Below are 115,343 nucleotides of genomic sequence, written 5' to 3'. Positions count from 1 at the left end.
AAGCCGGCTGCGCCAGCGCCGGAGCCAAGCTTCTTCGACATGTTGATGGAAAACATCGTCCTCGTGATCGCTGCCATCGTTGCCTTGCTGGCCGGCCTGTTCGGGCTGTCGAAATGGCGCGAACGCAAGCAGGTCGAGCGCAATCCGTCGGAGCCGTCGATCCTTGGCGCGCCGACCGACCAGGCGCACTCCCTGTTCGCCGAAACCGGCGGCCAGAGCGTGGACACCAACAACAGCGTGTTCAACTCCAGCTTCGCCCCATCGGCCAGCCAGCTCGACACCAATGAAGTCGATCCGGTCGCCGAAGCCGACGTCTACATCGCCTACGGCCGCGATGCCCAGGCTGAAGAGATTCTCAAGGAAGCGCTGCGCACCCATCCCGACCGCTATCCGGTCCGCCTGAAACTGCTGGAAATCTACGCCGCCCGCAAGGATCAGCGCGCGTTCGAGAGCCAGGCCAGCGAACTGTATGGCATGACCAAGGGCCAGGGCGACGAGTGGGCACAAGCGGCCGCACTGGGCCTGTCGATCGATGCGATGAACCCGCTGTACGCCAGCGCCGGCAGCAGCGCAGCCGCCGCGACCAGCCAGCCAGTCGATCCGGCCGACCAGTTCGATGCTTCGGCAATCGACAACGGTCCGCACAGCGCACTGATGGACCTCGACCTCGACCTGAGCAAGGACACCACCGCCGCGCCAGCTGCACCGGCACCGGCACCGGTCGCGCCAGTCGCCAAGGCAGCCGAAGAGCACACCCTCGATTTCGACCTGGGCGGCCTGAGCTTCGAGCCAGTCACCCCAAGCGCGCCAGTGGTGACGCCGGCCGCCGAAGTCATGGACGAGCATCACCTGTCGTTCGACACGCCAGCGGCAGCGCCGGTGCATGTCGAGCCGGTCAAGGCGGAGACGCCGAACATGGACTTCGACATGGACTTCAATGCACCAGCGCCGGCAGCGGCCGCGGTGACACTGTCGAAGGCGCCTGCGGACGACGATTTCAACCTCGATGGCATGAACTTCGACCTGCCGCAATCGACCACGCCGGGCGCCGTGCCTAGCCTGGCCAACGACGATCCGTTCGGCGCCGATACCAAGAGCGCCAAGGCTGACGCCGTGCCGGAATTCGACATGCACTCGCTCGACCTCGACCTGCCCGCAGGCAGCGCCGACACCACCGCACTGCCGGACTTTAACGACATCGGCAGCGCCGGCGACGTGCAGGTTGGCGAACTGACGGCGGTCCAGATGGAGATGGAGACCAAGCTTGACCTGGCCATCGCCTATCAGGAAATCGGCGACAAGGAAGGTGCACGCGAACTGCTCGACGAAGTCATCAAGGGCGGCAGCGCTTCCCAGGTGGCCAAGGCGAACGACATGCGCATCAAGCTTGCTTGATGAGCGACGGCTGTTACTGGATCTAGATTGAAGCGAATAGCACTGGGAGTCCAGTACGACGGTACCGCCTTCAACGGTTACCAGAAGCAGCCAGACCGCAACACGGTGCAGGACCGGCTCGAAATCGCGCTCGAAAAATTCGCGCGCGTCGAGCTGGGTACCACCTGCGCCGGCCGTACCGATACCGGGGTTCACGCGCTCGAACAGGTGGTCCACTTCGACACCGACCTCTCGCGCGGCATGCAATCCTGGGTGCGCGGCGTGAATGCCTTTTTGCCCGACGCGATTGCCGTGCGCTGGGCCACCGAAGTGCCCGAGCATCCGGGGCAGGAATTCCATGCCCGCTTCGCCGCCTTTGCGCGCACCTATCACTACGTCCTGTACAACAATCCGATCCGCTCGCCGCTACTGGTGGGCCGCGCCGGCTGGGTGTTTCGCCCGCTCGACGTGGACCTGATGCGCGCCGCCGCCCAATGCCTGGTCGGCACCCACGATTTTTCCGCTTTCCGTTCCTCGCAATGCCAGGCCAAGTCGCCGGTCAAGCAGATGCACGCGGTGAACATCGAGCGGCACGGCGAGGTGATCGTGTTCTCCCTGCGCGCCAGCGCCTTCCTGCATCACATGGTGCGCAACCTGATCGGCTCCCTGATCTATGTCGGCCAGGGGCGTCATGCGCCTGGATGGCTGCGCGACGTGCTCGAAGGGCGCGACCGCAACGACGCCGCGCCCACCTTCATGCCCGATGGCCTGTACCTGGCCAAGATCGATTACGATCCCAAATGGGGCTTGCCGCACGAGGCAGCCCGTCCACTGCCCTGGTTCTGAGGCCACGCATGCAGCGCACACGCATCAAGATTTGCGGGCTGACCCGCCCTGAAGACGTCCAGGCCGCGGTGGCCGCCGGCGCCGATGCGCTCGGTTTCGTGTTCTATCCAAAAAGTCCACGCTACGTGACGGGCGCGCAGGCCGGCGCCTTGATGTCGGCCGTGCCGCCGTTGGTCTCCACGGTGGCGCTGTTCGTCAACGCCAGCATCGACGAGGTGAGGGCGGTTGCCGCCGTGGCGCCGTTTGCGCAGTTGCAGTTCCATGGCGACGAAACGGTGGAAGAGTGCGCCGCCATCGCTGCTGCCGTTGGACGACCGTTCATGCGCGTGTTCCGCGTGCGGCCCGAGACCACCGGCGCCGACCTGCTGGCCGAAGAGGCGCTGTGCCGCGCCGCCAGCCCCCTGTTCTCCAGCCTGCTGCTCGATACCTTCGTGGATGCCTATGGCGGCGCCGGCAAGGTCTTCGACTGGGCCGTGATTCCAGCGGAACTGGCCCCGCGCGTGGTGCTGAGCGGCGGTCTGACGGTTGACACGGTGGCCGGTGCGGTGCGCCAGGTGCGTCCGTATGCGGTCGACATCAGCAGCGGCGTCGAACAGGGCAAGGGCATCAAGGATGCCGCCAAGATCGACGCCTTCACCGGCGCCGTACGGATGGCCGATCACGGGGCCTGAACCGCCTGAACCGCCTGATGCGTTGGCGCCACCACAAGCGGCGCCGATTTGCTAGAATACGTTCAACAATATCGCACTACCAGTTGCCCGCAGCGGGGTTCCGCCCTTGCGCAGATGACATCCACGGTGGTGCAGGAAAGGCTGCGATTGGTTTCTCATTCCAAAAGAACGCGCGCCTCGGGTCGTTTTGTGTGGTGGCTCGGGCGTACTAAACGCGATTGACGCGGGGCTGGTCACGCCCCCTGTTTTGCCAGCCATGGACCGCCGCCTTCGCGGCTGCGGCCGGCCTGCCGATATCACCTTTGAAAAGCGAGCACTCCCATGAAAGACGCACCTGCGCGCGGCCCTGCCGCCCCGATTTTCCATACCACCGACTACCAGCTTCCCGATGCGCGCGGCCACTTTGGCCCGTACGGCGGTTCCTTCGTCGCCGAAACGCTCACCCACGCGCTGGCCGAGCTGAAAGAAGCGTACGCCAAATACAGCCATGATCCCGAATTCCTCGACGAATTCCGCTATGAGCTCAAGCACTTCGTCGGCCGTCCATCGCCGATTTACCACGCCAAGCGCTGGTCCGAGCAGCAGGGCGGGGCGCAGATTTTCTTCAAGCGCGAAGACCTGAACCACACCGGCGCGCACAAGATCAATAACGTGATCGGCCAGGCATTGCTGGCCAAGCGCATGGGCAAGCCGCGCATCATCGCCGAAACCGGCGCCGGCCAGCACGGCGTGGCCACGGCCACCATCTGCGCCCGTTTCGGGCTCGAATGCGTGGTCTACATGGGCAGCGAGGACGTCAAGCGCCAGGCCCAGAACGTGTACCGCATGAAGCTCCTGGGCGCGACCGTGGTGCCGGTGGAATCGGGCTCCAAGACGCTCAAGGACGCGCTCAACGAAGCGATGCGCGACTGGGTCACCAACATCGAAAACACCTTCTACATCATCGGCACGGTGGCCGGTCCGCACCCGTATCCGATGATGGTGCGCGATTTCCAGTCGGTCATCGGCGAGGAATGCCTGGTGCAGATGCCGGAACTGGCCGGACGCCAGCCTGACTACGTGCTGGCCTGTATCGGCGGCGGCTCGAACGCGATGGGGATTTTTTATCCTTACATCGACGACAAGAACGTCAAGCTGATTGGCGTGGAAGCGGCCGGCGAAGGCCTCGATTCGGGCAAGCATTCGGCCTCGCTCACGGCCGGCATTCCGGGCGTGTTGCACGGTAACCGCACCTATCTGCTGCAGGACGAGAATGGCCAGGTCATCGAGACCCATTCGGTGTCGGCGGGCCTGGATTATCCGGGCGTGGGGCCGGAGCACGCATGGTTGAAGGACCTGGGACGCGCGCAGTACGTCTCGGTGACCGATGACGAAGCGTTGCAGTCGTTCCATGACTGCTGCCATATCGAAGGCATTATCCCGGCGCTGGAATCGTCGCACGCGCTGGCCTATGCGGCCAAGCTGGCGGCCACGCTGCCCAAGGATGAGCTGATTTTGGTGAACCTGTCGGGCCGCGGCGACAAGGACATGCACACGGTGGCGGAGCGGATGGGGCTCGATTTCAGCTGATTTTTCAATTCAGTTGTTTTCTGAAGCCCGACCTTTTCGACCACACTACAAGAAAGCATCGCCATGTCCAGAATCGCACCAACTTTTGCCGCTTTGGCGGCCAGTAAAAAAACCGCGCTCGTCACCTTTATCACGGCGGGCGACCCGGGCCCGGATATGACCGTGCCGCTGATGCACGCCCTCGTTGCCGGCGGCGCCGACATCCTCGAACTGGGTGTGCCGTTTTCCGATCCGATGGCCGAAGGCCCGGTCATCCAGCGCGCCTGCGAGCGCGCGCTCAAGTTCAATGTCGGCCTCGGCGACGTGTTTGGCTTCGTGCGCGAGTTCCGCAAAACGAATCAGAGCACGCCGGTGGTGCTGATGGGATACGCCAATCCGATCGAGCGCATTGGCACCGATACCTTCATCGCGCGGGCGAAAGAGGTGGGCGCGGATGGCGCCATCGTGGTCGATTATCCGCCCGAGGAGTGCGAGGAATTCGCCACGGCGATGCGCGCCAGCGAGCTCGATCTGATCTTCCTGCTGGCGCCCACGTCGACCCCGGAGCGCATCGCGCAGGTGGCCAAGTTCGGCAGCGGCTTTAGCTATTACGTGTCGCTCAAGGGCGTCACGGGCGCGGGCAATATTGATGTGGACGATGTGGCGCGCCGCCTGGCGCCGATCCGCGAGCGTGTCAAGCTGCCAATCGGGGTGGGCTTCGGGATTCGCGATGGCGAAACGGCCAGGGCGGTGGCGCAGGTGGCCGACGCGGTGGTGATCGGCAGCCGCATCATCCAGGAGATCGAGGTCACGCCGAAGGACCAGGCGGTCGAGGCCGTGCAGCGTTTCGTCGCGGGCATCCGCGGCGCGCTCGATCGCTGACTTCGGCCCGCAGCGCGCTGCCTGCTTTTCAGCGGCTTGGCAGCCGCTTGCGCTCAGGCAGCCGCTTCAGGCCGGCCAGGGCCCGGTGTCAGCGGCGGCGGCGGCGCGCCGTTGCCGCCAGTGCCCCAAGGCCAGCCAGCAGCATCCCGTAGGTCGCCGGTTCCGGCACCGGCGAGGTCGCCAGGGTGTGGGCCGAGGCCATCGCGTTGAAGGTCACCATATTGGTGATCGAGGTGCTCGAGCGGTTGTTGAGCACATAGTCCACATGGGTGGCCTGGAACAGGCTGGTGGTGCTCGCGTCAGGCATGTAGGTGGCGGCGAGGTGCTCGTCCGGACGGGAGTAGCTGGACGACTCGGGAACGTCCTGGAAAATCAGGAAGTGCACGTCGGCATACGAGCCGCCGTCGATCAGGCCCGGGGCGCGCGTCGCGGTTGCATACAGGTCGGCCGTGATGCGCACCGCGGTGTTAGGGGACAGGATGAAATGAACGTGGCCCGAGGTGGCAAGGCTGGTGGCCTCGGCGTCGCCACCCGCGCTGCTGGCCTGCGCTTGCATCACCAAGCCGTCCAACAAGCGGCCGCTCACGCTTGCCGAGGCGTTCAGCGCCGTGCCGGCGGAGGGTGCATACGATGCGCTGCGCTGGTACGGCTCAGACATGGTCTCGTTGTGCCGCTGCGTGTCGTTGTAGCCGCTGCGCTGGTCGGCCAGCTTCAACTCCGTGTACGGATCTTCAAAATAATAACCGCCCGTGACGTTGAAATTGAGCGAAGGCGTGATGCCATCGTTCAGATCGAGATCGATCAGCTCGAAACCGATATTGCTGACCGTGCCACGTGCCGTCGTAGCGGCGTACGAGGGCGCGGCAGCGGCCAGACTGAGGACGGCCGACAGGATGGCTGTGCGGTAGGCGTTCATGAACTCTCCGTTAAAAAAAATGCAATCTTAATCGAAGATATAGCACAGCGCACGTGATCTTTTTGCTGTCGTGTCGATCGTTTCCGCGTCAGGCCTGGCGAACCGCCGTGCAGGCAAGAGCGAGAAGGCAAGTGCCCGGATGGTCGCCTTGGTCGCTGCCTTATTCCACGCAATCATCTCTTGCTCATGGACTGTACTTTTTGCCTGTAAGCCATGCTAATTCGTCCATTGTTTTGTCAAATGCTTTCAAAATAGAGATTAGACACCCGTACATACGGGGCATAGCATGCTTTCGCTAACGTGTGCAAACGTTTTCATTTTCCACGCCAACAAGAAAAGCGAATCCCATGACCTTCATGCATCGACTCTCGACGATTGCAGCGGCCTGCGCCCTGTGCGCCGCCTGCGCACCGGCCTCCGCCGCGTCTGAAACTTATCAATGGAACAGCGTCGCCATGGGCGGCGGTGGCTTCGTTTCGGCGGTGATTCCGAGCAAGACCCAAAAAGGCCTGGCGTATGCCCGCACCGATGTCGGCGGCGCTTATCGCTGGGACAATACCGCCGCGCGCTGGGTGCCGCTGAGCGATTGGGCGTCGGATGATGAAACGGGCCTGCTCGGCGTCGAATCGATCGCCCTCGACCCGAAAAATCCGGCCAAGGTCTACATGCTGGCCGGCATCAGCTACTTCAACAATGGCAAGACCATGATCCTGCGTTCTTCGGATTACGGCAAAACCTTCATCAAGACCGATGTGACGGCCCTGTTCAAGGCGCACGGCAACGGCATGGGCCGCCAGACCGGCGAGCGCCTGCAGCTCGATCCCGGTTCGAGCAACATCCTGTACGTGGGCACCCGCGCCAACGGCTTGTTCAAAAGTAGCGACAGCGGCGCCACCTGGGCCCGCGTGAGCGGCCTGGACGTGACCACCACGCCCAACGAAAACGGCATCAGCTTCGTCGCGCTCGATCCGGCCAGCGTGGTGGGTGGCGCAGCCCAGCGCATCGTGGTCGGCGTGTCGCGCTTCGGCTACGTGGCTCCCAATCTGTACCGCAGCAACGATGGCGGCAAGACCTTTGCGCCCGTCACCGGCGCGCCGACCGACCTGATGCCGCAGCGCGTGGCGCGCGCCAGCGACGGCAGCCTGTACCTCACCTACGCCAACGGCGCCGGTCCGCACGGCCACTGGGCCCAGCCGGAACCGATGGACCGCGGCCAGATCTGGAAGTATAACGTCGGCACCGGCGCCTGGACCAATGTCACGCCATCGGGCATCAGCTCGGCGTTCAGCGGCATCAGCGTGGCGCCCGACAATCCGAACAATCTGGTGGCCTCGACCATCAACACCTACCAGCAGCAGGGCAATGCCTGGGGCGACCGCATCTACACCTCGGCCAATGGCGGCGCCAGCTGGACCGACGTGGTCCAGCGCGGCTTCGCCAAGGAGAGTGCGGGCGTGTCCTGGGTCGGCGACAAGGCGATCCACTGGGCTGGAACGGTCGAGCTCGATCCTTTCGATACCAAGGCGGCGTGGGTGTCGTCCGGTAACGGCATCTTCAAGACCGCCAATATCAACGCCACCCCGGCCACCTGGACCTTCAACGTGGCCGGGCTGGAAGAAACCGTGCCACTCAACCTGGTCAGCATCCCGGGCGGACCGCTGGTATCGGCCATCGGCGACTACGATGGCTTCCGCCACACCGATCCGACCCGCTATGCGCCGATCCACATGCCATCGATCGGCAGCACCACCGGCCTCGACGTCGCTGCGCGCAAGACCTCGGTGCTGGTGCGCGCCGGCGGAAACGATAACCCGGCCATGTATTACTCGACCGACACCGGCGCCAGCTGGAAGAAGAGTGCGGCGATGAACGGCAAGAACGGCCAGGTCGCGCTCTCGTCCGACGGCACCGTCTTGCTGCACAGCCCGGAAAATTCGGCCACCAGCTACCGCTCGACCGATTTCGGATCGAGCTGGAGCGCCGTGAGTGGCCTGAACGTGAGCGCTGCCCGTCCGGTGGCCGATGCCGTCAACCCGCGCAAGTTTTACGCGTATGACAATGGCCGCGTGTTCGTCAGTACCGACGGCGGCGTCTCGTTCGCGCCGAAAGCGACCTTGCAGTCGGGCGGTTCGAAAGTGATCCGCGCGGTGCCGAACCGCGAAGGCGAGCTGTGGGTGCCGCTGTACGGTGCGGGTCTTGCCCGCTCGACCGATTCGGGCGCGACTTTCAGCAGCATCGGCAGCGTGAGCTATGCCGCCGCGGTCGGCTTTGGCGCCGCCGCAGCGGGCGCGACTTTCCCGACGGTGTTTATCTGGGGTACGGTCAACGGCGCGAAAGGCGTGCACCGCTCTGGCGACGCGGGCGCCACCTGGGTGCGTATCAACGATGATGCCCACCAGTACGGCGGACCGGGCAACGGCCAGTTCGTCATCGGCGACATGAACCGTTACGGCGTTGTGTATATGAGTACCGCCGGACGCGGCATCGCCATGGGCGTGCCGGGCGGAACCACAACGCCGCCGATCGATCCGCCGCCCCCGGTGGAACCGCCGCCAACCCCGACCCCAAGCAAGCAGTGCGTGTATCAGGTGCGCAGCCAGTGGCCGGGTGGATTCAACGGTGCGGTGCAGATCACCAACCGCGGCACCAGCGCCATGAACGGCTGGAGCGTGAGCTGGACCTACGCCGATGGCTCGACAGTGGCCAGCATGTGGAATGCGGTCCTGAGCGGCAGCAATCCGTACACGGCGAGCAATGTGGGCTGGAACGCGGTCATCCAGCCGGGCCAGACTGTCGAGTTCGGCTTCCAGGGCACCAGCGGCAGCGCCGCTTCCCAGGTGCCGGTACTGGGAGGCAGCGCCTGCGCCAAGGCTGCAAAGTAAGTGTTCACTCCGTAATCAGCGGGCGCCAAGTGAGTATTCACTAGCGTCGAACGCAGCCGGATCATTGATCCGGCTGCGATTTCCCTACAGCCAACCCTGGCGCCACTGCGTTTCGTCGCGCAGGGTTTTGCATGCGATGCGCCGCGTCTGCCGGCTGTGCACGGCATCGAGTTCGACCCATTCCACCGCCTCGCCGGGCTGCTCGGGCTCGATCACCTTGATGACAATGAAATGCTTCTCCTGGTTCGCGGGAGCCAGCGCTGTCCATTTTGAAAGCAGTAATTTTTTAGGATGCAAGGGATTCATGCCTGGAGCATAACGCATCGCACGCCGTCGCGCCGCACGGGGAACCGTGCTGCTGAGTTGACGATCCAACCGCCATGCCACGACCGAAAAGAATGTTTAAAGAGTAATTTTCATTCCGTTGTGTTCGACAAGCAGTGTCTTAACGGCTAAACTACCGACCACTAAGATGCCGCAGAAGGAGAATGTATGAGTTGGTTAGAGAAACTACTGCCCCCACGAATCCAGCGTTCCGACGCTGCCGCGCGCAAGACCATGCCCGAAGGCCTGTGGGTCAAGTGCCCCTCCTGCGAAGCCGTCCTGTACCGTACCGACCTCGAATCGAATCTGCACGTCTGCCCGAAATGCAGCCACCACATGCGCATCCGCGCGCGCGAGCGCCTCGATGGCTTGCTCGACGAAGGCGGCCGCTATGAAATCGGCCAGGAAACCCTGCCGGTCGATACGCTCAAGTTCAAAGACAGCAAAAAATACCCCGACCGCCTGAAAGCGGCGATGGAAGCGACCGGCGAGACCGATGCGCTGATCGTCATGGGCGGCGCCATCATGAGCCTGCCGGTGGTCGTGGCTTGCTTCGAATTCGAATTCATGGGTGGCTCCATGGGTTCCGTGGTCGGCGAGCGCTTCGTGCGCGGCGCCCAGATCGCGCTGGAGCAAAAAGTGCCATTCATCTGCATCACCGCCACGGGCGGCGCGCGCATGCAGGAAGGCTTGCTGTCGCTGATGCAAATGGCGAAAACCACGGCCATGCTGACCAAGCTGTCCGAGAAAAAGCTGCCGTTCATCAGCGTGCTGACCGACCCGACCATGGGCGGCGTATCGGCCTCGTTCGCTTTCATGGGCGACGTCGTCATCGCCGAGCCGAAAGCGCTGATCGGCTTTGCCGGCCCGCGCGTGATCGAGAACACCGTGCGCGAAAAGCTGCCTGAAGGCTTCCAGCGCGCCGAATTCCTGGTCACCAAGGGTGCGGTCGACATGATCGTCGACCGCCGCAAGATGCGCGAAGAAATCGCGCGCCTGCTCGCGCTGCTGCAAGACCAGGCGGTTGAAGTCCTGGCCTGATCGACTATTCTGACTGGTTGACGCCAGTTGTTTTATCGCGGTTCATGGCGGACGGGCATGCATGCCCGGCTCCCATGAGCCGCCGTTGTTTTTACAGGCTCTTTTCATGTCCACACTCCCCACCACCTTGCCCGCCTGGCTGGCCCTGCTCGAATCGCGCCACGCCGAAGTCCACATCAACATGGGCCTCGAGCGCGTGCGCCAGGTCAAGGAACGCCTTGATCTGGCGTTCAGCTGCCCGGTCATCATGGTGGCTGGCACCAACGGCAAGGGCTCGACCTGCTCGATGCTCGAAGCCATCCTGCTGCGCGCCGGCTACAAGGTGGGCCTGTACATCAAGCCGCACTTCCTCGACTTCAACGAGCGCGCCCGCATCAATGGCGACATGGCGTCCGATGACGCCCTCATCGCCAGCTTCAACGCGGTCGAAGCGCAGCGCGGCGACACCGACCTGACGTACTTCGAATTCACCACCCTGGCCATCATGCACCTGCTGGCCGGATCAACGCTCGACGTGGCGATCCTGGAAGTGGGCCTGGGCGGGCGTCTGGATGCGGTCAATGTGATCGACGCCGACGTGTCCATCGTCACCTCGATCGATATCGACCACACCGACTTCCTCGGCACCACGCGCGCGGAGATCGGGTTCGAGAAAGCCGGCATTTTCCGCCCGGGTAAAGCGGCCATCTGCAGCGACCCGGTGCCGCCGCCGTCCCTGATCGCACACGCCGAAGCCATTGGCGCCGACCTCTGGCTGCTGGGCCGCGACTTCAATTATTCCGGCGACAAGCAGCAGTGGAACTATGGCGGGCGCGAACAGCGCCGCAATTCGCTGGCTTACCCGAGCCTGCGCGGCGCCAACCAGCTGCTCAACGCCTCGGCCGCGCTGGCCGCGCTGGAAGTGCTGCGCTTCGAGCTGCCGGTGGGCGCGCAGGAAGTGCGCACCGGGCTGGTGGTGGTCGAGCTGCCGGGGCGCTTCCAGGTACTGCCGGGACGCCCGACCGTCATCCTCGACGTCGCCCATAATCCGCACGCGGCATCGGCCCTGGCCCAGAACCTCGGCAACATGGGCTTCCATCCCTACACGTATGCCGTTTTCGGCATCATGCAGGACAAGGATATCGATGGCGTGGCCGCTCCGATGGCGCCCCATGTCGACCACTGGTGCGTGGCCAACCTGCCATCGCCGCGCAGCGCCGACCCGGAAACGCTGGCCGCTACCCTGGCGGCGCTGCCGGCGGGCGACGCCAAACCGGGCGAACGCAGCGTCACCACCTTCGCCGATCCAGCCCAGGCTTTTGCAAATGCAATGAGTCGAGCCGGGGAGAATGATAGAATTGTGGTCTTTGGCTCCTTCTACACCGTCGCCGGTGTGATGGCTGCCCGAAAAATCTCACATCACTGAAGAAAAACGCATGGGCTTGTTCTCGTTCCTCAATAAAAACAAGCAAGAATCCACGGAAGATAGTGGCTATTATTCCAAGTCGGACGACGACAGCGTCGCCGCCCGTGCCCGTTCCAAACGCGCATCTTCCGCAGGCGAGCCTGGCGCCCGCCGCGGCAAGGATGCGCGCGCGGCTGCCGATCCCGTGCTGCCCGAGAAGAAACGTGCGCGCCGCCGCCTGGTAGGCGCCGTCGCGCTGGCCCTCGGCGTGGCGGTCGGCTTGCCGATGGTGCTCGATTCCGAACCCCAGCCGCTGGCCGGCGACATCGATATCCGTATTCCCTCCAAGGACAAGGTCGCGCCGCAGGCGCAGCCGCGCGCCGTGGCTGCCGCCGATGCGCTCGACAAGCGCGAGGAAATCATCGACGTGCCGCCAGTGCCGATGGTGACGCTGCCGAAAGAAAGGCCGGTGCCGAAGGAAGAGGCCAAGACCGAGGTCAAGACCGAGGTCAAGACCGTGGCCAGGCCAGAAGTCAAGCCGGCGGTGAAGCCCGAGGTAAAACCGGTAGTCAAGCCGGAACCAAAACCGGTCGTCAAGCCGGAACCGAAACCCGTCGTCAAGCCCGAGCCCAAAGTGGTCGCCAAGCCCGAGAAACCGAAGCCTGAGCCGAAACCCGAACCTAAAGTCGCGGAAGCGAAGCACGTGGAGAAGGCGCCCGACAAGCACATCGACAAAGTGGTGGAGAAGCCAGTCGAGAAGCCGGTTGAAAAACCCGCCGTCGTCAAGGCCCCGCCCAAGGCCGAGGAAAAGGAAAAGCCGGCCGTCAAGCCGCCAGCGCAGGACGCCCAGCGCGCCATGTCCATCCTCGAAGGCAAGGCGCCCGAGAAGGCTGTCGACGAGAACCAGCGCTTCGTGGTGCAGGTCGCCGCGCTGGCCACCCAGGAAAAAGTCAACGAATTGCAGGCCAAATTGAGTGGCGCCGGCATCCGCTCGTTCACGCACAAGATACCGACCCAGTCGGGCGACCGGATTCGCGTGCAGGTGGGCCCGTTCAGCAAGGATGAAGCCGAAAAAGTGCGCGCCAAGTTAAGCAAGATGGGACTGTCGGGCATCATGGTCCCGGGCTGATGACACACGTTGGGGCGGATGCGCGGTGACCGAGTTCGATTATGTGGTGCTGGTGATCCTCATTTCGTCGCTCATCATCGGCACGCTGCGCGGTCTGGTCAAGGAAATCCTGTCGCTGATCAGCTGGGTGGTGGCCTTCGTCGTCGCCAACGCCTACGGCGCCAGGCTCGCGCCCATGTTGTCGGTGATCCCCGGCGAAACGGTGCGCCTGATGGTCGCCTTCGTGGCGCTGTTCCTCGGCACCCGCATCCTGATGGGACTGGTCATGATGGCGGTCGACCTGATGGTCAAGGCCACGGGATTGAGCCCGGCGAACCGCCTGCTGGGCGCTGCGTTCGGGCTCGCGCGCGGGGTGGTGATCGTGCTGGCCGCTGTCATCTTGTGCGGCATGACCGAGCTGCCCAAGCAGGCCTTTTGGACCAAGGCGGTATCGAGCCCCATGGCGGAAGAGGGCGCGCGGATGGTAAAGACATTGTTGCCCGCTGATTTGGCGCGGCATGTTCAGTTTTGACATTTTTTAAAATCAGTAGGTCCAGTCTCTAGGAGCGCACCATGTGTGGCATCGTCGGCGTCGTCTCGAATAACCCCGTCAATCAAGTGCTGTATGACGCTTTGCTGCTGTTGCAGCACCGCGGTCAGGATGCGGCGGGAATCGCAACCAGTCATTCCAATATGTTTTCCATGCACAAGGCCAATGGCCTCGTGCGCGACGTTTTCCGCACGCGCAATATGCGTTCGCTGCAGGGGAACTCGGGCATCGGCCACTGCCGCTATCCGACCGCCGGTTCGTCCAGCGAGGAAGAAGCGCAGCCGTTCTATGTGAATGCGCCGTTCGGCATCACGCTCGCGCACAACGGCAACCTGACCAACCAGGAACAGCTCAAGTCCGAGATGTTCCGCAATGACCGCCGTCACATCAACACCGACTCCGACTCGGAAGTGCTGCTCAACGTGCTGGCGCATGAAATCCAGGAATCGACCACCGGCTTCACGCTCGATCCCGATTCGATCTTCAAGGCGGTCGCTGCGGTGCACCGGCGCGTGCGCGGCGCCTACGCCGTCGTCGCCCAGATCGCCGGGCACGGCTTGCTGGCCTTCCGCGATCCGTTCGGCATCCGTCCGCTGTGCATCGGCACCAACGAAACCGACAACGGCACCGAGTACCTGGTGGCCAGCGAATCGGTGGCGCTGGAAGGCATGGGCTTCCGCTTCCTGCGCGATATCGCGCCGGGCGAAGCGGTGTTCATCGACATGGACATGCAGCTGCACGAACGCCAGTGCGCCGACAATCCGTCGTTGAATCCGTGCGCGTTCGAGTACGTGTACCTGGCCCGCCCGGATTCGATCCTCGACGGCGCCTCGGTTTACGCCACCCGCCTGAAAATGGGTGAGTACCTGGCCGACAAGGTGCGCCAGCAATTCAAGTCGGGCGAGATCGACGTGGTCATGCCGATTCCCGATTCCTCGCGTCCTGCCGCGATCCAGCTGGCCTTGAAACTGGGCGTCGAGTACCGCGAAGGCTTCATCAAGAACCGTTACATCGGCCGCACCTTCCTGATGCCGGGCCAGGCGATCCGCCGCAAGTCGGTGCGCCAGAAGCTCAACGCGATCGGTTCCGAATTCAAGGGCAAGAACGTGCTGCTGGTCGACGACTCGATCGTGCGCGGCACCACCAGCCAGGAAATCGTGCAGATGGCGCGTGAAGCGGGCGCCCGCAATGTGTTCTTCGCGTCGGCCGCGCCTCCGGTGCTGTTCCCGAACGTGTACGGCATCGACATGCCGACCCGCGATGAACTGATCGCCTACGGCCGCAGCACCGAGGAAGTCTGCCGCGAGATCACGGCCGACGCCCTGGTGTACCAGGATATCGATGCGCTCAAGCGCGCGATCTCGGACGTGAACCCGGCGCTGACCAGCTTCGAGGCATCTTGCTTCGACGGCGTGTACGTGACCGGCGACGTCACGCCTGCGTACCTGGACCGGCTGGAATTCGCGCGCCACAATCCGAAAGCCGCACCGGCCGAAGACGCGGCGCGCACCCAGCTCAATCTGAACCTGGCGACCGCCGAGTAATTGATGAGCGAGAAGAAAAGCTACGGCTTCACCACGACCATCCTGCACAACGACCGGCAAAAGCCGATCGAGCATGGGTCGCTGCACAAGCCGATTCACACGTCGGTCACCTTCGGCTACAACGATGCGCGCCAGCTGGCGTCGGTGTTCCAGGGGAAGGAGCCGGGGTTTCGCTACGGCCGCCAGGGCAATCCGACCATCTCCGCGCTCGAAGACAAGATCACGAAGATGGAAGATGGCGTATCGACCTTGTGCTTCGCGACCGGGATGGGGGCCATTGGCGCCGTGTTCCAGGCGCTGCTGCGCGCCGGGGACCACGTCGTGTCGTCGTCTTTCTTGTTCGGGAACACCAACAGCCTGTGGCAAACGGCCGCCGGGCAGGGCGTCGAGGTGGCGTTTGCCGATGCGACCGACGTGGCCAACGTGGAAGCGGCGCTGACGCCCGCCACGCGCCTGGTGTTCGTCGAAACCATCGCCAACCCGCGCACGCAGGTGGCTGACCTGGCCCGCATCGGGCAGCTGTGCAGGGAACGCGGCATTCTGTTCGTGGTCGATAACACCATGACCTCGCCCTACCTGTTCCGGCCTAAAACGGTCGGAGCGGGGCTGGTGGTGAATGCGCTGACCAAGTCCATTGGAGGCCACGGCAATGCGCTCGGCGGCAGCCTGACCGACACCGGCGAGTACGACTGGAGCGCGTTCCCGAACATTGCGGCCAACTACAAGCGCAATGCGCCGGCGCAGTGGGGCATGGCGCAGTTGCGCGCCAAGGCCCTGCGCGACTTCGGCGCCTCGCTGGCGCCGGAAGCGGCTCACCATATCGCGGTGGGGGCGGAAACGCTGGCGCTGCGCATGGAGCGCGCCTCGGCCAATGCGCTGGCGGTCACCCGCATGCTTGAAGCCGATGAGCGCGTGGCGGCCGTGTATTACCCGGGCCTGGCATCGCATCCGCAGCATGCGCTGGCGCGCGATCTGTTCAAGGCGTACGGTTCGCTGTTCAGTTTCGAACTGAAAGACGGCATCGATTGCTTCGATTACCTCAACCGCCTCAAGCTCGGTATCTCCGCCAGTAACCTGGGCGATACGCGCACCCTGGTCATTCCAGTCTCGCACACCATTTTCTACGAGATGGGCGCCGAGCGGCGCGCCAGCATGGGCATCGCCGAATCGCTGATCCGCGTCTCGGTCGGCATCGAAGACACGGCCGACCTGCTCGACGATTTTCAGTCGGCGCTGGCCGGCTAGCTGTCGTTCGCCAGGGTGTGCAGCAGCGCGTACAGCGCTGCCAGCCGCTCCGGCAGAATCCTCGGGTCGCTGCTTTTCACGCTCTCCAGCGCTGCGGCCAGGGCGTTGGCGCAACGCGTCAGGCCTGCCGCGCGCAGCGCTGACGCCTGTTCCGTGGCGCGCACCGCGGCGCCATCGCCCTGATGCCGCACTCCCTGGCGCAGGCTTTGCGCCAGCAGATTCATCGTCCCTTCCAGCAGTTCATGCAGCGCGTTCTTGTCGTCGCTCTGGCCTCGCGCCAGATTGGCGGGTGTGCCTTGCGCCGCCAGTTGCGGCACCTGCAAGCCCTGCGCCGTCAGCACCGCCAGCGGCGTCATGCTCAGTTGCCCGGCCTCGCTCGATACGCTGCCCGCCACCGCCAGCGGATTATCGTCCAGCGCGCGCGCCAGCGCATCGATGGCGCCCGGCGTGGCGGCGTCGTGCCGCAGGCGCAGCAGCAACAGATTGTCATCACCGGCGGCCAGCTGCACGCGTGCGCACAGGGTCTGGCTGGCGGCATCCCACAGGCAGTCGACGACCGCCACCACCGGGACCACGTGCACATGCTCGATCGCGTGCAGCGGCCGCACGAAATCGGGCGGCAGGGAGCGCAGGTGCGCGCGCAGGCTGGCCACGTTGGGCTGGCGCAGCGGACTTGCCAGCGTGTCCCAGGCGCCGCCGGACAGCGGCAGCGCCGAGGTCTGCGTGGCGCCGGTGCCGACCGTCAGCAAGCCATTGGCGCGCCGTTTGGCCGCGTTGGTGACGATCTGGCTGGCCGCCAGCCGGTGCAGCGGCATGCCGACCAGGCGCCGGTCGCGCAGCGCAATGGCAGTGGTGCCGCTGTCGGCGCGCGCCCAGGTTTTTTCCATGATCGTAACGGCCAGCGTGTCGGGATCGGCCCAGATCATGCGCACGCCGTCGACCGCCTCGTCGGACCAGCACTGGCTGCCCATTGGCACCAGGCGCAGGTGGTCGAGCGCTACTTCACCGGAAACGCCCACGCCCAGGATCTGGCTGGCCGGCAGGGGCGTGCGCGCGCGCGCCGCGCCCAGGCGCGCCATCAGCATCGACACCAGGTGCAGCAGCGTGGCCGGATCGGCATTGCTGGCGCGCGCATGCTGGCCGGCGACCGCCTGGCGCAGCTGGGTCAGCGCTTCGACCACCCAGCGCCATCCGAGCTGGCTGGCTTCCTGGAGCGCCTTTTCGAAGCGCGTGTCCAGGATCAGGGGACTCTGGCTGGTGCCGTCGAGCCAGAGCTGGGACGCCAGCCCCACGATCGCCTCGACCGCGCTGCCACCATCCTGCACCGGCGCCCGCGCTGCGTCGGGAGCCAGATCCAGCTCCACCGTCATGCTGGCAAAGCCGCTCTGCTGGCGCTGGCCCTGTGCAAAGGCCCACACGGCCAGCGCAATGTGCGCGCAGTTCTCGGCCTGCTTGCAGTCGCAGCGCGCCAGCGCCAGGCTGGTACGCGACAAAAAGCGCACGTCGCACATCGGCAGGCGCGCATTCGGCGTTGACCCGGCCGTGAGCCGGATCGCCGGGCGCGCGGCCGCCATGCGGCGCGCCTGCTCGAGCGTCGTGCGCGGCAGCAGATCGACCGCGCCGGCCAGGGTCGACGGGCACCACGGCGCTGCGTCGGCCACTGCCTCGGCGGCGCCGCCGGCGTATGTGGACTGATACGCCAGCACCAGGGTCACCCGGTGCCGGCACAGGCCCGTGGCGGGGCAGCTGCAGCGTGCCTCGCGCAGCGGCAGGCCGGGTGGCAGGGTGGTCGTCACGCCATCGGCGTAGCGCGCCAGCACGGTACCGTCGGCCTGCTGCTCGATCTCGGGCAGCTTGCCCTCGACCACATCTTTCTGCGCGCGTTTTACAAACCCCGCGTTCGACAAGGCGGTCAGCGCATCCACGCTCAGTTCCAGCAAATCGGTACGGGTGCTCATTGCGCTATTTTCTCCGCCAGCCAGGCGGCCAGCTGGCCCGGCGTCATGGCGCCCACGTGAGCGCCAACGCGTACCAGGCGCGCCGCCGTCTCGCGGTCGTAGCTCGGATTGGCGGCAGCATCGAGCGCCGCCAGGCCCAGCACGGTGGCGCCAGCCGACACCAGCGCCTGTACGCGCCTGACCAGTTCCGTGTCATGCCCACCTTCGTAAAAATCGCTGACCAGCACCACCACCGTGCGCTGCGGATTAACCACCAGCGACTGCGCGTACGCCACCGCGCCGGCGATATTGGTGCCGCCGCCGAGCTGCACTTTCATCAGCAGTTCGACCGGGTCGGACACATCGGCCGTCAGGTCCACGACCGCGGTGTCGAAGGCGATCAGCGAAGTGCGCATACCGGGCAACTGCCACAGGCAGGCCGCCATCACCGCCGAGTGAATCACCGAATCGACCATCGAGCCGCTCTGGTCGATCAGCAGGATAATGTCCCAGCGCTCGGCGTGGCGCTTGACGCGGCTGATGAAGGCCGGCCGTTTGATGTACAGCTTGCGCCGCTCCGGGTCCCAGTGTTTCAGGTTGGCGGCCACGGTGCGCTTGAAATCGAAATTGGCGGCCGCCGCGATGCGCGACGGGCGCCGTCGGTCGCGGCTGCCGCCAAACGCCTGGCGCACTTCGGTCACCAGTTTTTCCATGATGCGGCGCACCACTTCCGCCACCAGGCGGCGCGCCGCCGACAGCACGTCGGGGTTCATCAGGTGCTTGGTGTGCAGGACGGCGCGCAGCAGCGTCTCCGATGGTTCGATCCGCTCCAGCACTTCCAGGTTGGTCACCACGTCATCAATGCCAAAGCGCTCGACCGCGTCGCGTTCGAGCCGCTCGATCACCTCTTGCGGGAACAATTCGTGGATGGCGTTGATCCAGTCGGGCGTGCTCAGTACCGACGCGCCGTCGGGCGAGCCGGTACGGTCCTGCGACTGCTGGCGTTCGCCGCGCGCCAGGCGCTCGGGATCGCGCCCGTACAGCCACTCCAGGGCCTCGTCGGCGGCGCTGGCCGCACCGGACGGACAATTGATGCAGCTTTCGGCGGCTTCGCCCAGCAGCAGGCGCCAGCGCACCAGCGGATCGGGTAGCGTCAATGGGGCGCTCATGGTGCGATTCCCCAGATGGCGAGGCGCTCGATGGCGTCGCGTTCGAGCGCGTCGTGCCGCGCCAGCAGTTCGGGCGCCGTGGCAAGGCGGCCGGTAAGGGAGCGCTGCGAGCGATGGCCGGCGCCGTGCAGCTTGAGCACATCGGCCGCCAGCGCGCCGCGTTCCTGGGTTGGCAGCCAGGTAAAGGCGGCGCGCATCGCCGGCAGCGCCAGCACGAAGTCGGCGCCGTCCAAAGTGCGCACCAGCGCGTCGAGCGCCCTGACGAAGCGCGCGTCTTCGCACAGGCACTGACGCGCCAGTGCCAGCAGGCCGGCCAGCGCGTCGCCCACCATGGACGGGGGCAGGGAGGCGAGCAGTTCGCTGGCCAGGTCGCCGCCATCGGGATCGGCATCGCTGGCCAGCAGCAGGCCCAGTGCCGCGCCACGGCTGACGGGCGCCGCGTCGGCGCTGGCGGCCACGCGCCGGCACACGGCAAGCGCGCGCAACGCTTCGACGCCGGGCAGCGCGGTGGCGCGTGCTTCGCGCACCAGCATGGCGATGGCGCTGTAGGTGGCGACGTGCGCATCCTGCTCCGTCGGCGCCACCCCGCCGGCCGCTTCTGCCAGCCACAGGGCGCGGTCGAAGGCGGCGCCGATGGCTGTTTGCAGCACCGCGCTGCCGCTCACGCCGAGCGCGTCGCCGTGGCGGTACAAGGCAAACAGTACCTGCATCGGGCCACCCAGTTCGCCGAAGTGCGCTTCCTGGCAAATGGCGTCGTGCAGCTCGCCGAGCAGGCGTTCGCTCACATCGGCCAGGCCGGCAAAGGCGGCGCGGTTCAGGGCGCCGGTAATGGCGCCGATACGGCTGCTGCCGGCGGGATGCTGGCGCAGGATTTCTTCGAGGCGGGCGCGGGCCGCGTCGTGCAGAGTGGCGCCGTAGGTGGCCGCTTCGATCAGGGCGGCGCGCTGTTCGAGCGGTGCGCGCACGTCCCAGGTTTCTTGCTGGCCGCGCCCGAGCGCCAGCTTAGGTCCCGTGGTGCGGACGATGCCGGGAATGTCGAGCAGGGCCAGGCGGTGCAGCGCGCGGCTGCGCGCACGCTGGGCCGCATCGAGCAGGTCGATGCTGACCTGGCTTGGAACAACAATTCCGAGCGCCGACAGTTCAAGGTCGACCGCAGCCACCAGCGGCGGCTGCGGCGTGCCGGGCGCCAGTTCGCCGACGGCGTCGCCGGCCAGCACCGCCATCACTTCCACCAGCGCCGCATCGGTGCCCGCGCGCACGCGGCCGCGGTAGGTCCAGGGCAGGGGCACGTCCAGCGCCTGGCTGACCAGGCTGCCGGCCAGCGCATCGAGCCAGTCGCTGCGCAGCGGCGTCGGATGCGCGCGCATGCGCGCCAGGCCCTTGGCGCGGCTGTGAATCGCAATCACGTCGGCGGTGGAGGCGGGCAGTTTTTTCGCGCGCAGGCGCGCCAGCACGGTGCGCAGCAGTTCCTTGCCGGCGCCGGCCAGGCCGAGCGTCCATGCCCATTCGTACCAGGCGGGCGAGGGCATGCCGGAGGCATAGCCCTCGTACGCGTCGAGGCGCTTGAAATGGTAGGGCACCAAATAGGAACCATAGCGCAGGCCGGGCGCGCCCGGTGGGATTGGTACCGGCGGCTCGCTGGCGCAATCGGCGGCGGGAATTGTGCGCCACAGCGCCGCCAGTGCCGGCGCATGGTAGCCGCCGCAGATCACCACCACCGGGCCGTCGTCCTGGTGCATGGCCCAGGCGATGTGGCGCGCCATCATCGCTTCGCGCGCCTGGTTGCCCGGCGAACCGGGGGCGCCAGCACGCAGATGGGCGAAGTGCACGTCGAGCCGGGCCGACAGTTCATCGGCCGCCAGCTCGCCCTCGAACAGGTGGTCCCACAGCGAGTCGCGGCCGTCGATCGCCATTGCGCGGCACAAGGCGTCTTCGTAGGCTGCCGCCGCGTCGGGAGCGTCGTCATCGTAGCGGTTCATGATGTGCGCAAAGGCGTCGTGCCAGGCCGGCAGGTCGATGAAGCGCAGTTGCGCGCCGCATTCGCGCGCGGCCTGCATGGCCTGCCATTCGGGCGAATGCAGCGCGAACGGCGACCACGAGGCGCGCCGTTCAACCGCGTCTTCGGCCGCCGAGAAGTAGCTGTAGATCGCCACCGGCAGCCGGTGCGGCAGCGCCAGTTCGCCAAGGCGCGCATTGAAGTCGGCCGGACCTTCGATCAGCACGTGGCGCGGACGCAGTTCGGCAATGCGCTGCACCACCAGCCGCGCGCAAGCGGGGCTGAAGTGGCGCACGCCGATGATCAGCGGCTCGCGCTGCGAAGCCGGTGTCACGGCAGGCGGTGGCGCGCGTTGAAGTATTCGCGCCAGTGCTTGCCATCGCGCCGCGCGACGCGCTGCTCGAAATAGCGGCGCAGTTTGGCGCGGTCGTCCGGATTGTCCTTGACCACGGTGCCGGCGATGCAGTCGACCAGGTCGGCCGCGTTGCCGGCGCGCTGCTCAAGGAACCAGGCGCGCACGCCGACCGCATGCGCCACGTTGACCGCTTCGGCGGTCGACATCACGGCGGACAGCTTGTCCATGCCGTCCGGTGCGCCCTTGCCACCGCCGGAACGCAGGTCGCGGAAGGTCGATACCAGCAGGTCGAGGATGGGACCCGGCACCCGGTGCGGAATGCCGCTGCGCTCGAGCAGGCGGGCCGAGGCCTGCTCCACCAGCGCCAGTTCGTGTCCGAAGTCGAGGATCGGGAACACGGTTTCGAAGTCGAAGCGCCGCTTGAGCGCGGCGCTCATTTCATTGACGCCACGGTCGCGCGTATTGGCGGTGGCGATGATGTTGAAGCCCTCGCGCGCGTACAGCATGGCGTGCTCGTTTTCCAGTTCGGGCACCGCCATGACGCGGTCCGACAGCATGCCGAGCAGGCAGTCCTGCACCTCCAGCGGGGCGCGCGTGATTTCCTCGAAGCGCACGATCAGGCCGTCGCGCATGCCGTGGTACAGCGGCGCCGGCACCAGCGCGCGCGGGCTCGGGCCTTCGTTGATCAGCAGCGCATAGTTCCACGAGTACTTGATCTGGTCCTCGGTGATCGAGGCGCCGCCCTGGATGGTGAGGGTGGAGCGCCCGCACACGGCGGCAGCCAGCAGCTCCGACAGCATCGATTTGGCGGTGCCAGGCTCGCCGACCAGCATCAGCCCGCGCCCGGTGGCCAGGGTCACCAGCATGCGCTCGATGGCGGCGACCGGCGCCACCACCTTGCGTTCGATGCCAAGGGCCTCGTCGCCGCTGATGAAGGCGCGCGCCGCGTTCAGGCTCAGGGCCCAGCCGGGCGGGCGTGGCGCCTTGTCGCCCTTGGCCAGCGTGGCCAGCTCGCCGGCGTACTGGATTTCGGCCGGTGGGCGCTGCATCGCTGCGGTTTTGGTTTTGCTCATTGTTGTGGTCCGACTCATGAAGGGTTGTCGTGCACCGGCTGTGGATTTGCCGAGATGATAACGTCTTTTCTCATGCGCGCAACAATTCGAGATCGCGAATCAGCTCGCTGGCGGCAACCGGATCGAGCACCGACAGCGGCTGCGGCGTGCCGATGTCACCCCATTGGTTGATCGTGCCGACCTTGACCGCCTGTAAAGTCTGTTCCGAGTTGTCGTTGAGGTTATTCACGTCCAGGCCCGGATAGATCCCCAGCTCCACGGTCCACCCCGCGCCGATATCCTTGTTGTAAGCCCAGATGCCACCGGCGTCGCGTGCTTTTCCCCGATGCCAGCCTTTGTTCGTCAAACCCATCAGACGGTCGGCCGGCATTTCCAGGTGCACCCAGCGCAGCAGTTCATTGGTGGCCAGTTCGTCCTGCGTCAACGCATATGTCTCGCGGCCGATCTGGGGGAAGGGCTGCAGCAATTCATAATCCGCAAACAGCTTGCCGAATGCGTCCGCATCGCTGGCGGGCAGCTCGAGCGCATGCGCGATGCCGACGCGCGCCCCTGGCGGCATGACGTAGGCGTCGTCGGCGGCGTCCGTCAGTGCGCCGTCGGGGCCGACCCGAAAGCAGCCGGCCAGGCCCCCCCCGCAAGACGAATCGGCTTGGTAGACGCCCCATACGAGGCGCTGGACCAGGTGCCGCACCAGCGGATGCCTGGCCAGCAGCGCGAGAAAGGCGTCGCCGTCCCAGCGGCGGCGCGAGCACATCGCCGCTTCCAGCCGTTTTACCTGTTGCGCGGCGATGCTGCGGGCATCCTTCTTGAGCAGCTTGTAGGTATCCACAGCGCTTGCCGCCAGGTTCGTATCGTCGCTCCTGTTCGGCTTGGGCAGGTCGGCCAGGCGCATGCCGCCGGCGTCGCGCACAAATGGTTTCAGCGCTTCGTCGAAGCCAACCCGGAACTGGCGCGGACCGAAATCGAGCAGCAGCGAGCCTTGATCGTCCAGTCCCAACGTGGGCGCCAGGCGGTCTTCCAGTTCCTCCTGCGTCAGGCCGCGCGCGTCGGCGATCAGCTTGATTTTTTCGCGCGCGCTGTCCTGCAGCGCCTTGAACTTGAGCTTGAGCGCGACGCCGTTCAGGAGCATCAGCGCCAGGTCGGTCCCGATGCCGGCCAACACATCGAGTCCGATCACGGCGCGCGCATGCAGGCTTTCGCCAGGCCATGCGCGAATCAGCGGCGTGAGCTTGCGGGCGCTGTCGTCATTGCCGAAGACGCCGAGGGCGGTCAACGCCCATTTTTCGGATGGGTCGCCGCCGAGGTCGAGCCAGGCGCGCAACAGGTCCCATGCAAAGGCGTTCTGCGACGCCGGCGTGCAGGCTTGCCGCACCTGTTCGAGCCCGGCATACACCCCCTCGCTGCGCGGGAATTGCAGCATGATGCCGATCAGGCCGAGCGCCTCGTCGGACAATGGTTTGCCGTTGCTGCGCAGGCGAGGTCGGTACCAGCTGCGCGGCGCCCACAGGCCCGGCAGGGTGGGGATGTTGGCAGGATGGAGGTCGAGCGGGTCTTCGTCGAGCATCGCTTTCATGGCGCTGTCGACCGCCGCGCTCCCATAACGGCGCGCGACGTCCGTCACTACCTGGCCGTGGCCATTGTCAGCCAGCAGGCGCAGTGCGGCGGCGGCGTCGTCGCGCGCCTTGCCGGCCTTGCCCAAGGCAGGTGCGATCAGTGCACAGGCGCTGTGTTCCGGGTTGGCCAGAAGCCAGCGGCGCGCGATTGCGCGGGCAGGCTTGTTCTTCAGTGTCGCCATTGCGTGCGCGACCGGGAACGCCAGCTCCACGGCGCCGAAGTGCAGCGCGTAGCACAAGTCTTCTTGCGGCCGTAGTTCACACATGGTGACCAGGCCCGGCAGGCAGTCCAGGCCAAGCGTGGCGATCGCATATCCGGGGGAATTGAACTCGTGCTTTGCCAACGCCGTCCACACAGCCTTGTTGAACGGCGGCGGCAGATCGGCAATCAGCCGCACTTCGGCATGGAGGTTCATGCGCGGGTTCTGGTGCGTTTTCCACAGCGCGACGACAGCATCGACATCGCCGGCGGTAATCAGATCGGCCGGCGTGACAAAGCTGGTCTGTTCATACGGGTTATATTTATGGCGCCTCTCGTCGAGCACCGACTGGCGCTCTTCGGCGCTCCAGCGTTCGACCGGCGGCAGGAACAAAGGTGCCAGATGGAGCGCCTTGGGGCGTGGTTTGCGGGCCGCCATCCATGGCGGGTTTTGGAGCACCGCCGGTAAATCGGCATTGTGGGCCATGTCGCCCGGAGCGCAGAAGCGCGCCGCCATATCGTCAAGCACGGTGAGCGCGGCGGGCGAGAGCCATGGGCGCAACGCGGGCAGGTCTGCAATATGGTCGGGAACCAGGCGGCTCAAGGCCGACCGCGCCAAACCAGGGGCTTGCTTGTCGTGGCCGAGCAGTTCGCTCAAGCCGGCAAGGGCCGCCCATGGCCAGCGCTTCGCTGCCGCTGCGAGCCGGGAGGGACTGCCGTTGTCCATGCCGCAGGCCAGTGCGAGTGCGCGGATGGCGTCCGGCGTGCCGATACCGGCGATGGCATCGGCGGTGATCCCGACGCTCACGCCATGTTTGAGCACTGCTATCGCATCGACGCCGCGGTCCCTGATCGCCGTGGCGATGAATGCCGGCTTGTCATAAAAGAGGGTGTAGGTAGCGCTGACGCTGTCGAGCAAGGCCAGGCTTTCGGGCTCGCGCACGGTCATGCGCAGCCATCCAGTCATGTCGTGCAGATAGTCGCCGCGCTGGACCATGGCGTCGGACAGCTCGGGCGCATCGGGTAGCAACACGGGGAATAATGGCTGCCGCCTGAGCGGAATATCGTTCAGCTTATCGCGCACGATCTGCACGCATGTTTGCCATACGTCCTGCGGCGCATGGACGAGATGGGTGCGCAGCGCCAGTTCGACGTTGGAATACGCGCCGAAAGTTCCTTCAGAAGACCGATATTCCGCATTCCACATGGAGATTTCATGCCGGTGCGACGCGCCCAGATCGATATTGATTTTTTCCAGCTCAATTAAAGTGAGCAAGGCGTAGGGAAGCCCTTTTTCCGCCACCAGGAAGTCGAGGAAGTTCGTGTCGGCGCAAACGGCGTTCTCCCGGTCGAAGACGGTCGACGCAGCCAGCAGAATGACGTCGGACGCGGCCGAACCGCTGCGCAAGCCCTGTTCAATACGGATTGTCGCTTCAACGATTGCCTCTTTGCGCAAAGGACAGCAGTGTTTGGCATCAATGCGCGGCACTTCCCGTGCGCGTTTCAGGAATCGTGTCCAGCTCTTGTCGGCGTCGAGCACCGGTGGCGTTCCAGGGTACTGGCGCGTCGGCAGGGCAAGCGCCATCAGTGCGGGCGGCACATCGATCAAGGGCGACACCGCAAGCCATGGCGCGATGCCGGCTGGTGGCACGGGCGCTGGTTCATGCGCTGGTGCTATGGCGGGCAACGGCGCGGGCGTGGCTGCCTGCACAACGGTGCCGGCGCCGGTTTCGACGTAGCCCTTTCCGGTTTTTTCGCGTATCAGTTTATCCATCGCCACCGCGGCGCCGGCCACGTCAGGGTGATGTTTGGTCTGCGCCTTGCCGCTGCTGCCGATTTTGCCGAAGCACACCGTGACACTGCTGCCATCTTGCGTGACTTCCCAGAATTTGCTGGACACGCCATCGTTCAATTCAAATCGTCTCATGTTCTCGTCATTGGCTTTATCAGGGACTGCATATGATCAACATGCGCAGATGGTCAACATGCGCAGATGGTGAGTGGAGGAGCGCCGTATCAGGCGCGCAGCAGTTCGATGTCGCGAATCAGTTCGCTGGCCGCCACCGGGTCGAGCTGGGCCAGCGGCACGCCCGGGTCGACATTGCCATGCCGGTCGGAGTCGCCGAACAGCACCAGTTGCACGGTCTGTTCGGGATACTGGTCCATTGCGGCGATCACGATGCCCGGCTCGAACTGCAACTGGGCCAGGCGACCATCGCCCAGGGGCTTGCTGAATTCGCGAACGAAGCTGCGCTCGAGCGTGCGGCCACGGCGCCAGCCCCGGTTCGCCAGGCCCATGATGCTGCCGCTTGCTACTACCATGCCGTCCCAGCGCAGCAGCCGGTCCGACGCCAGTTCGGCAGGGTCGAGCGCATACGTCGCGCGGTGGATCTGCGTGAACGGCTGCGTCAGTTCATAATCGGTGAACAGCTGGTCGAACGCGGCCAGGTCGCCGCCCTGCATATCGAGCGGATGGGGGATGCCGACGACAATGCCGTCCTCCTGCGCCAGCAAGAAAGCATCGTCGGCGCCATCGGTGAGGGCACCGTCGGCACCGAGCCGGAAGCATGCTTGCAGGCGCTGGTCGCGATACATACCCCACACCAGGCGCTGCGCCAGGTGGCGCACCAGCCGATGGCCGGCGATGAGCTTCATGAAGTTGTCCACGCTCCAGCGGCGCCGGGTACGCATGGCCGCATCCAGGCGGTTTACCTGAAGCGAGGCGATGCTGCGCGCATCTTTCCTGAGCTGCTTGTAGCGCTCCACTGCCGCGCGCGACAGCGCCTCATCATCGCTTTGCCGGGGCTTGGGCAAATCCGACAGCTGCGTGCCATACTGGTCGCGCACGACGGGACGCAAGGCTTCGTCGAAGCCGACCACGAAGTGGCGGGTACCGAAGGCGAGCCGCAGGACGCCTTGCTGGTCCAGTCCAAGGTCGGGCGCAAGGTGGTCTTCCAGTTCTTCGGGGGGCATGTCGCGCGCCTCGGCGATCTGCGCCATTTTCGCGCGCGCCGCTTCCTTGAGGCTGCCGGAATGGAAGTGGCGCACGATCGCGCTCAATTGCAGAAGGGCGGCATCGGTGCCGATCGCGCCCAGCACCTCGACGCCGCCGGCAGCGCGCGCATGCAGGGCTTCGGCCGGCCAGGCCCGCACCATGGGGCCGATCTTGTCGGCGATGGCGTCGTCACCCAGGATGCCGAGGGTGGAAAACGCCCAGTTATCCTTCGCGCTGCCGCCATCGTCCTCCCATGCGCGGAACAGATTCCATGCAAACGTGGTCAGCGAGTCCGGCGTGCAGGCCCGCTGTACCTGGGCCAGGCCGGCGTACACGCGCTCGTTACGGGGAAAGCGCAGCATGTCGCCGAACGCTTCGATCGCCGCATCCGGCAGTGCCTTGCCGTTGCTGGCCAGGCGCGGGCGGGGCCAGTCGCGCGGACGCCAGAATTGCGGTGCCGCGCCCCATTTGGCAGGGTAGAGGTCAAGCGGATGTTGGTCGAGCAGGGCGCGCAGCGCGGTGCCGGCCGCCAGTTGCCCGTAGCGCGCGGCCACCTCCATCAACAGGACATCGTGGCCTGCGGCGGCCAGCATGCGCAAGGTATCGGCGGCGTGTTCGCGCGCGCTGCCGGCCTTGCCCAGCGCAGGCGCAAGCAGGGCGCAGGCTGCGTGTTCGGGATACGCCAGCAGCCACTCGCGCGCGCTGGCGCGTATGGCCTTGGTCTTCAGTGTCATGTAGGCGCGCGCAATCGGCAGACCCAGTTCGACCGCACCGATGTGGCGCGTATAACGCAAGGCTTCGGCCGGGTGGTGCTCGCACATGGCCACCAGGGCGGGCAGGCCACGCAGGCCGAAGGTGGCAACCGCATAGCCGGGGGAATTGATCGGGTGCTGGGCGCATGCATTCCATACCGCCAGGCTGAACGGCGCGGGCATGTCCGCGATGATGCGCACGCAAGCGCTGAAGTACTCGCGATTGCGCGCCGCCTGCTCCCATATGGCGATCAGGGCGGGCACGTCGCCGGCCGCGATGGCTGCGCCAGCCTGGCTCGGCGCGCTGTGAGTATGGTCGAGATAGGGGTAGATGGTGAGGCGCTCGTCCATGCGCATTTGCTCGCGCTCGTCGTCACTCCAGCGCTCGACAGGAGCGAGCGGCAGCGCTGCCAGCGACAGGGCTGGCGCCGCTTTTTTGCGCGGCGCCAGCCAGGGCGGATTGGCCAGCACGGGCGGCAGATCGGCACTGTCGGCCAGCGCGTGGCTGGCATGGTCCGGCGCTAGGCTGTCGAGCAAGGCTGCCGCCGGTGCCGAAATCCATGGCCTGAAAGCGGCCAGGTTGTCGGCGTGGTCGTAGGCGAGTGTGATCAGCATTGCGCGGAACAGGTGGGGAACCTGCTGGTCGGCGGCAATCAGTTCAGCCAGGCCGGCAATTGACGCCAGCGGCCAGCGCTGCACGGCGCGCTGGAGGCGCAGGCGCGCATTGATGCTGCGCTGGCGCACAAAATAGTCGCCCGCGAGGATCAGGTCGCGGCCCAGCGCCTGGATCGCCTCCGGCGTGCCGAACCAGATCAGCGCTTCGGCAAGCCGGTCGGTTTCGGTGCACCTTTGCAGCAGTGCGATGGCCCCGCTACCGCGCTCCTGGACCAGCGTGGCCAGGGCAGTGTGGGCGTCGTCGTCCGACAGCCTGCTGCCAGTGGCCTCGATCGAGATCAGCGCCATGCTGACCAGAGGGGAAGCGGTCATCAGGTTCATCCACATGGAGACGGTATCCATCGGGTTTGCGCTGTTCTGCAGTATCAGGTCGGCGAGGTCGGTGGCGTCGGGCAGGATAACGGCCAGCAGGGGACGCCGCCGTGGCGGCAGGCGCACTACATTGGCGCGGGCCAGGTGCACGCACCGGTCCCAGTCGATCTGGCTGGCGTGCGCGAGGTGCCGTCGCAATGCCAGCTCGGTTGTCGTCAAGCGGTGGATTTCATCACCCGGCGCGCGCACCCGCCAGCACGCGACCGGCTCGGCGCCCGAGGTGTCGAGCAGTTGCTCGGCCACCACGTTTTCCAGTGCTGTCAGCAGCACTTCCAGCGCATGTGGCAATCCTTTTTCTGCGGCCAGGAAGTCAAGGAAGGGAAACCCGTCGCTGCCATCGCAGGGCAGTCGGAATCGCGCGGAGACCGACAACATGATGGCGTCAGACAGCAGGCTGCCGTCACGCGAACCCTGCTCGATGCGCCGGGTGGCCTCGGCAACGCCATCGCGCAGGTCTTTATCGCACATATCGACGCCTGCTGGGCAGAATTGGCGCGCATGCTTGAGGTACACCGCCCATGCGCGCTCGGCGTCGCCCTGTGGCGGCGCACCGGGAAAGCGGCGCGAGGGCAGGGCCAGCGCGGCGATATCGGGCGGGATATCGAGTGCCGGCCCAGCGGCCAGCCATGGCGCGGCCATGCCGACGAGCGATGGTGCGGGCGCTACGGGCATCGGTGGCGACGGTAGCGGCGCCGGTACGCTCGGCGCAGGTTTGACAGGGGTGGGCATGGGTGCCGGCGGCGCCTGCATGCATGCGCCGGACGTCGTCGCCACGTAGCCTTTGGCGGTCTTTTCACGCACCAGTTTTGCCAGGGCCGCAGCGGCCATGGCCTCGTCCGCGTGGGTTTTGGACTGGCGCTGGCCGCCAGTGCCGATCCGGCCGTAGCAGACGTTGACGTCGCACCCAGCCTGCTCGACTTCCCAGAATTTGTCGGAAACGCCATCACTCAATTCAAATCGCCGCATCATGTGTCCTGTCAGTGTCGCTGTGCCGGCCGGGTAAGGCGCATACATATTCCATATCGCGGATCAATTCGCTGACCGCGACCGCCGGCAGCGCGCCAAGGGCGACGGACGTGTCGAGGGTGTCCCATTGTCCCACGCGCCCGACCAGGACGGGTCCGACGGTCTGCACTTCCCCTTCGCGCATCATGCCGACCACGATGCCGGGGGCGATGCCGAGCGACGCCATGGCGCCTGCGCCGAGCGGCTTGCGGAAGTCCCAGATCGAACCGCCATCCTGCGCTTCGCCACGCCGCCAGCCGCGGTTGAGCAGGCCGAGAAGGGCGCCGGTGGTGACGCTGCGTCCTTCCCAGCGCCGCAGCGCGTGTTCGCCGCGTTCGCCGGCCTCGAGGTGGTGCGTGTCGCGGCCGATCTGCGCGAACGGTTGCAGCAGTTCGTAGTCGGCGAACAGCTGGCCGAAGGCGGCGGCATCGGCGCTCGCCAGGTCGAGCGCATGTGGCACGCCGATCCGCACGCTGTCGTCGCCGGGCAGGTCGATGGCGTTGTCGCCGGCATCGGTAAAGGCGCCGTCCGCCGTGACCCGGAAGCAGGCCAGCAGGCGCTCGCCATCAGTGCTGTAGGTGCCCCACACCAGGCGTTGCACCAGGTGGCGCAGCAGCGGGTGCGTCGCCAAAAAGGCGCGGAAGGCATGCGGATGCCAGCGCCGCTGCGTGCACATGGCGCTCTCGAGGCGCAATACCTGTTGCGCGGCGATGGTGCGCGCATCCTTCTTGAGAAGTTTGAAGCGCTCGATCGCCCGTGCTGACAAGGCTGCGTCGTCGGTTTTCTTCGGCTTGGGCAGGTCCGCCAGGCGCGATCAGCGCGTACGCGGCGCGTTCCGGGTTGGACAGCAGCCAGTGCTGCGCCATGTCGTGTTCAGTCTTGCCGCTGGCGTAAAGACGCGCCGCCAATGCCACGTTACCGGCGTCGATAACATGTTCATTGCTTGGTTTGACCACGCGTACCGCCGAAGGCCTGCGCTTGGGAAGCTGCTTTTTCTTCGGCGCCGGCTCGCGTTGTGCGTCCAGGGGATGGGCCAGCGGCGCTAGTGCCAGGGGCTTGGCGCGCGCCATGCGCGGCGCCATCCACGGTGGGTTCACGAGTACCGCAGGCAGGCCGGTAGAATCGCCTGCGGCTGGCCGGGAAGTGGGTTTCAGGCGCACAGTGCCTCCATGTCGCGAATCAGTTCACTGGCGGCGATGGGGCTTAACGTCGATAGCGGCTGGCCCTTGTCGAAGCTGCTCCAGGCCCCGGCGCTGCCGATACTGACCTGTTCCATGATCTGGTCTTCCGAATCCATGATCGAGCCGAGCATCAGACCCGGACCGAAACGCAGCGCCACGGTGCGCCCGTCACCGAGCGGCCGGTTGAAATCGAAGACGAAGCCGGCATCCTGCGCGTCGCCACGGTCCCAGCCCTTGTGCGCCAGGCCCAGAAGGCGCCCGACAGGCACCTCGATGCCCTCCCAGCGCGTGAGCGCGCTGGCGGCCAGTTCGTCGGCGGTCAGCGTGTAGGTGTCGCGCCCGATCTGCGCAAACGGTTGCACCAGCTCGTAGTCGGCCAGCAGCTGGCCGAAGCCTGCTGCATCCTGCGCCGGCAGGTCGAGCGCATGCGGAATGCCGATGCGGATGTTTTCGCCCTGCGGTAGTGGCCAGGTGTCGTCGGCGGCGTCGGTCAGGGCGCCATCCGGGCCGACCCGGAAGCAGCCCAGCAGACGGCCACCGTGGCTGGCGCCCGGTTCCATGTCATAAGCGCCCCACACCAGCCGCTGCACCAGATGGCGCACCAGCGGGTGGCCGGCCAGGAAGCGCTGGAAGATGGCCGGCTCCCATCGCCGCTGTGCACACATGGCCATTTCCAGCCGCCGTACCTGCTGATCCGCGATGCTGCGCGCATCCTTCTTGAGCGCCTTGAACCGCTCAGTCGCCGCTGCCGACAGCGCGGCGTCGTCGCTCTTGTTCGGCTTGGGCAGGTCGGCCAGGCGCACGCCCAGTGCATCGCGTATGCACGGCCTGAGTGCTTCGTCGAAGCCGATGCGGAACTGGCGCGGGCCAAAATCGAGCAGCAGGGCGCCGTCGTCGTCGAGGCCCAGGTCGGGCGCCAGGCGGTCTTCCAGTTCGTCGGTACTGAGATTGCGCGCTTCGGCGATCTGGGCGATCTGGTCGCGCGCGTTTTCCTGCAGCGCCTTGAACTTGACCTTCTGCGCAATCCCGTTGAGTAGCAACAGGGCCAGGTCGGTGCCGATCGTGGCCAGGATATCGAGACCGGCAATGGCGCGTGCGTTCTGGCTTTCGCCCGGCCAGGCGCGGATCAGCGGCGTGAGCTTGCGCGCGCAATCGTCGCCGCCAAACAGGCCCAGGGCCGTGAAGGCCCAGTTGTTTTTGGCATCGCCACCGGCATCAGCCCAGGCACTGAACAAGTCCCAGGCGAACCGGCTCAGGGAGTCGGGCGTACACGCCTGGCGTACTTGCTCGATACCGGCGTAGACACCGTCGGTCTGGGGAAAGCGCAGCATTACGCCGATCAGGTCGAGCGCCTCGTCCGGCAGTGGCTTGCCGTTGGCGGCCAGGAGCGGCCGCGTCCAGCTACGCGGCATCCAGAATGCCGGGAGCGCAGCGATTTTTGAAGGGAAGCGGTCGAGCGGATCTTCGTCCAGCATGGCGCGCATGGCGGCGTTGACGGCCTCCTGGCCGTAGCGGCCGGCCACCGCGATCAGCATGGCTTCATGGCCGTTCGCGGCCAGCAGGCGCAGTGCGCTGGCGGCGGCGTCGCGCGCTGCGCCGGCCTTGCCCAGCGCGGGGGCGGTCAGGCCGCAGGCGGCATGCTCCGGATTGGCCAGCAGCCAGCTGCGTGCCATGTCGCGCACGGCCTTGGACTTGAGCACCGCCAGCGCGCGCGCCACAGGCGCGGCCAGTTCGACGGCGCCGAAGTACATCGCATACTTCAATTCTTCGACAGGGCGGCGCTCGCACATCACCGCCAGGCCGGGCAGGGCATCGAGTCCCATGCTGCCGATGGCGTGACCGGGCGAGTTGATGTCGTGCTTCGCCATGGCGGCCCACACGGCGGCATTGAACGGCGGCGGCAGCTTTGCGATTGCATGCACGCTGTTTGCCATTTCGTGACCGCGTTGGCGGTAATTTTCCCAACATGCGACCACGCCCGCCACATCGCCGGCGGCGATCGCGCTGGTGTCGTTCGGTGTCTTGAATCCGGATCCGCCGTGCGTGTAGACGATGAGGCGCCGTTCGCGCAGCACGCGCTGGCGTTCGGCGTCGCTCCAGCGTTCGACTGGCGCCAGCGGCAGAATCTCCAGCGTCAACGCCTTGTTTGCGCTTTTTGCCCGCGCCAGCCACGGTGGGTTGGCCAGTACCGCGGGCAAGTCGCTGGTGCCAGCCGCGTCGGCCGGCACTTCCAGGCGGCCGGCAAGGCCGTCGAGCATCTTGATAGCCGCTGCCGACAGCCATGGCGTCAACGCAGGCAGGGCGGCCAGGTGTTGCGGAACCAGTGCGGCCAGCACCGAGCGTGCCGCGCCAGGGGCGCGCTTGTCAGTGGCGGTCAATTCGGCCAGGCCGGCGATGGCGGCGAGCGGCCAGCGTGCCGACGCCGCCGTCAGGCGCTTGATCGCCTTTTTTGCGGTAATCGATGCCAGGGCGCGGATCGCCTCCGGCGTGCCGATGCTGGCAATGGCGTCGGCGGCGAGATCGGCGCCAGCCCCGTCGCGCAATGCCGCCACGGCGTCGGTGCCGCGGTCCTGGATCGCGGTGGCAATCAACTCCGGCTTGTCGTACCACGCGAACAGGTAGAAGTCGTCGCATGCCTTGATCGTATCGAGGGCGCGCATGCTGGCGGCGTCGCGCACTGTCAGGCGCAGCCATGCCATCGAGGTGGGGTAGACGGGACCGGCGGCGGCGACGATGGCGTCCGACAGACCCAGGGCATCGGGCAGCAGCACGCCGAAGAGCGCCCGCCGGTGCGCCGCCAGCGAAGGCAAACCGTCGCGAACCAGCTGCACGCAGGCGTCCCACACGCCTTGCGGCGCGTGCGCCAGGTGGGCGCGCAGTGCCAGTTCGGTTTTGCCGAAGACGTTTTCGGTCGGGGCGAACCACTGCCCGGCATCGTCGTCAATACGGATGCCGGGGTTGCGCAGGCCTTGCTGGCACACGCTGATGCGTTCCATCTGCAGCAAGGCGTCAAGGGCGTACGCGACGCCTTCGCTGGCCACCAGGAAGTCGATGAAGGGCACGCCATCGGACGGCGCCAGCAGGTCGTCGAAAGTGGTCGATAGTGCCAGCAGGACGATGTCGGAGGCGGCGGAGCCGTCGCGCTGCCCGTGTTCGATGCGCTGCGCCGCTTCGTCCATTGCCGGGCGCCAGCCTGACGCCGAGAGCGCGGAACTGAGCGGCGCGCATTGTCTCGCATGGGCCAGGAACAGGTTCCAGCTGGCGTCGGCGTCGATTGCTGGCGCCGCGCCCGGGAAGCGGCGCGAGGGCAGGGCCAGCGCCATCATCGTGGCTGGCATGTCGATCAGCGGCGAGACGGCCAGCCAGGGGGCGATGTCGGACGCAGGCGTGGGCGCCGCTACCGGCACCGATGCCGGCACCGATGCCGCCGCCGTCGCCACTGGTGAACCGGCCCCTGTTTCGGCATAGCCCTTGCCGGCTTTTTCGCGTATCAGCTTGGCCATTGCCGCGCCGGCCGTGGCGGCATCCGGATGGTTCTTGGTCTGGACCTTGCCCGCCGTGCCGATCTTGCCGAAGCAGACCGTGACATCGCTGCCGTCCCGGCTCACTCCCCAGAATTTGCTGGAAACGCCATCGCTCAATTCAAATCGCCGCATCGTTCATCCTGAATATAAAAGTGTGGTCGCGCCGCTCAGGCGCCCAAATCCTGCATGTCGCGTATCAGTTCACTGGCGACGATGGCACCCAGCGTCGACAGGGGGTAACGTGGCGCTTTTCCGTTGACTGTATCACCGTCCACAACGCGCACTTCCTTCAAGCGCTGTTCCGGCTCGTGCTCGGGCATGCCGACGATCAGGCCGGGATCGAGCTGCTCGCCGGGCCAGGCGCGGATCAGGGGCGTGAGCTTGCGCGCGATGTCGTCGCTGCCGAACAGCCCCAGGGCGGTGAAGGCCCAGTTTTCACCGGGGTCGCCGCCTGCGGCGGTCCAGGCGCTGAACAGGTCCCATGCGAAGCGGCTCAGCGACGATGGCGTGCACGCTTGCCGTACCTGATCGATGCCTGCGTATGGATGGTCGGACCGGGGAAAGCGCAGCATCACCCCGATGGCGTCGAGCGCCGCGTCGGGAAGCACCTTGCCGTTGAACAGGCATGGACGGGGCCATTTCCCAGGCTGCCAGAATGCTGGCAGCGGTGCGATTTTGCTCGGAAAACGTTCGAGCGGATCGTCGTCCAGCAGGGCGCGCAATGCCGTTTCCACGGCTTCCTGCCGATAGCGGCTGGCGACCTGCGTCAACACCGCCTCGTGGCCGCCGCTGGCGAGCAGGCGCAGCACCGCAACAGCGGCATCGCGCGCGCTGCTGGCTTTGCCGAGAGCCGGCGCGATCAGGGCGCAGGCGCTGTGTTCAGGATTGGCCAGCAGCCAGTCGCGCGCCAGTTCGCGCGCGCTGTTGTTCTTCTGGCTGGCGTAGGCGCGCGCCACAGGCAACGCCAGTTCGGTGGCGCCGAAATACTTCGCATACGGCAGCTCGATGGCGGGCCGGCGCTCGATCATGATGGCCAGCGCTGGCACGCTGGCCAGGCCGAGCGTGCCGATGGCATAGCCGGGCGAATTGATTTCCCGCTTTGCCACGGCGGTCAGCAAGGCCGCATTGAATGGCGCGGGCAGGTCGGTGACGCTGTCCACGCAGCTGCCGATTTTGTCGGTCCCCAGGTTATCGACCCAGAGCGCCACCACACGGTCCACATCGCCAGCCGCCATCGCTGCTTCGGCGTCAGGCGGGCCCTCGTAGCGGCGCCAGTTATAGGGAGAGACGTCGTATCGGGTCGTGCTGCACATGGCCTGGCGTTCCTCCGGCGTCCAGCGCGCGATCGGCGCCAGTGCGAGTGGCTTGAGCGCCAGGATCGTGTGGTACTTCCTGGCGGACTTTGTCCACGGTGGGGCCGCGAGCACCGGTGGCAGCTCCTCCAGGCTGGCCGGCACGTTGTGCGATGCGGCCGGACACGGTGCGATCCCGCCCGCTGCCGGCGTCGGTTCGATGACTGCCCCGGCGCTGGTCTCGACATAGCCCTTGGCGATTTTTTCGCGAATCAGTTTTTCCATCGCGGCGCCGGCGCTGGCGCTGTCGGCGTAGCTTTTACACTGGCGCTGACCGGCGCTGCCGATCCTGCCGAAGCCGATATGGAGATCGCTGCCTGCCTGGTCGACTTGCCAGAATTTGATCGAAACATCATCATGGTATTCAAATCGTCGCATCGCGTGTCCTGAATGTTAACTAGTGCCGGCGCCGTCTCATGCGCGCAGATTGTTCATGTCGCGTATCAGCTCACTGACCGCCACCGGGTCGAGCGCGGACAGCGCAACCGGCTGGCCGATACCGCCCCATGTGTCGCCGCGCCCGACCCGCACGTCGCCCACGGTCTGCTCGGGATATTCGCCGGTGATCCCGGCGATCAGGCCCGGCGTGATGTGCAGCTCGGCCAGGTGCGCGGCATCGAGTGCCTTGGTGAAGGTCCAGATGCTGCCGCCGTCGCGCACCGGTCCCCGGCGCCAGCCCTTGTTCACCAGGCCCATGACGCGCCCACTCGGCGCCAGCTTGCCGTCCCAGCGCGCCAGGGTTTCCCGGCCCGCTTCGGCGTCGTCCAGCCGGTAGGTGTCGCGCCCGATCTGCGCGAACGGTTGCAGCAGTTCGTAGTCGGAAAACAGGCTGGCGAAGGCTTGTGCATCGCCTGCGGGAAGGTCCAGCGCATGCACGATGCCGATCCGCGCCGCGTGGTCCGGCGGCAGGTCGACAGCGTCGTCGGCCGCCGTGGTGAACATGCCGTCGGAGGCGACCCGGAAGCACGCCAGCAGCGCATTGCCTTCGACACTGTACAGGCCCCAGACCAGGCGCTGCACCAGATGGCGCAGCAGCGGGTGGTGTGCCAGGAAGTCGATGAAGACCTGCCGCTGCCAGCGCCGCTGCGCGCACATCGCCATTTCCATCCGCAGCACCTGCTGCGCGGCGATGGTGCGTGCGTCTTCCTTGAGCAGCGTGTAGCGTTTGACCGCCGCTGCCGACAAGGCCGGCTCGTCGCTCTTTTTCGGCTTGGGCAGATCCGGCAGGCGCGTGCCGGCGGTGTCGCGCACGCAGGGCTTGAGCGTTTCGTCGAAGCCGACGCGGAACTGGCGCGGGCCGAAGTCGAGCAGCAGCGTGCCTTGTTCATCGAGATCCAGGTCGGGCGCCAGGCGGTCTTCCAGTTCCTCGGTGCTTAAGCCGCGCGCCTCGGCGATGGCGGCGATCTTGTCGCGGGCGCGGTCCTGCAGCGCCTTGAACTTGACCTTTTGCGCGATCCCATTGAGCAGAATCAGGGCGGTATCGCTGCCGATCAATGCCAGCACGTCCAGGCCGGCGATGGCGCGCGCGCTGAGGCTTTCGCCGGGCCAGGCGCGCAGCAGGGGCGTGAGCATGCGCGCGCTGTCGTCGTTGCCAATCAGACCGAGCGCGAAGAAGGCCCAGTTTTCCTTCGGCTGCGCGCCATCTTCGACCCAGGCGCGGAACAGCTCCCAGGCGAAATCGGCCAGCGAGTCCGGCGTACATGCTTCTTTGAGCTGGGCGACGCCGGCATAGACACCGTCGGCGTGCGGAAAGCGCAGCATTTCGCCGATCGTGTCGAGCGTGGCGTCGGGCAGCGCCTTGCCGCTTGCGGCCAGGAGAGGACGGGCCCACAGATGCGGTGTCCATAACGGCGGCAAGGCGGTAATTTTGGCCGGGTGCAGGTCGAGCGGATCTTCATCGAGCATGGCGTGCATGGCGCCCGTCACGGCTGGCTGATCATAGCGGCTGGCGGCGTCGAGCAGCAACGCGCGCTGGCCGGCCGCATCGAGCAGCCGCAGCGCGCTGCGGGCCTGGTCACGCGCGCCGCCAGGCTTGCCGAGTGCGGGCGCAATCAGGCCGCTGGCGGCGTGTTCCGGGTTCGCCAGCAGCCAGTCGCCGGCACATGCACGCAGTTCTTTGCTTTTCAGGGTGGCCCAGGCGCGCGCCACTGGCGCGGCCAGTTCGACGGCGCCGAAGTGGCGTGCATACGCCAGGTCCTGCGCCGGACGCCGCTCAATCATGCCCACCAGGCCGGGCAGCCCTTCCAGGCCAAGGGTCGCAATCGCGTAGCCGGGCAGATTGACCTCGACCTGCGCGACGGCGTTCCAGACCTGCGCGCTGAGCGGCGCGGGCAGGTCGGCGATCATGCGCGCGGCGTCGTTGAGGTGCTTGCCGCCGGCAAGGCAGGCCAGCCAGGCGTCGATGATGGCAGCTGCCTCGGCGTGGGCGGTGGCCTCGGCCGACACCTGCGGCTCCGGCTCGCTCTTGTAAGAGCTGACGGTGTAGCGTGGCTGCTTGCGCAGGCGGGCGCGTTCCTCCTCGCTCCAGCGCATGATTGGGGCCAGCGGCAAGGGCGCCAGCACCAGTGGCGGCGCGGCTTTCTTCTTTTTCGCCGTCCATGGCGGGTTGGCCAGGATGGCCGGCAGGTCGGATGCGGCCGCGATATCGCGCACGGTGAGGTAGTGCGCGGCGGCGTTGGACAGCACCTTCCATGCGCGCGGCGAGAGCCACGGCTGGTAAGCCGGCACGCTGGCGGCATGCCGCGCGACCAGCGCGGCCAGGGAGCGGCGCGCGCGCGCCGGGCCGCAGTGGTCCCTGCCGATCAAATCGCTCAGCACCGCAATGGCGGCCTGCGGCCAGCGTTCGGCCGCCAGCGCAAAGCGCGCGCACTGCGCCTCGCCGTGGTCGCACGCCAGCGCCAATACGGTCAGCGACTCGGTGGTGCCGATGCAGGCTAGCGCCATGGCGGCCGCTTCTTCATGCATCGCCCCGTGTTTCAAGGCGTCGACAGCATCGACGCCGCGATCGCGCACGATCGTCACAAGCGCTTGCTGCGAGCGGCCAAAGTCGATATCGGCGGCGTGGCACGTGTTGCGCCACTTACGGATCGCTTTCATCGCTTCCGGCGACGTGGCGTAGGCAAGCAGCCATCCATATTGGGATAGCCAGTCGAGGCCATAGTAGCTTGGCGGCGGCTGCAGCGTCAGGGCGATGGCGTCGGCGATGTGCGGTGCGTCGGGCAGCAAGGCCGCCAGCAGCGGGCGGCGGCAGGTGTACAGACGCTCGATCGCGGCAAGGGCGATGCGCACGCATTCTTCCCAGACGTCGTCGGGCGCCAGCGCGAGGTAGCTGCGCAGCGTCATCTCGGTGGGGTCGTACATGTCGTTACGCAGGCAGCCGCGCGGGTCGGATGCGGCGCGCACGCCATGGCCAGCCCTGGTCGACTCAATGGCGGTGCATTCCATGCCGATCAGTGCTTCGAGCGCATGCGGCAGGCCGCGCTCGGCGGCCAGCACGTCGATCAGGGAGGCGCCACCGATCAGCGGCAGATAAGGAAAATCCAGATGGCGTTCGACCGCCAGCAGCACCGCATCGCAGGCCGCCGAACCGTGCCGTTCGCCGCTGGCGATGCGCGCGGCCGCCTCGCGCACGAGGTGTTGGTCGTCCGAACCGGCCGGGTCGAGGGCGCAGTGCTGGCGCGCCGCCGCGATAAACCGGTCCCAGATGGCACCGGTATCGGGGCAGGGCGCCGGCCCGGGAAAACGGCGCGAGGGCAGCGCTTCGGCCGCCAGTGCGGCGGGAAGATCGACCAGCGGGCCGATTGCGAGCCAGGGCGCCAGGACGCCGCTTGCGCTATCGCGCGATTGAGGAGGGTTCATTGTTTGTATTGTGTCGTAGGTGGCTGTTCATGCGCATAGTCGCACTAGTTCCCGAATCAGTTCGCTGGCGGCCGCTGTATCGAGCGACGCCAACGGCACGCTGGGGCGCATGCCTGCTTGGCCCGCGCACGCGATCACAACGCCGCCAAGCGTTTGTTCCGCGCTGTCGCCTGGCATGCCAACCATGATGCCGGGTGCGAAATCCAGTGTCGCGGTATATCCGCTGCCGAGGACCTTGACGATTTGCCAGATCGTGCCGCCATCCTGCATTTTGCCGCGCCGCCAGCCCTGGTTGAGCAGGCCGAGCAGGCTTGCGGTAGGAACCACCGTGCCGTTCCAGCGGCCGAGCGCATGATGCTTCTTTTCGAGGTCGTCCAGGGTGTACGTGTCACGGCCGATCTGCGCGAATGGCTGCAGCAGCTCGTAGTCCGCGAACAGCCGGGCGAAGGCGTCGGCGTCGGCTGGCGCCAGCGCGAGCGCGTGGGCAATGCCGACGACCGCGTCTTGCGCCAGCACGAAGGCGTCGTCATTGGCGTCGCTGAGCGCTCCTTCCGGCGTGACCCGGAAGCAGGCCTGCAACTGGCCGCCATTGGCGTCGTACACGCCCCATACAAGGCGCTGGGCCAGGTGGCGCACCAGCGGGTGCGCCACCATGCAATCGTAAAACACCCGCACCGGCCAGCGCCGCTGCGCGCACATGGCCAGCTCCAGCCGCAGCACCTGCTGACCGGCGATGGTGCGCGCATCCTTCTTGAGCAGCTTGAAGCGCTTGACCGCCGCCGTCGCCAGATCGGCATCGTCGCTCTTTTTCGGCTTGGGCAAGTCGGCGCTGCGCTTGCCGTCGGCCGCGCGCACGAATGGTGCGAGCGTTTCGTCGAAGCCGACACGGAACTGGCGCGGGCCGAAGTCGAGCAGCAGGGCGCCTTGTTCATCGAGGCCGAGGTCGGGCGCGAGACGGTCTTGCAGTTCTTCGCTCGCCAGGCCGCGCGCTTCGGCGATTTCCTTGATCTTTTCCTTCGCGCGGTCCTGCAGCGCCTTGAACTTGAGTTTTTGGGCGACGCCGTTGAGCAGCATCAGGGCGATATCGCTGCCGATCAGCGCGAGCACGTCCAGGCCGACGACGGCGCGCGCGTGCAGACCCTGGCCGGGCCAGGCGCGCACCAGCGCCGTGAGCCTGCGCGCGCTCTCGTCGTCGCCGAGCAGTCCGAGCGCGTGGAAAGCCCAGATTTCCTTGCCGCTGGCGCCGTCCTCCGTCCATGCGCGGAACAGCTCCCACGCAAAATCGGCCAGCGAATCGGGCGTGCACGCTTCCTTCAGTTCGGTGACGCCGGCGTACACGCGGTCGGCGTGCGCGAAACGCAGCATGGCGCCGATCGCATCCATCGCGTCATCGGGCAGCGCCTTGCCGCCGGCGGCGAGCAGAGGACGGGTCCACACCAGCGGTGTCCAGAACGCCGGCAGCTGGCCGGCCCTGGCCATCTCGCCCCATGCAGGCGCGGCCAGCACCGCTGGCAGTTCGCTGGCGACGACGCAGTCGCGCATCGTGATGTACTGCGCGGCGGCAACCGACAGCACCTTCCAGGCCGGCGCCGGAATCCACGGCCGCAGGGCGGGAACGCGGTGCGCATGGGTGGCCACCACGCCCGCCAGCAGCAGGCGCGCGCGCTCGGGGCCGCAGTGATCCCTGGCGATCAGTTGGCTCAGCGCCGCCATGGCGGCATCGGGCCAGCGCCGGCCGGCGCCGCCCAGATAGTCGGGCGGCAGCTTGCCGTGGCCCTGCACCAGTGCCATGATCGCTTCCGGGGTGCCAATACAGGCCAGCGCCTGTACCGTCTGCGCATACTTTACGCCGTCCTTGAGCGCATCGACAGCGTCGCACCCGCGGTCCTGCAATGCGGTGGCGACGGCGCGCGGCGATTGGTAAAAGCCGTCGTCGCGCAGATCCTCGCCGCGCGGCCACTGGCGCAGCGCGCGCCGTGCTTCGGGCGAGCTGGCGTACACGATCAGCCAGGCGTCGTTGCCGCACCATTGCGCACGCCCCTTGTCGTCCGTCTCCGGCTGCGGCATCAGCGCCAGCTCGTTGGCCAGTTCCGGCGCATCGGGCAGCAGCACGGCCAGCAGCGGACGGGTGCGGGTATGCAGTTCCTTGGCCGCGTCGCGCGCCATCCGGACGCATTGTTCCCAGATCTGTTGCGGGGCCTGCGCCAGATGGGCACGCAGCGCCAGGTCGGTGATGCCATAGAGCTGACGGGTGCCGCCGGTGTTGGCGTGCACTTCATGGCCGTTTTTATCGGGGCCGGCAGCCGGTTCGAGGTATATGCGCTGCGCCCTGAGCATGATGTCGAAGGCATACGGCAAGCCTTTGTCCGCAACCAGTACGTCGAGAAAAGGACAGCCTTCGGACGCCGGCCGCTTTTTTTCGTGAATTTTTTCCATCGCCAGCAGGATCGTATCGGTTTCCGGCGTGCCAAGCTGGCGGCGCTTGGCGAGGCGCTCGATGGTGTCGATGACGGCCGGCCGGTGCGCGCCGTCGCCGCCCGCTTGCAAGGTGCAGTTTTCGCGCATGCGGGTCAGGAACAGCACCCATCGCTCCCTGCTGGTCGCGCAAGACGGTGGACCGGGGTGGCGGCGCGAGGGCAGGGCGTGCGCCGCCAGTTCGGGCGGCGCCGCGATCACCGCATCGGCGTCGGACCAGGGCGGTGCGGCCGCCACCGGCGCGCCGGTCAGGCGCACAGCTTTTCCATGTCGCGAATCAGCTCGCTGACCATGGTCGGGTCGAGCGACGACCAGGCCACGCTCTCGCGGATGTCTTTCGGGCCGCCGCGCCCGATGCTCAGCGAGCCGAGCGTTTGTTCGGGAAACTCGTGCACCGAGCCGGCCCGGATGCCGGGCGCGATGTCCAGCGTTGCGGTGTAGCCGCCGCCGGGCACCTTGAGCAGGTCCCAGATCATGGCGCTGTCGTGCGTTTCACCCAGCCGCCAGCCCTGGTTCAACAGGCCGAGCAGCCGCCCGGTCGGCACTACCTTGTCTTCCCAGCTGCCGAACCCCGAATTGTTGTTCCCGTGGTCCAGGGCATAGGTGTCGCGTCCGAGCTGTGCGAACGGTTGCAGCAGTTCGTAATCGGCGAACAGCTGGGCAAAGGCGGCGGCGTCGGCCGGCGCCAGCGCGAGCGCATGCGGAATGCCGACCATGCATTGCGCCAGCACGACGGCGTCGTCGGCGGCGTCGCTGAGCGTTCCTTCGGGCGTGATCCGGAAGCAGGCCTGCAACTGGCTGCCGGTAGTGTCGTACATGCCCCACACGAGGCGCTGGGCCAGATGGCGCACCAGCGGGTGCCGCACCATGCAATCGTAAAACACCCGCACCGGCCAGCGCCGCTGCGCGCACATCGCCAGTTCCAGGCGCAGCACCTGTTGCGCGGCGATGGTGCGCGCATCCTTCTTGAGCAGCTTGAAGCGCTTGACCGCCTCCGTCGCCAGGTCGGCGTCATCGCTCTTTTTCGGCTTGGGCAGGTCGGCGCTGCGCGCGCCGTCGTTGTCGCGCACGAACGGCGTGAGCGTTTCGTCGAAGCCGACCCGGAACTGGCGCGGCCCGAAGTCGAGCAGCAGCGTTCCCTGTTCATCCAGGCCAAGGTCGGGCGCCAGGCGGTCTTCCAGTTCGTCGCTGGTCAAGCCGCGCGCCTCGGCGATCTCGTTGATCTTTTCCTGCGCGCGGTCCTGCAGCGGCTTGAACTTGAGCTTTTGGGCCACGCCATTGAGCAGCATCAGGGCGGTGTCGCTGCCGATCAGCGCCAGTACGTCGAGCCCGATGACGGCGCGCGCGTGCAGGCCCTGGCCGGGCCAGTCGCACAGCAGGCGGGTAAGCCTGCGCGCGCTCTGGTCGTTACCGAGCAGGCCAAGTGCGTGGAACGCCCAGATTTCCTTGCCCTTGGCGCCGTCGTCGGTCCAGGCGCGAAACAGGTCCCAGGCGAAAGCGGCCAGCGAATCGGGCGTGCATGCTTGTTTCAGTTCGCCGACCCCGGCATACACACCGTCGGCGTGCGGGAAGCGCAGCATGACGCCAATCGCATCCATCGCGTCATCCGGCAGGGCCTTGCCGCTGGCGGCCAGCAGGGGACGGGTCCATACCAGCGCAGTCCAGAAGGCCGGCAGCTTGCCGATCCTGGCCGGGTAGCGCTGCAGCGGGCTTGGGCCGAGCATGGCGCGCATGGCGGCGCTGACGTCGGGCTGGCGGTAGCGAGCGGCCACGTCCAGCAACAGGTCGGCATGGCCGGCGGCGGCCAGCACGCGCAGGGATTGGCGCGCATGGTCGCGTTCCACTCCCGCCTGGCCCAGGGCCGGGGCAATCAGGCCGCAGGCGGCGTGCTCGGGAAAATCGAGCAGCCAGGCGCGCGCCTGGGCCAGCAGCGCCTTGCTCTTGAGCGTCGCATACGCGCGCGCCACCGGCGCGGCCAGGTCGACCGCGCCGAAGTACTGTACATATTCCATTTCCCTCGTTGGCGCCGACGTGAACATGTCGACCAAGGCCGGCAGGGCGTCCACGCCGAGCCGGGCGATGGCGTAGCCCGGGCGCGTCATGCCCATGTGCGCCACCGCGTTCCATACGCGCGCATTCATCGGTGCCGGCAAGTCCGCGATCGCGCGCGCCTGCTCCTGAAGGCATTCGTTCGGATCGAGGCAGTCGACCCAGCGCGCCAGGCTGCCGTCGGTATCGATGTCATCGACCGCCTGCACCGCGCCCGCCATCGGATATTGACGGCGAACGAGGTAGTCCTGGTAGCGGTAACCGTCGTCGGCGACGCGTTCGCGTTCGGTCTCGCTCCAGCGTACGACGGGATCGAGCGCCAAGGCGGCGAGCGCAAACGGCTGCGCTTCTTGCGTGGCCGGCTGGCACCACGGCGGCGCGGCCAGCACCGGCGGCAGTTCGCCCGGGTCCGCACAGTCGCGGCCCCCGAGGTAGTGGGCGGCGGCGACCGACAGCACTTCCCACGCCGGCGCCGAAATCCATGGTTTGAGGGCGGGCACGCGGCGCGCGTGGGTTGCCACGACGCTGGCCAGGGCCGGACGCGCGCCGCCCGGTCCGCAGTGGTCCTTGCCAATCAATTCGCTCAGCGCCGCCATGGCAGCATCGGGCCATCGCTGTCCGGCCGCGCACATATGGGTGAACCAATTTTCTCCATAGCCCCATGCCAGTGCGCGCAGCGCTTCCGGCGTACCGATGCAGGCCAGGGCCTGTTGCGCGGCGTCCGCGCCCCGGCCGCCTTCGAGCGCTTCGAGCGCTCCGGGGCCGCGGTCGCGCAATGCGGTGGCCACGCTCATCAAGGAGCTGTCGAAGTCGCGCGGCGACAGGCGCTGGTGCGGCGGCCAAAGGCGCAACGCCTGGCGCGCCTCGGGCGATGTGGCGTACGCGATCAGCCAGCTGTAGTTGCAGCACCACCAGCGGCCGCCTTCATAGTCTGGTTCGGGCGCCAGCATCAGAGCCAGTTCGTTAGCCAGTTGCGGCGCGTCCGGCAGCAGCGCGGCCAGCAGCGGCAGGGAACGCGAGGGCAGCGCCCCGGCCGCCTCGCGCGCGCGCTGGACCGCTTGCTCCCACAGCGCCTGCGGGGCGTGCGCCAGGTGGGCGCGCAACCCCAGTTGGGTGAGGCCGTACAGCGCAAAGGGCCCGGCTTCCCTGGTCTCGACCTTGTTCCACGACTCGGCGCTCCATCGGCTCTGTTCCTCGATGCCGACGCGTTGCAGCATGATCAGGATATCGAAGGCGTACGCCAGCCCCTTGTCGGCGACCAGCACATCGATGAACGGGCAGCCTTCGGCCGCTGGCCGCTGTTTTTCGTTGATGATCTCCGTGGCCAGCAGGATGACATCGGACGCTGGTGAACCAAGCCGCTTGCCCTTGGCGATGCGGGCGATGGCCTCGATCACGCCCTCCTTCAAACTGGCGTCGCAGCCGGTCGCCCGCAGTACGCAATGGGCGCGCACACGCTCGAGGAACAGCGCCCAGCGCGCGTCGCTGTCGGTGCTCGGCGGCGGGCCGGGGTGGCGGCGCGAGGGTAGGGCGTGGGCGGCCAGTGCGGGCGTTAACTCGAACTGCGGATCGGCGTCGAGCCAGGGCGGCGCGTCACCCGGCGCCGCCGGCGTAACCGGCGCAACCGGCGCAACCGGCGTAACCGGCGCAACCGGCGCAACTGGTGCAGCCCTCGGGGCCACGGCCTTGACCGCAGCGGGAGTGGCCACGGCGGCCGTCGCCACGGCGGCCGTCGCTGCGCTGGTTTCAGCGTAGCCCTTGGCGGTTTTTTCGCCGATCAGCTTAGTCATCGCCGCCGCCGCCCTGGCTGCGTCGGCGTGGTTCTTGGATTGGCGCTGTCCGGCCGTGCCGATCTTGCCGAAGCCGATATGCAGGGCGTCGCCGGCCTGTTCGATTTCCCAGAATTTGCTGGAAACGCCATCATTAAATTCAAGTCGCCGCATCATTTACCTGCCTGTATAGTGTGCCAATGGTCCGCTCATGCGCATAACTGCTCCATCACCCGGATAAATTCGCCGACAACGACCGGGTCCAGCACGGACAAGCGCGCGCCCGCGTCGACGCTGTAGTGTTCGAGAACCAGCCTGACCAGCATCTGCGCCTTGTCAGCGTTGATCAGCCCTGTCGTCAGGCCCGGTGCGATGTGCACGTGCGCCACCTTGCCCTGGCCGAGCCACCTTGAAAATTCAAACGCTTCGCCGCCGCTGCCGATGTCGCGGTGCCAGCCCCGTTCGGCCAGGCCAAGCAGACGCCCGGTACTGACCACGGCGCCGTCCCAGCACCAGGTGGCGCAGCAGCGGGTGGCCGGCCAGGAAGTAACGGAAGGCTTGCACCGTCCAGCGCCGCCGCCCGCACATCGCCTGTTCCAGGCGCAGCACCCGCTGGGCGGCGATGGTGCGCGCGTCTTTCTTGAGCAGCTTGTAGCGCTCCACGGCGGCTGCCGCCAGTTCGGCGTCGTCGGTCTTTTTCGGCTTGGGCAGCTGGTCCAGGCGTGCGCCCTGCGCATTGCGCAGGCAAGGCTTGAGCGCCTCGTCGAAGCCGGCGCGGAACTGGCGCGAGCCGAAGTCGAGCTGCATTTCGCCCTGTGGGTCCAGGTCCAGGTCGGGCACCAGGCGCTCTTCCAGTTCCTCGGTGCTTAGTTCGAGCGCCGCAGCGATCTCGCCGATTTTGTCGTAGGCGTGGTGCTGCAGTGCCTGGAATTTGACCTTTTGCGCGATCCCGTGCAGGAGCATCAGGGCAGTGTCGCTGCCGATCATGGCCAGCACGTCGAGGCCTGCTCACGCAATAGCATGTCGCCCTCGCTGTAATTGTCGTAGATAGAGTAGCCTGAATTGTCCCGTTCGGCGCAGATGTCGATGTCGCGCGTTACGCCGGGAAACCGGCGCGACGGCATCGCCAGCGCCGCCAGCTCGGGCGAGATGTCGACCAGCGGCTCGACCGCCAGCCAGGGCGCCGCGCTGCTTTCAGCGTAGCCCTTGCCGGTTTTTTCGCGAATCAGCTTGTCCATCGCCGCCGCCGTGGCGTGGTCCGGATGGGTCTTGGTTTGCCGTTGTCCCGCCGCGCCCACCTTGCCGTAGCGGACATGGACATCGCAGCCGTCCTGGTCGACTTCCCAGAATTTGTCGGACGCGCCCTGGTCATATTCGAAACGTCGCAATGGGCGTCCTAACTGGGCTTGAAGGAAAGAGGGGGGCGGCTACCGGCGCGCGCCGCACTCTTGTTTCGCTTGCTCATAAGTAGTGATAAATGTTGCAAAAAATAATACTTTACGGCAAAGCGGTGTCCCTGTCGAGCCGCGCCAATCCGGTTATGATGCGCATCCGGACATCCCATCGTGAGACGTGCAATGAAGAAATCCCTGTTTTGCCTGGCATTGATGCTGGGCGGCGTGGCGCAAGCGGACGAGCTGGCCGACGCCAACGCCCTGTTCGCGAAAAAGTCTTATCCGCAAGCGCTGCAGCTCTACACCAAGCTGGCCAACGCCGGCAATGCCGAAGCCCAGTTGCACATGGGCGAAATGTATTTTTACGGCGAGGCGGGGACGGTGGACTTGGCCAAGGCCGAAGCCTGGTTCAAGAAATCGGCGGCCAAGGGCAACAAGACCGCCGCCGGCTCGCTCGCGATGATCAACAAGCGCGCAACGCGGCGCGCCGAGCTTGATTACTGGATATCCAAATACGATGGCGCCGAGCTCAGCGCGGGCCAGTTCCGCTGCCCGGTGCCGCGCATTCCGGCCATGTCGAAGCAGAACGATGAAATCGAGAGCGTCTCGGCCAAGGTCGCGGCCTGGCAGGATTGCTACAACGGCTTCGTGCGCAACCTCAACGAGGCCAGTCCGCTGACCAAGCGCATTCCCAAGGAGGTGGCCGACCTGCTGACCAAGGACGAAGCCGAACAGTCACGCATGCACCTGGAAGGCGTGTATGCGGGCATCGCCGAAAACGCCAAGGTCTCGGCCAAGCTGGTGCTGGCCGACTTCGGCGCCTGGCGCAGCGCCACCGACGCCTATATCAAGGAACACAACCGGATCGTCACCGAAGCGGCGACGACGGCGCCGCGCAAGGGCGACTAGACGGCACGGGCGCAGTGGAACAGCGCCCGCACGCTCAGTTCCAGCTGCGCATCAATCCTACCGCCAGGCCTTCGAGCGCGAACTCGTCGGTCGCCGGATCGACATGGATGACCTTGAAGTCCGGATTTTCCGGCAGCAGTTCGATCAGCGAGCCGGTCTTTTTGTAGCGCTTGACGGTGACATCGTCACCGATCCGGGCCACCACGATCTGGCCATTCTTGGCGCTGTCGACCTTTTTGACGGCCAGCAGGTCGCCATCCATGATGCCGGCGTCGCGCATCGACCAGCCACGCACCTTGAGCAGGAAATCGGGACGCGACGAGAACATCGCCGGGTCCACGCTGTAGGTCGCTTCCACATGCTCCTGCGCGAGGATGGGCGAACCGGCAGCCACGCGCCCGACCAGCGGCAGCGACATCAGCAGGTTCGGCGGCGGCATCGGAAGAGCGTCGACGCTGGCGCCGATCAGGCGGATGCCGCGCGAGGTGCCGGGCGAAATTTCGATGACCCCCTTGCGCGCGAGCGCCTGCAGATGCTCTTCGGCCGCGTTGGCCGACTTGAAGCCCAGTTCATTGGCGATCTCGGCACGGGTGGGAGGAAAGCCCGTGTTCTCGATCGCATCCTTGATCAGGTTGAGGATTTGTTCTTGCCGTGGAGTGAGCTTGATCATCGGTATGCGGGACTGTGTATATGGACAGACTGTATTTTTGTACAGTATTTCGCGCAATGCAAGGGTTAATTGGCCGAACAGGCGAATTATTTGCGACGGGCGCTGTCCAACAAGCGGCAGAGGAGGCGCGTCATGGGTCGGCGTGAAGTTCCAGGGGTGAGTTATGAGGAAGATTTTGTGCTGTGGCTTGAGCAGCAAGTGAGTTTGCTGCGCGCGCGCCAGTTCGGGCAGCTTGATATCGACAATCTCGTAGCGGAGCTTGAGGCCATGACCGGCCGTGATCGCAGGGAGCTAAGCAGGCGCCTGAAGGTGGTGCCGATTCACCTGCTTAAGTGCCAATATCAGCCCAAGCGTAAGTCAAGCAGCTGGCTAAATACGCTTGCCCACCAGCGTGACGAAATCGCGCCGTTGTTGCAAGACAGTCCCAGTCTTGTTGGTGACATTCCAGCGCTTGCCAGGCGCCGCTATCGGCAAGCCGTACTGGCTGCGGCGCGAGAAACCCGCCTGCCCCCAAAGGCATTCCCAACCGAACTCCCCCTACAGCGCAGCCCAACTGCTGGACGACGACTTCGTGCCGTGAACAGTGCCCGATCGCACAAGTGCCGCACTGCGTCCTTGATTGTTGCTGCATTACACGCTATAATTGCCGGCTTTCCCTTCCCACACTCGTCTTGACGCCGAGGTGGGCATTTGTTTAAACGTCCCTAAGGAGTTATGCATGCGTCATTATGAAATCGTTTTTATCGTCCACCCGGACCAAAGCGAGCAAGTCCCGGCGATGATCGAACGCTACAAAGCCAGCGTAACCACGCGCGGCGGTTCGGTTCACCGTGTTGAAGACTGGGGCCGTCGTCAGATGGCTTACTCGATCCAGAAGCTGCCAAAAGCGCACTACATCTGCCTGAACATCGAATGCGACAACGAGACCCTAGTGGAACTCGAAACCGCGTTCAAATTCAATGATGCCGTGCTGCGTCACCTCACCGTTAAGATGAAGAAGGCTGAAACCGCGCCGTCGCCGATGATGAAATCGGTACAACGTGAAGACGCAGCCAAGAGCCACCGCACTGAAGCCCCTGCTCCTGCAGCCGCTCCAGCGCCAGCTCCAGCCGCAGCAGCGTAATTGTTGACCGGGATCCCTGAACGCGACTTGACCTCACCCCGGTGAATCAACTCCAGTTCGTAGCCCTGATTTGCGAGCGCGACGTATTGCGCTATACCCCGGCCGGCGTGCCGATCGTGACCGCCACTCTGATGCACAGTTCGCAGCAGATGGAAGCAGGGGTAGCCAGGTTGGTCGAATTCGACATCACCGCGCTTGCCGCGGGCGAGATTTCGGGACGATTCAGCCAGGCCGAGTTGGGTGCCGTGCATCAGTTCACGGGATTTTTGGCCAAGAAGAACCGCAGCAGCAAAAGCCTGGTGTTTCACATCATTGATTTCTGTGCCGCCGCCTGACGCGTCAGCACATTTTTAGATACAGGAGCCTCAAATGGCATTCGGTAAAAAATTCGACAAGAACAAGCTCAAGCTTAAAGAAAAGCGCAAACAACAGAACCCACTGTTCAAGCGTAAGAAATTCTGCCGCTTCACCGCAGCAAACGTTGAACAGGTCGACTACAAAGACGTAGACACCCTGAAAGACTTCGTCCAGGAAAACGGCAAGATCATGCCAGCACGCCTGACCGGTACCAAGGCGCACTACCAGCGCCAGGTTGACACCGCAATCAAGCGCGCCCGCTACCTCGCGCTGCTGCCATACACCGATCTGCACCACGCTTAATCGCTGCGGATAAACTGGAGAAACTCTATGCAAATCATTCTGTTGGAAAAAGTTGTTAACGTCGGCAACCTGGGCGATGTTGTTAAAGTCAAAGACGGTTACGCACGTAACTTCCTGATCCCGCAACGCATGGCTCGCCGTGCTACCGCATCGGCCGTCGCTGAATTCGAAGTCAAGCGCGCCGAACTGGAAAAAGCAGCAGCTGCCAAGCTGGCCGCTTCCCAGGCCCAAGGCGACAAGCTGGGCGGCATGACCATCTCGATCGCTCAAAAAGCGGGCGTCGATGGCCGTCTGTTCGGTTCGGTCACCAACTTCGACATCGCCGAAGCGCTGACGAAAGCTGGTTTCGCTGTAGAAAAAGCGCAAGTACGCATGCCTACCGGCCCGCTGAAAACGACTGGCGAGCACGCTGTTGCAGTCGCCCTGCACACCGACGTCGTTGTCGAGATCACCATCGCTGTTGTTGGCGAAGCTGCCTAAGCGACATCAAGTCATATTGTTGCCTTGCAAGCATCATGCTTGCAAGGCAACCACAGAAAAGCCGGGTCTTCCCGGCTTTTTTTACGCCCAAAATCCCCCAATTATGTCAGCCAGTTGACCCGAAGCAGGTATAATTCGCGCCATGAACGCACCATCCGATCCGCAGCTAGACGCTCTCCGCATCCCGCCCCATTCCATCGAAGCAGAACAATCTGTGATCGGTGGTTTGCTGCGCGATAACGCCGCGTTCGACCGCATTGCCGACATGATGCATGCGGACGACTTCTACCGCTACGATCACCGCATCATCTTCGAGCAGATCGTCAAGCTGATCAACCAGTCGAAACCGGCCGACGTGATCACCGTGTTCGAGGCGCTCTCCAACATCGCCAAGGCCGAAGACGTGGGCGGCTTGCAGTACCTGAACGCGATGGCGCAGAACACGCCGTCGGCGGCCAACATCCGGCGCTACGCCGAGATCGTGCGCGACCGCGGCGTGCTGCGCAAACTGATCACCGTGGCCGACGAAATTTCCGGCAATGCGTTCAACCCGCAAGGCAAGGAAGTCAAGCAGATGCTCGACGAAGCCGAGTCCAAGATCTTCGCCATCGCCGAACAGGGCGCGCGCGGATCGCAAGGCTGGCTCGCGGTGCAGCCGCTGCTCACGCAGGTGGTCGAGCGCATCGATGAACTGTACAGCCGCGACAACCAGAGCGAAATCACGGGCGTGCCGACCGGCTTCATCGACCTTGACCGCATGACCTCCGGCCTGCAGCCGGGCGACCTGGTGATCGTGGCCGGCCGTCCATCGATGGGCAAGACCGCGTTCTCGGTCAACATCGGCGAGAACGTGGCGATCGAAGCCGGCCTGCCGGTCGCGATCTTTTCGATGGAGATGGGCGGCACCCAGCTGGCCATGCGTATGCTCGGTTCGGTCGGCCAGCTCGATCAGCACCGCCTGCGCACCGGCCGCCTGAACGACGAAGACTGGCCGCGCCTGACGCACGCGATCCAGAAAATGAACGACGCCCAGCTGTACATCGACGAGACCCCGGCATTGAATCCGATCGAGCTGCGCGCGCGCTCGCGCCGCCTGTCGCGCCAGTGCGGCAAGCTTGGCCTGATCATCATCGACTACATCCAGCTCATGACGGGCAGCCAGCCGGGCGACAACCGCGCCTCGGAGATTTCCGAGATTTCGCGTAGCCTGAAAGGCCTGGCGAAAGAGCTGCACTGTCCCGTGATCGCCCTGTCGCAGTTGAACCGCTCGCTGGAACAACGCCCCAACAAACGCCCCATCATGTCCGACTTGCGCGAATCGGGCGCTATCGAGCAGGATGCCGACGTCATCATCTTCCTGTATCGCGATGAGGTCTACAACCCGGATTCGCCCGACAAGGGCACCGCGGAGATCATCATCGGCAAACAGCGTAACGGTCCGATCGGTTCGATACGACTGACCTGGATCGGCCAGTACACCAAGTTCGGTAACTACAGCGGTAACCTGGCAGTCTACCAGGGCGACTAAATCACGATGCCGCCGCCACGAGCGGGGGCCTTCTGCAGTATCAATTACGCTTTAACGCTTTAACGGAGAAACCATGTTTGGACGCCTGATGCCCACCGAGGGCAAATTTTTTGAGCTCTTCAACCAGCACGCCGCACTGTGCGTGAAGGGCGCGCATGAAATGGTTGGCCTGATGACCAACTTCGACGACCTCGAAAACCGCGTCCACGCGATCGAAAGCATCGAAAAGCAAGCCGACAAGATCACCTACGCCACGGTCGACATGCTGCACAAGACTTTCATCACCCCGATCGACCGCGACGACATCCACAAGCTGATCACGCGCATGGACGACATCCTGGACCTGATGGAAGACGCGGCGCAGACGGTTTCGCTGTACGACCTGAAAGCGGTGACGCCGGAAGCGAAGCGCCTGGCCGAACTGTGCCTGGCCTGCTGCCAGAAAGTCGAGCAAGCCGTCGGCCTGCTGCACAACATGGACAACTCGCAAAAGATCGTCGCCATCTGCGAAGAGATCGACCGCCTTGAATCGGACGCCGACCATGTCATGCGCGCCGCCATGTCGAAGCTGTTCCGCGATGAACCGGACGTGCGCAACCTGATCAAGCTCAAAGCGATCTACGAGATCCTGGAAACCGTCACCGACCGCTGCGAGGATGTTGCCAACATCATCGAAGGCATCATCGTCGAAAACGCGTAAGCGGGACGAACATGGAACATATCCAAATCAGCATTTACGTGCTCGGCATGTTGATCGCGCTGGCGCTGCTGTTCGACTTCATGAATGGCTTCCACGATGCGGCCAACGCGATTGCGACCGTGGTCTCGACGGGCGTGCTCAAGCCGCAGACGGCGGTGGCCATGGCTGCCGTCTTCAACTTCATCGCCATCGGCGTGGTCGGCCTGCACGTGGCCACCACCCTGAGCAAGGGCACCATCGACCCCAAGGTGGTGGACCATTACGTCATTTTCGGGGCCCTGGTCGGGGCCATCATCTGGAACCTGATCACCTGGTATTACGGCATTCCTTCCTCCTCCTCGCACGCGCTGATCGGCGGCCTGGTGGGCGCCGCGGTGGCCAAGTCCGGCACCGGCGCGCTGGTTGGCGCGGGCTTGCTCAAGACCGTCATCTTCATCGTGGTCGCGCCGCTGCTCGGCTTTGCGCTGGGCTCGATCATCATGCTCATTGTGGCGTGGGTGTTCGTCAAATCCACGCCGCGCAAGGTCGATACCTGGTTCCGCCGCCTGCAGCTGGCATCGGCCGCGGCGTATAGCCTGGGCCACGGTGGCAACGACGCGCAAAAGACCATGGGCATCATCTGGATGCTGCTCATCGCCAGCGGCTATACCGATGCCGCGGACAAGGCGCCGCCGAGCTGGGTCATCATCTCGTGCTACGCGGCGATCAGCTTCGGTACGCTGTTCGGCGGCTGGCGCATCGTCAAGACCATGGGCCAGAAGATCACCAAGCTCAAACCGGTGGGCGGCTTTTGCGCCGAAACCGGCGGCGCGATCACGCTGATCCTGTCGAGCTATTTCGGTATTCCGGTCTCGACCACGCACACCATCACCGGCGCCATCGTCGGCGTGGGTTCGTCGCAGAAAATGTCGGCGGTCCGCTGGGGCGTGGCAGGCAATATCGTGTGGGCCTGGATTTTCACGATCCCGGCGTCGGCCTTCATGGCGGCGGTGGCCTGGTGGATCGGTACCCACATCATGTAAGCCAGGCACCCGCCTGACAAAAAAACCGCCGGTTGCGACCTGCGGTTTTTTTTCGTCCGGCCGCTGCGGCACGCTAGCGGATGCATACCTGGCGCACCGTGCGCAGGTCGGTGATGCCCAGCAGGACCTTTTCGATGCCATCCATTTTCAGGGTGCGCATGCCGTCGTCCAGGGCGGCGGCGAGCAGGCTGGCGACGCGGCCGCGCTCTTGCAGCAGGCGCTTGATATTGTCGGTGCCGATCATCAGTTCGTGCAGGCCGACCCGGCCCAGGTAGCCGCGGTTGCACGCGGCGCAGCCGCGCGCGCGAAACAGGGTGAAGTGGCCGTCGCTGCCGGCATGGCGCGCGCGCCAGTCGTCCAGCACAGCGCTGCCGGCGGCGCTGGCGTGGGGCAGCTCGGCGCAGTATTCGGCGAGCAGTTGCGCCATCTCGGCATCGTCAGCGCGGTAGGGCTCCTTGCACGCGTTGCACAGGCGCCGTGCCAGGCGCTGCGCCAGTACCCCAAGCAGCGCGTCGGCGAAGTTGAACGGGTCCATGCCCATGTCGAGCAGGCGCACGATCGATTCGGGCGCGCTGTTGGTGTGCAGCGTGGCCAGCACCAGGTGCCCGGTCAGCGAGGCCTCGATGCCGATGCCGACAGTTTCGCGGTCGCGCATTTCGCCGACCATGATCACGTCCGGGTCGGCCCGCAGGAAAGCCCGCATCACGGTCGCGAAATCGAGCCCCGCCTTGCGGTTGACCTGCACCTGGCGCAGCCCTTTCTGGGTGATCTCGACCGGGTCCTCGGCGGTCCAGATCTTGGTGTCGGGCGTGTTCAGGTAGGCCAGCAGGGAGTGCAGGGTGGTGGTCTTGCCCGAGCCGGTCGGCCCGCACACGAAAAACAGGCCGTGCGGCTTGTCGACCGCCGCCCGCAGGCGCGCCAGGTTGTGCGGCAGGACACCGAGCTGGTCGAGCGCCATGGCATCGCCGTGCGGGAGGATGCGCATCACGATATCCTCCACGCCGCCGGCCGAGGGAATGGTGGCCACGCGCAGTTCGATGTCGAGCGGCCCGTATTTGCGGAACATGATCTTGCCGTCCTGCGGTTTGCGCCGCTCGGAGGTATCGAGGTCGCACATGATTTTTACGCGCGCCACCAGGGCGTTGCGGTAGCTGGCCGGGATGTCGATGTAGGGCACCAGCGCGCCGTCCTTGCGGAAGCGGATCGCCGTGCGTCCGTTGCCCGGCAGCGGCTCGATATGGATGTCGGACACGCCCTGGCGGCGGGCATCCATGATCACCTTGTTGACCAGCTTGACCAGTTCATTCTCGACCGCCTGCGACACCGGCTGCACGGCTTCGCCGTCGCTGTCGTCGTGCGCCATGCCGGACAGGACCTCGCGTAGCGAACTGCCGTCGCTGCGCGCGGTGGTGCCGAAGAACTGGTCCAGCGTGCGCCGGAATTCGGCGCCCGTGGTCACGCACCAGGCCGGGGTGGACTTGGGGAAGACCTGGTTGACGATGCGGCTGGCGCGCACCCGTTCCGGATCGAGCGCCAGGACCAGCAGGCCGTCCTTGTTTTCGTCGAGCGGGAGCCACTGGTTTTCTTCGACGTACTGGGCCTTGAGGTTCCTGAGCAAGTACGCGGGCTTCATGCGGCCCGGCAGGAACGGCTCGTACGGCACCTTGAAGTGGCGTGCCAGCGCTTTGCCGATGGCCTCCAGCGGCACCTGAAAGTCCTTGACCAGCACCTCTTCGATGTCGAGCAGCTGGGCGTGTGCCGCGCGGCGCGCGTGTTCGAGCTCGGCGGCGGACAGCAGGTCGTCCGCGACCAGTGCGTCGTATTTGGTAGGCGATTGCATGGGGTTCCCGTCATCGCGGTCGGCGAAAACCATTAGCATGTAGATTTTTTGACAACGCTGGCTTGATCCCGCTCACGCGTGCGGGCCGAACCGGCGGGCCGGCGCCGTGTCAGTTGGGACCGAGCAAGTCGTGCGCGTCGAGGATGGCGTAGATGATTTCCGGATGCCTGTCGAGGCAGCGCCGGATCGCGGTGGGGACCGCCTGGCGGGTCTTGCGGCACAGGCCCGGCCGCTCGGCCAGCACGATGCTCAGGCCGCGCGCGCTGCGCACTTCATTGTTGCTCGGGGTGATGCGCAGCACCACGCCGAGCTGGCTGTTGAGGCGCTCGGCCAGTTTGTTCAGCTCGTCGTAGCTGGCGATATTGTCGATGTGCGCGAGCAGCTTCTTTTCTTCTTCGCGCGTCAGGCGCAGGATGCGCGTGTCGCTGTCGGCGTCGGCGAGCAAGACGTCGCGCTGGCACACGCAGGCGCCTGGCGGGCATTCTGTTCGGATCGGAAAGGGAAATGCCTGGAGCATCGTCATCAATCGCGGCAGCGGTGGGGCGCGGCGGAATCACAGAGTAGCGCCGCAGCGGTGGCGCTGTCAATCGCTGCCCGCGCTCGGCGCTTTAGCCGGTGCGTATGTCGACAGGGCTGCCATCGCACGTCACAAAGCCGCACGAAACAATCTCCCCTTCATTTGATGCGTTCAAGGATTGACGGCTGGTACGTTCATGCGGTGTCCAAGCTCCGCATTCCCATACGTGCGCACCACCTCCGAAATCACCACGTGATAGCCGTCGAGCCATCTGGCCTGGGCCGCCTTGGCTTGCAGGTGTGCCGGGTGCTGCATCAGCGCCTGTAACGCTTCCAGGCTCTCCCAGTAATACACGTTGGAGAACAAGCCGGTCGTGCGATTTTCCCACGCCTCTTCACCCAGATAGCCGGGCAGCGCCTTGGCGGCGTCGGCGATGACTTTGTCGAGCTGATGGAATTCTTCGTCGAGATGCTTGGTGCCGAAAATGAAAGTAGAGGAGTACATGGCCTTGATGGTGGATGAGTGAATCGCGATTGTGCCACGTGGGCAACGATATTGCTGGCAGATCATAATTGCATGAGAGAATGCCGCACATTATCGTGAAGGAATGCCGTGAACTGGAAGCCGAACAAGTGGATCGCCACTGGCCTGAACATCTTTTTCTCCCCGCTCGGTCTGGTCTACGCCGGCGCGCCGCGCCTGGCTGCGCTGGTATTCGGCGGCATCGTGCTGCTGTTGTGCGCCATCTTTTTCCTGCTGCCCGGGCGCCGCTCCGCGTCCATCATGGTGGCGGTCCAGGTGGCGCTGGCGGTGGCGTGCATGATAGCGGCCTACCGGATTGCCGCGCGCGCGCCGCTGCGTGCGGCGAGGCCCGCGTCCACCCGCTGGTATGTCCTGCTGGCGCTCGTGATGGCGTATTTCACCATCGTTGTCGGCGTGCGCGCCTGCTTTTACGAGACCTTTCGCGCGCCGTCCACGTCGATGGCGCCAACCATACAATCGGGCGCCCATCTGATCGTGCAGAAATGGGGCTACGGGCATGTCGGCACCTTCGGGCTTACCTTTGCATCGCGTCCGATTTCCGCGCCAATGATGCGGGGTGATCTGATCGTGTTCGATTTTCCACGTGATCCGAGCCAGCAATACATCAAGCGCCTGGTGGGGCTGCCGGGCGATAAGGTCGCGTACCGCGACCGCCAGCTCTTCGTCAACGGCGCCGCCACCCGGGTGCGCGAGCTCGATGCCTATCTGGACCCGGAACAGCTGGTGGCCTTCCAGCGCATGGAAGAGCAACTCGGCAACGTGCGCTTTCAAACCTTGCTGCGCACGGGCGATGCCCGCAGCGCCAAGGAGCCTGACAATTTCGCGTTGAAAGAAAACTGCGTGCACGACCCCATCGCGATGCAATGCGAGATCCCGCCCGGTCACTACTTCGTCATGGGCGACAATCGCGATAACAGTTACGACAGCCGCTATTGGGGCTTCGTGCGCGCCAACCAGGTGGTCGGCAAAGTGGTGCGTATCATGCAGTAAGGCGCGGCCCTTATTTGATGCACACCTGGCGCACCATCTTGATATCGGTGATCCCCGACAGCACCTTCTCGATGCCGTCCATTTTCAGCGTCATCATGCCGTCTTCCAGCGCCGCCGCGAGCAGGGCGGCCACGCGGCTGTGCTCCTGCAGCAGCTTCTTGACCTTGTCGGTGCCGATCATCAGTTCGTGCAGGCCGACCCGCCCGCGATAGCCCTTGTTGCACTCGGCGCAGCCGACCGCGCGGTACAAGGTGAATTGACCGTCTGAGTTGGCATAGCGCTGGCGCCACCCGGCCAGCACCTGCGCGCGTCCCGCGTCCGGGTCGGCGATGAAGGCCTCGGTCGTGAGCAGTTCGGTGCAAAATTCGGTGAGCATCAGCTCCACCTCGGCCGCGTCGGGATGGTAGGCCACCTTGCACGACGAGCACAGGCGCTTGGCCAGGCGCTGCGCCAGGATGCCGAGCAATGCATCGGCAAAGTTGAACGGGTCCATGCCCATGTCGAGCAGGCGCACGATCGATTCCGGCGCGCTGTTGGTGTGCAGGGTCGCCAGCACCAGGTGGCCGGTGAGCGAGGCTTCGATGCCCATGCTGACGGTTTCCTTGTCGCGCATTTCGCCGACCATGATCACGTCCGGGTCGGCCCGCAGGAACGCCCGCATCACGGTCGCAAAATCGAGCCCCGCCTTGCGGTTGACCTGCACCTGGCGCAGCCCCTTCTGCGTGATCTCGACCGGGTCTTCGGCGGTCCAGATCTTGGTATCGGGCGTATTGAGGTGGCTGAGCACCGAGTGCAGGGTGGTAGTCTTGCCCGAGCCGGTCGGCCCGCACACGAAAAACAGGCCATACGGTTTTTCGATGGCCGCGCGCAGGCGCTCCAGGTTAAACGGCAGCACGCCCAGCTTGTCGAGCGGGATCGGCTCGCCGGCGGCCAGGATCCGCATCACGATGTCTTCCACCCCGCCCGACGAGGGAATGGTCGCCACGCGCAGTTCGATGTCGAGCGGGCCGTATTTCTTGAACTTGATCTTGCCGTCCTGCGGTTTGCGCCGCTCCGAAATATCGAGGTCGCACATGATCTTCACGCGGGCGACCAGCGCATTGCGGTAGCTGGCCGGGATTTCAATGTAGGGCACCAGCGAGCCATCCTTGCGAAAGCGGATGCCGGTCTTGCCCTTGCCCGGCAGCGGCTCGATGTGGATGTCCGACACGCCCTGGCGGTAGGCATCCGTGATCACCTTGTTGAGCAGCTTGACCAGTTCATTTTCAACGGCGGCCGAGACCTCGAGCGTGCCTTCGCCATCGATGTCGTCCTGGTCCATCCCGGACAGCAGCTCGCCCACCGAGCCGCCTTCGGCATCGACGGCGGCGCCGAAGAACTGTTCGGCGGTGCGCCGGAATTCCTCGCGCGTGGTCACGCGGTAGACCAATTTCGCCTTGGGGAAGATCTGGTTGACGATCTTGCTGGTGTTGATGTGCTCCGGGTCGAGCGCCATCACCACCAGGCCCTCGGTGGTTTCTTCGAGCGGCAGCCACTGGTTTTCTTCGACATACTGCGCCTTGAGGTTGCGCAGCAGCTCGCCCGGCTTGAGCCGGTCCGGCTTGTACGGCTCATACGGCGTGCCGAAGAACTTCGCCAGCGATTCACCGATCGCCTGCGCGCGCACCTGGAACTCGCGGATCAGCACTTCTTCGATATCGAGGTTCTTCTTGCGCGCCGAGCGCGTGGCCAGTTCCAGCTCGGGCGCCGACAGCACCGCTTCGTGCACCAGCCCTGCGTATTTGGTGCGCACCGTTTGCGGCGGTTTAAGGCGCTGGCTGAAGGCCACCGACAAGGTTTCGCACAGATCGCGCATGCCTTCCTCGCACACCCGGGAGAACGGTCCGCCCTTGCGGTTGTTGATGAACTGGATCACGCCTAGCAGTTCGTGCGACTGCACCGTCAGCAGCGGCGCCACCAGCATCTCGCGCGTGCGGTAGCCGGTGCGCTGGTCCACCCCGCTCTGGAAGTGCAGGCCGGGCGCGAGGCGCTGCAGTTCTTCCTCGTCGTAGGCGTCGCGGATGTTCAGGGGCTTGCGGCTCATGGCCACGAAGCCGGCGATGGAGCTCGGCGAAATCGACAGGCGCAGCTCGCGGAAGGTGGTCAGGCCAGTCTTGACCTTGGAGACGATATGGTCTTTTTCGGGCGTGACCGCGTACAGGGTGAAGCGGTCGCAGTCGAACAGGTCGCAAAAATCCATGCCCAGGTCGAGCATGATTTCATCGAGATTGGCGGTCGCATGAATCTTGTTCGTGACCGCCTGCAGCCTCCTGGAGAAGTCCAGGCGCGCGCCCGTGTCTTCGTCGTGACCACCTTGCTTGCCGCTTGCCGCTTCGTTCATGGGTGTTTTCGCTTTCGACAGGAGAGCCAGGTTCAGTTCAATGCGACTTCCAGGCCTTCGTAGGCCAGCACCACGCGCAGGCCGGCGGGCAGCGGCCCGTGGCGCAAGAGCGCGTCGGCGAAGACGGCTTCGAGTTCGTCGTCGCCCCGGGTCGGTTCATGGTGGGTACAGTACAGGGTACGCGCCCCGACCCGCACCGCGGCTTCCAGCGCGGCGTCGAAGGTGCCGTGCCCCCAGCCGCGCTTGGACGGGTATTCGTCGCGCGTGTACGAGCAATCGTAGATGAGCGCGTCGACGCCCTGCATGGCGCGGTCGATGTCGCGCTGGCGCTGTTCCATCTCCAGCTGGTAGGGCGCATGGCGCGCGTCGTCCTGCGCATACAGGTTGTAGAAGGGTTCATGGTCGCCGGTGAAAAACAGCGACTTGCCGTTGCAGCTGATGCGGTAGCCCAGATTGGTCACCGGATGGTTCATGAGCACGTTGCCGACCAGCGCGTCGCCGACCGCGACGGCCACGCCGACTTCGAGCGTGCGGTATTCGATGGTGGCCGCCATCTGCGCTTCGCCGACGGGAAAATAGCTGTTCTGGAGCTGCACGCCCATGATGTGTTCGATGCCCTGGCCGGTGGCCTCGTCGCGCGCCCCGTGCAGGCACACCCGGCTGGTGGGAATGAACAGCGGCGTGAAGAAGGGCAGGCCGTGGATATGGTCCCAGTGGCTGTGGGTGATGAAAATGTTCGCGTTCACCGGCAAGCGCGTGAGCAAGTCCTGGGCCAGCGCGAAAATGCCGGTGCCGCCATCGAGGATGATCAGGGTGCCGTCGTCGGTGCCGACTTCGATGCAGGTGGTGTTGCCGCCATAGCGGGCGGTGCGCGGTCCCGGCGAAGGAATCGAGCCGCGCACGCCCCAGAAGCGCAATTTCATGTTGTCACTCTCATGGCCGAAATCGTCGATGTTGCAATTACGGTCGATCATAGCGGTTTTGCCTGCGCATGGCTGCACAATTTATCTGCGGAATCGGACGCGCCCGCTTTCGTGCCCTTTTGCCCACGCTTTTCGTGCGGCGGTGTACAGGGCTGGCGGGGGGCGCTACACTCGAATTACCGCCAAGTAATGGTTCGGCGGCATCCTGAGATGGGCGGGTAGATCTTCATGCAAGCTTCTTACCGATGACAAAACGTGCGCGCATGCTGCGCAAGTACGGTCCGCGCTGGCTGCTCGGGCTGGCCCTGACCGTGGCGGCGGCGCTGTCCACGCTGGGCTTTTTTCACAGCGATTCGATCGAGCGCATGGACGGTTTCGTGGCCGGCCTGCGCATGCGCATCGAGGCGCCCGTGCTCGATGCGCGCGTGGTGATCGTCGATATCGATGAAAAAAGCCTGGCCGCGATCGGGCGCTTTCCGTGGAGCCGCGATATCCAGGCCAACCTGGTGACGCAGCTCACGCGCCACTATGGGGCGGGCGCGGTCGGTTTCGACATTTCCTTTCCCGAGCCGGATACCTCGTCCGGCTACGCCGTGCTCGAACGCCTGGCCAACGATGAACTGGCCGGGGTGGCGGGCTTGAAGGCGCAGCTGGCCGGCCTGAAAGCCGGCATGGATTACGACGGCTTGCTGGCCGAGGCCCTGCGCGGCCAGAACGTGGTCCTCGGCTACAACGTATCGGACAAGCTGCGCAAGGGCGTGCTGCCGGCCCCCGCGTTCACCCTGGAGAGCCTGAACGGGCGCGAGCTGCTGGCCTACACCTCGGACGGTTACGAGGCCAATATCGCGCGCCTGCAGCAGGCCGCCGCCGGCGCCGGCATCTTTACTGCCTCGACCGATGCCGATGGCGTGATCCGCTCCTCCATCCTGCTGCAGCGCATCGGCGACGCCTACTATCCCTCGCTGTCGCTGGCCACGGCGGCCGTGTACCTCAAGGCGCGCGCCATCGCGCCGTATTTCGACACCACCGTGGAGCAACTGTCGGATGCCCAAAAGGATAGCGGCAGCGCCGCCTTCATCTCGCTGTTCCTGGCGCGCGGCCAGCTGCGCATTCCGGTGGGCGAGGGACTGACCACCTATATACAGTTTCGCGGGCGCGGCGGGCCGGGTGGCGGCGCGTTCCGCTACGTGTCGGCGGCCGACGTGCTCACCGGCGCGGTGCCGCCCGCGCAGTTAAAGGGCGCGCTGGTGCTGGTCGGCTCCACCGCACCCGGCATCAACGACCTGCGCGTCACGCCCGTCAACCCCGAATACCCGGGCGTGGAGGTGCACGCCAACCTGCTCAAGTCGATCCTCGACAACGACTTCAAGGCGCGTCCGTCCGAGGCCTACCTGTTCGAGTGCCTGCAAGTGCTGCTCTTCGGCCTGGCGCTGGCGCTGGTGCCGGCGCTGCTGACGCCCCTGCGTGCGGTGCTGCTGACGGCGGCGGCGCTGGCGGCGGCCATCGGCATCAATTTCTACCTGTATTATGAATCCGACATGGTGCTCAACGCCGCCGTGCTGGTGCTGCTGATCCTGGCGCTGTTCGTGCTCAATCTCGGCTTCGGCTACTTTGTCGAGGTGCGCAAGAGCCAGGCGCTGGTGTCGCGCTTTCGCGAGTACGTCGCGCCCGAACTGGTGGCCGAGATGGCCGAAAATCCCGAGCAGTACACCATGGATGGCGAAAGCCGCGAACTGACCGTGCTGTTCATCGACGTGCGCGGCTTTACCACCATCTCGGAGCAGCTCACGCCCAAGGTCCTGCGCGAATATATCAATCTGTACCTGACCGCCATGTCGGAAGATATCCGCGACAGCCACTGCGGCACGCTCGATAAATACATCGGCGACGCCGTCATGGCCTTCTGGGGCGCGCCGGTGGCCTTTGCCGACCATGCCCGGCGCGCGGTGGCCACGGCGCTCCTGATGCAGGCCGGCGCCGGGCGCCTCGACCTCGCGTTCCAGGCGCGCGGCTGGCCGCCCCTGAAGGTGGGGATCGGCATCAACAGCGGCTTGATGCACGTGGGCGACATGGGGTCGAAAATCCGCCGCGCCTATACAGTGATGGGCGACGCCGTCAACCTCGGCGCGCGCCTGGAAGGCATCACCAAGGTGTACGGCGTGGGCATCGCGGCGGGCGAGGCGAGCCGCCACGCCGCGCCGCAATTCGCCTGGCGCGAACTGGACCTGGTGCGGGTCAAGGGCAAGCACGAACCGGTCGCCATCTTCGAGCCGCTCGGGCCGGCAGGCTCGCTGGACGACGCGGGCAGCGCGCGCCTGGCCACCTGGCACAGCGCACTGGCGCTGGTGCGCGCGCAGCAGTGGGACGCCGCCGAGGTCATCCTCAACCAGCTTCTTGCTGACGAGCCTGCTTGCATCCTGTACCGGCTTTACCTCGACCGCATCGGCTTTTACCGCGCCAAGCCGCCGGCCCCGGGCTGGGATGGTGTTACCACTTTCGACACGAAATAGCGCGCCGCATGTGATCGGTTTGGCTCGCATTTGTCATTCTCTCAACGTCTGTTGACTCCGCCATACAACGCTTCGCAGAAATCCGCCGGATCTGGCGTGAATTTCTCACCCGCGCGAGACAGCGCGATTACACTCGACAGACAAGTGCAAGCCGCGTTGCCACTGCTTTTTTCCGGGGTTGAACCTATGCCAACGATAAAAACACACCGTAGAGCTCATTCATGAACCGACCTTTTTCTCGTCTCGCCGCCGGCGCCTTGCTGGCTGCCGCCGTGGGCGCGGCCTGGGGGAGTGAACCCGCCGCGACCGATCCTATCCGCTTCGATATCAGCCGCTTCGAGGTGGCCGGCAATACCTTGCTCGCCGCCGCCGAGATCGATGCCGCGCTGCAACCGTTCGCCGGCAGCGGGCGCGATTTCGGCGATGTCCAGCGCGCGCTCGAAGCGCTCGAAGCGCTGTACCACGCGCGCGGCTACCAGCTTGTCACGGTCCGCCTGCCGGAGCAGGAACTCAATCGCGGCGTGGTGCGGCTGGACGTGGTGCAAACCAAAATCGGCCGCATCCTGGTCAGCGGCAACAAGGTGGTCGACCAAGCCAACGTGCGGCGCGCCCTGCCGGCCCTGCGGCCGGGCCAGACGCCCAAGCTGGACCGCGTGTCGGCCAATCTGCGCATGGCCAACGACAATCCGGCCCGCAAGATCAGCCTGAACTTGCAGAACGGCAACGCGGACGATGAACTCGATGCCCGCCTGGCGGTGGTGGACGACAAGCCGTGGAGCGCCATGCTCAACCTCGACAATAGCGGCACCGGGCAAACCGGCAAGACCCACGCCGGCGTGGTGCTTCAGCACGCCAACCTGTGGGGACGCGACCACGTAGGCAGCGTGCAGTACACCACCACGGTCGAGGAACCGGGCAAGGTCAGCGTGTACGGCGCGGGCTACCACATGCCGTTCTACGAGCTGGGCGATTCGCTCGACCTGTACGCCAGCTATTCGGACATCGACTCGGGCGCGGTCACGGCCGGCATCTTCAACCTGGCCGTCAGCGGCAAGGGCACGGTGGCCGGGCTGCGCTACAACCAGACCCTGGCGCGGCGCGGCAGCCTCGATCCGCGCCTGGTGTACGGCGTGGACCACAAGGCGTACAAGAACAGCGTGCTGCTCGCGGGCCAGAATTTTGGCAACGACATCACCGTCCATCCGCTCAGCGTGACCTATCTGGCCAGCACGCCGCTGGCCGGCGGGGAAGTCAATTTCTCGGTCGGACTGGTGCGCAATGTGCCGGGCGGCAGCCGTGGCGGCAGCGCCGATTTCGCGCGCACCCGTTCCGGCGCCAAGGCGGGCTACACCGTGGCGCGCTTTGCAGCCGGCTTGAACCGCGCTTTCGGCGCCGACTGGCAACTGCGCGCGCTGCTTAACGGCCAGCTCACGGGCGACGCGCTGGTTCCGGGCGAGCAGTTCGGCGCCGGCGGCGCGTCCTCGGTGCGCGGGTTTGACGAGCGCGCCGTGTCCACCGATTCGGGCTTGCTGGCCAACCTGGAAGTCTACAGCCCCAACTTCTGCGCCGCGCGCCAGCGCTGGCAGTGCCGGGTGCTGGGCTTTGTCGACGCCGCCCATGGCCGCCGCAATGAGGCGCTGCCGGGCGAAGCGGCGCGCGCCACGGTGTCCAGCGTCGGCCTGGGCTGGCGTTTTTCGATGGGCAATTCGCTCAATATGCAGATCGATTACGGCCACGTGCTGCGCCGCGATGCCGGCGTGAGCGACAAGAACAAAGTACATGTGCGCGTAGGCCTGGCCTACTAAAGGTGAACCAAATGATGATCCAGAACCCTCTTCCGCGCTTGTTGAAGCGTCCTTGTCTGGCCTTGTCGCTGCCGCTGCTGCTGGCCTTCGGCGGCGTTCCCGCGTCCCACGCCGCGCCAGGCTCGCCGCAGGTGGTCGCCGGCCAGGCGACCTTCGGGCAGCAGGGTAATGTCTTTTCGATTACCAATACGCCCAACACGATCATCAACTGGCAGAGCTTTTCAGTGGCGGCCGGCGACATCACGCGCTTTATCCAGCAAGATGCCAATAGCGCCGTGCTCAACCGCATCACCGGGCAGGACCCCAGCCGCATCCTCGGCGCGCTGCAATCGAACGGCCAGGTATTCCTGATCAATCCGAACGGCATCCTGTTCGGGCGCGACGCGCGCATCGATGTGGGCGGCCTGGCCGCCTCGACCCTGAATCTCTCGAATGCCGACTTCCTGGCCGGTAAGCGCAACTTCAACGGAACGCCGGCGGCCGGCGCCATCGTCAACCAGGGCGCGATCACCACGCCCGGCGGCGGCAAGGTATTCCTGATCGCGCCGAATGTCGAGAACAGCGGCATCATCACCTCGCCGCAGGGCGAGGTGGTACTGGCGGCCGGCCACAGCGTGCAACTGGTCGATTCCAGCAATCCCGACCTGCATGTGGTGGTATCAAGCCCGGCCAGCGCCGCGCTCAACCTGGGGCAGGTGATCGCCCAAGGCGGCAAGATCGGCATCTACGGCGCGCTCGTCAGGCAGCGCGGACTGGTCAGCGCCAACAGCGCCCAGATCGGCGCCAACGGCAAGATCGTGTTCAAGGCGAGCGCCGATGCGCTGCTGGAAGCGGGCAGCGTCACCAGCGCCACCGGGGCCGGCAAAGGCGGCGAGATCAGCGTGCAGGGCGAGCGGGTCGGCCTGACCGGCGACGCCCGCATCGATGCCAGCGGCGCGGCCGGCGGCGGCAGCGTGCTGGTCGGCGGCGGCTACCAGGGCAAGAACGCACTGGTGCGCAATGCGCAGCAGACGGTGATGGGCAAGGCGGCCTCGATCCGGGCCGACGCCACCGGCAGCGGCGACGGCGGCACCGTGGTGCTGTGGTCGGATGGGGCCACGCGCGCCTTCGGCAGCATTTCGGCTGCGGGCGGCAAGGGCGGCCGGGTGGAAACCTCGGGCCACTACCTGGACGTGAACGGCATCCGCGTCAAGACCGGCGTGCACGGCACCTGGCTGCTCGACCCGTACGACGTGACCATCGGCGCCAATGGCAGCACCGACCTGCTCGACACGGTCGATGAATTTGTCGATACCCCGGCCGACACGATGACCTTGATCGATTCGGCCATGCTCAACTCGGCAGCGCCCGCGACCGATATCACGATCCAGGCCCGCCACGATGTGCTGATCAACGGCGCCATCACGCGGCCAGGCACCACGACGGGCAAACTGTCTGTCGAAGCGGGCAATCACATTGCCGTCGATGCCGGCATCACGACTTCGGGCGGGGCGCTGACCTTGAGCGCCAATGTCGCGCCGTACGCGAGCGGCACCGGCACCGTGGCCATCAATGGTGCGCTCAGCACTGGCGGCGGCAACCTGTTGCTCAGCGGCCAGAATGTCAGGATTGGCAACACTGGCGGCGCCGTGGTCAACGTCGGCGATGGTTTCATGACCGTCACTGCGGTCGATACCTTCCAGCTCGCGGCGAACGGGAGCGTGCAGGGCGGCGGCGATATCGCCATCGTGGCCGACAATGTCACCATGCCCGGCGGCATGATCGGGCCGGCGCTGGCGCAGCGTCCAACGGTGAGCATCAGCCCGTACACCGCCAGCCGCGACATCGCCATCGCCAGCGGCGCGCCGATGAACGGCGTGCTGCAACTGTCGCCATTCGACCTGAATCCGATTCATTCGCAGGAACTGACCATCGGCGGCGCCGGATACGGCGGCAAGATCGGCGTCTACGCGGCGCTGGGCGGCCAGTTCACCCCGGCCGAAACGCGCTTGCTGCGCCTGAGCACCAGCGGCAACATCGACCTCAACGCGCCCATCACCCTGTTACCCGGCACCGGCAGCAAGCTGGCGCTGGAACGCTTCGGCGCCGGGGCCGGGCTGATCAACACCGCTTCCAGCGCCACCCTCGGCGCCGACCATGTGCTGCTGGCGTCGGATAACATCAACATCGGTGCCAACATCACCGGCACCGGCAGCAACGGCGGCCTGGTGGTGCTCAGCCCGGGCAATCCCACTACCAATATTCACCTCGGCAACAACGCGCTCGATGCGAGCGCGCGCCTGGGGCTGAACACAAGCGAGCTGAACAAGATCTTCGCGCGCCAGCTGACCATCGGCGGCGAACTGGCGCAGACCGGCGCGGTCGACATCAATGGCGCGCTCGACCTGTCGACCAGCCTGGCACCGACCAGCAAGCTGGCGATCAAGGCCGGCGACGGCGCCATCAACCTGCTCGATCCGATCATCACGCCGGGCGCCTTGGTGCTGTCCGGTAAGAGCGTCAGCAACAGCGCCACGGCGCCGGCGCGCGCCGCGGCGATCGGGATCCAGACCCGGCAGCAGGCCGGCTCCGCGTCGACGCCGTTTTACACCCAGACGGCCTTCCTGACGGCCAATAACGCCATCGAGAGCAGCACCGGGCCGATCAATATCAGCAATACCGGCACGCTCAACCTCGGCAGCGTCACCCAGAACGGCGCCAACAACATGGGCGCGATCATGATCGCCAACAAGGGCGGCATGACCGTGCTCAAGGACGAACCAGTATCGACCAGTCCGGTCATCATCAGCAGCCTCGGCGGCCCGATCAAACTCTCGACCGAGAGCCCGCTGACCATCAATGGCAGCGTGGCCTCGAATGGCGGCGCGATCGGCTTGCAAGCCGGTAATGGCGGCATGCTGACCATCGGCACCAGCGGTAGCGTGGCCTCCGGCGCAGGCAATATTTCGATGGTGGCCGGCGCGATCGTCAACGATGGCAGCGTCAGCGCCACGTCCGGCAATATTTCGGTGAGCGCCGCCTCGCTCAGCGGCACCGGCACCATTGCCAGCACCAGCGGCGCGGTGTCGGGTGTGCCGGGGAAAGTGCCGACGCTCGACGCTTGCATCGCCACCCCCACCCTGGCCGGCTGCAGCACGGTGCTGGCCGACGCGGTGAGCGCCTGTAGCGCCAATCCAACGCTGTCCTACTGCGCCGCCGTGCTGCCCAGCGTCGACGCCTGTACCGCCAATCCGGCCATGCCCGGCTGCAGCGTGGTGTTGCCGACCCTGAGCCAGTGCGTGGCGACGCCCACGGCCCCCGGTTGCAGCGTGGTGCTGCCATCGCTCAGCGCTTGCATCGCCACCCCCGCTGCGACCGGTTGCAGCGTGGTGCTGCCCTCGCTCAAGGTATGTATCGCCACGCCAACTGCCGCCGGTTGCAGCGTGGTGCTGCCGACCCTGGCCGTGTGCACCAGCGCGCCATCGACCCCGGGCTGCAGCGTGGTGCTGCCGACCCTGGCCCAGTGCGTCGTCAATCCGACCCAGCCCGGCTGCGCGCAAGTGCTGCCGAGTTTGACTACCTGTATCGCCGCGCCCGCCACCAACGGCTGCACGGCGGTGCTGCCGACCCTCGCCGCCTGCCTGGCGACACCCTCGCGCGCCGGTTGCGTGGCGGTCTTGCCGACCCTGGCCGCCTGCGTCGCCAGCCCGACCCAGGCCGGCTGCAGCGTGGTGCTGCCATCGCTGGCGGCGTGCAGCGCCAGTCCCGGCCTGCCCGGCTGCTCGGTGGTGCTGCCGAGCGTGGCCCAGTGCGTGGCCGCGCCGACCCAGGTCGGGTGCGCGGCGGTGCTGCCGACCCTGGCCCAATGCATTTCCGCGACCAGCCTGCCCGGTTGCAGCGTGGTGCTGCCGTCGCTGTCGCGCTGCGTGGCCAATCCGGCCACCCCGGGCTGCGCGGTGGTGCTGCCCTCGCTGAGCCAGTGCGTGGCCAATCCGGGCGCCAGCGGCTGCCCGGTGGTGCTGCCGACCCTGGCACAGTGCGCAACAAATCCGGCCGTGCCGGGTTGTAACGTGGTGTTGCCGACCCTGAACCAGTGCGTCGGCAATGCCGGCTTGCCGGGTTGTGGCGCAGTCTTGCCGAGCTTGCAGAGCTGCGTCGCCAATCCGGGCGCGCCCGGTTGTTCGGTGGTGTTGCCGACCCTGGCGCAATGCACGGTCACGCCATCGCTGGCGGCCTGCAACGTGGTCTTGCCGACCGTGGCGCAGTGCGCGGCGGCGCCTGGCCTGGCCGGTTGCGTGGCGGTCTTGCCGCCGCTTGCGCAGTGCGTCGCCACGCCATCGGCGCCCGGCTGCGCGCTGGTGCTGCCGGGCCTGGGCCAGTGCGTGGCCACCCCGGCCGCAGCCGGTTGCAGCGTGGTGCTGCCGACCCTGGCCCAATGCGTGGGCAGTCCCGGCCTGCAAGGCTGCAGCGTGGTGCTGCCGCCGGTGAACAGCTGCGTGGACAATCCGGCGCTGGCCGGATGCACGGTGGTGGCGCCGCCGCAGCAGCTCGCCGACGGCGTGGTCAAGGAAGTCATCGTCAATACGATTAACGTCATCAACAGCGTGACGCCGTCCGCCGACAGCAAGGCGCCGGAAAAGACAGGCAGCAAGGAAGCCGGCGCCAAAATCGCCGATACGAGCACGATTAAAGGAGACGCGAGTGAACTGCGCAAAAAGACGTATTGCAACTAAGGCGCTCGCGGGTGTCTGGCTGGCGACCTCCTTTGGACTGGCGTGGGCGGCGCAGGTGGCCGGTACCATCGTCAACCTGAGCGGTCCGCTGATGGTCAAGAAGGCCGATGGCAGCGTCAAGGTGCTGGGCTTGAAGTCGGAAGTGGAGCAGGGCGATACCCTGGTGTCCGAAAAGAACACCTACGCCCAGATCCGCTTCATCGACAACAGCGAAATCACCTTGCAGCCGGGGACCACGTTCAAGGTGGAAGCCTTCGCTTACGAGGCCGGCAAGCCGGACGCCGACAGCGCCAGCTTCAGCCTGATCAAGGGCGGGCTGCGCTCGCTGACCGGCTTGCTGGGCAAGCGCAACAAGGAAAAGTTTTCGCTCAAGACGCCCAGCGCCACCATCGGCATTCGCGGCACCACCTTCACTGCGCAGTATGTGCCGGCAAGCACGGTTGGCATGACTGCGTCGGGCGCGCCATCGGCAGTGCGCATGCCGGCGGGGCTGCCCCCTGGTTTGTATGTGTCGGTGATCGATGGGGCGATTTCGATGTCGAATACCGGCGGCAGCATGAATTTTTCGGCCGGGCAGTTTGGCTATACCGCCAGTCCGCTCAAGCCGCCGGTCATGATGCCCGTCAATCCGGGCATCAAGTTCACGCCGCCGCCGACGTTCAGCACGCAATTGGCGCCGGGTGCGCAAAACGCCAGCGTGCCGGGCAAGGCGGCAGCGGTCGATTGCGAAGTGAGGTAGCGCGCGCCAAAAGAAAACGGCCCCTGTCCAGATGACTGGACAGGGGCCGTTTTGAAGGGTGCGGCTGGTCGGAACGCGGCGTGTTACAGCACTTCGCTCGCGTGGTCGGCCAGGCGCGAACGTTCGCCGCGCGCCAGGGTCACGTGGCCGCTGTGCGACCAGCCCTTGAAGCGGTCCACCACGTAGGTCAGGCCGCTCGAACCTTCGGTCAGGTAAGGCGTGTCGATCTGCGCGATATTGCCGAGGCACAGAATCTTGGTGCCGGGACCGGCGCGCGTGACCAGGGTCTTGATCTGTTTCGGCGTCAGGTTCTGCGCTTCATCGATGATCAGGAACTTGTTCACGAAGGTGCGGCCGCGCATGAAGTTGAGCGACTTGATCTTGATGCGCGAGCGGATCAGGTCTTGCGTTGCCGCGCGACCCCACTCGCCGCCATCCGAATCGGACTTGTTGAGCACTTCGAGGTTGTCGTCAAAGGCGCCCATCCACGGCCCCATCTTCTCTTCCTCGGTACCCGGCAGGAAGCCGATGTCTTCGCCCACCGGCACCGTGACGCGGGTGACGATGATTTCGTTGTACAGCTTGGTTTCGAGTACCTGCGCCAGGCCGGCCGCCAGGGCCAGCAAGGTCTTGCCGGTACCGGCCTGGCCGAGCAGGGTGACGAAGTCGCATTCCGGATTCATCAGCAGGTTCAGCGCAAAGTTCTGCTCGCGGTTGCGCGCGGTGACGCCCCACACGTTGTTCTTGTTGTGGCTGAAGTCGCGCAAGGTCTGGATCACGGCGGTCTTGCCATTGAGCTGCTTGACCTGGCCGTAGAACGGCGCTTCGCCATTCTTCGGTTCCAGGTAGACGAACTGGTTCACCAGCAAGGTCAGCATGGTCGGGCCGGTGACGCGGTAGAAGGTCGAGGAGACGCCGTTCTTGTTCTCCTGCCAGGATTCCATGTCCTTGCCGTTCTTGTTCCAGAAGTCGTCCGGCAACTGCACGATGCCCGAGTACAGCAGGTCGCTGTCTTCCAGCACGTGGTCGTTGAAGTAGTCTTCGGCGGGCAAGCCCAGCGCGCGCGCCTTGATGCGCATGTTGATGTCTTTCGACACCAGCACGATGGCGCGGCCCGGCTGCTCCGCTTCCAGGTTGCGCACCACGCCCAGGATCTGGTTGTCGGCTTTGCCGACTGGCAGGCCTTCCGGCAGGGTTGGGCCGTTTTGCAGGCGCGTCTGGAAGAACAGGCGGCCTTTGGCATCCTTGTTGCCCAGCTTGGCCAGCGGAATGCCGTTTTCGATGGCGCCATCGTCGATGCTGCCGACCAGCGCGTCGAGCGTGCGCGAGACCTGGCGTGCATTGCGCGCCACTTCGGACATGCCCTTCTTGTGGTCGTCGAGCTCTTCCAGGGTCATCATCGGCAGGTAGACATCGTGCTCTTCGAAGCGGAACAGCGACGATGGGTCGTGCATCAGCACGTTGGTGTCGAGCACGAACATCTTGGTCTTGCCAGTCTGGTCGGCATTGCGGCTGGTGGACGACTTGACCGTCATCTCGACCGCCTTGTGCTTGGCCGGGTGCGGCGCTTCCAGGTCGAGCGGCTGCTTTTCCTTGCCGCGGCTGGCTGGTTTGGCGACCGGGGTTTCCATCACCAGCGGCGAGGAAACCAGTGGCGCCGGCGGCGGAGCGACCAGGGCGGCTTGCTTGGCCGGTGCCTTGGCGCGCGTGGTTTTCGCAGGCGCCTTGGCAACCGGCTCGGCGGCGATCTCGGCGACCGCGCTCAGTTTCGGCTTGGCGGCCTGCACGGCGGCGGGCTTGCTGCGGTCGGCTTTTGGATAGTCTTCGGCCAGCAGCAGGGTGGCTGGCTTGGTGGGGATTTTTGGCAGTGGCATCAGGGTCTCAATCTAAAAAGGTGCAGGAGGATAGCCCGGAGGCGTCGGCGCAGGCGGCGCTGGTGGCGGCGGGCTCGATGCGGCTGTGCGAACTAAGGGGGTGGTGGTCGGGCCCGGCATAGTGGCCGGGCCGGCAGGCCGCCAGATTGGGATGATGCGGAAAACGGCAGGTGTGACTCAAAATGTCTGGTGTAATCGGGTTCTGCTGCGGGTTGATCGACAGGGTTCCCTGGATGCGAGCCGTCCTTGTCAAGCTTGGCTCTTGATAAATTCAAGCACGTCCTCGGCGTGATTAGGGACTTTCACGCCTCTCCATTCTTTCATTAATTTACCATCAGCGTCAATTACAAACGTGCTGCGTTCGATGCCGCGCACTTGCTTACCGTACATATTCTTCATTTTCATCACACCGAACTGGAGGCACACGGCTTCCTCGGGGTCGGAAATGAGCTCGAACGGCAGGCCGAGCTTGGATTTGAAGCCATCGTGCGAGCGCAGCGAATCGCGGCTGATGCCGTAGATTTCGGCAGCGGCTTGCTGGAACTGCGCGTGCAGCTCGCGGAAAGCGATGCTTTCGGTGGTGCAGCCGGGCGTATTGTCTTTTGGGTAAAAGTACAGCACGGTGTAACGGGCAGGGCGGCCGGACAGCTGGAACGGCTTGTCGCCCGTCATGACGGCGGAGAAATCGGTATAAGGTGCTGCAGTTTGGCTATCAGCCACAGGTTCTCTCCTGAAGGTGAGTCAGCGCTGATTTTATACCCCGCAGCGCAACAGGGGAGGGGGAAACGTGTTTGGGCGGACAATATATGGGGGCGGGGTGTCCGATTGCAAGAACTGATCAATCATCGCCGCTGCCGCTAGCCTGCGATTCGTCGTTCCTGGCACTGCCAGAAACGACTTCCCGCCTTGGCGCGGGAACGACGGAGTGGGCGGTAGCGGTCTTGCGAATGCTATCGTGCCGCGCCCAGAATCAGCGCCAGCGTCACCTTGCGCCCCTCGCCCATCAAAATGTTATAGGTCCGGCAGGCCGCCTTGTTATCCATGCACTCGCAGCCAATGCGCCGCTCCAGCAGCGCGGCGATCAGCTTCGGATGCACGAAGCGCTGGCGCGCGCCGGTGCCGAGAATGACCACGTCCGGCTTGTCCTGTTCGATTTTCTCGAAATGTTCGGCCGTGAGCGCCTCGAAATCGGGAACGTCCCAGGCGCGCGGCGGCGTCTCGGGCATCACCAGCAGGCTGTAATCGAAGCGCTGGGCGTTGATTTCGACCCCGGTTTGGTCGTAACCGGTCACGGTCTGGTATTGTTGGGTGGTGCTGGAATGGAGCTTCATGGCATGGGCACTGAAAAGGTGATGCAGGGCACTTGGGCGCTGCGCGTGGCGTTAGCATGCCACAAAGTCCAGTAAACCGCGAATTTTCACGAAACATACGCCAAAGCGACACCATTTCACGGGTTTTTGCCCACTTTGCCGCCAACCTCAGGTTGATTAAATCGCCTCCTTTCGGCAGAATGGGTATTTTTCGCACTGCAACAAAGCGCCACTGAACAGGGAAATATTTTGCGACCGATTCTGAAATCGAACAAACTCGACGACGTCTGCTACGAAATCCGCGGCCCCGCGCTGGAGAAATCCAAGCAGATGGAGGAAGAAGGCCACAAGATCATCAAGCTCAACATCGGCAACCTGGCCGTGTTCGGTTTCGACCCGCCTGACGAGATCGTGCAAGACATGATCCTCAATATGCACGGCGCCGCCGGCTACACCGACTCGAAAGGCATGTTCGCGCCGCGCAAGGCGGTCATGCACTATACGCAGAGCAAGCACATCAGCGGCGTGACCATCGAAGACATTTACCTTGGCAATGGCGCGTCGGAACTGATCGTCATGGCCATGAACGGCTTGCTCAATAACGGCGACGAAGTGCTGGTCCCGGCCCCGGATTACCCGCTGTGGACCGCGGCCGTGAGCCTGTCGGGCGGGAACCCGGTGCACTATATCTGCGACGAGCAGGCCGGCTGGTTCCCCGACATCGACGACATGCGCCGCAAGATCACCAGCAACACCAAGGCGATCGTGGTGATCAACCCGAACAACCCGACCGGCGCGCTGTATCCGCGCGAAATCCTGCTGGAGATCATCGAGCTGGCACGCCAGCACCAGCTGATCATCCTGGCCGACGAAATCTACGACAAGGTCCTGTACGACGGCGAGCAGCACGACTCGATCGCCGCGCTGGCCGACGATGTGCTGTTCATCACCCTGAACGGGCTGTCGAAAAACTACCGTTCCTGCGGCTACCGCGCCGGCTGGATGGTGGTGTCGGGCGAAAAACGCCACGCCAAGGATTACATCGATGGTCTCAACATGCTGGCATCGATGCGCCTGTGCGCCAACGCGCCGGGCCAGTTCGCGATCCAGACCGCGCTGGGCGGCTACCAGAGCATCAACGACCTGGTAGGTCCCGGCGGACGCCTGCTGCGCCAGCGCGACATGGCGCACAAACTCTTAACCGATATTCCGGGCGTGACCTGCGTAAAGCCAAAAGCTGCGCTGTACATGTTCCCGCGCCTCGACCCCGTGATGTACCCGATCGCGGATGATCAGCAGTTTGCCTACGACCTGCTGGCCGAAGAAAAAGTCCTGGTGGTCCAGGGAACGGGCTTCAACTGGATCGCGCCGGATCACTTCCGTCTCGTATTCCTGCCCAATTCCGACGACCTGACCGACGCTTGCGGCCGCATTGCGCGCTTCCTTGACGGCTACCGACGCCGCCACGGGCGCGGCTGATACCTCTTCCAGATAAAGACTATGAAACCCATCAAAATCGGCCTGATCGGCCTCGGCGTAGTTGGTGCCGGCACCTTTAACGTCCTCAAACGCAACCAGGAAGAAATCCGGCGCCGCGCCGGCCGCGGCATCGAGATTGCGATGGTCGCGGTGCGCAATCTGGAGCGCGCGCGCGGCATCGTCGGCACCGACTGCGAGGTGGTGAACGACCCTGAACTGGTGGTCAACCATCCCGACATCGACATCGTGGTCGAACTGGTTGGCGGCTCCGGCATCGCCAAGAGCCTGGTGCTCAAGGCGATCAACAACGGCAAGCATGTGGTCACCGCCAACAAGGCGCTGCTGGCGCTGCACGGCAACGAGATTTTTGCGGCGGCCCAGGCCAAGGGCGTGATGGTGGCGTTCGAGGCGGCGGTCGCCGGCGGCATCCCGATCATCAAGGCGCTGCGCGAAGGCCTCACCGCAAACCGCATCGAATCGGTGGCCGGCATCATCAACGGCACCACCAACTTCATCTTGTCCGAGATGCGCGACAAAGGGCTGGACTTCGCCACCGTGCTGAAACAGGCGCAGGAACTGGGCTACGCCGAAGCCGATCCGACCTTCGACATCGAAGGCGTGGATGCCGCGCACAAGGCGACCATCATCGCGTCGATCGCGTTCGGCATTCCGGTGCAGTTCGACAAGGCGCACGTGGAAGGCATCAGCAGCCTGCAGGCGGTCGATATCCGCTACGCCGAGCAGCTGGGCTACCGTATCAAGCTGCTGGGCATCACCAAGCGCACCCTGGTCGACGGCGTGGAAGGCATCGAACTGCGCGTGCATCCGACCCTGATTCCCGCCAAGCGCCTGATCGCCAACGTGGAAGGAGCGATGAACGCGGTGCTGGTGCAGGCCGACGCGGTTGGCGCCACGCTTTACTACGGCAAGGGCGCGGGCGCCGAGCCGACGGCGTCGTCGGTGATCGCCGACCTGGTCGATATCACCCGCCTGGCCACGGCCGATCCGGAATACCGCGTGCCACATCTGGCGTTCCAGCCGAACCAGATGACCAACGTGGCGATCCTGCCGATGTCCGAGATCACCACCAGCTACTACCTGCGGGTGTATGTGAAGGACCAACTCGGTGTGATGGCCGACCTGACGCGTATCCTGGCCGACGCCAAGATTTCGATCGATGCGGTGCTGCAGAAGGAACCGGGCGAAGGCGAAACGCGCACCGACATCATCATGCTGACGCACCAGACGCAGGAAAAGAACATCGATGCGGCGATTGGCAAGATCGAAGCACTCGGTACGGTGGTGGGCAAGGTGGTCAAGATCCGCCTCGAAAACCTGAGTTAGTCCCCTGCCGCCCCCGCGCCGCCCTGGCGCGGGGGCGGCAGGTATTACGGCATCTCGCAAGTCAGCTGCGCCACTTTGGTGGTGCACGCTCCATAGCTGTTCATACCGCTGAACCCATACACGCGCGTGCCCGGCGCAGCCCGTGGCGTGGCAAACCTCGCCTTCCCGTTGACCACATGCTGCTGCGCCCAGTTATCGGTACGCTGCACGCACACGATATTGTTCGCCAGTGCGCTCAACGCCAGCGCGCCCGTTGCCGGTTCGATCACGCAGGCGTTCGGTTTTGTCTGCGCACACGTCGCGCCATCGCATTCGGCCGGCGTGCTGGTCGCCTTCGGGTCCTGGCTGGCGTTGTACAGGAAGCCGTGCATCGCCGCATTCCACACCATGGTCTCCCAGGTACTGAACTCATTGCTGTTAATGAGTGACCAGCCGTCGCCCCAGCGCCGCAGGACTGGCAACCGGTCCCACGACGGATACAGCTTGTTGCTTACCGCCGTCTGATACGCCGCGCCGCTGCGTCCCTCGGCCGGCCCGTACACCACGATCCCCGGCACGTTGCCGATCGCCTTGAGGTGCGGATCGGCGCCGGCGCCATCAGCCAGTCCGTACTTGGTGAAGTACGAATCGAGATGCGCCGGACTTTGCGGCGTGTCCGTTCCCAGCCCGGTCACGAACGAGCGTCCCAAGGGATTGAGCCCCAGCGAGAAGTCGGCATACTGGCTGACCGCATTGATGTAGGCCTGCTTCCTGGCGTCATTCGCCGCAAACAGGGACGCGAACGCGTACACGTCGGCATATTTTCCCTGCGTCGTGGTGGCACCCCATGACAGGAACTTGGTGGCGCCCTGCGGGTAGGCCTGGCTTTCCGGTGCCGGTCCGACGTAGCCGCCGCGATCTGCGAAGTAGACGATGCGGTCCTTGAGCGCCTGCGTCAATGCCGGATCGAGCGCGCGGCCATGCGCCGTCAGGTAGCTGACGAAATGCGCGCTCTGCACCGCGGCGCTGGCATTGCCGGGCAAATACTGCTCGGGCCAGGTGCCATCCCTGACGACGATGGCCTGCGCAGCGTTCTTGAATAGGGTGTGATAGCGTGCCTCGCCGGTGGCCAGGTACAGCTGCAGCGCGGGATACATGAAGCGTGCCTTGGCAGCTCCCGGTGCCGCGGTCTTTTCCAGATATCTCCAGGCGAGCCGGGCGCGTTGCACGAGGGCGTCGGCGCGTGCGGCATCGTGCGGGCGGACCACGCGGGCGGCGTGGGCGAAGATCCCGGCCGACAGCGCCGTGACTTCCTCGCTGACCGCCCAGGTGCCGTAGCGCCCGGGATCGCTGGCCGCGCTGTGCACGCCGTAGGCCGGATGACGGTTCATTTCGGTGCCGGCGCGAACGCCGCCGAACTGCGCATCGTGGGTGTCCATCACCTGCAGGTTTTCCCACGACAGCACCGCCCACAGGGCTTCATCGACGAAATCGGGAATGCCGTTACCGGACTCCGGAATGTTGTATTGGCGGTCGACGAAGTGGGTGGGGAAGGCGTCGAAATACGACAGCATCAGGATCGGAATGATGGTGTGCATCGGGCGGCGGTCAAAATCGCCGGCGTCGTGATGGCCGCCGATCAGCGGCTTCATGAGCGCGTTGTCCGGCACCGAAAGCACCGGCGTCGACACCCACGGCGTGCGTGTATCGGCCACGGTGGCGTGGCACATTTCGCGCGTGTAGCGCGTGTACGGCTGCTTGAGCGCCGTGCCGCAACGCTGGTGATACAGGCCGCGCGCCGAAACATAGGCGATCTTGCGGCTGGCGTCGTCGCCGACCGCGAACGAGCGCGAACGCCCGCAACCGGGCACCGACACGAAGTAAGGGCCGCCCTCGGCCAACTGGTCGAGCCGCAGTCGGTAGACATGCTCGCCGGAGCTGGCGCTGGCGATTGCGGTATCGTCCTTGATGTATTGCGGTTCGCCGCCCGGCACCGTCCTGCCGCTTGGTTCATCGATCACCTCGTAGCGCGACCCGGCGGGCAGCTTGAGCGAGCCGGCGTCGCCCAGGTACGTACCAAAATTGGCGAAGCGCGAGCTGGCCAGCTTGCTGTACCCGGTCTGGTTGACCTTGATCGATTCGCAGTAGGTGACGCGGCTGTCGAAAGCCAGCCGCGTCGCGCCGTACGGCGTGGCGATGGTGTACGGCTGGCCCTGGGCCAGCGGTTTGTCGAGCCGCAGATAGATCTTGTGGCGCACCGTCACCGGGAACAGGTTGGGACTCGTGGTGGCCAGCGCCTTTTGCTCGTCGTACGGTGTCGACATGCGGCTGATCCCCAGCGCCGCCTGGCCGTTGACCGTCCATTTGGACAGGGCCAGGTCGAGTACATCGGGCCTGGTGGCCGTGCCGCCGGCTTCGTTGGTGGTGGCGGTTTGCAGTTCGACCACGATCACCTGCGGCGCTGCCGCGTGCACGCCGACGATGGCGTCAGCTGCCTGCGCGATGGACGCCCCCAGGACAGACGCGCCAATGCCGGCCGCGATTTGCAAAGTAATGGTATTCATCGGTCTCCTCTTGTTGTCGGCGCATTCTAGGCCGCTGGGAATTACCGATCGATTACCGATATGTCATGTGGGCAGCGTGGCCCGCGCCTGCGCTTCCAGCGCGGCCAGGCTTGCGCGCGCCGCCAGGGCCTGCTCGCGCAGTGCCGTCGCCGCTGCCGGAAGGACCGGCGACGCGTCTTGCAGCGTGCGGTGATACGCGTCCAGCAGGCGGCGATGCTCGAAAGTGGCCACCGCGCACCGCACCGCCAGCAGGAATCCGCTGGCGTCGAATGGCTTGGCGATGAAGCGATAAATTTGGCCGGCATTGACCGCATCGACGATAGCATCGAGGTCGAGGTAAGCCGTCACCAGGATGCGCAGGGTATCGGGCAGCATGACCGAGGTGCGCTCGAACAGCTGCACGCCGCTCATGCGCGGCATGCGGTGATCGCTGACGATGCACGCCAGTTCCTGCGACGGCGGCAGCGCGCCGATCAGACGCAGGGCTTCCTGGCCGTCGCGTGCTTCGACCAAATGAAAGTGCGGGCGCAGGATTGCCGCCATGACCGACACGTTGGCGTCCATGTCATCGACCAGCATGACGGTGTGGCGCGGGTCCGACAAAGCGTGCTGCCGATCGAGCAGGGCCAGGTTTTCTGTTTTGAAAATTGCCATGGTTTTGAGAGAATGGAGATCCGCTCCGGCCCCCGGGCGGTAAGGAAAACTACGGCGATGGCGCTGTGAGCTCGTGTATTGTATACGCCTTCGGGCCCTGAACGACAGAGAGACCATGGCTACACGCGCAATCAGAACACGCACTCCCCCACGGCCGCACGCTGTCCAGGCCTACGCCAAGCTGACGCTTCCCCGCCTGTTCGAGCCGCTCCAGCGTACGCGCCTGTTCGCGCTGATCGACCGCTTGCGCGGCCGCCATGCGGTGCTGTGGATCTCTTCTCCTCCCGGCGCCGGCAAGACCACGCTGGCCGCCAGCTATGCGCATCAGTGCGGGGCGCCTGTACTGTGGTGCCAGCTCGATCAGGGCGATGCCGATCCGGCCACGCTGTCGTTCTTCCTTGCCGAGGCGCTGCGCACCCTCGACGGCGCCTTGCCCTGGCACGCGCCGCAGGTGGCCGGCGACGCGGCCCAACACGCGCGCCTGTTCTTCCGCCAGTTGTATGCCCACCTGCCGCAAGGCGCCCTGGTGGTGTTTGATAACGCGCACGACGTCGACTGGGATAGCGCCGGCAACCTGCTCGAAGCGGCATGCGCGGAAGTGCCGGCCGGGGTGACGCTGGTGGCCGTGAGCCGCGAAGCGCTGCCGCCGTGCCTCGCGCGCATGGAGCTGGACGGGCGACTGGGCACGCTCGGTTGGGACGCGCTGCGCCTCGACCCGTCCGAAGTGCGTGCGCTGGCGCAGGCCGGCGACCCGGCCGATCCCGAGGTGACCGAATGGCTCGACCAGGTCGATGGCTGGGCGGCGGGCGTGGCGCTGCTGCGCAGCGTCCGTGGCCAGCCGCGCACCGGCCTGGCGGAGGGGCGCGAAGCGCTGTTCCGCTATTTCGCCGGCGAGATCGTCGGACGCCTGCCCGCCCAATCCCGGCACCTGTTGCTGATGCTGGCCTGTTGGCCGGCCATGTCCGGTGCGGACGCGCAGGCGCTCACGGGCGACCCCGGCGCGCCGCTGCTGCTTGAACGCCTGTACCGGCGCCGCCTGTTCGTCGAACGGCGCGGCGACAGCTACGCGTTCCACGGCTTGTTCGGCGCATTTTTGCGCCAGCAGGCGCGCGAACTGCTCGATCCCGCGCAGCGCCTGGCGCTGGCCGCGCAGGCCGCCGCCATCGCCGACGCGCACGGCCGCACCGACGAAGCGGCAGGCCTGTATATCGAGGCGCAGGCGCATCAGGGACTGGCCGGCTTCCTGCTGCGCCGCGCCGCTGGCATGCTCGCCAGCGGCCGTGGCCAGACGTGGCGCCTCTGGATGAGCTGCCTGCCGGCGGACATGGCCGATGCGCAGCCCTGGCTCGCTTACTGGCACGGCGTGTCGCTGGCCGATGCGCAGCCGCTGCACGCGCGCCGCATCCTGGTGCGCGCCGAACGCGCTTTCGACCAGGCCGGCGACCTGGCGGCGCGCCTGCATGCGGTGACCGCCATCATCGACACCTACGACGCCGAATGGGCCGATTTCAGCGCCTTGCCGCGCTGGCTGGCGGTGCTGGCCGATGGCGTGCGCACGCTCGACCTGGCGGCGCTCGATCCCGCGCTCGATCTGCGGCTGCATTCGCGCATGGCCAGCGCGCTGCTGTACGTGGCGCCGCAATCGCCCTTGCTGGCCGCCTGCGTGCAGCGCGCGCGGCTGGCGCTCGACCAGGTCGACGATCCGCTCGCGCGGCTGGAGGCGGGCGCCTGCCTGCTGCGCTACTTCGACTGGATGGACAACGCCGGCCGCGCCAACGTGCTGGTGGCGCAGCTTGGCGCGTGCGCCGACGATGCCGCCGTCGGCGCAGCGCACCGCGTGCGCTGGTACAGCCGCGTGGCGCGCTGGTACAACAAGGAGGGCGACTTGGGGCAGGCGCAGCGCCTGACGGGCGTGGCCCGCAGCATCGTCATCGACGCCGGCCTCGATCCTTTGCTGTTCCAGTCGCTCGAAGTGCATCACCTGCTCGGTACCGGCGCGGTGGATGCGGCGCGCGGCCTGCTCGACCAGATGCGCGCGGCGCTGCCGGCGTCGCGCACCTTGCAAATGATCGACCTCAATGCCCTCGACGCGCAGTGCCTGGCACTGGCGGGCGACCTGGCCGGCGCGCTGCACGCCGCACAGGAGACGCTGCGCCTGGCGCTCGACGCCGGCGTGCCGGCGCGCGAGCGGGCCCGCTTCGACGCCTTCCTCGGTGCCTGCCATGCGTGGGCCGGTGCGTACCCGCAAGCGCTGGAGTGCTATGGCCGGGCGGTGGCTGGCGCGTACGGCGTGCAAGCGGTGCTGCTGGGCGAAGAACGCGACTTCATCGACGCCTGCACCAGCGCGGCGGGTGGCGATGGCGCGCGCGCGGCTGCGCTGATGGACGCGGCGATGGCGAGCCACCGGCGGCGCCAGGCCAACGCCCTGTTTGCGGCGGTGCCGGTGCTGGCCGCGCGGGTGGCGGCGCTGGCGCTGGAAAACGGCATCGACGCGGCCCATGTCGGCGCCATCGTCATGCGCCAGCGGCTGGCCGCGCCGAACCGCTGCGTGCAGGGCTGGCCATGGCCGGTCGCGGTACGCACGCTCGGCAAATTCGAACTGACCTTGCACGGGGCGGCGGTGGTCGCCACCGGCAAGGCGCAGCAGCGGCCACTGGCTTTGCTCAGAAGCCTGGCGGCGGCGGGCGAGGGCGGCAAGGCCCAGGCGGCGCTGGTCGCGCAGCTGTGGGGCAGCACCGACGTCGCCAAGTCGGCGTTGAACGTGACGGTGCACCGCCTGCGCAAGCTGCTGCTGAGCGACGAGGCGGTGGTCGTTTCCGGCGGCAGGACGCACCTGGCCGAAGCGCGCGTCTGGACCGACGTGAGCGCGCTGGCCGACCTGTGCGTGGCCATTGCCGGCCTGCCGGCGCAGGCCGCGGTGGAGGAAGTCGGGCGCTGCAGCGCGGCGCTGCTCGATCTGTATCGCGGCCCGTTTTGCGACGGCGCCGAAGACACATGGATACTGCCGGTGCGCGAGCGCGCGCGTAACCTGTTCCTCGCCGCGGTCGGCCAGCTCGGGCGGCTGCTCGAAGCGATGCAGGAATGGGGCTGCGCGCTGAGCCTGTACCAGCGCGCGCTGGCGGCCGAGCCGCTGTCGGAAGCGAACTACCGCGGCTGGATGCGCTGCGCCCATGCGCAGGATGGCGCGGCGGCCGCCTTCGGCGCCTACCGGCGCTGCCGCGACACCCTCTCGATCGTGCTTGGCGTATCGCCTTCGTACGAGACCGAAAAGCTGGCCGTCGCACTCGGCCTCCGGTAAAGATAACTGTGCGTCGTCGATCTTTCTTAACCGGGGTCTGAGCTCTGATTAGAAATGTTTCCTGCAGTCGATGCTTCTGCACTCTGGTGTGGGTGCTGATTCGAAATGTTTCTAATCAGAGGTCAGACCCCGGTTAAAAAACGTTGCTGTGTGATTCTTGTCAAAAATACAGGAAATTGGTCTTCTGTAATCCATCTGTAATGCGCTCTACCTGATGATGTTGGCTGTTCCGGCCTGTCTTTGTCGCTTCGACAATGGCGCGGATGCGACAACGACAACAGGGAGGTTGAAATGCAAGGTAGCAGAGTGTGGATGTGGGCGCCCGTGTGCCTGATGGTGGCCGCGCCGGCGTTTGCGGCGACGGTGACGGTCGAATACAGCGGCAAGGCGCCGTTTGCGCTGGGCAGCACGGTATGGCTGCTCGGCAAGCTCGACGGCGTGGGACGCAGCATGGAGTTTTCCGTCAACGGCGTTCCGGGCGGTAACGCCGCAGTGGGCACGGTCAATTCGCAGAACGGCAAATATGTGGCACCGATGGTGATGCCGGCCAACAACGCGGTGACTATTTCCGCAAAGACGTACGGGACAGCGCCCGTGTCCGGATCGGTCGTGCTGACGTTGCGTAGCGCAGTTGTAACGCCGACGCCAACGCCAACCCCGACGCCAACCCCGACGCCGACGCCAACCCCAACCCCGACGCCAACGCCGGTCCCGGTCCCGGATGCGGCCAAAGTCGCGGCGGTACGCTTCCTGGAACAGGCCAGCTTCGGTGCCACCGCAGCCGAGCTCGCCCAACTGCAAACCCTCGGCCAAAACGCATGGCTGACCCAGCAGTTTGCCACGCCCGCCAGCCCGATGCCGGTCGCCACCAGCCTGAATCAACTGGCCACCAACTGGTACCGCAACATGGCAAGCGGAAAGGACCAGCTGCGCCAGCGCATGATCTTCGCGCTCTCGCAAATCTTTGTCGTCTCGTCCGACAAGAATCCTTACCCGAACGAAATGCTACCCTGGCTGATGACCTTGCAGAAGCACGCCTTCGGCAACTTCAACAAGCTGCTGCGCGAGATGACGCTGAACCCGGCCATGGGCAAGTATCTCGACCTGGGCAACAGCGTCATGCCATCGCCCAACGAAAACTACGCGCGCGAAGTGATGCAGCTGTTCACCATCGGCACCACCATGCTGAACCAGGATGGCAGCGCCCAGCTCGACCGTAACGGTGACACCATCGCGGCCTATACCCAGGCCGACATCGGCGAATTCTCACGCGCGCTGAGCGGCTGGACCTACGCCGGCACCAGCGCCACTGGCATCAACTGGGAAAACTTCAGCGGCCCCTTGCAGCCGCGCGACGCCTATCACGACAAGGGTGCCAAGACCTTGCTCAACGGTACCCAACTGGCGGCCGGGCAAAACACGGTGCAGGATTACGACGCAGTGATGCAGAACCTGTTCCAGCACCCGAACCTGCCGCCGTTCATCGCCACGCGCCTGATCCGCGCGTTTGTGACGAGCAATCCAAGCCCGGCCTACATCAAGCGCGTGGCCGATGTGTTCGCCCAAGGCCCTGCCGGGCGCGGCGACCTGGCCGCCACCCTGCGCGCCGTGCTGAGCGACGTCGAAGCGCGTCCGGCCACGCCCGGCGCCGCCCACGGCCAGCTCAAGGATCCGATCATGCACACGCTCGGCCTGATACGCGCGCTCAACGGGCAGGTGCTGGACCCGACCAATCTGTTCTGGAGTTACCACGGCGTCAGCCAGGAACTGCTCAAGTCGCCAAGCGTGTTCAATTTCTACTCGCCGATGACGCGCCTGCCGGGTTCGCCGACCCTGTACGGACCGGAATTCCAGATCTATGCGCCGAGCCTGGCGGTACTGCGCGCCAACCTGGCCTACGACCTGATCGCCGGCAACCTGAACAGCATGGTGAAGATCGACATCACCCCCTACGTCAACGCGGCGGGCGACCCGGCCAAGCTGATCAATCTGGTGGATGCGAACCTGCTGTCCGGCCGCATGCGTGCGGCGACCCGCACCCAGCTCGGCCTGACGATCCAGGCCATCAGCGATCCACGCCAGCGCGCGATCACGGCGCTGTATTTGAGCGCGGTTTCCGATTTCGCCGTGCACCTGTAAGCGGCCTTCCACATACAAAGGATTCAAGATGGATACAGTTTCGACCTCGCGCCGGGGATTCCTGCGCGGTAGCGCCCAGGCCAGCCTGCTGGGCACCCTGTCGACCATGGGCTTGCTGGGCGCGGCGGCCCCGGCACAGGCTGCCGTCACCGATTACAAGGCCCTCGTATGCCTGTACATGTTCGGCGGCAATGACGGCAACAATATGATCGTGCCGCTCGACGCGGCCCACTACGCCAAGTATGCCGCTGCGCGCGGCGCGGCCGGGCTGGCCTTGTCGACCTCGGCCAAGACCTTGCTGGCGCCGCGCACGGCCACCTTGCAGGCCGTACCGGATGCAGTGGCGCAAGCGTTCGGCTTTCACTACGGCATGCCGGAAATCGACGCGCTGTTCGGCCAGGGTGAAGTGGCGGCCGTGCTCAACGTCGGCAGCGTGCGCCAGCCGCTGACCAAGGCGCAGTACGTGGCCGGCACGGCGATTCCGCCACAGCTGTTTTCCCATCCCGACCAGACCTTGCAGAACCAGGCCGGCACGCCGGTCGGTGCCGGCACGGGCTGGGGCGGGCGCCTGCTCGATGTGCTGGGCGGCGCGGGCCGGCTCGACGCGGTCTCGGTCGGCGCGGGCGGCCTGTTCGTGGAAGGCGCCAGCGTGCACGGCAACCGCCTGCCGGAATCCGGTGAACTGAGCCTGGCCGGCATGAACTTCTGGCCGCAGGCCCAGGCCGATACGCGGCGCGATGCCTTGCGCCAGATCCTGGCCAGCGAGAATCCGAACCTGATGGCCAATGCCGCCAACAAGGCGCTGCTGCAAGGGATGGACCTGGTGGCCGACCTGTCCAAGGCGAATGCGGCCACCCCGCTGAACACGGTGTTCCCTGGCTTTGCGCTGGCCACGCAGCTGCACACGGTGGCGCAGCTGATTCGCCAGCGCGCCGCGCAAGGGCCGGGGCGGCAAGTGTTCTTTGTGTCGATCGGCGGCTTCGATACGCACGGCGGACAGGCGTACCAGCAGTGGGATGTGCTGCGCCAGGTGTCGCAGTCGGTGGCCGCGTTCCAGCAGGCGCTCGCCGAGATCGGCCACAAGCACAGCGTGACGACGTTCACGATGTCGGACTTCGGCCGCACGCTGATGGCCAATTCGGGCGGCACCGATCATGCGTGGGGCAACCACCATCTGGTGATCGGGGCGGCAGTCAAGGGCGGCGTGTATGGCCGGTTCCCTGACTTTACCCTGGGCGGGCCGGATGACGCGACCGGACGGGGTGTGTGGATCCCGCAGTTCTCGAACCAGCAGGTGGGCGCGACGCTGGGCAGGTGGTTCGGGGCCGATCCGGACATGCTCGCCAGTCAGGTCTTCAAGAACGAGCTGGCGAAATTCGCGGCCAGCGATCTGGGGTTCATGGGCTGATGACAGACTGGCTCTGTCTTTGCCGCGCGGATGTTCGCGCGGTTTTTTTCGTTCCGCTCAGCCCTGCGAACGGCTGTTGGGCAGGTCGATGACATCGTCGCAGCGGGACAGGCCCTGCATCACCTGCAACAGCGCCTCGGGCGGGCGCACCAGCTTGCGCGATGTGAGGTCGAGCCAGCCGACCGTGGAGTTGACCCGCGCCGCCAGCGTCCCTTTGCGAAAGAACTCGTTGCGGATGATCATGCGGCTGCCATCCTCGGACAGGCCGGCCAGCGCCATCGTCACGCCAACTTCGTCGAGCAGGTGAAACTCGCGGAAGTAGGTGACTTCGTCCTTCATCACCACCGGGCCGATTTTCAGGCGCATGAATTCAGCCATGGGAAAACCATGGTCGGCGAAGCACATCATGCGCACATCGGCCGATTTGTCCAGGTAGGCCGTGTTGCGCATGTGGGCGTTGAAGTCCATGTCGCCCCATCCGGCGACCAGCGTTTTTTCGTACATGCGATGCTCCTTGTGTGAGTCTGTATTCCAGGGCCGGCCGCGCGGCCGGCCTGCTTGGGCTAACTTGCCAGCGCCGCGTTTTTGAGGCCGAGCACCTCGACCGCCTCGATCTCCGGCTGGCGTACGAACAGCGCGTCGGCGCTCGCCATCAGGGCCTTGGCAATGGGGCCGTCCAGGTGGGCCTGGCGCGCAGCTTCGGTCTCGAACGCGTCGAACACGCCGAACACGCGCTCCGACAATTTCAGGGCAAACCAGAGCGGCGTGCTGGCCTCCTGATTGGCCATCTCCAGGGCCGCGCCGAGAATCCGGGCGACGTCGTCTTCCTTGCCCGGGCGTGCTTCGAAGCGGGCCAGCAGTGCGTGCTTGATCATCATGGAATTCCTTTGGTCAGGTTGGTCGCGAAGTGCGATGAACCGACTTTACAGGCCGGGTTTGCACGACGATACTGGCTCCATTGACATCTATAGTATCGATCTTGCCATGAATAGTGGGCGCGCGCCAATCTCGATAAACGCTTCAGCCTGGAGCAGGCGGCCGGCGATCTGGCCACCAGCAAGCGTACGCTGGCGCGTCGCCTGCACGAGGTGCTCGGCAAGACCCCGGTGGCCTATGTCCAGGACTTGCGCGTCGAAAGCGCGCTGCACTTGCTCAAGACGAGCAGCACCAGTGTCGAACGGATTGCGGGGATGGTCGGCTATGCCGACGGCGTAACCTTGCGCACCTTGCTACGGCGGCGCTTGGGGAAGGGAATACGGGAACTGCGCGCCGCCTGAGCGCCGCGCGCCGATGAACAGCCCCGGCGTGGCCGGGGCGGCATGCTTACCAGCTGGCCTGGAAGGAGTTGGCGTTGAACTTCGGGTTGCCGGTGATGGTGCGGGTATCGACAAACTCGAACGAACCCATTTGAATGCGCTGCAGCTGCGAGATCGTCTCCGGATTCCAGCTCGCACTTGGCTCGCCGGTCAGGAAGCTGTTGCTGCCGATATCGGCCACATACACGCCGTAGCGCTTCATGGCGGTTGCCAGCGCGCGCGCCTGGGTGGTCCAGTTGGCGGGGATCGGGAAGTCGCTTTTCAGGCGCAGCACGGCGCCGAACGGGATGCCGTTGCCGGTCGCGCCACCCGCAGCGTGTGTGGCCGGCCACACGAAGCGCTGGTCGAGCACCCGGTCGGCGAAGGTGATGCGCAAGGCGTGGCGCACGGCGCCGGCGGAAGCTTCATCGGCGCGCATCAGCAGCGGCAGGATCGGCAGGCCGGCGGCGTCGGCCGAGGTCCAGGTTCTCGGGCGCATCTGGTTCGAGTTGAGGTTCCACGCGGCGGTCGAATAGGCATGCCACTGGCCGTTGACCTTGTAGGTGAAGTAGCTTTCCCACAGGCGGCAGGCGTTCTTTTCGACGGCCAGCACATGGCGGTCGCCGCACTGCTGCGGATCGTTGCAGTTGCCGTATTCGGCCTTGAGCACGTTATCGTTCGGGTAGGGGAAGCGCTGGCTCGTGGCTGGCAGCGTGCTGCATCCGCGCGTGAGCGTGTGGGCGGCGTCGGGCGCGGCGCAGTCGCTTTCGTCCGGCACGCCGTCACCGTTGCCGGAATTGGGATCGGTGATGGCGAAAGAGACGCGCGGCCAGCTGGTGGTGCTGGCGTCGACCACGTTGTACGGAATGCCGTAGTAGGACGCATAGTCGGCCTGGTTGACGTTGCGGCCAAAGTCCATGTGCAGCGCACGCGCGTTGCCGACGCTGTGGATCCAGGCGTTGCTGCTGGCGTGGGCGGGGAAGCGCACCAAATCGTCGATGCGGGTGTTGAAGATGGCGTTGGCCGGGAACATGTCGCAACCGGCGATGGATGGGCCGCCGGTTGGTGTCGGCGTCGGCGTGGTACCGGTGCGAAAGGTCAGCATGGTGCTCGCCGATGCCGGTGGATCGCTGCGGTAGGTTGCCGTGACGCTCACCGCGTTGTTCGGCGGCGTTGCCAGTGGGGCGAGGTATTCGCCGTTCTGGGAGTTGATGGTGCCGACTGTCGCGTTACCGCCGGGGATGCCGTTGACCGACAAGGCCATCGACTTGCCGACGCCATCGAACTTGCCGACGAACCAGACCTTGCCGCCGAGAGGAAAAGGGTTGCTGCCATTGTGCTCGATGGTGACCGTGGACGCGAAGCCGGGTGCGGCCAGCAGCATGCTGCAAAGACCGCCCCAGGCGAGTGTGTGGGTCAATTGCATGGATTCTCCAGTTGTAAAGTGACGGCGCCCACGATAGTCCAGGCGCCATTACGCATCGATTACCGATACCCGTTTCGTTGTTGTTCTGGCACGCCTCCTGACTACCTGTACAGAACAGGGCAAGGCTGCGATACTGGCGCGCTAGCCCCTCTCGCCGGTTTGTCTATGTCTTCGTTGCGCTTGTTGCTGGCAGCCTTCCTGCTTTGCCTTCCGTGCCCCGTCGCGTGGGCGGCGGCACCGGACCAGCTGCGCTTCGAGCAGCTCAATCCCGCCCTCGGCTTGCCGCAATCGACAGTCACCGCCATGTTGCAGGACCGCGACGGCTTCATGTGGTTTGCGGGGCAGGGCGGCCTGACCCGCTACGACGGCTACCGTTTCCTCACCTTCCGCCACGACCCCACCGACCCGGCCAGCATCTCCGACAATTCGGTGCAGGCGCTGCACGAGGACCGCTCCGGCCAGCTGTGGGTGGGCACGCGCAACGGCCTTCAGCGCTTCAATCCGCGCAGCGAAAACTTCAGCGCCTACCCGCCGCGCGACGGCAAAGCCGATTATCTCGACGTACGCAACATCGCCAGCGATGCCAAGGGCATCCTGTGGATCACCACGCGTTCGGGCCTGGTGCGCCTCGACGGCGCCAGCGGCCAATTTGCGACCGAGCGTCACGATCCGGCCAATCCGCACTCGCTGGGCGCCGACGATGCCACGGGCCTGGCTTTCGACGCCGCCGGCGGCCTGTGGATCGGCACCCAGCAAGGCGTCGATTACCTGGCGCCGGGCACGCGCCGCTTCACCCATTACCACATCGACGACAGCGCGCCGGATGCACTCAAGCGCAACGCGGTGCGCTCGCTGGCCATCGACCGCGCCGGCACGCTGTGGGTCGGCACGGCACTGGGACTGGAAGCGTGGCGCATCGCGGACGGCGCCCCCGCCGCGCGGCGCCGCTTCGGCAGCGCCGAGGGCATCAACCCGGGCGCCGTCACTGCCCTGTTCCAGGATAGCCACGGCACCCTGTGGGCAGGGACCCAGACCGATGGCCTGAAACGCTGGGACGCCGGCGCCGGGCGCTTTGCCTCCTTCGTCCACCAGGGCGGCAACCCGGCCAGCCTGGCCGATAACTATGTCGCCAGCCTGTTCGAAGACCGCGCCGGCATCCTGTGGGCCGGCACCTGGTTCGGTGGCGCCAGCCGTATCGACCTGAACGCCGGCGGCTTTCGCCATGTGGTCTCGGGCGCTTTGAGCGGCAACAAGATCAGCGCCATCCGCGGCGACGGTCCGCGCTCGCTATGGCTGGCAACCTACGGCGGCGGCATCGACCGCTACGATCTGCAAAGCGGCCAGACCACGGTGTACCGTCACGATGCGCGTGTGCCGCACAGCCTGAACGACGACCTGGTCACCGCGCTGGGACGTGACCAGCAGGGCCAGTTGTGGGTCGGTACCCGCAATGGTGGCCTGAGCCGCTTCGATCCCGCCAGCGGGCGCTTTACGCCGCGCCCGTTCGCCACCGGGGACGCCTTGAGCGACTTCATTCAGGCGATCGTGCCGGACCGCGCTGGCATACTGTGGATCGCCTCGCGCGGCGGCCTGCACCGGCTCGACCCGCGCACCAACCAGGCCACGACCTTCCGCCACGACGCCGCCAGCGAGGCCAGTCTGTCGGATAACTTCATCTGGGCGATCCTGGAAGACACGCGCGGGCGCCTGTGGGTGGGAACATCGAACGGACTTGACCTGTTCGATCCGGCCAGCGGACGCTTTCGCCATGCGCGCCACGAGAGCGCCAATCCGGCCAGCCTGATTCACGATCGCGTCTCCTTCCTGCACGAAGCGGCCAACGGCGCGCTGTGGGTCGGCACCGGCGGTGGCCTGAGCCGGCTGGTGGCGGACCGTGGCGGCAAGCTGCAATTCAAGTCCTATGCGCTGCAACAAGGGTTGGCCAATCCGGCCGTGGACGGGATCCTGGAAGACGGCCATGGCCATCTGTGGATCAGCACCGATGGCGGCATCGCCGACTTCGATCCGCGCAAGGAGACCTTCCGCAACTACACAAGCCGCGACGGCATGGCCGAAGGCGACTATTTCGTCGGCGCGGCCTGGCGCCAGCCGGATGGCGCCATGTTCTTCGGCAGTTTCAATAGCGGTTTCACCATGTTCGACCCGCGCGAGGTACGCGGCAACGACCGCGCGCCGCCGGTGGTGATTACCGATATCCAGATCTATAACCAGTCGGTGCGCAGCGGCCCGGCACCAAGCGGCTTCGTGCTCGACGCGCCGATCCAGCGCGCGCGCCAGGTGGTGCTGTCGCACACGCAGTCGGTGTTTTCGTTCGAGTTCGCGGCCCTGCATTTCGCCGACCCGCAGCGTAACCAGTATGCCTACCAGCTCGAAGGCGTGGACCGCTCGTGGGTGGCGACGGACGCCGGCAAGCGCTTTGCCACCTATACCAATCTCGATCCGGGCAATTACGTTTTTCGGGTCAAGGCCAGCAACAAGGACGGCGTATGGAACGAGACCGGCGTGGCGCTGGCGATCACGATCACGCCGCCGTTCTGGAAAACCTGGTGGTTCCGGCTCGCGGCCGGCTTGTTCGCGCTGACGTGCGTGTACGCGGTGCACCGCATCCGCGTGCGCGTGCTGCTCGGGCAAAAACGCGAGCTGGCGCGCCAGGTGGCCGCCTCGCTTGAAGGTTTGCAGAACGCGCAGCAGCGACTGGTGCTGCATGAAAAAATGGCGTCGCTCGGCACGCTGAGCGCGGGCATCGCGCACGAGATCAATAATCCCAGCAATTTCGCGCACGCCGGCGCGCAGGTGCTGGCCACGGAACTGGAGCGCTTCCGCGCGTTCCTGGTGGCGCTGGCCGGCACCGATGCCGATGCCGCCGTGATCGATAGCCTGAACGGCCGCATCGATGCGCTGGTTCGCCAGAGCGCGACCATCCTGGAAGGCACCTCGCGCATCCGCGACCTGGTGCGCGACCTGGGCACGTTCGCGCGGCCCGACGAAGGGGCGATGACGACGGCGCCCATCGGCCCCAATCTGCTGGCGACGGTGCACCTGGTGCGCACACTGTATGCCAGCGTGGCCAATATCGGCTGCGTGCTGGAGGCCGACCCGCCGCTGGCCTGCTGGCCGGCGCAGCTGAACCAGGTGTTCATGAACCTGATCGTCAACGCCTGCCACGCCATCGAGGACAAGCAGCGGCGCAGCGGCGACTTCACGCCCGGGATGCTGGCCATCAGCAGCCGGGCCGACGGCGCGTGGCTGTACGTCGATTTCGAGGACAGCGGCTGCGGCATCGACCCGGCCGTCATCGACCATATCTACGAGCCGTTCTTTACCACCAAGCCGACCGGGCAGGGCACCGGTCTTGGCTTGTCGATTTCGTTCGGCATCGTGGAGCGCCATGGCGGCAGCCTGACGGTGTGTTCGACGCCGGGACAGGGCAGCCGCTTTACGGCCAGGCTGCCGCTGCCCGCGTGATGCTCGCGCTTACTGCGCGCGCAGCAGGTAGGGTGAGAGCGTTACCGTGGCATTGTTGGCGGCGCCGCGATGGTTGTCGTAGCTGCGTCCGCGTTCGATGGTGTAGAACGAATCGACGTAGTCGTCGTCGTTGCTGAACCAGCCGGCAGGCATGGCTTGCAGGATCGCCGTGGCGACCTGGCCGATCACCGCATACGAAGGTGCAAACACGCCGAGGATCACGCTCACGCTTTCCGACAGGGCCACCGCCAGGTCCTTGTAGTTGGTGTTGTCGTCATGCTCGAACAACTGGATGTTGGCCGCGCCGTAGCGGTAGCTGCTCCAGAAGACCATGATCTGGTTCGGCGTGTAGGCGGTGTTGGCGTAGTCGAGGTAGGGCATGTCGACCACGCTCAGTTCAGCCTTGGCCTGGTCGGGCTGGACGCCCGAGACGACGGCGAAGATTTCGGCGGCGCCGGAGATCCACGGTTCCTGGCTGTTGGCCAGGCTGACGCGGTCCAGGCGGGTGGTCTCGATGTCGCTGGCGGCGAGGCCGGACGCGCTCCTGGACGCGAGCTTGGGCGCGGCCGATTGCAGGCCGGCGGCGCGCAGGCTGCGGTTGACGTAGGCCAGCCCGGCGCGTATGTCTTCGCGCGCGTTGATGCCGACGATCAGCACCGGCATGGCGGGCGGCGTGCGCGCGTCGAGCAGCTGGACCTGGCCCAGGTGGTCGAAGGCTTCGATGTCGCTCCATTCGGAACGCTTGCCGGCCGGCGCGTAGGCGACCAGCAGCTTGCTCATGTCGGGCCGCGCGGCCGCGTCGGAATCGCGGGGCGTGTACAGGCGCACTTCGAGCAGGTTCTTGGTGTCGCGCGCGATGGCCTTGTGTTCGCGCACGCGCTGGTCGAGAAAGCGCAGCTTGTCGGCGCCGGCTTTGGTCTGCGCGCTCGGCTGGCGCACGTCGTCGAGCAGGGTGCCCAGCATGACGCCTTTGGCGTCGCCGGCGAGACGCTTGTCCAGCGCTTTGACGAACTGTGGATCGTCCAGCATGCGCGCCACGTTCCAGGCGCTGTAGCGCTTGGCCTGGTCGACCAGCGCGGTCTGGCTGCCGCGCGGTTCCGAGTATTCCGCGCTCAAGCGGTCCGCCGCGATGACCGGCGCGCTGGCGCCGCCCGCCAGTGCGATGGTGAGTAATGCTCTTTGAATAAACTGCATGCCTGCTCTCCGTTTTCCTGTTGTTGAAGGGTGTGCTGTAAATACAGCACTCTCAACATTAGCACCGGGTGCGCAGGCTGGCGCGCAGTTTTTGTGTGTCTGTATTTAATCCGTAACCTCAGGCGGCCGAATTGAAGCAAATGACCACCTTCAGGCCCGTACCCGAGCCGGCGCTGGCCAGGGTGACGCCGGCGCGGTGCTGGGCTGCGACCTCGCGCACGATGGCCAGGCCCAGGCCCGTGCCGCCAGGGTTGGTTTCGAGCGCGCCCGACGAGCGGTAGAACGGGGTGAAGACTTTTTCGCGTTCGTCGTCGGCGATGCCGCAGCCGCTGTCCTCGACGTCAAGCAGCACCTTGGCGCCATCGACCCTGACCCGCAGCGCCACCTTGCCGCCGGCCGGCGTGTAGCGGATGGCATTGTCGACCAGGTTGGTCACCAGTTCATGCAGCATGAGTTCCTGGCCGTCGACCATTGTCTGGTCGGCGTCGGCGGCGTCGAGCGACAGGTCGATCTGCTTGTGCACGGCGGGCAGCGCCATCTCCAGCCCGACCTGGCGCGCGATGGCGGTGAGCGAGACCGGCGCCATGCCGGCCGCCTCGCTGCCATGTTCGACGCGCGCCAGCGTGAGCAGGCGATTGGCCAGGTGGACGGTGGCGTCGGTGGTGGCGGCGATCGAGCGCACGATCTCGCGCATGGCGGCAGGGTCGTTTTCGCGCAACGCCAGCTCGGCCTGGGTCTTGAGCACGGTGAGCGGGGTGCGCAACTGGTGCGAGGCGTCGGCGATGAAGCGGCGCTGGCTGGCGATCAGGTTGTGCATGCGCGACATGGTGCCGTTCATGGCGGCCACCAGCGGGCGAACTTCCTTGTGCACCAGCGCCTGGTCGACGTCGGAGAGGTCGTCGAGGGCGCGGTTTTCGACTTCGATTTTCAGGCGCATCAGGGGCCGCAGCACCAGGCGCACCGCGAACCACACCAGCGAGGCGACCGCCAGCACCATCACGGCCTGGCGCAAGAGCGTGTCGAACAGGATCTTGCGCGACAGGCCGCGGCGCGCGTCGAGCGTTTCGCCGACCTGGATCAGGGCGATGCCGCGCATCGAATCGTCGTACACCGGCTGCAGCAGGGCGGCGATGCGTACCGGCTCGCCGTTGTAGTCGGCGTGGTAGAAGCGCACCAGCGCCGGATAGGCTTCCGAGCGCGGCACGTTGGCCGGCACCGGCGGCAGGTCGTCGAAGCCGGATACGGTTTCGCCGTCGATGCCGCTCACTTTGTAGTAGATGCGGCCCAGGGTATCGGTCTCGAAGCTGTCGAGGGCGACGTAGGGCACGTCGGCCACCACCTTGCCATCCTTGATGGCGACCCGCTCGGCCAGCGCGCGGGTGGACGCCAGCAGTGAGCGGTCGTAGGCCATGTCGGCCGCGTCGAGCGCGTTGTCGTACACCGATACCGCGTTCAGGGCGACCAGCAGCACCAGGGGAATGAGGAGCCAGCGCAGCAGCTGGTTGCGCAGGCTGCCCAGGGGGGCGGCGCCGATCTTGCCGCGCACGGTGGCGTACAGCGCGGCCATGTCAGCCTGGCGTGTCGCGCGGCTGCAACAGGTAGCCGATGCCGCGCAGGGTGGTGATGGCGGCGGCGCCAACCTGGACCCGCTCGAGCTTTTTGCGCACGCGGTGGATATACAGCTCGATGGCGTCGAGGTTGGCGTCGTCTTCGAGCGCGAAGACTTCGTCGAACAGCTTTTCCTTCGATACCGCGCGCCCGGGCCGGGTGATCAGGGCTTCGAGCACCGCGTGTTCGCGCGGGGTCAGGGCCAGTGCCGTGCCGCCATACGCAAACATGCGTGTCACCGTGTCGAAACTGAGCGCGCCGCACTGGTGCACCAGTGCCTCGCTGCCCTGGCTGCGGCGCAGCAGCGCCTTGACCCGCGCTTCGAGTTCGGTCAGCTCGAACGGCTTGGCCAGATAATCGTCCGCGCCCAGGTTCAGGCCCTGGACCCGTTCTTCCAGGCCGCCGCGCGCGGTCAGGATCATCACCGGCGTCTTGGCGCGTGCGCCGCCGCGTGCGCGCAGGCGGCGCAGCACATCGAGGCCGTCCATCTTGGGCAGGGTCAGGTCGAGGATGACGAGCGCGTAGTCCTGCGTGTGCAGCAGGGCGTCGGCGTCGGCGCCATTGGTGGCGCATTCGACGGTCAGGTGGGCGTCGCGCAGGGCTTTGGAGAGCCAGTGCGACAGTTCGATGTGGTCTTCAACCAGGAGTATTCGCATCGGGGCAGTGTAGCCCCAAGCGCGCCAAAAAGCCCGGACAGTGTGGCATCACCGGTACAGGCGCGCACTGAAAGCCAATTGAAAGGATGGCGCCCATATAGTTAGCCCCAGAAACGCCGTAGTATATAAACACAATAAACACAAAAACTCAGGAGACAAGAATGAAACCATCCGTGCTTACGCTCGCGCTGGCGGCCGCCTTTTCGGCCGCCGGTAGCGCCCAGGCCCAATCCAGTGTGCAGATCTATGGCCTGATCGACGCGGGCGTCGATTACACCACGAATACCAATGCCGCCGGCGACAATGCCACGCGCGTGATCTCGGGCGGCAAAAACACCTCGCGCTGGGGCTTGCGCGGCGCGGAAGACCTGGGCGGCGGCCTGAAAGCCGTTTTCGGCCTGGAAGGTGGAATCCTGATGGATACCGGCGCGGCCGACGGCGCGCTGTTCAAGCGCCAGGCCTTCGTGGGCCTGGACGGCGGCTTCGGGCGCGTGGTGCTGGGGCGTTCGTTCACCACCACCTACGATTTCGTGATCCTGTTCGACCCGCTCGGCTACGCGCCGAACTATTCGTGGGCTACCTCGTCGAATGCCACCGGCTCGTCCAAGTACGGCATGACGACCGCCTTCGATAACCTGATCAAATACTCGGGAAAAACCGGCGACTTCAAATACGGCGCCACCATCGGCCTGGGCGAACAGGCGGGCAGCAGCGCCGACAGCCGTAAATATTCGGTAGCCGGTTCCTGGAGCCGCGGCGGCTTCTCGGCCATGGGCGCCTTCGAGCAGATCAACGCCAACACCCTGGCCGGCACCGGCCGGCGCGACGAAACCAAGGCCTTTCACGCGGCGGTCGATTTCAAGAACGCGGTGGTACGCCTGACCGGCGGCATGCGCGATTACAAGCTGGAAGCAGCCAAGGCCGCCACGCCGGACGTGCGCGCCACCACCTGGTGGGCCGGCGCCAGCTATTTCGCCACGCCGGCGGTCACCCTGACCGGCGCCGCCTACTACGTCAACGTCAAGAACGTGGCCGCCAACACGGATGCCGATCCGATCATGTACGTGGCGCGCGGGATGTATGCGCTGTCCAAGCGCACCGACCTGTATCTGGCCGCTGCCTACGCCAAGGCCGACAACGGCAAGCTGGTGGGGCTGTCGCGCGACGATGCGGGCTTCGGCAACACGCAAAAAGGGCTCACGGCCGGCATCCAGCATCGTTTCTGATGCGCTGTTGGGCATGGGTGGGCGGAGCGATTTTCCCTGCCCATCCCGAAAGGCTAGCGCCATGAAAACCCTGTTTTCCATCCTGGCCGCCTGCGCCGCATTGCACGCCGCAGCCGCCGAATGCATCGTGCCGTCCAAGCCGGGCGGCGCGATGGACCTGACCTGCAAGCTGGCGCGCGAAGGACTCAAGAGCGAGACTGACGCGCCGGCGCTACGCTTGTCGTACCTGCCGGGCGGGATCGGCGCGGTCGCCTGGCACACCATGGCGGCCCAGCGCGGTAGCGAGAAGGATACGCTGGTGGCCTTTTCGGGCGGTTCGCTGCTCAATCTGGCGCAGGGCAAGTTCGGCAAGGCCAGCGCCAGCGACGTACGCTGGGTCGCGGCCCTGGGCGCCGACTACGGCATGATCGCGGTGCGTTCCGACTCGGCGTTCCGCAACCTGGCCGGTCTGATCGACGCTCTGCGGCGCGAGCCGGAGAAGGTGCTGATCGGCGTGTCCGGCACCATCGGCAGCCAGGACTGGATGAAGATGGCGCTGCTGGCGCGCAGTGCCGGGATCGACCCCAAGGTGCTGCGCTTCGTCGCGCTGGAAGGCGGCGGCGAGGCCTTCACCGCGATGCACGCGAACCATGTGCAGGTGGTGTCGGGCGATGCCTCGGAAGCGACCCTGTACGCGGGCGCTGGCGCCGGCAGGGTGCGGGTGCTGGCAGTGCTGTCGGAGCAGCGTTTGCCGGGCGTGCTGTCGCAAGCGCCGACCGCGCGCGAGCAGGGCGTGGACGTGGTGTGGCCGATCATCCGCGGCGTGTGGATGGGACCCAAGGTGGAGGACGCCGAGTACCAGCGCTGGGTGGGGAGTTTCGACCGCATGACGTCCAGCTCCGATTTTGCCCGCTTGCGGGCGGCGCACGGGCTGTATCCATTCACGCTGACCGGACAGGCATTGACCGATTACATCCACAAGGCTGTCGCCGACTACAACCGGCAGGCCAGGCAATTCAAGCTGATTCGCTAAAACAAAACAACAATCTGGAGACAATATGACTATCAAGCGTACCCTTATCGGCGCCGCCATTGCGGCCACCTTCGCCGGCAGCGCCTTCGCGCAGGTTCCGGCGGGCTACCCGGCCGACTACCAGAAGATCATCGACGGCGCCAAGAAAGAGGCCAAGCTGGTGATCTACTCGGCTACCGACAGCAAGGCCGCGCAGCCGCTGATCAAGGACTTCAATGCCCTGTATCCCGGCGTGACGGTCGAATACAACGACATGAATTCGACCGAAGTGTACAACCGCTTCATTTCGGAGGCGGCGGCCGGCGGCAATACGGCCGACGTGCTGTGGTCGTCGGCGATGGACTTGCAGATGCGCCTCGCGTCGGACGGCCACGCGCTGCAGTACAAGTCGCAGGAAGCGGCCAAGCTGCCGGCATGGGCCATGTGGAACGACAGCGCCTATGGCACCACCTTCGAGCCGGCCGCCATCGTGTACAACAAGCGCTTGCTGACCACCAGCGAAGTGCCGAAGACCCATGCCGCTTTCGCCACCCTGATCAAGACGGAAAAATTCCGCGATAAGGTCACCACCTACGACATCGAAAAATCCGGGGTCGGCTTCATGTTCATGACCCAGGATGCGCGCGAAAATCCGCAGTTCCTGGAGCTGGAAAATGCGTTCGGCACGGCCAAGGTGCGGGTGCAGTCATCCACCGGCACCATGCTGGAACGGATTTCGTCGGGCGAGAACCTGATCGGCTACAACGTGCTCGGTTCGTACGCGCTGGTGCGCGCCAAGACCGACCCTTCGCTGGGCGTGGTGCTGCCGGCCGATTACACGCTGATCCTGTCGCGCGTACAGTTCATCAACAAGAGCGCCAAGCATCCGAATGCGGCCAAGCTGTGGATGGATTACCTGTTGTCGGTGCGCGGCCAGACCATCATCGCCAACGACTCGAAGCTGTTTGCGATCCGTTCCGACGTCAAGGGCGAGACCACGTCGGCGGAACTGATCAAGATCATCGGCGAGAAGAACGTCAAGCCGATTCCGGTGCATCCGATCGTGCTGCAGTTCCTGGGACCGGCCAAGCGCATGGCCTTCCTCAAGCAGTGGAAAGAAACCGCGGGCAAGAAGTAAAGGCGAACAAACGCGCGCAGGGTGGGCGCCCCGCCCACCCCCTCATCCCAAGATCGGACCTCACATGACCACCTTATCATTGCGGGCCACGCGGCTTAACTGGCCGCGCGGCCTGGTGGTGACGCTCGCCTGCGTCGCCATCTTTTTACCGCTGTTTTTGATTTTTTACCAAAGCTTCCTGTCGGCGCCGTTCTTCATGCCCGATAAAACCTTCGGCCTCGAAGCCTATGCCTTCATTTTCGAGGACCCCGATTTCACCCAGGCGTTCAAGAATGGCATGATCCTCGCCACCGGGCTGGCCGCCATCGCGGTGCCGCTGGGCGGCATGCTGGCCTTCCTGATGGTGCGCACCGACCTGCCGGGCCGCGGCTGGATCGCGCCGCTGCTGCTGGTGCCAATTTTCGTCTCGCCCATGGTAATGGGCTTCGGCTACGTGGTGTCGATGGGTCCCGTGGGCTTTTATTCAGTGTGGGCCAAGCAGCTGCTCGGCTTCGTCCCCTGGAATATCTATTCGTTCACCAGCATCGTCATCATCGCCGGCCTGACCCACGTGCCGCACGTGTACCTGTACGCATCGTCGGCTTTGAGGAGCCTCGGTTCCGACGTCGAGGAAGCGGCCCGCGTGGCCGGCGCCTCGCCGCTGCGGGTGATGATGAACGTGTCGCTGCCGATGATCATGCCGGCGCTGGCGTACGCTGGCGTGCTGGTGTTCTTCCTTGGCTTCGAGGTGTTCGGCCTGGTGCTGGTGCTGGGCGATCCGGAAGGTCACCTGGTGCTGGCCACCTATCTGTACAAGCTGACCAACAAGATGGGCACGCCCTCGTACCACCTGATGGCGGCGGTGGCGGTGTGCCTGGTGATGGTGACCATGCCGCTGGTGATGCTGCAGCGCTGGCTGCTCAAGTCGGCCAACAAGTATGTGTCGATCAAGGGCAAGGGCGCGCGCCAGAAGGCGATGCCGCTGGGCCGCTGGAAATGGCTGGCGTTCGCGCTGCTGGCCGGCTGGCTGCTGGTGACGATCATCCTGCCGCTGTCGGGCATCGTGCTGCGCTCCTTCGTGCAGAACTGGGGCGAGGGCGTGGTGCTGTGGGATGTACTGACCTTGCAGCACTTCCGCGACATCCTGGAACAGCATTCGCTGGTGCGCGGGATTATCAACACGGTGCTGATCGGCGTGATCGGCGGGGCGCTGGCGGTGGTGTGCTACACGGCCATCGCGCTGGCCATGCATCGCAAGCCCGATGGCATCACGCGCCTGCTCGATTACAGCGTGCTGGTGCCGCGCGCCGTGCCGGGCCTGCTGGCCGGCCTGTCGTTCCTGTGGGTGTTCCTGTTCGTGCCAAGCTGGCTCGATGGGATGCTCAAGGCGACCGGGTTCGGGCCGGCGCTGTGGCTCAGCGAGCATGCGATTCCGCTGCTGCGCGAAGTGCGCTCGACCATCTTCGCCCTGTGGCTGGCGTATTCGGTGGTGTGGCTGGCTTACGGCATGCGCCTGATCTCGACCGCGCTGCTGCAGGTGGGGCCGGAACTGGAAGAGGCGGCGCGCTCGGTGGGCGCCAGCCGCGGCCAGGTCACGCGCGACGTGACGCTGCCGCTCATCAAATTCGGCATGCTGGGCGCCTGGCTGATGGTGTTCCTGATCTTCGAGCGCGAATATTCGACCGGCGTGTACCTGCTCACGCCAGGTACGGAAGTCATCGGGGCGATGCTGGTGTCGCTGTGGGCCGGCGGCTCGACCGACCTGGTGGCGGCGCTGTCGTTCATCAATATCACGCTGGTGGCCATTGGCCTCGGCATTGCGCTGCGCTTCGGCGTCAAGCTGCACCAATAAACACTACCTACACCGGGAATGACCATGAATGAACTGACCGTCAACGACCTGCACCTCGATTATGGCACCGGCGCACACGCCAACCAGATCCTCAAGGGCGTATCGATGCACCTGCAACGCGGCGAAGTGGTGGCCCTGCTGGGCCCTTCGGGCAGCGGCAAGACCACCTTGCTGCGCGCCGTGGCCGGGCTGGAAAGCCCCAAGAGCGGCACCATCGACATTGGCGAGCGCCGTGTGTTCGACGGCGCGCGCAATTTCGAGATGGCGGCCGAACACCGCAGCCTGGGACTGGTGTTCCAGTCGTACGCGCTGTGGCCGCACAAGACCGTGTTCGACAACGTGGCGTATGGCCTGACCTTGCGCAAGATGGGCAAGAGCGAGATCGAGGCCAAGGTCAAGGAAGTGCTGGGCCAACTGGGGCTGGGCCACCTGGGCGAGCGCTTTCCGCACCAGCTCTCCGGCGGCCAGCAGCAGCGGGTGGCGATTGCGCGCGCGCTGGTGTACAACCCGCCCGTGATCTTGCTCGACGAGCCGCTCTCGAACCTGGACGCCAAGCTGCGCGAGGAGGCGCGCGCCTTCCTGCGCGAGCTGATCGTGCGCCTTGGCCTGTCGGCCCTGATGGTCACGCACGACCAGGGCGAGGCGATGGCGATTTCGGACCGCATCCTGCTGCTCAATAACGGCAAGATCGAGCAGCAAGGCTCGCCGCAAAGCATGTACGAAACGCCGGACACCTTGTTTACCGCTGAATTCATGGGCAGTAACAACCGCTTGCCGGGCCAGGTGGTGGCCAGCACCAATGGCAAGGTGGCGCTGATGGTGGCCGGCGTGAGCATGCAGGGCACGGCGCGTGGCGCGCGTACGGGCGGCGAGGCCACGCCGCTGATCCGGGTCGAGGATGTGAAGATCAGTGCGCAGCAGGTCGACAATGCGCTCGAAATGCCGCTGTTGACCTGCATGTACCTGGGCGACCGCTGGGAGTGCCTGTTTACGCGCGAAGGCCTGAGCCTGCGCGCGTATTCGAAGTACCGGCTGGAGGCGGGCAGCTACTGGCTGCACATGCCGGCCGAGAAGCTGTGGGTGTTCTGACGCTTATTGAATCCCCACCACCGACTCGGTGGTGGCGGGGTCGCGCAGCTTCACGAAGCGCACCACCGATTCGACCGTGACGATGTCGATCTGGCCGGCGATGCGGCGCCCCATCGGGTGGTCGTCGAAGGCCACGTTGGCGCGGAACACGCGTGCGCCCAGGCGCTTGACCGAGGGCACCCAGATCGTGTTGGGCTTGTAGCCCGCCTGCTTGAGCCAGGACTGGGCGGCGCCGCGATCGTCGATGGCGCTGTCGCTGGCGCTGGCGGCGTAGGTTTCGAGTACCCACTGGTTGGAATTCTGGTATTTGGTCGAGAAGGGAAAGGCCAGCATGTTGTAGTGCTCACCGTGCAGGCGCGCCGGCGCCTTGGAGGACAGCATGGCGGCGATGCGCTTCTGGCTTTGCGCGCCCGGGATCACGATCTGGCTCTCGTAGGCGAACAAATCATCGAGAAAAAAATTGGCCAGGCCCTGGTCGAACAATTTGGAGGTCGCGGTGCCGCACTGGTTCAGCAGGTGCACGACGGTCCAGCGTCCCTTGGGATGGTCGCGCCAGGCGTAGGCCATGTGCGAATAGCGCAAGTCGTACTTGGACAGGTCCTGGCCGACGCGGGCGATCAGCGCCACCTCGGCCCCGGAGGCTTCGAGGGCGGCGCTGGTGTTTTCGGCCAGCTTGACGGCCTTGACGAAGGCGGTGGCGTCCTGCGCGACTTCTTCGCAGGCGGTGCCGGCGTGCGCGCCATGCAGCGGCATGGCCAGCATCAGCAGCAGGAGCAAACGTTGTCCGATGCGGATCATGCTTAGCCTTTCGAGCCGTTCTGCGAATGGTGCAGCAGGCTTTTGCCCGCTTCTGTCGGGATGAATGCGATCACCTTGCCGGCGGCGATGAGCACATGGCCGCTGGCGGTGGCGGTCACCGTGACGGCCTGGCCGACCAGCTTGGAGAAGCCCTTGGCGCCATCGCCGCTGAATTTGACGGTGGCGGTGGAACCGTCGGCCACGTTCTTGAGCACCACCATGGTGCCGTCGGCGACGGTTTCGACGCTTTGCGCCACCACGCTGCCCCCCACGGCCACTACCAGCAAACTTCCAAGCACCACCGCGCCGGACACGCCGCTCGGGGTGCTCGACAGGTTCGAGCCCAGGTTTTTGTGGTGGGCCTCGGCCAGCGCGGCGGGATTGGCGCCGAACAGTGCACAAGCGATTGCGATGGCCATCAGGTTGGTTTTCATGCGGTTTCTCTCTTCAGCTTAGCCGGGTTGGCAGACACATCTTACGCAAGAATCGACTTAACTAAATGAAATGATAGTCCGTATCGCTTTTATTCTGAATAAGTATTAATATTTGCTACCAGAATTCGAAGGGATACAGAAATGCCGCACGCAATTACACTTGTCGACACCTTGAAGCGCCTCCTGAAGGGGCGGGGAATTACCTACGGCGACCTTGCCGGACGGATAGGAATGTCGGAAGCGAGTGTCAAGCGCATGTTTTCACAGAAGAATTTTACCTTGCAGCGGCTGGACGAGATCCTCACCGCCACCGGCATCGAGTTCGACGAACTCAGTGCGGCGCAGTCGGCGCCGACCCTGATTTCGCACCTGACGCTGGCGCAGGAGCGCGAAATCATCGGCGACCCGCGCCTGCTGGTGGTGGCCGTGTCGGCCATGAACCACATCGGCTTCGACGATATCGTGCGCTTTTACGACATGACGGAAGCGGAAGTGACCAAGTACCTGCTGCGGCTGGACCGCATCGGCTTCCTGGAGCTGCTGCCGAATAACCGGGTCAAGCTGCTGATCGCGCGCACTTTCGGCTGGATTGCGAATGGGCCGATCCAGGGCTACTTCCGGCACGAGGCGGCGGCCGACTATCTGAACTCGCGCTTCGATGGCGAGGATGAAGTCATGCGGCTGGTGAATGTGATGCTGTCGAAGCAGTCCGGCGCCGCGCTGCTGGAACGCCTGAAGCAGGTGGCGGCCGAATTCGCGCAGCAGCACCAGCACGAAACGCGCCTGCCGCTCGACCAGCGCCACGCGATCAGCTTCATCGTGGCCGCGCGGCCCTGGGTGCCGCAGGCATTCAAGGCCCTGTTGCGCCAGGGCTGATGGTACCCTGACGATGCACCCCCGACCTTTTTGCCACATCGAGACCTTGAGAGATCCATCAGCATGAGTCAATCCAGCCAGTTTTCCCTCTTAAAGCAACGCCGCTTCGCGCCGTTTTTCTGGACCCAGTTCCTCGGCGCGTTCAACGACAACGTCTTCAAGACTGCCTTGCTGGTGATTCTCACCTACGATGCCGTCAGCTGGACCAGCCTTGATCCGGCCATCTTGAACAGCCTGATTCCGGGCCTGTTCATCCTGCCGTACGTACTGTTTTCGGCCACCGCCGGGCAGATCGCCGAAAAGGTCGAGAAGGGGCGCCTGGCGCGCTTCGTCAAGATGCTGGAAATCGCCATCATGCTCGTTGCGGGCATCGGCTGGCTGTCGCACACCTTATGGCTGCTGATCGCCTCCGTGGTCGGCATGGGCGTGCATTCGACCTTGTTCGGGCCCGTGAAATACGCTTACATGCCGCAGCATCTGAAATCGGAAGAACTGGTTGGCGGTAACGGCGTGGTTGAAATGGGCACCTTTGTCGGCATCCTGCTGGGCCAGATCCTGGGCGCCGCGCTGGTGCTTAAACCCCACGGCTTGCAGCTGGTGGCCGGCGCCACCATGTTCTTCGCCGTGCTTGGCCTGGTGGCCAGCTACCGCATTCCGCTGTCGCCGGCACCCGCACCCGACCTGAAAATCAATCCGAATCCGTTTGCCGAGTCGGTGCGCAATATCGGCCACGCACGCAAGAACCGCACCGTGTTCCTGTCGATGCTGGGCAACTCGTGGTTCTGGTTTTACGGCGCGATGATCCTGTCGCAGTTTCCCCTGTACGCCAAACAGTTCCTGCATGGCGACTACAGCGTGTTCGTGATGCTGCTGACGGTGTTTTCGGTCGGCGTGGGCGTCGGCTCGCTGCTGTGCGAGAAGCTGTCGGGCCACAAGGTCGAAATCGGGCTGGTGCCGTTTGGCTCGATCGGTCTGTCGCTGTTCGGCATCGACCTGTATTTCGCCAGCCTGGGTTACGTTCGCCCGCCGGTCGAAGTGGAGATGATGGGCATGCTGGCGCAGGCTGGCGTGACGCGCGTGCTGTTCGATATCGCCATGATCGGCGTGTTCGGCGGCCTGTTCATCGTGCCGCTGTTTGCGCTGATCCAGACCCGCTGCGAACCGGCCCACCTGTCGCGCACCATCGGCGGCATGAATATCCTGAACGCGCTGTTCATGATCGGCGCGGCCGGCGTGGCCATCGTGATGATCAAGATGGGCTTCACGATTCCTGAAATGTTCCTTGCCACCGCCATCCTGAATGCCGTCGTGGCGCTGTATATCTTCTCGCTGGTGCCGGAATTCCTGATGCGCTTCCTGGCCTGGATGCTGATTCATACCATCCACCGCGTCAAGACCGTGGACGTGGACCGGATTCCCGAGGATGGCCCGGCGGTCCTGGTGTGCAACCACGTCAGCTATGTCGACGCCATCGTCATCGGGGCGGCCAGCCCGCGCCCGATCCGCTTCGTGATGGACCATAAGATCTTCAAGATGCCGTTCATGGGCTGGCTGTTCCGCACTGCGCGCGCGATTCCGATCGCGCCGGCCAAGGAAGACCAGTTCCTGATGGAGAAGGCGTACATCGACATCGCGCAGGCGCTGCATGAAGGCGACCTGGTATGCATCTTCCCGGAAGGGCGCCTGACCTCGACCGGCGAAATGGGCGAATTCCGCAGCGGGATCGCCAAGATTATCGAACGCAGCAAGGTGCCGGTGATTCCGATGGCGCTGCGCGGCCTGTGGGGCAGCCTGCTCACGCGCGATCCGGGCAATCTGTTCGAGCGCACCTTCGCGCGCGGGCCGCGTTCGCGCCTGGCGCTGGCGGTCGGCACGCCGGTTGCGCCGCAGGATGCCACGCCCGACTACCTGCACAAGCAGGTGCTGGCTTTGCGGGGCGACTGGAAGTAAAAGCGGCCCGGGATCGCGGGAGAAAATGGTTATAATTACAACCGTACGGCATTGTGCCGCTTCTCCCGTTTTTCAAAGGCCGCAGCACTCCATGAACAGTTTTTCGCCGCCGGTGCCATGAAAATCCGCGCCTATCTCGCGCTGATGGTCGCGGCGATCCTGATTCCGGTCATTCTGTTCTCGACGATTTCGCTGAACATGCTGCTCAAGTCCGAGCGCGAAGCGGCGCTCAAGGGCGTGCGCGAAACGGCCCGCATCTCGCTGGTGAGCATCGACCGCGAACTGACCAACACCCAGAGCGCGGTACGCATGCTGGCCACCTCGCCGCATCTGGCGCAGGGCGACCTGGCAGGCTTTTACGAGCAGGCGCGTTTTGCCGACAAGGTGGGCGCCACCTGGACCGCGCTGCTCGACGAGCGCGGGCAGCAGCTGATCAATACTGCGGTGCCGTTCGGCGCACCGTTGCCCGGCCCGGACGCGGCCCGGCGCGTGGCCCAGGTGCTCGATGCCGGCACCCCGCAAATCTCCAACCTGATTCGCGGCGTCGTCACGCAAGCCTTGCTGGTGGTGGTGGACGTGCCGGTGACCACGCCGGAGGGCATGCGCTACGTGATCGCGCAAGGCTTCAAGATCGATCACTTCAACGGCGTGCTGACCCAGGTGAACGCGCCGCCGTCCTGGCTGGCCGGCGTGTACGACCGCAACGGCATGACCATCGCCCAGACCCATGGCGGCGCGGCCACCGGGCGTGGCGACACCCGTCCCGACCTGCGCGAAGCGATCCGCAACAAGACCACCGGCGTGATCCGCAACGCCAGCGACGACAATATGAAGCTGTACACGGTGCTGGAACGCTCGGCGCTGTCCGGATGGACGGTGGCCGTGGGAGTGCCGGAAGCCGAAATCGAATCGGCGGCGCGGCACGCGCTGACGGTGTCCATTCTGGGACTGGCGGCGGCGGTGTGCTGCGCGGCGCTGGCCGCCGTGTTCTTTGCGCGCCGGCTGTCGCGCTCCATCGGCCAGGTGGCGCGTTCGGCGCATGCGCTGGGCGGCAGCGGGGACCCGGGCCACACCGATGTGTCGGGCGTGGCGGAAGTGGACCAGGTGCTGGCCGCGATCGCCGCTGCGGCGATGGTGGTGAACCAGGAAAAGCAGTCACGCCATGCGGCCGAGACCGAGCGCGAGATCCTGTTCGAGCGCGAACACGAGGCGCGCACCAGGGCCGAACAGCAGAACCGGGCCAAGGATGAATTCCTGGCGATGCTGGGGCACGAGCTGCGTAATCCGCTGGCGGCGATCGTGAACGCGACCAGCGTGATGGCCCATCCGGGCATGCCGGCGGCGGCCGGCGAGCGCGCGCGAGAGATCATCAAGCGCCAGAGCGGGCACCTGACGCGCATCGTGGACGACTTGCTCGACATGGGGCGGGTTCACTCGGGGAAGATCTTGCTGGAGCGCCGCGCACTGCGGCTCGACCAGGTGATCGACAACTACGTGAGCACCCTGCGCGCGTCGCAGCGCTCGGCGCGCCACGAATTGCGCGTCGATGTGGCGCCGGTGTGGGTGGACGGCGATCCGACCCGGCTTGAGCAGATTGTCTCGAACCTGCTCGACAACGCGCTTAAATACACGCCGGCCGGCGGCACGATTTCGGTGAGTGTGAAAAGCGAAGGCGAGGACGCGGTGCTGTGCGTATCCGATTCGGGTATCGGGATTGCGCCGGAACTGATGCCGTACGTGTTCGACCTGTTCGTGCAGGGCGCGCGCCCGCTCGACCGCGCCCAGGGCGGCCTGGGGGTGGGACTGGCACTGGTACGCCAGCTGGCGCTGATGCACGGCGGGCAAGTGGATGTGCGCAGCGCGGGCATGGGCCTGGGCAGCAGTTTCGAGCTGCACCTTCCGCGCATCGAGCCGCCGCAGTCGGAGCCGAGTGTACCGGCGCCGGCGCCATCGTCGCGCCAGCGCGTGCTGCTGATCGAAGATAACGAAGATGGGCGCGACATGATGGCCATGATGCTCGAGGCGCAGCAGTACCGGGTCGACACGGCCGTCGACGGGTTCGACGGCCTGCGCAAGGCTGGCGTGGCGCGCCCGGACATTGCCCTGGTCGATATCGGACTGCCGGGCATCGACGGCTATGAAGTCGCACGCCGCATGCGCGCCGACCCGGCAACGAGCATGGTGCGCCTGATTGCGCTGACCGGGTATGGCCAGGACAGCGACCGCGAACGCGCGCTTGACGCGGGCTTCGATGCGCATCTGGTCAAGCCGGTGGACATGGCGCGCTTGATGGCGGCGCTGGAGAGCGAACCGGCGGCGTTCCCGCGGTTCGCGGGAACGGCACGCTAGCGGATCAGGCGCGAGCCGTGGGACGTGGCCAGGCGGCCATCGGCAAGGCGCTTGATTTCATCGAAGTTGACGGGCTTGATCAGGTGGTGGTCGAAGCCGGCGTCGAGGGTGCGCTGGCGCGCGTCGCTCTGGCCCCAGCCGGTCAGCGCGATCATCAGCACCGACTGCGAGCCGGGCTTGAGGCGGATGCGGCGCGCCGCCTCGTAGCCGTCCATGCTCGGCATGCCGAGGTCCATCACGATCATGTCGGGCATGCCCTGTTCCACCGCCTGCACCGCTTCGTAGCCGTCGTAGGCGGTGGCGACGTTGCAGTTTTCCATTTCAAACAGCGCCTGGAGCGAGTCGGCGGCATCGCGGTTATCGTCCACCACCAGCACCCTGGGGCGCTGGTCGACACTGCCGATGATGTCGGCCATGGGAACGTCGGTGGTTGGACGCGCTTGCGTCACCACCGGCAGCGTGACCACGAATTCGCTGCCCTTGCCAAGGCCGTCGCTGCTCGCCTGCACGCTGCCGCCATGCATTTCTGCGAACTGGCGCGACAGGCTCAAGCCGATTCCGAGGCCGCTGGCGATCTGGCCGGACGGCGGCCGGCTTTGCTCGAACATCGAGAAAATGCGCCCGATGGCCGCCGGTTCGAGGCCGATGCCGGTGTCCTTGATGCAGATTTTCAGGGCGCCGAATTCGACCAGGGCGCGCACGCTGATGTAGCCTTCGACCGGCGTAAACTTGACCGCGTTCGAGACGATGTTGGCGACGATCTGCACCACGCGCGCATAGTCGGCGTACAGCACGACCGGATCGGGCGGCATGGCGACATCGATCCTGATATGTTTGGCGGCCGCCGCCGCCGAACACAGTTCGGTCACGTGCTCCATCACTTGCGCGAAGGTGGTGTAGTCGCGCTGCAGTTCGATCTTGCCGCTGTTGATGCGGGCGACATCGAGCAGGTCGTCGACAAGGCGGGTCAGGTGCGTCACCTGGCGCTCGATCACGTCGCTGACTTTCTTGACCGGGGCCTGGTCGGGGTACAGGTGGTTCAACACGCTCATCGAGGTGCGGATGGGAGCGAGCGGGTTGCGCAGTTCGTGACCGAGGCTGGCCAGGAATTCATCCTTGCGGCGGTCGGTTTCGCGTACCTGGTACTGCTTTTCGCGGGCGCGCAGGACCGATTGCAGGGAGGTGATGAGGGTGAGGGTGCGTACCGGGCGCTCGAGCAAGGTGACATTGCCGAGGGTGTTGATGGCCTGGCGCACGCTGAGCGAGTCGGGGCCGCGGTGCGTCAGCAGCACGATCGGCAGGTCCGACCAGTTGGGCTGGCGCTGGACGAATTCGCCGAGCGCTTTCATGCCGCCGTTCGACAGCGCTTCTTCGACCGTGAGCACGGCGCCGACGCCGATCAGCAGCTCTTCGGAGAGCCTGTGGATGGTTTCGGTGACGAGGTTGTCGACTTGCGCCAGCGAGAGCATTTTCGATGCCAGCACCGCGTCTTGCCCGGTCGGGGCATAGATCAGGACACGCTTTTCCATAGGCTGTTATCCCTTATCCGTTTTCGTCGCCGAACAGCAGGTGGCAGTCGCTGTCGTCGAAGGTGGGTATCCCGGTCAGGATGCCGTGGAAATTGGTCAGTACGTCGCCCACCTGGATGCCCTTGGCGCTCATCGTGAACAGGCGGATGGTGCGCTCGTGCAGGCCGACGCGTTTCTTGAAGACGGAGATGGCCTGGCGTACCTTGCCGCGTGCCTCGAAGTAGCGCAGCATGATGACGCTGTCGGCGATGTAGCTGGCGTCGACCGTGGTCGTCATATTGCTGCCGATGACGCCAGGCTGCACGCCGACCAGGATGGTGACCACGCCGCGCTGGCCCAGGTAGGTAAGCAGTTCGTGCATGTGGGTAGCCAGGAAGCGCTCGTCGGGCATGGCGTTGAGGTAGCCATTGAGGCTGTCGATGACGATGACGCGCGCGCCAGCGGCTTCGGCATCGGTCACGGCCTGCATGAATTCACCGGGCGCCATTTCGGCCGGGTCGATCTGCTTGACGACGAGCAGGCCATTGTCGATGGCCCCTTTGAGGTCGATACCGAGGCCGGTGGAGCGCAGCAGCAGGTTGTTGGTCGCTTCCTCGAACAGGAACATGGCCGCCTTCTGGCCGCGCTGGGTGGCTGCGTAGACGTACTGCGCGCACAGCGAGGATTTGCCAGTGCCGGGAGGGCCGGAGAGCAGGGTGCTGGTGCCTTCATCGAGGCCGCCGCCGGTCAGCGCGTCGAGTTGCGCGATGCCGCTCGAGAGCTGTTGGCGTTCGGTGAGCACGCGCGTGTGGGCGGCGATCAGGCGCGGGAACACCACCAGGCCGCCGGTGACGATCTTGTAGTCGTGCGAGCCGCCGCGAAAGGCGATGCCGCGGTATTTGACGATGCGCACGCGGCGCCGTTCGGAGCCGTAGTCCTGGTTGATCAGTTCGAGCGTGATGACGCCGTGCGCCACGCTGCGCACTTGCAGGTCGCCCGAGAGGGCGGTGCGGTCGTCGAGGAACAGGGTGGTGCAGCCTTTGCCGGACAGGTACTGCTTGAGCGCGAGTACCTGGCGGCGGTAGCGCAGCGGGCTTTCGGCCAGCAGCTGCAGCTCGGACAGCGAATCGAGGACCACGCGGGTCGGCTTGTGTTTTTCGATTGTGTCGAGAATGCGCTGGGTGGTCATGCCCATCTCGATTTCGGATGGGTGGAAAATGGTGAACTGGTGGTCGGGGTGGAGGATGTTTTCGTTGGGGATGATGTCCTCGACGTGGATGCCGTCCATCGACCACCCGTGCGACTGCGCCACCGCCTTGAGTTCGACGCGGGTTTCGGCCAGGGTGATATAGATGACCGATTCGCCGCGGCGCACGCCTTCGTACAGGAACTGGAGGGCGAGTGTGGTCTTGCCGGTGCCGGGCTCGCCTTCGATCAGGAACAGGCGGTCACTGGTCAGGCCGCCGCCGAGGATGGTGTCCAGTCCCGGAACACCCGTTGAAAGAAAGCGACTGGTGTCGCTGTTCTGCTTTTCCATGGAGGGATTCTCCGTTTTTCTCATCGTAAATTTAGATAATTGCAACACTGTATGATAAATAGTACATGAATGCGATCGGGGTGGTAGTTCTGTACGGAAGCACCCGACCGGCTGAATTGCGGAGCGACAACGAGGTTTTTTGAGGGGACGTTTGAGCTAGCGCAAAGCGCTACGTGGCAGCGCGTGACAGGTACGATTTGTGTGCCAAAAACGTAAGATGCTCTGATATAATTCGCAGCTCGTCGGGGCGTAGCGCAGCCTGGTAGCGTACTTGCATGGGGTGCAAGGGGTCGAGTGTTCGAATCACTCCGTCCCGACCAATAGAATCAATGACTTACGTAAGAAGCTGTACGTATACCCACCACTGTATTTTATCGAATCGATAAAACTACTTCGGTGGGTTTGTCATTTCTGAGGCCGATTTCCTCAATTGTGCCGTGAGCCGCACCATGCTATGAATTCCTCTTCCAATGCAGGAAATCATGGGCCAAGAGCTGCGGAAAGATGTTAGTTATGCTTGCATCTTTATGGATGGAAGGCAATATAGCTACGTTAATCCACTGCGGAAAATGGCACCGCATCGACTGCCCGGACCGCTCGCCCAAGCAGATGGCGAGCGCCGACCTGCTGGCGCACTACCGGCGCTGTGAGACCGAGCTGGACGCGCTCAAGGCGGCAGCCAGGCCAGATTTTCGCTGAGCTTAATTGCGGGCCGCCTGGTCCTCAGTAGGGGCGGGAGAATCTTGCCCTAGCTGTTCCGGAGGGTAATCCAGGCGATGAGCAATCAGAAACCAGGTCGTGATGACAAAGAAAAAACTGGTGCCCAGTCTTGAACAACGGCTGGCATCGAATCGCTGTAGTAGGCGTGCAGTAACACCCAAACGGCGCCGTCTACGATACCCCCTACCAGTACGATCAGGGCTACGTCGCGTCAAAAATTACGGTTCTTGATCTTCAAGAAATTATGGCGCTTCGTGATCAATGCCCAGCACAGCAATGCTACTGTTGCCGCCGCCTTTGCCACCTTCACCTGAGGTTGACGTTTCTCCGAATCATAAGGCTGGAGAAGAGCAGGGTTTGATATATATCAATGTTCAAAATTATGGAGCGAGTAATTCAGTTATCGCCAGCACTGCACAATCTGCGCCTTTGGCCGCGCGCGTCCGCTGCTACGGAACGCAAGGCGTGGGTAGCCGTCTATGCGCCGGAAGATGGCGGCTATGACGATGAGTAGCTCGGCTGCGACGGGCGCTCGTACTGCCAGGCATGATCTGGAATAAATTGGTGCAGATTAGGATTTGCGAAGAGGTAATGTTGTACTTATTGAAGTAAGTATTGTTGGTTTTCACGCTGGCCATTGCCGCCAGCTTCTCCCTTAAAGGACAGGAAAACCATGCCCATGCTCAACGCCAGCCTGTTTCCCTCACCTATTCATCTCACACGTTGCGCTCTGATACTGCTGCTCCTGGTGCATGGCAGTGCGCGCGCGGAAAGCGGCCTGCCAGAGGGCACTTGGGGCTGGACGTATTTCAGCTCGAAACCTTTTCCGCAGTATTATGCGTCCGACCCGGTTACTGCATGTGAAAAGTCAGCGTTTAATCACATGCGACAGCCGCTCGTCGAGGCGCGGCCTTATAAAGACCGGCGCGATATGTTTGAATGCTACTACCCCCCTGTGTCAGGATAGATGTCGCGTGATTTAATTCATAAAAACCGCACCGGGGGCGGAGTAAAGACATGTTGTGAATCGTTATCCCGCAGAGCGCAAGGAATCCATTTTAAGGCAGATGATG

79 protein-coding genes, 1 tRNA gene and 1 pseudogene (1 of these 81 running past the window's edge) are annotated in these 115,343 nt (G+C 65.3%); 43 read left to right on the top strand and 38 right to left on the bottom strand.

Annotated elements, in window-relative coordinates; translation table 11 throughout:
* The 5 genes from F2P44_RS18265 to trpA form a co-directional block, all read left to right on the top strand.
* Positions 1-1,395, top strand: the final stretch of a protein-coding gene (locus F2P44_RS18265) for a motility hub landmark protein FimV (protein WP_308610213.1). Its footprint begins 1,419 nt before the window's first position; only the last 1,395 of its 2,814 coding nucleotides appear in the window; the start codon falls outside the window, past its left edge; its stop codon occupies positions 1,393-1,395.
* A 27-nt stretch (positions 1,396-1,422) separates the two neighbouring features.
* Positions 1,423-2,220, top strand: coding sequence for a tRNA pseudouridine(38-40) synthase TruA (gene truA / locus F2P44_RS18260; RefSeq protein WP_167088469.1), 798 nt, complete (start codon positions 1,423-1,425; stop codon positions 2,218-2,220).
* Between the two features lie 8 nt (positions 2,221-2,228).
* Positions 2,229-2,891, top strand: a complete 663-nt coding sequence (locus F2P44_RS18255; protein ID WP_167088468.1) for a phosphoribosylanthranilate isomerase — start codon at positions 2,229-2,231, stop codon at positions 2,889-2,891.
* A gap of 321 nt (positions 2,892-3,212) precedes the next feature.
* Positions 3,213-4,460, top strand: a complete 1,248-nt coding sequence (trpB, locus tag F2P44_RS18250; protein ID WP_167088467.1) for a tryptophan synthase subunit beta — start codon at positions 3,213-3,215, stop codon at positions 4,458-4,460.
* A 63-nt stretch (positions 4,461-4,523) separates the two neighbouring features.
* Positions 4,524-5,321, top strand: coding sequence for a tryptophan synthase subunit alpha (trpA, locus tag F2P44_RS18245; protein WP_167088466.1), 798 nt, complete (start codon positions 4,524-4,526; stop codon positions 5,319-5,321).
* An 88-nt stretch (positions 5,322-5,409) separates the two neighbouring features.
* Here the strand turns inward: trpA and F2P44_RS35610 are convergent, their stop codons facing one another.
* On the bottom strand, positions 5,410-6,237 hold the full coding sequence (locus F2P44_RS35610) for a PEP-CTERM sorting domain-containing protein (protein ID WP_229423611.1): 828 nt from the start codon (positions 6,235-6,237) through the stop codon (positions 5,410-5,412).
* Positions 6,238-6,584: 347 nt separating this feature from the next.
* On the opposite strand from F2P44_RS35610, the gene F2P44_RS18235 reads away from it, so the two are divergent.
* Positions 6,585-9,119, top strand: coding sequence for a cellulose binding domain-containing protein (locus F2P44_RS18235; protein ID WP_167088465.1), 2,535 nt, complete (start codon positions 6,585-6,587; stop codon positions 9,117-9,119).
* A gap of 84 nt (positions 9,120-9,203) precedes the next feature.
* Here F2P44_RS18235 and F2P44_RS18230 read toward each other — a convergent pair whose 3' ends face one another.
* Positions 9,204-9,494: a TIGR02450 family Trp-rich protein gene (locus F2P44_RS18230; protein ID WP_308610211.1), complete on the bottom strand. Its 291-nt coding sequence runs from the start codon at positions 9,492-9,494 to the stop codon at positions 9,204-9,206.
* 117 nt (positions 9,495-9,611) lie between these two features.
* Here F2P44_RS18230 and accD point away from each other — a divergent pair, with 117 nt between their 5' ends.
* The 6 genes from accD (at position 9,612) to F2P44_RS18200 (ending at position 16,315) form a co-directional block, all read left to right on the top strand.
* A complete protein-coding gene (gene accD / locus F2P44_RS18225) occupies positions 9,612-10,484 on the top strand; it encodes an acetyl-CoA carboxylase, carboxyltransferase subunit beta (protein WP_054263957.1) in 873 nt (290 codons plus the stop codon).
* Positions 10,485-10,590: 106 nt separating this feature from the next.
* Positions 10,591-11,889, top strand: coding sequence for a bifunctional tetrahydrofolate synthase/dihydrofolate synthase (gene folC / locus F2P44_RS18220; protein ID WP_167088464.1), 1,299 nt, complete (start codon positions 10,591-10,593; stop codon positions 11,887-11,889).
* Between the two features lie 10 nt (positions 11,890-11,899).
* Positions 11,900-12,997 (top strand): SPOR domain-containing protein, encoded by a 1,098-nt coding sequence (locus F2P44_RS18215; RefSeq protein WP_167088463.1) that lies wholly within the window; start codon positions 11,900-11,902, stop codon positions 12,995-12,997.
* A 25-nt stretch (positions 12,998-13,022) separates the two neighbouring features.
* A complete protein-coding gene (locus F2P44_RS18210) occupies positions 13,023-13,508 on the top strand; it encodes a CvpA family protein (protein ID WP_167088462.1) in 486 nt (161 codons plus the stop codon).
* 41 nt (positions 13,509-13,549) lie between these two features.
* Positions 13,550-15,070 carry an amidophosphoribosyltransferase gene (gene purF / locus F2P44_RS18205; RefSeq protein ID WP_167088461.1) on the top strand — a complete coding sequence of 507 codons (1,521 nt, stop codon included), beginning with the start codon at positions 13,550-13,552 and terminating at the stop codon, positions 15,068-15,070.
* Between the two features lie 3 nt (positions 15,071-15,073).
* On the top strand, positions 15,074-16,315 hold the full coding sequence (locus F2P44_RS18200) for a cystathionine gamma-synthase family protein (protein WP_167088460.1): 1,242 nt from the start codon (positions 15,074-15,076) through the stop codon (positions 16,313-16,315).
* Here the strand turns inward: F2P44_RS18200 and F2P44_RS18195 are convergent.
* The 15 genes from F2P44_RS18195 to F2P44_RS18125 all read right to left on the bottom strand — a co-directional run bounded on the left by F2P44_RS18195 (position 16,312) and on the right by F2P44_RS18125 (position 48,052).
* Positions 16,312-18,273: a YehQ family protein gene (locus F2P44_RS18195; RefSeq protein ID WP_167088459.1), complete on the bottom strand. Its 1,962-nt coding sequence runs from the start codon at positions 18,271-18,273 to the stop codon at positions 16,312-16,314. The genes F2P44_RS18200 and F2P44_RS18195 overlap by 4 nt on opposite strands.
* The gene (locus F2P44_RS18190) at positions 18,270-19,421 is read right to left on the bottom strand and encodes a VWA domain-containing protein (RefSeq protein ID WP_167088458.1); all 1,152 of its coding nucleotides are present in this window, start codon (positions 19,419-19,421) and stop codon (positions 18,270-18,272) included. The genes F2P44_RS18195 and F2P44_RS18190 overlap by 4 nt, the downstream gene beginning before the upstream one ends.
* Positions 19,418-21,751: a DUF5682 family protein gene (locus F2P44_RS18185; protein ID WP_167088457.1), complete on the bottom strand. Its 2,334-nt coding sequence runs from the start codon at positions 21,749-21,751 to the stop codon at positions 19,418-19,420. The genes F2P44_RS18190 and F2P44_RS18185 overlap by 4 nt, the downstream gene beginning before the upstream one ends.
* The gene (locus F2P44_RS18180; RefSeq protein WP_229423610.1) at positions 21,748-22,845 is read right to left on the bottom strand and encodes an ATP-binding protein; all 1,098 of its coding nucleotides are present in this window, start codon (positions 22,843-22,845) and stop codon (positions 21,748-21,750) included. Before F2P44_RS18180 ends, F2P44_RS18185 begins: the two co-directional genes overlap by 4 nt.
* A 70-nt stretch (positions 22,846-22,915) precedes the next feature.
* Positions 22,916-26,584, bottom strand: coding sequence for a WGR and DUF4132 domain-containing protein (locus tag F2P44_RS18175; protein ID WP_167088455.1), 3,669 nt, complete (start codon positions 26,582-26,584; stop codon positions 22,916-22,918).
* 89 nt (positions 26,585-26,673) lie between these two features.
* Entirely contained in the window at positions 26,674-30,417 is a 3,744-nt protein-coding gene (locus F2P44_RS18170; protein ID WP_167088454.1) for a DUF4132 domain-containing protein, read from the bottom strand.
* Positions 30,404-31,255: a DUF4132 domain-containing protein gene (locus F2P44_RS18165; protein ID WP_267877614.1), complete on the bottom strand. Its 852-nt coding sequence runs from the start codon at positions 31,253-31,255 to the stop codon at positions 30,404-30,406. The genes F2P44_RS18170 and F2P44_RS18165 overlap by 14 nt, the downstream gene beginning before the upstream one ends.
* A gap of 351 nt (positions 31,256-31,606) precedes the next feature.
* On the bottom strand, positions 31,607-35,293 hold the full coding sequence (locus F2P44_RS18160) for a DUF4132 domain-containing protein (RefSeq protein WP_167088453.1): 3,687 nt from the start codon (positions 35,291-35,293) through the stop codon (positions 31,607-31,609).
* Between the two features lie 35 nt (positions 35,294-35,328).
* Positions 35,329-36,891 carry a WGR domain-containing protein gene (locus F2P44_RS18155; protein WP_167088452.1) on the bottom strand — a complete coding sequence of 521 codons (1,563 nt, stop codon included), beginning with the start codon at positions 36,889-36,891 and terminating at the stop codon, positions 35,329-35,331.
* A 36-nt stretch (positions 36,892-36,927) separates the two neighbouring features.
* Complete coding sequence (locus F2P44_RS18150) at positions 36,928-40,371, bottom strand: DUF4132 domain-containing protein (RefSeq protein WP_167088451.1); 3,444 nt, start codon at positions 40,369-40,371, stop codon at positions 36,928-36,930.
* A 27-nt stretch (positions 40,372-40,398) separates the two neighbouring features.
* A complete protein-coding gene (locus F2P44_RS18145; protein WP_167088450.1) occupies positions 40,399-43,104 on the bottom strand; it encodes a DUF4132 domain-containing protein in 2,706 nt (901 codons plus the stop codon).
* Positions 43,095-46,841 carry a DUF4132 domain-containing protein gene (locus tag F2P44_RS18140; RefSeq protein WP_167088449.1) on the bottom strand — a complete coding sequence of 1,249 codons (3,747 nt, stop codon included), beginning with the start codon at positions 46,839-46,841 and terminating at the stop codon, positions 43,095-43,097. The genes F2P44_RS18145 and F2P44_RS18140 overlap by 10 nt, the downstream gene beginning before the upstream one ends.
* 32 nt (positions 46,842-46,873) lie before the next feature.
* A complete protein-coding gene (locus tag F2P44_RS18135) occupies positions 46,874-47,044 on the bottom strand; it encodes a hypothetical protein (RefSeq protein WP_167088448.1) in 171 nt (56 codons plus the stop codon).
* Positions 47,045-47,081: 37 nt separating this feature from the next.
* On the bottom strand, positions 47,082-47,651 hold the full coding sequence (locus F2P44_RS18130; protein WP_167088489.1) for a DUF4132 domain-containing protein: 570 nt from the start codon (positions 47,649-47,651) through the stop codon (positions 47,082-47,084).
* Complete coding sequence (locus F2P44_RS18125; RefSeq protein WP_167088447.1) at positions 47,648-48,052, bottom strand: WGR domain-containing protein; 405 nt, start codon at positions 48,050-48,052, stop codon at positions 47,648-47,650. The genes F2P44_RS18130 and F2P44_RS18125 overlap by 4 nt, the downstream gene beginning before the upstream one ends.
* A 189-nt stretch (positions 48,053-48,241) precedes the next feature.
* Here F2P44_RS18125 and F2P44_RS18120 point away from each other — a divergent pair, with 189 nt between their 5' ends.
* Complete coding sequence (locus tag F2P44_RS18120) at positions 48,242-48,967, top strand: tetratricopeptide repeat protein (RefSeq protein WP_167088446.1); 726 nt, start codon at positions 48,242-48,244, stop codon at positions 48,965-48,967.
* Between the two features lie 34 nt (positions 48,968-49,001).
* On the opposite strand, the gene lexA is transcribed toward F2P44_RS18120, so the two are convergent.
* Positions 49,002-49,637, bottom strand: coding sequence for a transcriptional repressor LexA (lexA, locus tag F2P44_RS18115; protein ID WP_167088445.1), 636 nt, complete (start codon positions 49,635-49,637; stop codon positions 49,002-49,004).
* Positions 49,638-49,769: 132 nt separating this feature from the next.
* Here lexA and F2P44_RS18110 point away from each other — a divergent pair, with 132 nt between their 5' ends.
* The 8 genes from F2P44_RS18110 to F2P44_RS18075 all read left to right on the top strand — a co-directional run bounded on the left by F2P44_RS18110 (position 49,770) and on the right by F2P44_RS18075 (position 55,150).
* Positions 49,770-50,312 carry a DUF29 domain-containing protein gene (locus tag F2P44_RS18110; protein ID WP_167088444.1) on the top strand — a complete coding sequence of 181 codons (543 nt, stop codon included), beginning with the start codon at positions 49,770-49,772 and terminating at the stop codon, positions 50,310-50,312.
* A gap of 43 nt (positions 50,313-50,355) precedes the next feature.
* Positions 50,356-50,760, top strand: coding sequence for a 30S ribosomal protein S6 (gene rpsF, locus F2P44_RS18105; RefSeq protein WP_054263949.1), 405 nt, complete (start codon positions 50,356-50,358; stop codon positions 50,758-50,760).
* Positions 50,761-50,801: 41 nt separating this feature from the next.
* Positions 50,802-51,095, top strand: coding sequence for a primosomal replication protein N (priB, locus tag F2P44_RS18100; protein WP_167088443.1), 294 nt, complete (start codon positions 50,802-50,804; stop codon positions 51,093-51,095).
* A 34-nt stretch (positions 51,096-51,129) separates the two neighbouring features.
* Positions 51,130-51,420, top strand: coding sequence for a 30S ribosomal protein S18 (rpsR, locus tag F2P44_RS18095; protein ID WP_008450941.1), 291 nt, complete (start codon positions 51,130-51,132; stop codon positions 51,418-51,420).
* 27 nt (positions 51,421-51,447) lie between these two features.
* Positions 51,448-51,900 (top strand): 50S ribosomal protein L9, encoded by a 453-nt coding sequence (gene rplI, locus F2P44_RS18090; RefSeq protein ID WP_167088442.1) that lies wholly within the window; start codon positions 51,448-51,450, stop codon positions 51,898-51,900.
* A 142-nt stretch (positions 51,901-52,042) separates the two neighbouring features.
* Complete coding sequence (locus tag F2P44_RS18085) at positions 52,043-53,428, top strand: replicative DNA helicase (protein WP_167088441.1); 1,386 nt, start codon at positions 52,043-52,045, stop codon at positions 53,426-53,428.
* 73 nt (positions 53,429-53,501) lie between these two features.
* The gene (locus F2P44_RS18080) at positions 53,502-54,128 is read left to right on the top strand and encodes a DUF47 domain-containing protein (protein ID WP_054263945.1); all 627 of its coding nucleotides are present in this window, start codon (positions 53,502-53,504) and stop codon (positions 54,126-54,128) included.
* An 11-nt stretch (positions 54,129-54,139) separates the two neighbouring features.
* A complete protein-coding gene (locus F2P44_RS18075; protein ID WP_167088440.1) occupies positions 54,140-55,150 on the top strand; it encodes an inorganic phosphate transporter in 1,011 nt (336 codons plus the stop codon).
* Between the two features lie 73 nt (positions 55,151-55,223).
* Here F2P44_RS18075 and F2P44_RS18070 read toward each other — a convergent pair whose 3' ends face one another.
* From F2P44_RS18070 to F2P44_RS18060, 3 genes are all read right to left on the bottom strand, one after another.
* Positions 55,224-56,990: a GspE/PulE family protein gene (locus F2P44_RS18070; RefSeq protein ID WP_229423608.1), complete on the bottom strand. Its 1,767-nt coding sequence runs from the start codon at positions 56,988-56,990 to the stop codon at positions 55,224-55,226.
* 109 nt (positions 56,991-57,099) lie between these two features.
* The gene (locus tag F2P44_RS18065) at positions 57,100-57,507 is read right to left on the bottom strand and encodes a hypothetical protein (protein ID WP_167088488.1); all 408 of its coding nucleotides are present in this window, start codon (positions 57,505-57,507) and stop codon (positions 57,100-57,102) included.
* A gap of 171 nt (positions 57,508-57,678) precedes the next feature.
* Positions 57,679-58,011, bottom strand: coding sequence for an antibiotic biosynthesis monooxygenase family protein (locus tag F2P44_RS18060; RefSeq protein WP_167088438.1), 333 nt, complete (start codon positions 58,009-58,011; stop codon positions 57,679-57,681).
* A 108-nt stretch (positions 58,012-58,119) separates the two neighbouring features.
* Between F2P44_RS18060 and lepB the strand changes: the two genes are divergently transcribed.
* Positions 58,120-59,040: a signal peptidase I gene (gene lepB, locus F2P44_RS18055; protein WP_167088437.1), complete on the top strand. Its 921-nt coding sequence runs from the start codon at positions 58,120-58,122 to the stop codon at positions 59,038-59,040.
* A 10-nt stretch (positions 59,041-59,050) separates the two neighbouring features.
* Here lepB and F2P44_RS18050 read toward each other — a convergent pair whose 3' ends face one another.
* Both F2P44_RS18050 and F2P44_RS18045 read right to left on the bottom strand, forming a co-directional pair.
* Positions 59,051-61,420: a GspE/PulE family protein gene (locus tag F2P44_RS18050; protein WP_167088436.1), complete on the bottom strand. Its 2,370-nt coding sequence runs from the start codon at positions 61,418-61,420 to the stop codon at positions 59,051-59,053.
* Positions 61,421-61,452: 32 nt separating this feature from the next.
* Positions 61,453-62,343, bottom strand: coding sequence for an MBL fold metallo-hydrolase (locus tag F2P44_RS18045; protein ID WP_167088487.1), 891 nt, complete (start codon positions 62,341-62,343; stop codon positions 61,453-61,455).
* 245 nt (positions 62,344-62,588) lie between these two features.
* Here F2P44_RS18045 and F2P44_RS18040 point away from each other — a divergent pair, with 245 nt between their 5' ends.
* The 4 genes from F2P44_RS18040 (at position 62,589) to F2P44_RS18025 (ending at position 72,109) form a co-directional block, all read left to right on the top strand.
* Positions 62,589-64,853: a CHASE2 domain-containing protein gene (locus F2P44_RS18040; RefSeq protein WP_167088435.1), complete on the top strand. Its 2,265-nt coding sequence runs from the start codon at positions 62,589-62,591 to the stop codon at positions 64,851-64,853.
* A 221-nt stretch (positions 64,854-65,074) separates the two neighbouring features.
* Entirely contained in the window at positions 65,075-66,658 is a 1,584-nt protein-coding gene (locus F2P44_RS18035; RefSeq protein ID WP_167088434.1) for a ShlB/FhaC/HecB family hemolysin secretion/activation protein, read from the top strand.
* Positions 66,659-66,669: 11 nt separating this feature from the next.
* The gene (locus F2P44_RS18030) at positions 66,670-71,370 is read left to right on the top strand and encodes a two-partner secretion domain-containing protein (RefSeq protein WP_167088433.1); all 4,701 of its coding nucleotides are present in this window, start codon (positions 66,670-66,672) and stop codon (positions 71,368-71,370) included.
* Positions 71,339-72,109: a FecR family protein gene (locus F2P44_RS18025; protein ID WP_370662712.1), complete on the top strand. Its 771-nt coding sequence runs from the start codon at positions 71,339-71,341 to the stop codon at positions 72,107-72,109. The genes F2P44_RS18030 and F2P44_RS18025 overlap by 32 nt, the downstream gene beginning before the upstream one ends.
* 83 nt (positions 72,110-72,192) lie before the next feature.
* Here the strand turns inward: F2P44_RS18025 and F2P44_RS18020 are convergent, their stop codons facing one another.
* The 3 genes from F2P44_RS18020 to F2P44_RS18010 form a co-directional block, all read right to left on the bottom strand.
* Positions 72,193-73,983 (bottom strand): PhoH family protein, encoded by a 1,791-nt coding sequence (locus F2P44_RS18020; RefSeq protein ID WP_167088432.1) that lies wholly within the window; start codon positions 73,981-73,983, stop codon positions 72,193-72,195.
* Positions 73,984-74,232: 249 nt separating this feature from the next.
* Positions 74,233-74,703, bottom strand: coding sequence for a peroxiredoxin (locus F2P44_RS18015; RefSeq protein ID WP_167088431.1), 471 nt, complete (start codon positions 74,701-74,703; stop codon positions 74,233-74,235).
* A 230-nt stretch (positions 74,704-74,933) separates the two neighbouring features.
* Positions 74,934-75,314, bottom strand: coding sequence for an Mth938-like domain-containing protein (locus F2P44_RS18010; protein WP_167088430.1), 381 nt, complete (start codon positions 75,312-75,314; stop codon positions 74,934-74,936).
* 228 nt (positions 75,315-75,542) lie between these two features.
* Here F2P44_RS18010 and F2P44_RS18005 point away from each other — a divergent pair, with 228 nt between their 5' ends.
* Positions 75,543-76,772: a pyridoxal phosphate-dependent aminotransferase gene (locus F2P44_RS18005; RefSeq protein WP_167088429.1), complete on the top strand. Its 1,230-nt coding sequence runs from the start codon at positions 75,543-75,545 to the stop codon at positions 76,770-76,772.
* Between the two features lie 21 nt (positions 76,773-76,793).
* Complete coding sequence (locus tag F2P44_RS18000; RefSeq protein WP_167088428.1) at positions 76,794-78,116, top strand: homoserine dehydrogenase; 1,323 nt, start codon at positions 76,794-76,796, stop codon at positions 78,114-78,116.
* A gap of 44 nt (positions 78,117-78,160) precedes the next feature.
* Here F2P44_RS18000 and F2P44_RS17995 read toward each other — a convergent pair whose 3' ends face one another.
* Together F2P44_RS17995 and F2P44_RS17990 are read right to left on the bottom strand one after the other, a co-directional pair.
* Positions 78,161-80,659, bottom strand: a complete 2,499-nt coding sequence (locus F2P44_RS17995) for a glycoside hydrolase family 9 protein (protein WP_167088427.1) — start codon at positions 80,657-80,659, stop codon at positions 78,161-78,163.
* 63 nt (positions 80,660-80,722) lie between these two features.
* Positions 80,723-81,313: a response regulator gene (locus F2P44_RS17990; protein WP_167088426.1), complete on the bottom strand. Its 591-nt coding sequence runs from the start codon at positions 81,311-81,313 to the stop codon at positions 80,723-80,725.
* A 115-nt stretch (positions 81,314-81,428) separates the two neighbouring features.
* Here F2P44_RS17990 and F2P44_RS17985 point away from each other — a divergent pair, with 115 nt between their 5' ends.
* The 3 genes from F2P44_RS17985 (at position 81,429) to F2P44_RS17975 (ending at position 88,158) form a co-directional block, all read left to right on the top strand.
* Complete coding sequence (locus tag F2P44_RS17985) at positions 81,429-84,611, top strand: AfsR/SARP family transcriptional regulator (RefSeq protein ID WP_167088425.1); 3,183 nt, start codon at positions 81,429-81,431, stop codon at positions 84,609-84,611.
* 291 nt (positions 84,612-84,902) lie between these two features.
* Positions 84,903-86,750 carry a DUF1800 domain-containing protein gene (locus tag F2P44_RS17980; protein WP_167088424.1) on the top strand — a complete coding sequence of 616 codons (1,848 nt, stop codon included), beginning with the start codon at positions 84,903-84,905 and terminating at the stop codon, positions 86,748-86,750.
* 28 nt (positions 86,751-86,778) lie between these two features.
* Entirely contained in the window at positions 86,779-88,158 is a 1,380-nt protein-coding gene (locus F2P44_RS17975; protein WP_167088423.1) for a DUF1501 domain-containing protein, read from the top strand.
* A 57-nt stretch (positions 88,159-88,215) separates the two neighbouring features.
* Here F2P44_RS17975 and F2P44_RS17970 read toward each other — a convergent pair whose 3' ends face one another.
* Positions 88,216-88,662 carry an acyl-CoA thioesterase gene (locus tag F2P44_RS17970; RefSeq protein WP_167088422.1) on the bottom strand — a complete coding sequence of 149 codons (447 nt, stop codon included), beginning with the start codon at positions 88,660-88,662 and terminating at the stop codon, positions 88,216-88,218.
* Positions 88,663-88,721: 59 nt separating this feature from the next.
* Positions 88,722-89,033, bottom strand: coding sequence for a putative quinol monooxygenase (locus tag F2P44_RS17965; RefSeq protein WP_167088485.1), 312 nt, complete (start codon positions 89,031-89,033; stop codon positions 88,722-88,724).
* Positions 89,034-89,150: 117 nt separating this feature from the next.
* On the opposite strand from F2P44_RS17965, the pseudogene F2P44_RS17960 reads away from it, so the two are divergent.
* Positions 89,151-89,435 (top strand): annotated as a pseudogene (locus F2P44_RS17960) (helix-turn-helix domain-containing protein); the annotation flags it as partial.
* Positions 89,436-89,481: 46 nt separating this feature from the next.
* On the opposite strand, the gene F2P44_RS17955 reads toward F2P44_RS17960, so the two are convergent.
* On the bottom strand, positions 89,482-90,879 hold the full coding sequence (locus F2P44_RS17955; RefSeq protein WP_167088421.1) for a hypothetical protein: 1,398 nt from the start codon (positions 90,877-90,879) through the stop codon (positions 89,482-89,484).
* Between the two features lie 165 nt (positions 90,880-91,044).
* On the opposite strand from F2P44_RS17955, the gene F2P44_RS17950 reads away from it, so the two are divergent.
* A complete protein-coding gene (locus F2P44_RS17950) occupies positions 91,045-94,365 on the top strand; it encodes a sensor histidine kinase (RefSeq protein ID WP_167088420.1) in 3,321 nt (1,106 codons plus the stop codon).
* Positions 94,366-94,374: 9 nt separating this feature from the next.
* Here the strand turns inward: F2P44_RS17950 and F2P44_RS17945 are convergent, their stop codons facing one another.
* From F2P44_RS17945 to F2P44_RS17935, 3 genes are all read right to left on the bottom strand, one after another.
* Positions 94,375-95,559: a DUF3103 family protein gene (locus tag F2P44_RS17945; RefSeq protein ID WP_167088419.1), complete on the bottom strand. Its 1,185-nt coding sequence runs from the start codon at positions 95,557-95,559 to the stop codon at positions 94,375-94,377.
* A 118-nt stretch (positions 95,560-95,677) separates the two neighbouring features.
* Positions 95,678-97,126 (bottom strand): sensor histidine kinase, encoded by a 1,449-nt coding sequence (locus F2P44_RS17940; protein WP_167088418.1) that lies wholly within the window; start codon positions 97,124-97,126, stop codon positions 95,678-95,680.
* A 1-nt stretch (position 97,127) separates the two neighbouring features.
* The gene (locus tag F2P44_RS17935; RefSeq protein WP_167088417.1) at positions 97,128-97,823 is read right to left on the bottom strand and encodes a response regulator; all 696 of its coding nucleotides are present in this window, start codon (positions 97,821-97,823) and stop codon (positions 97,128-97,130) included.
* Positions 97,824-97,984: 161 nt separating this feature from the next.
* Between F2P44_RS17935 and F2P44_RS17930 the strand changes: the two genes are divergently transcribed.
* From F2P44_RS17930 to F2P44_RS17910, 5 genes are all read left to right on the top strand, one after another.
* A complete protein-coding gene (locus F2P44_RS17930; RefSeq protein ID WP_167088416.1) occupies positions 97,985-99,049 on the top strand; it encodes a porin in 1,065 nt (354 codons plus the stop codon).
* Positions 99,050-99,110: 61 nt separating this feature from the next.
* On the top strand, positions 99,111-100,061 hold the full coding sequence (locus tag F2P44_RS17925) for a tripartite tricarboxylate transporter substrate binding protein (protein ID WP_167088415.1): 951 nt from the start codon (positions 99,111-99,113) through the stop codon (positions 100,059-100,061).
* A 25-nt stretch (positions 100,062-100,086) separates the two neighbouring features.
* Positions 100,087-101,178 carry an ABC transporter substrate-binding protein gene (locus F2P44_RS17920; protein ID WP_167088414.1) on the top strand — a complete coding sequence of 364 codons (1,092 nt, stop codon included), beginning with the start codon at positions 100,087-100,089 and terminating at the stop codon, positions 101,176-101,178.
* Positions 101,179-101,242: 64 nt separating this feature from the next.
* On the top strand, positions 101,243-103,009 hold the full coding sequence (locus F2P44_RS17915) for an ABC transporter permease (RefSeq protein ID WP_167088413.1): 1,767 nt from the start codon (positions 101,243-101,245) through the stop codon (positions 103,007-103,009).
* A gap of 24 nt (positions 103,010-103,033) precedes the next feature.
* Entirely contained in the window at positions 103,034-104,098 is a 1,065-nt protein-coding gene (locus F2P44_RS17910) for an ABC transporter ATP-binding protein (RefSeq protein ID WP_167088412.1), read from the top strand.
* Between the two features lie 3 nt (positions 104,099-104,101).
* Here the strand turns inward: F2P44_RS17910 and F2P44_RS17905 are convergent, their stop codons facing one another.
* Positions 104,102-104,896 (bottom strand): DUF2145 domain-containing protein, encoded by a 795-nt coding sequence (locus tag F2P44_RS17905; protein WP_167088411.1) that lies wholly within the window; start codon positions 104,894-104,896, stop codon positions 104,102-104,104.
* A gap of 2 nt (positions 104,897-104,898) precedes the next feature.
* Positions 104,899-105,330: a hypothetical protein gene (locus F2P44_RS17900; protein WP_167088410.1), complete on the bottom strand. Its 432-nt coding sequence runs from the start codon at positions 105,328-105,330 to the stop codon at positions 104,899-104,901.
* A 141-nt stretch (positions 105,331-105,471) separates the two neighbouring features.
* Between F2P44_RS17900 and F2P44_RS17895 the strand changes: the two genes are divergently transcribed.
* The 3 genes from F2P44_RS17895 (at position 105,472) to F2P44_RS17885 (ending at position 110,505) form a co-directional block, all read left to right on the top strand.
* Positions 105,472-106,206: a helix-turn-helix domain-containing protein gene (locus F2P44_RS17895; protein WP_054263907.1), complete on the top strand. Its 735-nt coding sequence runs from the start codon at positions 105,472-105,474 to the stop codon at positions 106,204-106,206.
* 63 nt (positions 106,207-106,269) lie between these two features.
* On the top strand, positions 106,270-108,156 hold the full coding sequence (locus F2P44_RS17890) for an MFS transporter (RefSeq protein WP_167088409.1): 1,887 nt from the start codon (positions 106,270-106,272) through the stop codon (positions 108,154-108,156).
* 117 nt (positions 108,157-108,273) lie between these two features.
* Entirely contained in the window at positions 108,274-110,505 is a 2,232-nt protein-coding gene (locus F2P44_RS17885) for an ATP-binding protein (RefSeq protein ID WP_229423606.1), read from the top strand.
* On the opposite strand, the gene F2P44_RS17880 is transcribed toward F2P44_RS17885, so the two are convergent.
* Complete coding sequence (locus tag F2P44_RS17880; protein ID WP_167088408.1) at positions 110,502-112,034, bottom strand: hybrid sensor histidine kinase/response regulator; 1,533 nt, start codon at positions 112,032-112,034, stop codon at positions 110,502-110,504. The two genes, F2P44_RS17885 and F2P44_RS17880, sit on opposite strands and share 4 nt — an antisense overlap.
* Before the next feature lie 13 nt (positions 112,035-112,047).
* Entirely contained in the window at positions 112,048-113,550 is a 1,503-nt protein-coding gene (locus tag F2P44_RS17875) for an ATPase domain-containing protein (protein ID WP_167088407.1), read from the bottom strand.
* Between the two features lie 243 nt (positions 113,551-113,793).
* Here F2P44_RS17875 and F2P44_RS17870 point away from each other — a divergent pair.
* Positions 113,794-113,870: transfer RNA gene (locus tag F2P44_RS17870), tRNA-Pro, on the top strand.
* Between the two features lie 193 nt (positions 113,871-114,063).
* Positions 114,064-114,249, top strand: a complete 186-nt coding sequence (locus F2P44_RS17865) for a hypothetical protein (RefSeq protein ID WP_167088406.1) — start codon at positions 114,064-114,066, stop codon at positions 114,247-114,249.
* The last annotated feature ends 1,094 nt before the right edge of the window (positions 114,250-115,343 follow it).

Source organism: Massilia frigida, assembly GCF_011682175.1.
GTDB lineage: Bacteria > Pseudomonadota > Gammaproteobacteria > Burkholderiales > Burkholderiaceae_D > Telluria_A > Telluria_A frigida.
The sequence above is the reverse complement of the archived record's forward strand: the minus strand, read 5'-3'. Positions and strand labels throughout refer to the sequence as shown.

Bases quoted from the DNA above. Each gene is read 5' to 3' on its own strand.
- F2P44_RS18255 (WP_167088468.1), top strand. From the start codon at position 2,229: ATGCAGCGCACACGCATCAAGATTTGCGGGCTGACCCGCCCTGAAGAC.
- trpB (WP_167088467.1), top strand. From the start codon at position 3,213: ATGAAAGACGCACCTGCGCGCGGCCCTGCCGCCCCGATTTTCCATACC.
- trpA (WP_167088466.1), top strand. From the start codon at position 4,524: ATGTCCAGAATCGCACCAACTTTTGCCGCTTTGGCGGCCAGTAAAAAA.
- F2P44_RS35610 (WP_229423611.1), bottom strand. From the start codon at position 6,237: ATGAACGCCTACCGCACAGCCATCCTGTCGGCCGTCCTCAGTCTGGCC.
- F2P44_RS18235 (WP_167088465.1), top strand. From the start codon at position 6,585: ATGACCTTCATGCATCGACTCTCGACGATTGCAGCGGCCTGCGCCCTG.
- accD (WP_054263957.1), top strand. From the start codon at position 9,612: ATGAGTTGGTTAGAGAAACTACTGCCCCCACGAATCCAGCGTTCCGAC.
- folC (WP_167088464.1), top strand. From the start codon at position 10,591: ATGTCCACACTCCCCACCACCTTGCCCGCCTGGCTGGCCCTGCTCGAA.
- F2P44_RS18215 (WP_167088463.1), top strand. From the start codon at position 11,900: ATGGGCTTGTTCTCGTTCCTCAATAAAAACAAGCAAGAATCCACGGAA.
- purF (WP_167088461.1), top strand. From the start codon at position 13,550: ATGTGTGGCATCGTCGGCGTCGTCTCGAATAACCCCGTCAATCAAGTG.
- F2P44_RS18200 (WP_167088460.1), top strand. From the start codon at position 15,074: ATGAGCGAGAAGAAAAGCTACGGCTTCACCACGACCATCCTGCACAAC.
- F2P44_RS18195 (WP_167088459.1), bottom strand. From the start codon at position 18,273: ATGAGCACCCGTACCGATTTGCTGGAACTGAGCGTGGATGCGCTGACC.
- F2P44_RS18190 (WP_167088458.1), bottom strand. From the start codon at position 19,421: ATGAGCGCCCCATTGACGCTACCCGATCCGCTGGTGCGCTGGCGCCTG.
- F2P44_RS18180 (WP_229423610.1), bottom strand. From the start codon at position 22,845: ATGAGCAAAACCAAAACCGCAGCGATGCAGCGCCCACCGGCCGAAATC.
- F2P44_RS18175 (WP_167088455.1), bottom strand. From the start codon at position 26,584: ATGAGACGATTTGAATTGAACGATGGCGTGTCCAGCAAATTCTGGGAA.
- F2P44_RS18170 (WP_167088454.1), bottom strand. From the start codon at position 30,417: ATGCGGCGATTTGAATTGAGTGATGGCGTTTCCGACAAATTCTGGGAA.
- F2P44_RS18160 (WP_167088453.1), bottom strand. From the start codon at position 35,293: ATGCGGCGATTTGAATTGAGCGATGGCGTTTCCAGCAAATTCTGGGGA.
- F2P44_RS18155 (WP_167088452.1), bottom strand. From the start codon at position 36,891: ATGCGACGATTTGAATACCATGATGATGTTTCGATCAAATTCTGGCAA.
- F2P44_RS18150 (WP_167088451.1), bottom strand. From the start codon at position 40,371: ATGAACCCTCCTCAATCGCGCGATAGCGCAAGCGGCGTCCTGGCGCCC.
- F2P44_RS18140 (WP_167088449.1), bottom strand. From the start codon at position 46,841: ATGATGCGGCGACTTGAATTTAATGATGGCGTTTCCAGCAAATTCTGG.
- F2P44_RS18130 (WP_167088489.1), bottom strand. From the start codon at position 47,651: ATGATCGGCAGCGACACTGCCCTGATGCTCCTGCACGGGATCGCGCAA.
- F2P44_RS18120 (WP_167088446.1), top strand. From the start codon at position 48,242: ATGAAGAAATCCCTGTTTTGCCTGGCATTGATGCTGGGCGGCGTGGCG.
- lexA (WP_167088445.1), bottom strand. From the start codon at position 49,637: ATGATCAAGCTCACTCCACGGCAAGAACAAATCCTCAACCTGATCAAG.
- F2P44_RS18110 (WP_167088444.1), top strand. From the start codon at position 49,770: ATGGGTCGGCGTGAAGTTCCAGGGGTGAGTTATGAGGAAGATTTTGTG.
- rpsF (WP_054263949.1), top strand. From the start codon at position 50,356: ATGCGTCATTATGAAATCGTTTTTATCGTCCACCCGGACCAAAGCGAG.
- rpsR (WP_008450941.1), top strand. From the start codon at position 51,130: ATGGCATTCGGTAAAAAATTCGACAAGAACAAGCTCAAGCTTAAAGAA.
- rplI (WP_167088442.1), top strand. From the start codon at position 51,448: ATGCAAATCATTCTGTTGGAAAAAGTTGTTAACGTCGGCAACCTGGGC.
- F2P44_RS18085 (WP_167088441.1), top strand. From the start codon at position 52,043: ATGAACGCACCATCCGATCCGCAGCTAGACGCTCTCCGCATCCCGCCC.
- F2P44_RS18080 (WP_054263945.1), top strand. From the start codon at position 53,502: ATGTTTGGACGCCTGATGCCCACCGAGGGCAAATTTTTTGAGCTCTTC.
- F2P44_RS18075 (WP_167088440.1), top strand. From the start codon at position 54,140: ATGGAACATATCCAAATCAGCATTTACGTGCTCGGCATGTTGATCGCG.
- F2P44_RS18070 (WP_229423608.1), bottom strand. From the start codon at position 56,990: ATGCAATCGCCTACCAAATACGACGCACTGGTCGCGGACGACCTGCTG.
- F2P44_RS18065 (WP_167088488.1), bottom strand. From the start codon at position 57,507: ATGCTCCAGGCATTTCCCTTTCCGATCCGAACAGAATGCCCGCCAGGC.
- F2P44_RS18060 (WP_167088438.1), bottom strand. From the start codon at position 58,011: ATGTACTCCTCTACTTTCATTTTCGGCACCAAGCATCTCGACGAAGAA.
- F2P44_RS18050 (WP_167088436.1), bottom strand. From the start codon at position 61,420: ATGAACGAAGCGGCAAGCGGCAAGCAAGGTGGTCACGACGAAGACACG.
- F2P44_RS18045 (WP_167088487.1), bottom strand. From the start codon at position 62,343: ATGAAATTGCGCTTCTGGGGCGTGCGCGGCTCGATTCCTTCGCCGGGA.
- F2P44_RS18040 (WP_167088435.1), top strand. From the start codon at position 62,589: ATGACAAAACGTGCGCGCATGCTGCGCAAGTACGGTCCGCGCTGGCTG.
- F2P44_RS18035 (WP_167088434.1), top strand. From the start codon at position 65,075: ATGAACCGACCTTTTTCTCGTCTCGCCGCCGGCGCCTTGCTGGCTGCC.
- F2P44_RS18030 (WP_167088433.1), top strand. From the start codon at position 66,670: ATGATGATCCAGAACCCTCTTCCGCGCTTGTTGAAGCGTCCTTGTCTG.
- F2P44_RS18020 (WP_167088432.1), bottom strand. From the start codon at position 73,983: ATGCCACTGCCAAAAATCCCCACCAAGCCAGCCACCCTGCTGCTGGCC.
- F2P44_RS18010 (WP_167088430.1), bottom strand. From the start codon at position 75,314: ATGAAGCTCCATTCCAGCACCACCCAACAATACCAGACCGTGACCGGT.
- F2P44_RS18000 (WP_167088428.1), top strand. From the start codon at position 76,794: ATGAAACCCATCAAAATCGGCCTGATCGGCCTCGGCGTAGTTGGTGCC.
- F2P44_RS17995 (WP_167088427.1), bottom strand. From the start codon at position 80,659: ATGAATACCATTACTTTGCAAATCGCGGCCGGCATTGGCGCGTCTGTC.
- F2P44_RS17990 (WP_167088426.1), bottom strand. From the start codon at position 81,313: ATGGCAATTTTCAAAACAGAAAACCTGGCCCTGCTCGATCGGCAGCAC.
- F2P44_RS17985 (WP_167088425.1), top strand. From the start codon at position 81,429: ATGGCTACACGCGCAATCAGAACACGCACTCCCCCACGGCCGCACGCT.
- F2P44_RS17980 (WP_167088424.1), top strand. From the start codon at position 84,903: ATGCAAGGTAGCAGAGTGTGGATGTGGGCGCCCGTGTGCCTGATGGTG.
- F2P44_RS17975 (WP_167088423.1), top strand. From the start codon at position 86,779: ATGGATACAGTTTCGACCTCGCGCCGGGGATTCCTGCGCGGTAGCGCC.
- F2P44_RS17970 (WP_167088422.1), bottom strand. From the start codon at position 88,662: ATGTACGAAAAAACGCTGGTCGCCGGATGGGGCGACATGGACTTCAAC.
- F2P44_RS17965 (WP_167088485.1), bottom strand. From the start codon at position 89,033: ATGATCAAGCACGCACTGCTGGCCCGCTTCGAAGCACGCCCGGGCAAG.
- F2P44_RS17955 (WP_167088421.1), bottom strand. From the start codon at position 90,879: ATGCAATTGACCCACACACTCGCCTGGGGCGGTCTTTGCAGCATGCTG.
- F2P44_RS17950 (WP_167088420.1), top strand. From the start codon at position 91,045: ATGTCTTCGTTGCGCTTGTTGCTGGCAGCCTTCCTGCTTTGCCTTCCG.
- F2P44_RS17945 (WP_167088419.1), bottom strand. From the start codon at position 95,559: ATGCAGTTTATTCAAAGAGCATTACTCACCATCGCACTGGCGGGCGGC.
- F2P44_RS17940 (WP_167088418.1), bottom strand. From the start codon at position 97,126: ATGGCCGCGCTGTACGCCACCGTGCGCGGCAAGATCGGCGCCGCCCCC.
- F2P44_RS17935 (WP_167088417.1), bottom strand. From the start codon at position 97,823: ATGCGAATACTCCTGGTTGAAGACCACATCGAACTGTCGCACTGGCTC.
- F2P44_RS17930 (WP_167088416.1), top strand. From the start codon at position 97,985: ATGAAACCATCCGTGCTTACGCTCGCGCTGGCGGCCGCCTTTTCGGCC.
- F2P44_RS17925 (WP_167088415.1), top strand. From the start codon at position 99,111: ATGAAAACCCTGTTTTCCATCCTGGCCGCCTGCGCCGCATTGCACGCC.
- F2P44_RS17920 (WP_167088414.1), top strand. From the start codon at position 100,087: ATGACTATCAAGCGTACCCTTATCGGCGCCGCCATTGCGGCCACCTTC.
- F2P44_RS17915 (WP_167088413.1), top strand. From the start codon at position 101,243: ATGACCACCTTATCATTGCGGGCCACGCGGCTTAACTGGCCGCGCGGC.
- F2P44_RS17910 (WP_167088412.1), top strand. From the start codon at position 103,034: ATGAATGAACTGACCGTCAACGACCTGCACCTCGATTATGGCACCGGC.
- F2P44_RS17905 (WP_167088411.1), bottom strand. From the start codon at position 104,896: ATGATCCGCATCGGACAACGTTTGCTCCTGCTGCTGATGCTGGCCATG.
- F2P44_RS17900 (WP_167088410.1), bottom strand. From the start codon at position 105,330: ATGAAAACCAACCTGATGGCCATCGCAATCGCTTGTGCACTGTTCGGC.
- F2P44_RS17895 (WP_054263907.1), top strand. From the start codon at position 105,472: ATGCCGCACGCAATTACACTTGTCGACACCTTGAAGCGCCTCCTGAAG.
- F2P44_RS17890 (WP_167088409.1), top strand. From the start codon at position 106,270: ATGAGTCAATCCAGCCAGTTTTCCCTCTTAAAGCAACGCCGCTTCGCG.
- F2P44_RS17885 (WP_229423606.1), top strand. From the start codon at position 108,274: ATGAAAATCCGCGCCTATCTCGCGCTGATGGTCGCGGCGATCCTGATT.
- F2P44_RS17880 (WP_167088408.1), bottom strand. From the start codon at position 112,034: ATGGAAAAGCGTGTCCTGATCTATGCCCCGACCGGGCAAGACGCGGTG.
- F2P44_RS17875 (WP_167088407.1), bottom strand. From the start codon at position 113,550: ATGGAAAAGCAGAACAGCGACACCAGTCGCTTTCTTTCAACGGGTGTT.
- F2P44_RS17865 (WP_167088406.1), top strand. From the start codon at position 114,064: ATGCTTGCATCTTTATGGATGGAAGGCAATATAGCTACGTTAATCCAC.